We start from the raw sequence: 115,343 nt of genomic DNA on the forward strand, positions 1-115,343 counted from the left end.
GGCCAATAACTCTATGACTATTCCAGCATTTTTGGAAAATAGATTTAAAGATAAGTCCAATATATTGCGTCTGACATCAGGGTTAGTCATCATTATCTTTTTTACGTTTTATGTTTCATCAGGAATGGTGTCAGGCGGGGTTTTATTTGAAACTACATTCGGCTTGCATTATCAAACAGGACTTTGGATTGTAGCTGCAGTCGTCATTGCCTACACATTGTTTGGCGGATTTTTGGCAGTAAGCTGGACAGATTTTGTGCAAGGCTTGATTATGGTTGTTGCATTAATACTTGTACCAATCGTGACCATTATGGAGGTTGGAGGTCTAGGATCCGGCTTTGACACAATAAAAGAAATTGATCCAAAGCTGTTTGATATTTTCAAAGGGACGACTGTTCTGGGCATTATATCGTTGGTTGCTTGGGGACTTGGTTATTTTGGTCAGCCGCATATTATCGTACGGTTCATGGCGATTTCTTCGGTGAAAGAAATTAAAAAGGCAAGACGTATTGGAATGGGCTGGATGATCTTTTCTGTCGGCGGCGCCATGTTTACAGGTTTTTTAGGTCTTGCCTATTTCTCTCAGCAAGGATTAGAAATAAAGGATGCGGAAACAATTTTTATTAAATTGAGTGAAATACTGTTTCATCCACTCATTACCGGCTTCCTCCTTGCTGCAATACTGGCAGCTGTTATGAGTACGATTTCTTCACAGCTGCTCGTAACAGCAAGCTCCCTGACAGAAGATGTTTACAAAACATTCTTCAGACGCAAGGCAAGTGAAAAGGAGCTGTTGTTAATCAGCAGACTTGCCGTGCTTATAGTATCTATTGTTTCTGTACTTCTTGCTTTTAATAAAAACGGGACGATTCTCTCCCTTGTAGGATATGCGTGGGCAGGCTTTGGTGCATCCTTTGGCCCGGTCATTCTGCTGAGTCTTTCCTGGAGAAGAATGAACAGATGGGGAGCCCTCGCTGGAATTATCGGCGGAGCGGTGACAGTTATCATCTGGGCAAGCATAGACGTTCTGAAAGAGAATCTTTATGAAATAATCCCAGGGTTTATTGTCGGTCTGCTAAGCATCTGGATTGTCAGCCTGCTTACAGAAGCACCGAACGCTAAACAAGTGGAGAATTTCAACGAATATAAGCAATCTGTATAACAGTCCGTGACTAAAGAAAAAGCTGATTTTGTAAACACACAACAATCAGCTTTTTCTTTTCTATGTATTTTCTTTATATCTAGCAGTAGAAAGTTAAGCCTTTGGTATGGTAAAGTTAGTAAAAAAGCTTGAAAGGGTAATAGTATGTTCGAACATGCACAAATACAGCTTGACCGCTCTTTTGCGGTTGCAGATAAACAGACGCCGATAGCTGAGATAAAATCGAAACTTCTTGAGTATAATTTTGTCGTTGTGACAGGCGGAACATACTTTATAATCGGCAATTATGAGTACGAAATAATCGCGTTGGCTCCACCGACTGCTCCAATAGGTGAGTGGCTCAAGCGGCTTGAATGGATTCCGTCCTTCGCAGCATTTGCAGAAAGGCTCCCGTATAAAGCTGATTGGCGCCGTCCTGCACTGTGGCTGGAGGATGGGATTCCCGCTGGGATTATAACGGAGAGTACTTGGGTAAATATGCTTGAAGCAGAGCGCCGGCAAACTACTGCTTATTTTCATACATTGGCTGAAACGATCAACGATTCGGTAACTGCTGTTGATGAGGAAGGAATTGTTGTTGGCTGGAATACAACAGCAGAGGAAACCTATAAAATAAAAAAAGAGCATATTATCGGAGCAAAACTCGCTAGTCATTTTAGTGATGAATCACTTGTACTAAAGCGCATTCTAAACGAAGGCTATCCAGTGAGAGGGCAGTATCACAGACCTAATGCGGATACTCATGTGCTGATAAATGCAACACCAGTCATTTTGGATAATAAGATTATAGGCGGGATTGCCTCAGAGCATGATATTACAAAAATGATCAGGCTTAACGAAGAGCTGGACTCTGCGTCGACATTGCTTGTTCAGAAAATAAATCCGTTTTTATCCTTCGACAGCGGAAGTCCGAAGTTTCAGGAATCGCTGAAAGTAGCGCAAAAAATGGCTCATGCAGACATCCCTGTTTTAATTACCGGCGAGGCCGGCTCAGGCAAAGAAATGCTTGCCCAAGCGATTCATTACGGCGGTTCAAAGGCTACTGGTCCATTTGTTAATATCAATTGTTCCGTTATTCCGCCAGGGCTGTTAGAAATTGAGCTTTTTGGCATTGAAAAAGCATCGTTTACCGATGAAAAGCAAAATGTTATCACAGGAAAAATCGAACAGGCTGCAAATGGCACTATCTTTATTGAAAATATTGACAAGATGCCGTTGACCCTGCAAGAAAAACTGCTCCTGTACTTAGTGGAGAATGCCTTTTACCGAGTGGGAGGGCAGGAAGTGATTTCCTCTTCCACAAGAATAATCGCCTCAGCGTCAAGGTCTGTGGAAAGTCTTCTCAAAGATGGAGAACTGAATGAGAAGTTATTTTATAAACTGTCAGTCATTCATATTTATATTCCCCCGTTAAGAACGAGACGTGAGGATATTGCAGCACTTGTTGAAAGATTTTTAGAGGAATTCAGTGTCAAATATACTAAGCCTGTTCCTGTTGTTGATGACGAAGCAATGGCTTTGTTTGTAAACTATGAATGGCCAGGAAATGTGCGGGAACTGCGAAATACAATTGAACGAATTATCATTTTGCATGATGCGAATAGAATTACGCTAGCTCACTTGCCAGATAATCTTATCGAGAACAACGAAGTGGATAATTCCTTCCTATCTTCTCATGCAAAGATGGATGAAGCGCAAGAAATAGAAGAAGCACTCAAGAAAACATATGGCAACAAAAGTGCAGCGGCAAATCTGTTAGGAATTTCCCGGGGAACGCTTTATAATAAAATAAAAGAATACGGATTAAGCTGATAAAAAACACGAAGCAAAGAAGAACAAATAGTCCTTCTTTGCTCCGTGTTTTTTTATGTCTCTAGCTGGAAGAAACGCCGCAGCAAATACGCAAGCCATTTTCCGTTATGGATATGGCGAATGTTTTCAATAAGCCCATTAATAACAGCAGGGCTCATTGTCTGGTTGTTAGCCTGCTCGATCAACAAATGAAGAGACTCCTTCACATATTCCCCGTTACAAGCTTCAGTATTCGAGTTTAGAAGCTTAACGATTGTTTCCTTATCTAATGAAGCGTCTTGCGGTAACTCTATCAGATAAGATAATTCCTCCGTTATAAAAGGTATTGTTTCATGAATGGCAAGCAGGTTTGTTTTCTCTGCTAAAGATTTTGACAAAAGGCAGACATCTAAAGGGAGCTTTGTAAATACAAATAGTTCAGAGTAAGTTTTTAAAAAGCCTTTGATGCAATACAGCAAATCATATTTCACCTGGTCAGCAGATTTTCCGAAAACTTTTTCTATCAAGAGCAGAATCGTGCTGTTTATCAGCTTATCATAGTGATGTAATTTCTTAATAAGATCTGGGCTGACAGAAAAATTATGCTCGTTCATAAATATCTTTCCACGATCAGAATCTTTTTTAAAAGTGGAAAAAACCGAGTGATAAAAGTTATACAGGAAATTGTCATCTACAGGCGTATGTTTGACTTGGTAGTCAAGATTAGAAACTAACTGCTTCATGGCGTCGTCAATCAGTTCGAGAATCAACTCATCCTTTGATTTAAATGATAGATAGAATGCCCCTTTGGAAATCCCGCAGCTTTCTGTTATTTGCTGAACGGAGGTTGTGGCGATTCCTTGCTTGGCGAACAATTCTAATGCAGTGTCCATAATTAATTGTTTTTTAACCATACTCTATTTTAGCTCCTAGCTATAAATGATTTGACAAATGACTGGCTAGTCAGTATTATATGTAATTAGTTCGACAAAGTCAATAAAGGGTAGGTGCAAAAGTGAAAGGGATAGTTAATTTCGTACTGAAGAATAAACTGGCGGTTTGGTTATTGACCATTATTATCACAGCTTCAGGTATTTATTCTGGTACACAAATGAAAACGGAGACGATTCCGGATATTTCGATACCGTACTTAATGGTAACGGGTGTATATCCAGGAGCAACTCCTGAACAAGTAATGAATGATGTATCGATGCCGATTGAACAAGCAGTGGAAGGACTAGAGGATGTTAAGGCCGTCTATTCTAATTCCAGCTCAAGTGTGTCAAGCATACAAGTAGAATATGAGTATGGCATTGACATGGATGAGAAAAAGAGACAGCTTGAATCTGCATTAGATAATGTAACACTTCCAGAAGATGTGGATGCACCGACTGTGTCTGCAATCAGCATGAATATGATGCCGGTTGTTGCATTGTCCATAAGCAGCACAGAAGAGGATATTGTTGATTTGACATCAACAGTGGAGGATGTAATCCTTCCTGATATTGAAAAGCTTGATGGTGTTGCTTCAGCAACTATTTCCGGCCAGCATGTAGAAGAAGTTGACTTCGCCTATAATAAAGAGAAATTGGCTGAGCTGAACCTGACAGAAGATGACGTAAAACAAGTTATTCAAGCAAGCGATATGGCTACATCTTTAGGTCTTTATGAATTTGAAGAAGGTGAAGAGGCTGTATCTGTTGACGGGAAGCTTACATCAATAGATGAATTGAAAGATATGATGATTCCGGTAACACCGACTGCTGAGAACCCTTCACCATTTGTGAAGCTTAGCGATATTGCTACAATTGAGGCTGTCGGCAAGGAAGAATCAATTTCCCGTACAAATGGGGAAAACGCGATTGCTATCCAAATCGTAAAAGGCCAGCAAGCTAATACAGTTGATGTAGTAAACGCTGTTAAGGATCTTGCTGAAGATGAAAAAGATAAAATTGACGGTTTAGTCATTGACGTAACACTTGACCAAGGACAGCCAATTGAAGATTCTGTCCATACTATGATTGAAAAAGCAGTATTCGGCGGATTGATCGCAGTTCTAATCATCCTGCTGTTCTTGCGTGACATTAAATCTACCATTATATCGATTGTTTCCATTCCGGTATCCATTTTCATGGCATTTTTGCTTCTGCATTGGATGGATATCACACTGAACATTATGACGCTAGGAGCCATTACAGTAGCTATTGGTCGTGTAATTGATGACTCCATTGTTGTAGTTGAAAATATTTACAGACGTTTGCATTCTAAAGAAGAGAAGCTTACAGGGCGTGCGTTAGTGCGTGAAGCAACAATTGAGATGTTCAAGCCGATTCTTTCGTCTACATTAGTAACTGTTGCCGTGTTCGCGCCACTTATTTTCGTGGGCGGTATGGTTGGTGAACTGTTTGTGCCGTTTGCATTGACGATGACATTCGCTCTTGGTGCATCATTGATTGTTGCCGTTACAATCGTACCAGCTCTTTCACACTTCTTATTTAAAAAGAAATTATACAGTGAGAAGACAGAAAGCGGACATAAAGAAGTTGGAAAGCTCGCTTTATGGTATAAAGGATTATTAGAAAAAGCATTAAACCATAAAATCATTACGTCTGCCATTGCAGTAATACTTCTTGCGGGAAGCTTGGCACTTACGCCATTGATCGGATTCAGCTTCATGGGCAGCGAAGAAGAAAAAGTCATGTACTTGACGTATACACCAGAAGCTGGTGAAACAGAGAAGCAAACAGCAGATAACATTCAAGTTGTTGAAGATGAAATGCTGAAGCGTGATGATATTGATACAGTTCAAACATCTATTACCGACAGCAGCAATGCAGACATGACCGCTGCGATGATGGGCGGCGGCGCTGGCGGCGGACTTATGTACCTGATCTTTGATCCAGACATGAAAAACTTCTCTGAAGTAAAAGAAGATATTGAAACATATATTGCTGATATTGGCCAGACAGGAGAATGGAAGAGCCAAAACTTCACTTCTATGTCAGGATCTACAAATGAAATCAGCTATACGTTCTATAGTGAGGATTTAACTAAGCTTAATGAGTCAGTAAAAGAAGCTGAAGATATTATGAAGGATAATGACGGTCTTAAAGATGTATCTTCAAGTGCAGAAGCAGCATATGTAGAACATACATTAAAGGTTGATCAGGAAAACCTTCTGCAGTACGGATTGACTACAGGTCAAATCGTTATGGCATTAAGCAATCAAGGTTCAGATGAAGTTCTGACAACTGTTGAGAAAGACGGAAAAGAGCTTGATGTTATTGTAAAACAAGAAGAGAAAGCTACTCCGAAATCACTTGATGAATTGTTGGATACAGAGATAGCAACAGCAACTGGAACGACAATGAAGCTTGAAGATCTTGTGGAAATTGAAGAAGGAACAACACTCAATACACTTGATCGAAGCAAGGGTGAGTATTATGCGACAGTTACTGGAACTATTACAACAGATGATATTTCTAAAGTGACAGCTGAAGTAGATGAAAAAATCAATGATATTGACTTGCCTAGCGGCGTAACGATGGGCGTAGCTGGTGTGTCTGCTGACATGACAGAAACGTTCACACAGCTTGGAGTTGCGATGATTGCTGCAATTGCGATTGTATACTTCATCCTTGTTGTTACCTTCGGTGAAGGTGCTGCACCATTCTCCATTCTATTCTCGTTGCCATTCGCAGTGATTGGCTCGTTCGTAGGATTGTTAATTGCAGGTGAAACAATCTCCGTTTCCGTAATGATGGGTATGCTCATGTTGATAGGTATAGTTGTAACAAACGCGATCGTATTAGTAGACCGAATCATCCATATGGAAAGAGAAGGTATGAACTTGCGTGATGCGATTCTGGAGGCAGGCGCAACCCGACTTCGTCCTATCCTGATGACGGCAATTGCCACAATCGGTGCATTGATTCCACTTGCAATCGGTAACGGCGGAAGCGGAATTATCTCTAAAGGCCTTGGAATTACCGTAATAGGCGGTTTAACAAGTTCGACATTGTTAACACTTCTTATCGTTCCAATCGTCTACGAAATTCTGTCTAAAATGTTTAAGAAAAACCGCAAACAAGTCGAAGAAAATTAATCGACAGAGGGCAGCCGTGATTGGCTGCCCTTTCTTTATTTAATAGGATGAAAATAGGTGCGGAGTGGTGAGTGTCATACGGGATTTGTAGATAAGTCCGAGGGCTCACACGAGATAGGGCGGAGTATTTTGGCACTAGCTGTGTGAAGGTGAAACCATGCAGCGGAATTCAACAGTCTATTCTAAGCTAGACGCTCTTTTTTTTGTTAAAATTCGTGCTATTAAGACAAAAAGCAACAACAGAAAGGAAATCAATGGTACTTATCCTTTTCGTTATGAAAAAATAGAGTAAACAGCTAAAATAACTCTTGATTTTAATAATTTAATTAATTAAGTTGTTTCGAAAACCACAAAATTAACAAAAGTATAAATAATTAAACCTTAGTTTACGGAGTATAAAATATTAGTTAACGTTTTTGTTAATTAAGATATAAAAATATATTGTTAAATTTATATAAAAGTTATTGACAGCGTTTTCAGCTTATTGTATAAATAACATGTAAGGTATTTTCTTATAAAAAGGAGGCTCTGATCAAAGTTTAATAGAGCAATTAATTTATCGATTACGTTTTTATATAGTTAATATCAAATACATAAGCAGAAAGAGAAAGGCAATATAGTGATGTGCTAAGAATGATGATTCTCAAGCATTCTCCTTAAAACAGCACAAAACATTTACTGTGCCTTATCGGTACTGTTTGAAAAGTTGCACGTTTATTGCTATATGAACAAATCGATAAAATGCGGCATAAAACTTGTTTTGGTTATAGGGAGAATACAATATATATTTTTCCTGCTGTTTTCTTATCTGTTGCACCAAATGGTTAAGAGGGAGTGGGTTGACGAAAGTGTCAGGATAATCCACTGGATCTTCTGGATTTTAATTTTTACTAAGAGTATATACATGGCAGTACAAAAAATAATTGGGGGAGTACTGATTATGAAGAAACTGAATTTAATGCTGGCTATTTTGTTGGTTGCAAGTATGTTTCTAGGTGCATGTTCAAGCAAAAGCAGCGGAAATAGTGATGAAAAAGAAATTACTTTTATGTTTAGAGGCGGCGAAGATGAAAAAGCGGCTTATACTGCAGCCATCAAAAAATTTGAAGAGCAGCATGAAGGTGTTAAAGTAAAAATCATCAATACAGATGCTGACCAATACTCTACTAAACTATCTGCAGCTGTATCTGGCGGCAATGTGCCTGATGTGTTCTATCTTGATTCAGGAAGCATTGCAAACTATGTAGATAATGGAATTATCAGAGACATTACCGAGGATGTAGAAAAAGCAGATTTCGATTTGAACAGCTTATGGCAGTTTGGAGTAGACATTTACCGCTATGATGGAGATACAGCAGGTAAAGGAGCACTTTACGGATTACCGAAGGATGTTGGACCTTTTGCTTTAGGATATAACAAAGATATGTTCGAAAAAGCAGGCATTCCAATTCCAGACAAAGATAAAGCGTATACATGGGATGAATTCCTGAAAGTCAGCCAGGAATTGACACAAGATACAGATGGTGACGGAGAAGTAGATCAATGGGCGAGCGGATTTAACGCAACATGGTCATTACAGTCATTTGCATACAGCAATGGCGCTTCTTTCCTAAATGAAGCAGGAGATAAAGTAACAGTGGATACTCCTGAATTTGCAAAATCTCTGCAATTCTTCTCAGATTTGTCAAACAAATATAATACAACGCCAAATTCATCTCAAGCAGAAACATTGGATACTTACCAAAGATGGATGAATGGCGAGCTAGCTTTCTTCCCAGTAGGTCCTTGGGATATGAGCACATACGCTAAGCTTGACTTTGAATATGACTTAATGCCATGGCCGTCAGGTGATGCTGGCAAGTCTGTTGCTTATGTTGGTTCATTAGGACTTGTAGTTTCTGAGATGACTCAATATCCGGAATTGGCTACAGAGTTAGCTATCTACTTATCAGCTGATGAAGAAGCACAGCAAACATTGCTTGATGCACAAGTTCAAATTCCAAACCTTGTCGATATGGCGGAAGAATGGGCTGCTGATACAGAGTCAGTTCCAAACAACAAACAAGAGTTCCTTGATATTGTCCAAGATTATGGTGTGCCTTATCCAACATTTGCGACATACAATTCCCAATGGTTAGATGAGTTCTGGACAAATATTACACCAGTTGTTCAAGGCAAAAAGACGGCAGAAGAATACTTGAAAGAAATTCAGCCGAAAATGCAAAAGCTTCTAGATGAAGCAAACGAACAAGCGAAAATGTCAAAATAATAGATTAATAGGCATCTGTGGCAAGTCGCAGATGCCTATTGCTAAAAGGGGTGAAAAGCATGTCTGGCATTAATCCGGTTGTCGGTACTAAAGATGTAAAGCCGACAAAACCAAAAAAGCAAAAATCCAGCGCACTATATAAGCAGGAACATCGAGTTGCCTTTTTATTCGTACTCGCTCCTGTTATAGGTTTCCTATTATTCTCTGTATATCCGTTTGCCTACTCCATATACGCTTCTTTTACCGATTGGAATGGGTTAAACCGCATGAATTTCGTCGGCTTAGATAACTTTGTTAAACTGTTCCAAGATCCGTACTTTTACCAAACGCTCTATAATACGGTCTTTTATATGATTGGTATTCCAATTGGCCTTGGTTTGGCATTGCTGTTGGCTATTGCGTTAAACAGGGGCTTGCGCGGCACTACATTTTTCAGAACGGTTTACTACATACCAGTTATATCTTCCCTTGCAGCCATTTCCATCATGTGGGCATGGGCATATAATGGGGATTTCGGTTTAGTTAACCAAGTGTTGGAGATTTTCGGAATTCAAGGGCCGAACTGGCTTGAGAATAAGTCAACAGTTAAGCCGGCCATTATTTTAATGGCAGTATGGAAAGGTTTAGGATATTCTATGCTGTTGTATTTGGCTGCTATTCAAAGTGTTTCTAAGTCATTTTATGAAGCAGCAGACTTGGATGGAGCTAACTCATTCCAGAAGTTCTTGAACATAACCTGGCCGATGGTTAAGCCAGTTACATTCTTCTTAGTTATCACAAACATTATCGGCGGTTTCCAAATCTTCACGGAAATCAATATTATGACACCGACTGGCGGCCCTGAATACAGTGCTGCATCCATCGTTTGGTATGTATGGCAAAAAGCCTTTAAGTATTATCAAATGGGTTACGGTTCTGCCATGTCATTGATCTTGTTTATCTTCATTTTCATCGTGACAGTCATTCAATTCTACTTAAATAGAAAATCAGATTATAGCTTGGACTAGGAGGTGTGTTAGTGAATGAAAAAGCAAAAGAGAATTACAGACATAATCGTTTATGTAATCCTGTCGCTTGGTTCAATCTTGATGATTGGTCCTCTGCTTTGGATGATTTCTACTTCGTTAAAGGATAAAACAGGTGTATTTGCCTTACCGCCGCAATGGATACCAGATCCGTTCCAGTTTGATGCCTACACGAAGCTGTTTCAGCTGGACACTTTAGGATATGGGATAAAAAATACCATTATTGTTTCATTGTCTGTAACAATAGTTGGAACCATTACATCAAGTATGGCTGCGTTTGCCTTTGCAAAGCTGAGAATGCCATTTAAGGATTGGATATTTCTAATTTTGTTGGCATCTATCATGATTCCATATCCAATTATCATGATTCCACAGTTCGTTATGTTCTCAAAAATCGGTTGGGTTGATACACTCCTTCCGCTTATCGTGCCAGGATTGTTCGGTAATATCACGATGATTTTCTTCCTGCGGCAATATTTGGCCAATGTGCCATACTCGCTTATTGAAGCCGCGAAGGTGGATGGAGCCGGATACTTGCAAATATTCTTTAAGCTGATATTCCCGGTCATTCGCCCTGCGGTCGCAGCACAGTTTATTCTTTGGTTTATGGGTGTTTGGAATGACTATTTGGCGCCATTAATTTATTTGAACAGCCCAGAGAAGCAGACATTACAGGTTGTTATCGCGAATTTAAAAGCAACCTATGCGATACAGACAGATTATCCGTTAATCATGGCTGGCTCCGTTGTTTCCTTGCTGCCTGTGCTTATTGTATTCCTGATATTCCAAAAGCAAATTATCGAGTCAGTTGCTTTATCTGGTGTAAAAGGATAAAGGTTAAGGAGGCTTATTAGTTGAAGGAGAATACAAAAAGATGGTTGGAGACTATTCAACCCTATCAATGGGGTACACTTGGGGCACATGACCCTACAATCGTAAAGGAAGATGGCATTTACTATATGTTTGCAACAGACACCTTTTTTGAGGAAAAGCCTACACAAGGGGTGCCGATTAGGAAATCTAATGATCTTGTCCACTGGGAGTTTGCAGGTACTGCATTGGCAGGAATTCCGACAGAGGCGAATGCTTGGTCGAATGCCCGCGGCCTGTGGGCGCCGGAGGTTATTCGTTATAAAGACAAATATTATATGTATTATTCTGCTTCAACATTTGGCAGCACAGTGTCATGCATTGGTCTTGCAACTGCTGAGCATCTTTTGGGGCCATGGAGCGATCAAGGAATTGTTATTAAAACAAATCCAGACTTAGCCAAACATAATGCGATTGACGCTAATATTGTTGTAGATAAGGATGGAAGGTACTGGATGTGTTATGGCTCTTTCTTTGGCGGCATTTATATGACCGAGCTTAATATGGAGACAGGACGTCTAAAAAATGAACAAGATTATGGCACGCTGCTCGCAAAGCGTCCTAAATCTGTTGATACAGCAATTGAAGGTGCCTTCATCTATTATCATGAAGAATTGGATTATTATTACTTGTTTACTTCCTATGATAGTTTGAATGACAGCTATAATGTGAGGGTGGCAAGGTCAAGGGAAATAACAGGACCTTATTTAGATATAAATGGGAACAGTATGTTAGAAACAGAAACCCGGCCGGACTCTATTGGTGTAAAGCTTGTTGGCAGCTATCAATTCAAGGAGGATATCAGCTGGATTGGTCCTGGCCATAACTCTATTTTTACAGAAGGCAAGAAGAATTACATGGTTCACCATGTACGGATTGAAGAACGTTCTCCGTATCACTTTGCTTTCATTCGGGAGATATTTTGGCTGAACAATGGCTGGCCTGTTGTTTCTCCTGAGCATTATGAAAAAATGGATGCGCATTCGTTGTCAGATAAAGATTTGCTTGGAAAATGGGAGATTATCGCTTTTGATGATACAACTACGATTAAGGAAAGCGAGTTTTTTAACATAAACGAAAGCAACCTGGCAGAGTTCGAGCCATTGGGAGAACAGCAATATCTTCATAAAAAAAGTGGTACTATATTCATTGTTTTTACATGCAAAAACTGGAAAGAAGATAAAGAAGGAATTGGGTTCTCCGGATTAACTCCAAACGGAAACACAATTTTTGGAAAGAGGGTTTAGTATATGGCGTGGTCAAATAAAATCATGATTTATCTGGATAAAGCGGTAAATATCATTTACTTGAATCTGCTTTGGGTTGCTGGCGTGTTGCTTGGACTTGGCTTTTTTGGGGTGTTTCCTGCCACATATGCCTTATTTCATCTGCAAAAAGATGAGGCATATAAAGCGGATTATCCGTCCTATCTGCAAATTGCCAAAAGCTTTTTCACTGCATATAAGAAAGGCTTTATGAAAATGAATGGCTTAGCCCTCATTTATGGAGCGATTCTTTATGTGCTGTGGATTGATATGCAGCTTGTCAAACAAATGGCTATTGGATTGGCAGTGCTCTATTATCCGCTTCTCTTTATCATGATTTATGTTTTGGCTGCCATCGTTTATACATTCCCTGTTGCCATACATACGGAAGGGACATTTAAGCAAAAAGCGAAATTGGTGCTGGCTTTGCCGCTGCTTATGCCATTCCAAAGTATTTTCAGTCTGCTGTTTTTCTTAGTACTGCTGGCAGCAGCTTATAAATTCAGCATTATTCTCCCACTATGCTTCGTTAGCATCTATATCATCTGCATTGAAAGGTTCATATCAGGTGAATTAGTGAAAAAAGGAGCTATTAAAGGAGAAATAATCAAAGAGAACATTTAAAGGGAGATAATGACGATGATTGAGACAACATCTAAATATAATAATCCAATAGTTTTACAGCGTGCAGATCCTTGGGTTTATAAGCATACAGACGGTTATTATTATTTCACAGGCTCTGTTCCTGGTTATCAAGAAATTGAAGTGAGAAGAGCAAAAAGTTTGAATGATCTTGAAAACAGTGAGAAGGCGACTGTTTGGAGAGCACATGAAGAAGGGCCGCAAAGTCAGTTAATCTGGGCACCAGAGATTCACTTCGTGCAAGGCAAATGGTATGTTTATTTTGCGGCAGCACCAAGCAGCCATCCGAAAAACCATATTTTCCAGCATCGCATGTTTGCAATTGAATGTGGTGATGAAAATCCTCTTACAGGTAAATGGGAGGAAAAAGGGCAAGTGAAAACACAACAGGAAAGCTTCTGTCTTGACGCTACCGTGTTTGAACATAATGAAAAACTGTACTATGTTTGGGCACAGAAGGAGCCTGCTATCCCTGGAAACTCTAATCTGTATATTTCTGAAATGGAGAACCCATGGACATTAAAAGGCAAACAGCTTTTGCTGACAATCCCTGAATTTGGCTGGGAAAAAATCGGTTTTCTAGTGAATGAAGGTCCAGCAGTAATAATCCGCAACAATAAAATTTTTATCACTTATTCTGCAAGTGCAACAGATGGAAACTATTGCATGGGTATGCTTTGGGCAGATGCAGATGCAGACCTTTTAGATGGCTACTCGTGGACTAAATCGAAAGAACCTGTTTTCAAAAGTGCGCCAGAAAACGGTCAATTTGGTCCAGGCCATAACAGCTTTACTGTAAGTGAAGACGGTCAAGAAGATATCCTCATTTATCATGCCCGTCCATATACAGAAATGGATGGAGATCCGCTCGATAATCCAGATCGTCATGCCAGAGCACAAGTGTTTACTTGGGATGAGAACGGTTTCCCTGTATTCGGAAAACCGATAGCTAATAATAACTAAAGGTAAGCAAAAAGACAACTAGAAGACCTAGTTGTCTTTTGCCTAGTATCTTGTGTAAATCGATTACAAGAAATTGCATAAAAATAGTACCAGCTCCACCTGCGCTAGGTACCGATGATGACCACGAATGTCATCCAACCTAAAAACAGTATAAATGAAAACGTTTACAATGTCAAACGAAATAACCATATGTCAATGGAAAAATAATCAATGGATAAAAAAGCCATAATCTTTGTCCAAATGCCCATAACGGTTATATACTTATATATAATTCTTTAGAAAGAAGGTGCACATACTTTGGAATATGTTAAATTAGGCAATACTGGCATGGATGTATCTCGACTTTGTCTCGGCTGTATGAGCTTTGGAGTCCCAGAAAGAGGCAGTCACACTTGGGTATTAGATGAGGAGGGGAGCCGTCCGATTATTCAGAAGGCCCTCGAGCTTGGCATTAACTTCTTCGATACAGCAAATGTGTATTCAGATGGAACAAGTGAAGAAATTGTGGGAAGAGCATTAAAAGATTTTGCAAACCGTGATGAAGTTGTCCTTGCTACGAAGGTTCATGGCCGAATGCACCAAGGTCCTAACGGTGCAGGACTCTCCCGCAAGGCAATTATGAGTGAAATCGACAATAGTCTAAGAAGGCTAGGAACAGATTATGTGGACCTTTATCAAATACACCGTTGGGATTATGACACTCCTATTGAGGAAACGATGGAAGCCCTTCATGATGTTGTTAAGGCAGGAAAGGCACGTTATATCGGTGCATCCTCCATGTATGCTTGGCAATTCTTAAAGGCACAGCATGTTGCCGAAAAAAACGGCTGGACAAAATTCATCACCATGCAAAATCATCTTAACCTATTGTACAGGGAAGAAGAACGGGAGATGCTTCCGTTATGCAAAGAAGAAAAAATCGGCGTCATACCGTGGAGTCCTTTAGCAAGAGGCAAATTAACTCGCAACTGGGAAGAGACAACAGCCCGTTCTGAAACGGATGAGTTTGGCAAGTCACTTTATGCTCAAACAGCGGCTGCTGACAAAATAGTTGTTGAACGGGTAGCACAGATTGCAGAAATACATGGAGTATCACGTGCCCAAATCGCACTTGCTTGGGTATTGCAAAAAGAGACAGTCGCATCTCCAATTATTGGATCAACGAAAATGTCTCATTTAGAGGATGCAGTTGCAGCGCTCGCAGTAACATTATCACAGGAAGAAATTGCCCAGCTTGAAGAACCATATATTCCTCATCCTGTATTAGGATTTAAATAAAATATGGAAGAAACCATTCTTGTTGATGGTTTCTTTTTTTAGTGTAAGGGAAATGAAATACTGATAATAAGAACATACTAACACTACCTATACGAGAAAAGCTTACTTAGCAAAAGGTTTAACTTACTAGATAAAGGGTATAAGGCTAAGGTTGATTTTCTTTTCAAAAGGCATAAAGGGAAAAGTTGGGAGTAATTTATTTTTATGAAAAAAGTTTCAATAGTATTTTATATTTCGACAGCATTATTGCTGCTGCTTGTTCTCGTTGGGATTGCAGCACCATCTCTGCTTGAGAATTTAACAAACTCGATACAAAGCTTTATTACAACTAGTTTTGGCTGGTATTATTTAATTGTTGTATCGTTTTTCCTAGTTGTCTGCCTCTATTTATTAGTTAGTCCAGCAGGACGCATCAAGCTTGGAAAACAGGATGATAAGCCTGAGTTTTCGAGAATATCTTGGCTTGCCATGCTGTTTAGTGCAGGCATGGGGATTGGACTAGTGTTTTATGGGACAGCAGAACCGATAAGCCATTATGCGATAAGTTCACCAACTGGAGAGATAGGGACAGATCAAGGCATGAAGGACGCAATGAGATATACCTTTTTCCATTGGGGCATTCATGCATGGGCGATTTACGGGCTTGTTGCCCTTTGTTTAGCATACTTTACTTTTCGCAAAGGGAATGTTTCATTAATTAGTGCCACTATAAAGCCTATTATTGGTAAAAGGTCAGACGGGATTGCAGGTAAAGCTGTTGACACGATTGCTGTTATTGCCACCGTACTCGGAGTTGCTACAACACTTGGTTTTGGAGCGGTTCAAATCAATGGAGGACTTTCCTTTGTATATGGTGTACCTTCAAGTATAATGACACAATTCATTATTATATGTATTGTAACAGCCTTGTTTATTTATTCAGCATTGAGCGGTCTTGGAAAAGGAATCAAAATCTTAAGCAATGCCAATATGATTTTAGCTGGTATTTTGTTTTTGCTGTTATTTCTCGTTGGGCCAACCTTGTTTACATTAAATCTATTTACAGATACTTTAGGATCATATCTACAAAATCTCGTGAATATGAGCTTCCGTATTGCTCCTTTGAACCAGGAGAATAGAACATGGATTAACAGTTGGACGATTTTTTATTGGGCGTGGTGGATTGCATGGTCTCCATTTGTTGGTGTCTTTATCGCAAGAATCTCGAAAGGAAGAACAATCAGAGAGTTTGTTGCATATGTATTGTTCATTCCAGCAGTAATTGGTTTTCTTTGGTTCTCGGTATTCGGAGGGACTGCGATGCTGTTGGAGCATGATACACCTGGATTAATTTCTGGGCTGGCAACAGAAGAATCATTATTTGGTGTGTTAGAGAATTATCCATTAAGCAGAACCCTTTCTATCTTGGCGATTGTATTAATTGCTGTGTTTTTCATCACATCTGCTGATTCTGGAACCTTTGTTCTTGCGATGATGACTACTAATGGCTCTCTTAACCCGAGTAATCGTCTAAAGGTAATTTGGGGAGTTTTATTAGCAGCAATGGCACTTGTGCTCCTTTATTCTGGTGGCCTGCAAGCATTGCAAAATACGATGATTATAGCAGCATTGCCATTCTCGATTATAATAGCGTTAATGGCAATAAGTTTATTGAAGTCAGTCAATCAGGAAGTTAAGGAGTTCAGGCTCGCTAATTTAAAAAGTAAAAGCAATCCTAAAGGATAGGATTGCTTTTTTTTCATAAAAAGTTGTGCTTCTTGTTCAGACAAGCTACACTTTAGAAAGATTATGAAAAGCAAGGAGATACTATGAACAATTATAAAATGATCATTCAATATGATGGCGGCAGGTACAGAGGATGGCAGCGCCTCGGCAACGGAGACAGCTCCATCCAAGGGAAAATCGAAAACGTTCTGACTGAGATGGCTGGTGAAGAGGTGCAAATAATTGGCTGCAGCAGAACAGATGCTGGCGTCCATGCAATGGAGCAAATTGCGAATTTTAAAATAAAAACTTCGATGAGTGAGTTACAAATAAAGGCGTATTTAAACAAATATTTGCCGAACGATATAAGTGTTCTTCATCTAGAAACAGTTCCTGACCGTTTTCATGCCCGCTATAATGCGAAGGATAAAACATATTTATATAAAATTTGGAACGAGGAGCATACGAACCCTTTCATGCGCAAATACAGCATGCATGTCGACCAAAAGCTCGATATCTCGAAAATGAAAGAAGCGGCCAGCCATTTTTTAGGAAGTCATGATTTCACTGCTTATTCTAATGCGAAAAGCAAAAAAAAATCAATGGTCCGCGAAATATACGCTATATGGATAGAAAAAGAAAACGGGTTTCTCCATATAAGAGTAAGAGGCGATGGCTTTTTATACAATATGGTAAGGAAAATCGTCGGCACATTAATTGAGGTCGGTTTAAATACAATAAAGCCTGATCAAATTCCTGCTATCATTGAATCAAAAGAAAGAGTCCAAACAGGCCTAATGGCAGAAGCAGCCGGCTTATATTTAGAAAAAGTTGAATTTTAATGTTCGAAAGGAAGCTATGATTATTAGCTTCCTTTTTTTGCCTTGATAAGCATAATGATTGCTTTTTACGTAGGATTGGAGTAAGGTTATGTTCGTTAATTATACCAATTGGTATAAAAAGTGAACTTATTTTATCTTATTTATATAGATTTTTATTTTATTAGGTGATTAGGGGGGAAACAAACAATGGGGATTGTAGTTGTGGAAATATGTGATGGCAGCTTAATCACTGCTGTCCCGCTTGAGGAAATCCTCGAATCAGAATATCCAGAAGTAGCAGTGATTGAGAATACCTGTCTTTCTTTCTGTGGCATGTGTGCAAAGAGACCTTACGCTATCGTTAACGGTAAAAGAATTTTTGCGAAAACTGCTGAAGAATGCGTAGCATTAATTAAAAACCAGATTGAAGCAGAGTTAGCATTATATGCTTAACATCAGAAGTACTGGCATATAGTGAAAAAGGGGTGGGAGAAATGGAAAAAGAGTTAGTAGATCAACAAAAAGAGGTTTTTCAAAGGGATGTTAAGGAACATTGGTATGTTCAATATGAGGAAGCAGAATTCCCAGCTATTCAGAAAGGGTGGGTGCTGCCTGTAGAAAGATGGAAGGATTTTGACCCATTTATTTTAATGGCAGAGGATTGGTTTAAAAGGGGAACATTCTCAGACCATCCCCATCGCGGCTTCCAAACCATCACATATGTTGTAGACGGAAGATTAGAGCATATTGATAATGGCGGAGGACGAGATATTCTTGAACCTGGGGATGTGCAATATATGAATGCTGGCTGGGCGGCTAGACATGCAGAAGAAGGGGTGGGCGATGATATTGCTCATACATTGCAGTTATGGCTGAATCTGCCGAAGAATCTAAAGCACAGTGAGACATTTTATCAAAATGTATATAGTGAGGATGCGCCTACTGTTGATTTCAATGGCGGAAAAATAAAGGTGTTTTCAGGAGATATCGCAGGCGTTCAAGGACCCCTACATTCTCTTGTTCCTATTACATTGTCAGAAATAACTTTAGAAGAGGGAGCAAGCTATGTTCATCACATGCCAGAAAACCATAATGCTTTTTTATATGTGTTGTCAGGTGATATGGATTTTGGTATTAATCGTGTGAATTTACAAAAGCATGGTACAGCTACATTGACTTATGCAGAACATGGAACAGCAGACAAGCTGAGTGAACTTACCGTTAAAGCAAATCAACGAAGATCAAAGGTGCTTATTTATTCAGGAGCACCAATAAACGAAGAAATTGTACCATACGGTCCATTTGTTATGAATACGATGGAGGAGATAAAACAGGCCTTCCGCGATTTCCATCACGGGGAGTTCGGACCGCCGGCTAAATGAGCGAAAGGAGCATAGCTAGTGCTATGCTCCTTTATATTTACTAAAAAAGGAGACAACCTCCGTATGTCACAGAGGTTGTCTTTTTTAAAACTTAACAAGAAATCTGCAGTGGCTGTCGCCATCTGTTCTGCAGCAAGACCTGCTGATATTTTCTGTTTTGAGGACATCTTTAAACATTTCTGTTTCACATTTGCAGGCAATTTTAAATTCCTTCGCAACCTCAAGAATAGGGCAATTATATTCAATCAGCTCATATGTGTTTTCCTCGAGCTGGTTTAACTCTGCCATATAGCCTTTTTCATTTTGGATTTTTGTGATTTCCTTCATCTTTTGAAGTGGTTCCTTACTGTCCATTCTGACAGCATATTCGTGAATAAGCCGAGCCTCTCTTTTCTCAAATAAGCGCTGAACGGAGCCATCGCCATACAGCTCCTCGATATCCCGCAAAAAACCAATGCTGATTCCTTCATAATTTTTCGGGAAATGCATTTCAGCCTTTTCTGTTAGAGAGTATAGCTGCATCGGTCTTCCCATGGATTGCTTGAATTCCTTCGTTTGAATCATACCATCCTTTTCCATGATAGTAAGATGCTTGCGAACAGCCATATGGGTAATTTCAAGGCGCTTAGTTAAGTCACTAACAGTGAGTGAGCCTTCTTTTTTTAGAAGATGAAGTATTTTGTCTTTTGTATTTTTTTGTTTTGTGTCCATCTATATAACCTCCATTAACCAGTTGGAGTAATCCTTCCTTGTGAACGACAAGCAAAGCAGCCGATTTTATTAATTATACCATAAAGTATAAAATGTTAACATTTTTATGATTAACAGCATAGAATGGGCAGATAAGGTGAAAAAAGTGGAAAAAATCAATTGCAATTTTGTGGTTGATAGGTTATTCTTTAACTATACTTTTTATACTAATAAGTATAAATACTACATATTTAGGGGGATTACAAAATGTCAAAATATGAACTGCCAGCATTAAACTATGATTTTTCTGCATTAGAGCCTCAAATCGACAAAAGTACAATGGAGATCCATCACGGCAAGCATCACCAAACATATGTGAATAACTTAAATGCTGCTTTAGAAGGAAAAGCTGATTTACAAGAAAAATCTCTAGAAGAATTGTTAAGTAATTTAGATTCAGTGCCAGAGGAAATTAGAACTGCTGTAAGAAATAACGGAGGCGGCCATCTTAACCATACTTTGTTCTGGGAAGTAATCGCACCAGCAAAAGAAGGAAATGCGCCTTTAGGGGAATTGGCTGAAGCAATTACAGAAGCGTTTGGAAGCTTCGATGAGTTCAAAAAAGCGTTCGCTCAAAGTGCGACTACTCGCTTTGGTTCAGGCTGGGCATGGCTTGTTGTTAATGAAGAAGGAAAGCTTGCAGTTACTAGCACTCCAAACCAAGATAACCCAATTATGGAAGGCAACAATGCAATCCTAGGCTTGGATGTTTGGGAGCATGCTTACTACTTGAACTATCAAAACAGAAGACCTGATTATATTTCCAGCTTCTTTGAAATTATTAATTGGGATGCTGTTGCAGAAAAATACGCAAGCTTTAAAAAATAAGCTTGAATTGTGAGATGTCCTTTTTAGTGAGGGCATCTTTTTTCAAAAATAAAAGGGAGGCAATCAAGATGAAGCTTGTCGGTATCTCCGGTTCTCTTGTTGGAACCAAAACAGCAAAAGCAGTCTATGAAGTGCTAGCAGCAGCAAAATCTGCTGACCCAAGCATAGAAACAGAGCTGATAGACCTTAAGGAATTTGAGGTTGAATTTGTAAAGGGAACTCCGCTTAGCTATTACAAGGACGACACGATAAAAGTAGTGAAGACTGTATTGTCTGCAGATGCTTTAGTTATTGGCAGCCCTATTTATCAGGCATCTATACCAGGTGCTTTAAAGAATCTGTTTGATCATTTGCCTGTTGATGCTTTTGAAGGAAAGGTAACAGGTATTGTTATGACTGGCGGTACGGATAAGCATTTCTTAGTGGCAGAACATCAGCTAAAACCCATTCTCAGCTACTTAAAGGGTCTTATCCCGACAACGAATGTGTTTGTTCATAATGATGATTTCAATCAGGATAATGAATTGGCTAGTAGCGAAGTGTCAGCTAGAATAAAGAGCTTAGCGAGTGAGCTGATTGTACTGCAAAAAGGCTATGCCGGGAAATAAAAAAGAGATGTAGGGGGAATACTCCCAAACATCTCTTTTTTTGAACTTATTTAAAAAGCACGCTGACAGGCTTTTGCTCGTAAACCCGAGAAATAGCGTCGCTTAATAACGGAGCGATTGTCAGCTGTGTGATTTTGCTGATTTTTTTCTCTTCTGACAGCGGAATGCTGTTTGTAACAATCAATTCTTTCAGATGTGACTCTGTAATGTTTTCGATTGCCCGCTCTGACAGCACAGGATGTGTGCAGCATGCGTAGACTTCCTTTGCACCATTATCAAGGAGTGCTTTTGTAGCGGTTGTGATTCTGTATGCTGTGTCGATAATGTCATCGACAATAATCGCTGTTTTTCCTTCAATGTTTCCAACGATATTAACTTCACGAGATTCTCCAAAATCCCTAGGGCCCCGTTTATCAATGATAGCAATTGGAGCTTTCAGGCGGTCTGCCAATTCCCGTGCTCTAGTCGTGCTTCCATGATCTGGTGCAACAACAACGACATCATTAGCAAACTCTTTTGTTAGTAAGTATTGCGCTAATATCGGCATTGCGACAAGCTGGTCAACTGGAATATTAAAGAAGCCTTGTGTTTGCGGTGCATGGAGGTCCATTGTAATGACGCGGTCAGCTCCCGATTTCTGGATGAGGTTTGCAATCAGCTTCGCAGTGATTGGTTCCCTCGGCTGAGCTTTTCTGTCTTGGCGTGCATACGCATAATATGGCATAACAACATTGATGCATTTGACAGAAGCCCGTTTAAGGGCGTCAATCATAATAAGCAGCTCCATAATACTTTGGTTTACAGGGTCGCTTGTCGGTTGAATAACAAATACATCACAGCCGCGCACGCTTTCTTCTATATTGATTTGAATTTCTCCATCACTGAATTTTTTAACAGAACATTTTCCAAGCTCTGTTCCCAAATTTTCGACAATTTCTTGTGCTAGCTCTGGATTGGCGTTTAAGGAGAATACTTTTAACTTAGATCCTTTATATGTATTTGGCAACTCGGTTTCCTCCTATAACAGTTCATTATTAGTAGTATGTGCAGCGTTTTCAAAAAAAACTGCCTCTATAAAGTATTGTAGGGTACTGGATGTGTCAATGCAACCAGTTATGTGAATATTTCCTCCTAATAGTCTTCTTTGACTAAAACTGTCAGCATCAACTAAGATAATAGGAGGTTATGGCGTATTTTGGCAAGGGATGTGTATAAATTGAAAATTTTATTAGTGGAAGATGATAGAACAATCGCAGTTGGCCTTGAATACAGTTTAAATCAAGACAATTACGAAACAATTGTTTGTCATACTGCAGAAACGGCCAAACAAACAATGCAAGATGGTCTGGACCAAATAGATTTATGTATCTTTGATTTGTCATTGCCAGATGGCAGCGGCTATGAACTATGTGAATTCGTAAAACAGCGCTGTGACAAGCCTGTTATTTTTTTAACAGCATTAGATGATGAAGTGAATGTAGTTATGGGACTGGATATGGGAGCAGATGATTACATAACAAAGCCTTTTCGCGTTCGTGAATTACTTTCTAGAATTAAATCGGTGTTACGCAGATATAACAAGCATGCACAAACAAAGCCTGTTATTGATATTAATCCTATTTCTATTAATACATTGGAAGGCAAGGTATACAAAAGTGGGGAAGAAGTATTAGTGACTGCGTTAGAATACCGGTTACTCCTAATATTGGCTAATCATGCCGGCCAAGTGCTGACAAGATCTCAGCTGCTTGAAAGGATTTGGGATGTAGCCGGGGACTTTGTCAATGACAACACATTGACGGTCTATATTAAAAGACTGAGAGAAAAGCTAGAGGATGATCCACAAAAGCCGGAACTTATTAAAACAGTTCGAGGCTTAGGATACAAGGTTGGTGATTAAATGCTTCGCAACCGAGAATTGCTTATTAACTTACTGATCCTTTCTGCCATAGCTCTGATGTCTACTATATTTTTCTATTTGTTTATTTCTCGAGCTGCCGCGATTTATGTATTTGCAGTTAGTCTGCTTTTCATAAGTGTCCAGGCTGTGTTTACCTATTGGCGCTACCGGGAAATCGCCCGTCTAAGTAGCTATTTGCGTAGAATAACGAATGGAGACTACCAGTTTGACATAAGAGATAATCATGAAGGAGAGCTGAGCATTTTAAAAAGTGAGATATATAAAGTCACATTAATGCTCTCCCAGCAAGGCTCTTCCTTAAAAAAAGATAAGTCAACATTGACAGATGCCATTTCGGATATTTCCCATCAATTAAAGACACCATTAACCTCGATGATGGTTATGGCAGATTTATTAAGCAGTAAAAACTTAGACGAGGAAAAACGAAATGAGTTTACAAGAAATATTCGTATTCAGCTTGAGCGGATTGACTGGCTCGTATCCTCTTTATTAAAGCTGTCCAAAATAGATGCCGGTTCTATTTCCTTTAAGCAAGAAAAGGTATCTGTTGTACAAATGCTTGAGAAAGCTGCTGAAGCTGTTCTGATTCCTATGGATATTAAGCAGCAGACATTAAAGCTTTCAGGCAAAAAGGATGTGAGCTTTCAGGGAGATTTAAATTGGACGGCAGAAGCACTTCTAAATATCTTGAAAAACGGGGTTGAACATACGGCAGAAGGCGGGGAAATTGCTATTTCCTTTATGGAGAATGCTCTGTTTACTGAAATATCCATTTATGATAATGGGAAGGGCATACCAAAAAAGGATCTTCCCTACATATTTAAGCGTTTTTATAGAGGAGCTAATGCCGGCGAAGATAGTGTTGGGATTGGTCTTGCCATGTCATACAGTATCATTTCGGCGCAAAACGGAGATATAGAGGTATCAAGTAAAGAAGGCAAGGGCACAACATTTACTATTAAATTTTATAAGCAATCCACAAAAAGCGTTAAGTGACTAAATTGTCACTTTCCTAGTCACCGCTATGTCATTTTAGGCAGATAAACTAGCAATAAATCAACATATGAAAGGGGTACTGAATATGGAAATCTTAAAAATAGAAAATCTGTCTAAAGTGTACGGAAAAGGAGATACGGAGGTGAAGGCACTTGATGATGTGTCTTTTACTGTAAAAAAGGGAGAATTCGTTGTAATAATTGGCCCATCTGGTTCAGGTAAATCAACATTGCTTCATCTCCTTGGCGGCGTAGACAGACCAACAAGCGGAAGAGTATTAGTTGATGGAACCGATATATATGGATTAAACGAAACGAACTTGGCGATTTTCAGAAGAAGGCAAATTGGTCTTATCTATCAATTCTATAATCTGATTCCGATTTTGACTGTTGAAGAAAACATTACATTGCCCTTATTGCTGGATGAGCATCAAGTGGACGACAATAAATTGGAGGATATCATCCGGGTTCTTGGCCTTAAGGACCGCCTCAAGCACCTGCCAAACCAGTTATCAGGAGGTCAGCAGCAGCGTGTTTCCATCGGTCGTGCTCTTATCAGTAATCCAGCTATTGTACTGGCAGATGAGCCTACAGGAAATCTGGACAGCACAAACAGCAAGGAAATAATGGAATTATTGAAGATGTTCAATAAAACGTTTAATCAAACCTTGATTGTCATTACTCACGATGAAAGGATTGCCTTGCAGGCAGACAGAGTCATTGCGATTGAAGATGGAAAGGTCGCCAAGGATGAGGTGATTCGTCCGTGAATATTATTCAAAAGCTTACAATAAGACATTTAAAGGAGAATAAGCGGCGTACGATTGTTACTCTTATTGGTGTCATTATTTCCACGGCAATGATAATGGCGGTCGCAACACTTGGTGTTTCCTTTCTCGACTTGATTATCCGCCAGTCCATTTCTCAGGACGGGGAATGGCATTTGAAATATGAGGATGTTAATCAGACCCAAATAACGGAAATAGAAAAGGATGACACTACGAACAAGCTTTTCCTTTCAAAGGATTTAGGATACTCGGAAATAAAAAACCCCACAAACGCATACAAGCCATATATTTTTTATAAGGCATTTAATGAAGCCGGTTTTAAAGCTTTTCATATAAAACTTAGTGAAGGGCGCCTTCCTGAAAATCCTAATGAAATTATCCTTTCAAAGAGTATGACAGATAAGGCGGAATTATCCTATAAAATTGGAGACAAACTTACAGCAGACATTGGCCAAAGAGCTGAAATCGGGAATGAGCAAGGCGCCAAGGAGTTGACACAGCAGTTTAGCATTCTTATGGATGAGCAGGGAAAGCGGACGGAAGGTGTAATAAATACTACTGAAAAGTCCTTTACGGTTGTTGGCATCATGGAAGACCCGACCTGGGCGTATACATGGGAGCCAGGCTATACTGCGATAAGTTATATCGATTTTACTTCACTTGCCAAAAATGATAAAGCAAATGCAGTTATCGTTTTAAATAAAGTAACAAGCTCTCTTTTCGATGATGCAGAGGCACTTGCGAAAAGGTTAAATATAGACAAAATCACCTATAATGAAGAATTGCTGCGCTACTATGGTATAACAGATAATGACAGCTTACGAACAACATTTTTTGGTACAGCTGCCGTCATCATTGCTGTTATTATTATTGGTTCTGTTGCATTAATCTATAATGCATTCGCAATCAGCGTGTCAGAGCGGGCAAGGCACTTAGGGATGCTTTCAAGTGTGGGAGCAACAAAAAAACAAAAAAGAAATGCTGTGTTTTTTGAAGGTGCAGTGATAGGAGCAATCAGTATCCCAATTGGGGTTCTGGCGGGAATTGCTGGTATAGGTGCAACATTCCTATTCCTAAATTCGTTCATTGAAGGGGCTTTAAACGTTACAGTGAAATTGAAGCTGGTCGTTACACCTTATTCTATATTAGCAGCTGTAGCACTGTCTGCGTTTACTATTTTTATATCAGTCTATTTGCCTGCTCGCAGGGCCTCTAAGATTTCTGCTATTGATGCGATTCGCCAAACACAGGATGTGAAGCTAACAGGTAAAGCAGTGAAAACATCCAGGCTCATTAGAAGGTTGTTTGGAATAGAAGGAGAAATAGGCCTGAAGAATTTAAAGCGGCATAAACGCAGATATCATGCCACTGTCTTTTCATTAATAATCAGTATTGTACTGTTTTTGTCTGTGTCGTTTTTTACATCGAATATAAAAAAATCAGTTCAGATGTCACAGGAAAATGTTAATTTTGACATCCAAGTATTTAGTTCGCTACAAAAGGAACCGAGTGATTATCTGCCCTTAACGAAGCTTGCGTATGTCACAGACAGTACAATTACAAGAGAGCTGTATGCTTTAAGCACGATGATTGATGAATCCAAAATTGCAGCTGAACTGAAGGAAATGGTAAAAGAGGACAAGAGTCTTCTTACAGACGGAAAGTTAGCTTATGCCGTCCATCTTGTCAGTCTTGATGATAAAAGCTTCCAAAGTTATGCAAAGGAAGCTGGTGTTTCCTTAGAAAAGCTTCAAGCAGAAGATTCCTATACGGGAATTCTAGTAAATCAAATTACTTATCAAAACCCTGATACTGGAAAGTTTGTAGAAACGAAAACGGTTCATGCAAAAGAAGGAGAAAATCTGGAGTTGTACTATAACGATGGGGAGGAAGAATCAAAAGTTAGTGAGGTACAGATTGCTGGTATGACGAATAAGCTCCCCCGTGGTATTCATACAACAGGAGTAGGCGGCATTGATATTATCGTCTCAGACAAGACGTTAACCGATCTCTCAAAGAACGAGCAGATGAAGGATTTTATCGAGACATCACTTTATTTGAACAGCTCTGATCCACTTGCAACACAGAAAGAACTAGAGGACATTATACAAGCAGATATGTATGTTTATAATGTTTTCCAAAACAAGGAGAAGAACGAACAGTTGCTGTTGTTTATATCTGTTTTCACGTACGGTTTTATCATCCTCATCTCGCTTATTTCAGTAGCGAATATCTTTAATACTATCAGCACAAGCATAAATTTAAGAAAACGGGAATTTGCCATGCTTCGGTCTGTCGGAATGACACCGAAAGGCTTTAACAAAATGTTGCAATATGAAAGCATGTTTTATGGGATGAAAGCATTGCTTTACGGTCTGCCAATCAGTATTGGTGTTATGGTGCTTTTATATATGTCTATCAGACAGACATTCGAGTACGGCTTTGCTTTGCCATGGTTGAGTATTCTCTATTCAATTGTTGCTATTTTTGTCATTGTAGCTTCTGCCATGATGTACTCTACTAGTAAGGTTAAAAAGGAAAACATCATTGATGGATTAAAGCAAGAAAATATCTAAAAAAGCGCCGGATTTGTTTTGTCAAATCCGGCGCCTTCGTTATTCTTTTGTTAAGTGTTCATTGCGGGGGAAGGAACGTTTATCAAGAATAACTTCATCCGCCGCATCCCTGTTTGTAGTTCCTTCGCCGCGCCTTTCTAAAATCGGTGTATCTGGTGTATCTTGAAATACGGGATTTCTACGTTCATAGTCTTCATTAGGTCCAAGGGAAATATTCATCCCCTGTTCTTTCCCATTTAATGGGGGCATTTCTGGATAGTCGGTAGAGATATTAGCATTAAACTCTTTTGCCTCTTTTTCAACTGCCAGCAAGAATTTTCCTTGTTCCAGTTCAGTGGAAAATTGATCAAGCTCTGCTGCCGGAATATCCAAGTTTGCTGCTTTCGTATTTTCATTTGTTCCGAAACCAAGGTCTTCCATTGTAAAATAGCTTTTCAATTTCTCAAAAAAACCAGCGGATTCATTTGTATCACCAGATGCAATGCTTGCGTCAGTATTAGCTTCCAAATAATCAGTATCTGTTCTGTTCGTCACGACAGAAAAATCCTCTGCAACATATCCTTTATTCGTCAGTCTTTCAATTGCGTTAATGGTCTCTTCTGGAGTCTCGTAAACAGCTACAATACTTTTTGCCATTTTTATTCCCTCCTTGAAAAATCGAATAAACATCTATGTCCATCCTTTTCCCCTCATACAAAGATATAAACGGAAAGATGATTTTACCAATTAAGGAATGAAAAGGTTATGTTATTAGAAACGTGATTTTTACAGTCTCTTTAAGCGATCACAGGAAAAAACCAGAACAATTCGAAATAGTTCTGGTTTTTATCATTTAACGTTCGCAAGCAATCAAATCTTTATCTCTGTCGCTTTTTTTGTTGGCATCATAAAGAGCTTTAGAAACGTATGGCTTGTATTTTGTTTTCCCGCCTTTATTTTTCACATTGGCAGCACGGGCCACTCCGCCCTTGTATTTTTTGTTGAGCTCTGTGCAGTTTTTATAGGTAACTACTTTTGTGGCAGCTTCTGCCTCGTTAACCGTACTAAGTGTGAAGGTAAAAAGCAGACCTGCTGCTATAGCAGCTTTCATGATTGACTTCATAAAGATTCTCCTTTGAATGGTACATTAGAATTAGCGTATTTATTGGGAAAAATAGTTATTATTTTCTAATATACTTCCAATCCCTATATGATAGTATCTTAATCCTCTTATACTAGCAATAAAAATATGATATTATGTATAAAATTAATTTCTAAGAAATTAGTCAAGGGAGGATCGAGTGCTTAAGGACTTAAGGGGACCGCGGGAAATGGAGCCTGACGTTGGCATGCTTTTTGCCTTGGTTATGGTATAAAAAGAATTCTAGATAAGACATAAAGGGAGGAACTTTTCATGACACTCCAGCAATTGAAATATGTGGTGGAAATTGTACTGTGCGGTTCAATAAATGAAGCGGCAAGACGTTTATACATGTCACAGCCGAGTTTGTCAAAGGCAGTTAAGGAGCTGGAAAAGGAGCTCGGTTTTGAGATATTTCTGCGGACCTCAAAAGGAATAACCTTATCAAAAAACGGGGCTGAGTTTCTCGGTTATGCCCGTCAAGTAGTGGAGCAGTCGGAGCTGTTAGAGCGCAGATATTTTAACAGCGCACCTTCTCAGCAGCTGTTCTCTGTTTCCACACAGCATTATGCATTTGCTGTCAATGCATTTGTCGAAATGATTAAAAAACATGGTGCAGATGAATATCAATTTACGTTGAGAGAAACGCGGACATATGAAATTATTGAGGATGTTAAAAACTTCCGCAGTGAAATTGGCATTCTGTATGTAAGCTCCTTTAATGAAAAGGTCATGCTGCAAATGCTAGAACAGGAAGGGCTTGATTTCCATTCTCTTTTTGAGGCAGGGCCCCATATTTTTGTGAGTGCCCAAAATCCTCTTGCGGAAAAGTCATCTGTAACGCTCGGGGATTTAGAAGCATTTCCTCGTCTGTCCTTTGAACAGGGAGAGTTCAATTCCTTTTATTATGCGGAGGAAATATTCAGCACGATTCCAAGAAAGAAATCGATACAGGTGAGTGACAGAGCGACATTGTTTAACTTGCTGATTGGCTTAAACGGATATACGATTTCTACTGGTATATTAAGCTCTGATTTAAATGGATCTGATATTGTATCGGTTCCCCTTGCTGAAGAGGAAACAATTTCTGTCGGATGGATTGTTCATAAAAAAACGAGACTTAGCCGGATTGCTAATCTTTATTTAGAGGAGCTTAAAACATTCGTAGATTTTTATGCGAATAAGTGATATAGCTTTTAGTTATAACGGACGATTACTTTTATCAGTTACTCTATACCCTTTTAATTATGCTAATATACAGACAATAATGAGGACAAAGGGAAAAGAGGGAAAGTACATGCAAACGATTGATAAATCAACACAGAAAAAAGCACCATTTCGTGCAGATCAAGTAGGAAGCTTACTTAGATCGGAGGCAATCAAGCAGGCTCGTCTCCAAAGAGCTGCTGATGAAATTACAGCTGAGCAATTAAGAGAAATAGAAGATACAGAGATTGCAAGAATTGTGGAAAAGCAAAAGGAAGTTGGCTTGCAAGCTGTAACAGACGGTGAATTCCGCAGAGCATGGTGGCATTTCGATTTCCTTGAGGACCTTCAAGGCGTGACAGGCTATCAAGCAGGATCAGGCATTCAATTTAAACAGAAACAAACAAAATCACGTTCTATTAAAGTTACTAGCAAGCTTGGGTTTGACAAACATCCATTTTTGGAGGATTTTAAATTCTTGCAGCAAGCAGCAGGTGATCATACAGCAAAAATGACAATCCCAAGTCCAAGCATGCTGCATTTCCGCGGTGAGGTGGACAGTGCTGTCTATCCGGACCAGGATGAGTTTTTTGCAGATCTTGCGCAAACTTATAAAAAAGGACTGCAAGCATTTTATGATGCCGGCTGCCGTTACATACAGCTTGATGATACATCATGGGCTTATCTATGCTCAGAAGAACAGAAGGAACAGCTTCGCGCAAAAGGATTGGATCCTGACTATTTAAGCAGAAAATATTTAGAAACATTAAATGCAGCAGTTTCTGACCGTCCAGATGATTTTAAAGTGACTATGCATATTTGCCGCGGGAATTTCCGTTCCACATGGATTTCTTCTGGAGGCTATGAGCCGGTTGCAGAAAAATTGTTCGGCCATCTGAATATCGATGGATTCTTCCTTGAATACGACAATGACCGTTCTGGAGGATTTGAACCGCTTCGCTATGTGAACAGACCTGACTTAAACATTGTATTAGGATTGATTACATCTAAATTTGGCGAACTAGAAAGCAAGGATGTCATTAAGCGCCGAATTGAGGAAGCGTCTCAATATGTTGACTTAAATCAATTAGCTTTAAGCCCGCAGTGCGGCTTTGCTTCAACAGAGGAAGGCAACCTGCTTACAGAAGAGCAGCAATGGGACAAACTGCGCCATGTTGTGGAAATTTCTAAAGACGTGTGGAAGTAATAGTTAATACAAAAAAACTGGTTGAAATTAATTCAGCCAGTTTTTTATTGTTTTACAATAGGATAAAGCAGTAGTCTATAATGGAAGAAAAGGAAGGAGCTAAATGCTTCATGATAAAAGCTGTTTTGTTTGATTTAGACGGAACTTTATTGAATAGAGACGAATCAGTCCTTCGCTTTGCTGACCGGCAATATGAAAGATTGAAAAAGTGGACAGGACATATACCGAAAGATACGTATATTAATAGATTCATCGTATTGGATGCGAAAGGGTATGTGTGGAAAGATAAAGTATACAGGCAGCTTGTTGAAGAATTTTGCCTGACTGGCATTACCTCACAGGAACTGCTGCAAGACTATTTAGATGAGTTTTCCTACAGCTGTGTTCCTTTTCCTAATGTAAAAGAAATGCTGGAAGAGCTGGCAGCAGCAGGGTATAGACTTGGAATAATTACAAACGGATTTGGTAAGTTCCAAATGGGAAATATAGAGGCATTACGTATAAGAGGCTATTTTGATGCTATATTGATATCAGAATGGGAAGGTGTAAGAAAACCTGATCCTGCCATTTTTTTGCGTGCACTGCAAAGAATGGATACAGCTTCTAATCAAAGTATATTCGTCGGTGATCATCCGCAAAATGATATTGCTGCAGCTAGTCATGTTGGCATGGTGAGTGTATGGAAAGAAAATGCGCAGTGGAGCGGGGGAATTGCTGATTATACAGTGACGGATTTAGGTGAGATCCCAAACTTACTTCATGATTTAAAAAATAATTCCTAGAATAGTTGTTGGGAGGCAATTATATGAATGAAAGGTTTATTATCGACTATCAATCGCCAATCGGCCTTATCGAAATAACAGGTACAAAGGCTGGAGTATATTCTGTTTTGTTTACAGAAAGAGACAGCTTGCAATATCCGCTGACAGAGGACAAACCGAAACCATTAACAGACTGCTATGAGCAGCTTGATCAGTATTTTAATGGCGAGCTTGAAACATTTAGTTTTCCCTACATTATAGAGGGAACTAATTTTCAAAAAAATGTGTGGACAGCATTAATGGACATTTCCTACGGAAATACGGGTTCCTATAAAGAAATTGCCGTCAGTATCGGCAATGAAAAAGCAATCAGGGCTGTCGGCAGTGCAAATGGCAGAAATAAGCTATGTATTGTTATCCCTTGTCACCGGATTATCGGCAGCAACGGAAGTTTAACCGGATATGCAGGTGGGTTATGGAGGAAGGAATGGCTGCTTGACCATGAAAATAAAAAACATGTCCCGAAGCAATAAGCTCGGGACATGTTTTTTATATTTTAAACTGCTTAATGATTGTTTGCAGATCATCTGCTAAAAGAGCAAGTGCCTGGGACGAAGAAGTGATTTCTTCCATAGAAGCAAGCTGTTCCTGTGTAGCAGCAGAGATATTTTGGGTGATGGCAGCTGAATCTTTCGCGACACCACTTACATCAAATATCGATGCATGGACAGTTTCGGTTCCTTTTGCAAGCTTATTCAAGGCTTCTGATATATCTTCAATTTGGGATACAACACTATTTACGGCAGTTTCGATTTTTTGGAAAGAGGTGCCGGCAGAATGAACAACATTCAGTCCTGAATGAACCTCGTGAGATGCTCTTTCCATTGTTTCCAATGTATGCTCAGTATCCTTTTGAATTAATTGAATCAATTTTGAAATTTGTTCTGTTGAATTAGTTGATTCCTCTGCAAGCTTTCTGACTTCATCTGCGACAACAGCGAAGCCTTTGCCGTGCTCACCAGCTCTAGCCGCCTCAATGGCAGCGTTTAATGCCAACAGATTTGTTTGCGCTGAAATGCCAGTGATAACATTTGTGATTTCTCCAATTTCATTTGAACGTTCCTTCAAGCTTCTGACAGCTTCTGATAAGCTGTTAACATTTGCATAAATAGAATTCATTTGTGTGTTAACTTCTGCAATTGCTTCGTTTCCTTCAGTAGACACTTGAGATGCGTGCAGAACATCTTTTGTTATTTTTTCCGTGTTATCAGCAATTGTTTTCGTATAAGCTGTTATGTCACTGATAATATGTGCACTGTCTTCCACCTTATCTACTTGTTTGTCTGTTCCAGCGGAAAGCTCTTGTACAGTAAGAGTTATATGCTCGCTTGCTTTGCTGTTTTCCTCCGCGCTAGCACTTAATTCCTCTGAAGCGGCTGCAACCTGCTGAGAAGAATCATATACAGTGCTGAATACAGATTGCAGCTTTGATGTCATATGATTAAAGGACTCTGACAGCTGACCAATCTCATCACGTGATTGATAACTGCCTTTTACTGTGAAATCTCCGTTTTCAGCAAGAGAAAGAAGCTCTTTTACTTCCTTCACAGGATTGATAATCATTCGTCCAATCAGAATACTTAATCCGATTAGCAGCAGTAAGCCGACAATGATGACTGCAGCAACAAAAATCGTAACTGTTTTTAAGCTATCTTTGCTTTTGCTGTAAATATTTTCTGCATACTGTGTTTTTGTGTTTGCAAGTTCTTTAAGCGTATTATTAACCTTCGCTCTGTTTGGTTCTACTTCTTTTAAGTAAAGGTCATAGCCTTCTTCATTTTTGTTGGCAAGGGCCAATTCGACAACCTTATCTCTTGCGGCAGATAATGCAGTGACTTGTTCTTTAAACTGCTCGAGCAGTTTTTGTTCATCAGACATTAAGTTTCCGCTCTCAATTTCCGCAACAAGTGCATCAATTTCTTCCCAAGCAGAAGTAATTTCCTCGTGCAATTCTTTATTTTTGCTTTCGTCAGTCGTCAGCAGCAATTCTAATGTATATGCGCTGCTCGCCCTTGTATTTATCCTGATCTGCAGCATGTCTGTTACTGGCAGTAAATTCTCCTTGTACATAATCTCTGTGTCCTTTGCCATGACACGGATATAATTTAATCCTAAAAAGCCGACTGATCCGAGTGCAAGAGCACTTACTAAGATGATAATGAACAGCTTCTTTGTAATAGATAAGTTCTTAAGCAGTTTCAATGTATATTCTCCTTTTAAGTAAGATAAATTCCTGAAGCTAATACATATATCGACAGAGTTAAATTAAAATATAGAGGTGTAATTTTTCCTCTTTTTTCCTTAAGGCGATTGTCCATGCATGGAGTTCCTTCTTCTTGAATAAATACTTGTAAGGGGTGAAAAACTGGAGGAATTTGAAAAATAAAAAAGAAGTTTCGCTCTGTGAATAAACGGTTAATTACTAGAATCAGTATGAAAAAAAGATTCTGGAATAAAAAGGCTACATAATAGTGCAAAAAAATCAATTATGCTATAATAAGTGATTAATTGAATATTGAGAAATTTTTCGTTGTTTTTAGTAGAAAGGGAAGGAGAAGGCAAATGAAAAAAAGGGTGGTAATCTATACAGCGATAACGAAAGGCGATGACGAATTAAAGGAGCCGGCAATTAAATCTAATCAGTGTGACTATATATGCTTTACAGATGATCCAGCACTTATTTCATCTACATGGCAAATAAGGCCTCTTCCTCCAAGCGACTTGGATATTGAAAGGCAGTGCCGGCAGGTTAAAATCATGCCGCATTTCTTTTTGCCTGAATATGAATTCAGTATTTGGGTAGATGGGAGTATGGAGATAACTGGAGATATCGATGAGCTGATTGAGCAGTACTTTCTGCTAGGCGACAGACCGCTGTATACCTTTAAGCATCCACTAAGTGACTGCATTTATGAGGAAGCGAACGAGTGTATAAAGCAAGGGTGCGACAATGAAGAAATTATCAGGGATCAGCTGGCGAAATATAAAGAGGAGTATTACCCTAAACATAACGGCTTGATTGAAAGCAGTGTAATCCTTCGAAAAACACATTCTCCTGACGTGATGCAATTAATGGAGCAGTGGTGGAAGCTGGTGAAGAATTTCAGCAGAGCAGACCAGCTTAGCTTCAATTATGCAGCATGGGTATCAGGATTCTTTTATGGATATTTGCAAGGAGACAGCAGAGGAAACAGTAAATATTTCCGCCATGTTCACACAGCAGCTGTGCTGGAAATGGAGCTGCCTGAACTAGTTTAATAGGTAATTTTTAAGGGAGGCATGGATATGCCTCCCTTTTTGTTGCTTTAAGCGGGCAGCTTTTTCGATATGAGCTTGAATACATAGAAGTAAAGGAACACACTAACAAGTGCTGAGAGAAAGATTAAACCGAACACAAGGATAGGCATCATCCAGTCTGCAACAATTACAGCAAAGGGAGCTAAGAACCTGCCAATGGTAAATTGCAATTTAGAGGCTCCCATATATAAGCCGCGCGATTCTTGGGGTGCATATTCACTCACAAAATTATTCATCACAGGAGAGCGAATAATTTCTCCGAAGGTAAAGATAACGGTAAACAGCATTAAAAGCCAAATATTTGTTGTCAGCCCGACGGCGAACATTCCAATGCCTGCTAAAAAAGAGGAAAGCATAAAAATATCGCGGTCTTTCCAATCTTTAAGCCATTTGGCAGATGGAAGAACAAAGAGGACAAACATCAGCCCGTTTAAGCCGAGCATCCAGCCGAAGGCTTCTGTGCCAGACAGTGTAAAGGACCAGTCATTGACTGACAACACCGTTTGGAGGTGCACAAACTCTGTCACATAAATTGCTAAATAAAGATCAAGCTGCATAATAGCTATAATCGCAAAAACTCCTGCTGCAATATAAAGCACAAATACTTTGTCAGAGAGTAAGGTCCTGTATGCTTTCCACTGGTTAAGGAATGTATTCCAAATACCTCGAGAACCTTGATGACTATTTGCAGCTGCCGGCACAGTTTCTTTTATGGCATAAAAGATGGCAACACTGTAGATGGCCATAATGAGCATACAGGCCCATAGTAATTCTGTTCTGTACTGGAAAAAAAGGGTTGCCCCGATTGCAGGTCCTAATACAGCTCCAATATTGTTAGCTGTGATAAAGACAGCAAATACTTGACGCCTATTCTTCTGTGTAGTCAAATCCGCTACCATGGCATCACTTGCAGGACTATAAATTGCCCCGCCGATTCCGATGCCAATAAAACAAAGATAGTCTAGCCAGTGGGAGGAGGATAAGGCAAAAACAGCAAACATGAGCGCTTTTAAGCAGCACCCTGTAAGCATTACAGGCTTTCTCCCAAAACGGTCGGCTAAATCACCGCCAATCATGCTGAATGCAATTGCTGTAAGGGGAGGAACTGTCATAAGCAACCCTGCTAACTGACTGCCAAGTGCGCTGCTGAAGTAAACAGCGATAAAGGGAAAATACATCCAGTACAATAAGTTGAAAAGAGCTTCTCCAAAAAGCCGTATTTTTAAATTGGCATTCCATACAGTTATGTTCATTTCATTACCTTTTCCTTTTATTTAGTTTCCGGCCGGTATATTTATCCTAAAATAATAAAAAAATTAAATATAGACTTATATTTTGATTTATTTTATAATAATAGTATGAAAATTTAGAATCTTCATCTCTTCGTTTAAGTGCGATAAAAATCGAACATATGCTTCATTTAGCTGTACGGTACTTTCCAAATGAACATAAGAAACTAGCCATCTATGCTAGTTTCTTTTTTTTATGACATAAATTGAACTAATGTTTTATAAAAATAAATTAATTATTGAAATTAAGTTTCAATAATCCTATAATAAAATGGTAACCAAGAATGGAGGACTAACGTATGGATCAGAAGCTCAAGTTACTAACTACAGAATCTCGAAATGATCAAACAATGCATATAGACACAGCAAAGACGATAGATATCTTGAAGCTTATGAACGAAGAGGATCAAAAGGTTGCCCTCGCAGTACAGCAAGTGCTTCCAGATGTTGAAAAGGCTGTTCAATTTGCCTGTGAGTCTATTAAGAATGGCGGCCGCCTTATTTATATTGGGGCCGGCACAAGTGGTCGACTTGGTGTTTTGGATGCAGTCGAATGCCCGCCGACTTTCAGTACTGCCCCAGGGTTAGTTCAAGGGATAATAGCCGGAGGGGAAAAGGCATTTGTCACTGCTGTTGAAGGAGCAGAGGACAAAGAGGAGCTTGGAGCACAAGATTTAAAAGATATTAGCTTAACAGCCTATGATACAGTGATTGGAATTGCTGCGAGCGGACGTACTCCATATGTAACAGGTGCGCTCTTGTTTGCGCGAAGTGTTGGAGCGAAAGCAATCGCGCTCTCATGCAATAATCAGTCCGTTATCAGCGAGGCTGCTGACCACAGTATAGAAGTGGTCGTAGGGCCGGAAGTGCTCACTGGTTCGACAAGACTAAAAGCAGCAACCGCACAAAAGATGATATTGAATATGATTTCAACAGCTACAATGATTCAGCTTGGGAAAGCCTATGAAAACTTAATGGTAGATGTGCATGTGAGCAATTATAAATTAAAAGAAAGAGCAATCAACATCATCTGTAAAACTACAGGGGCAAGCTATGATCATGCTAAAGAGGCACTGGAAAACGCCCAAAACGAAGTGAAAACGGCAATTGTGATGCTAAAAACGAATAAAGAATACAAAGAAGCGAAGGAACTTCTCGGCACAGCGGGCGGTTATGTAAGAAAAGCGGTTAACTTAGCAGGTGGCAAGGAAGAATAGCACAACTACGCTACCGAGTGAATAATATTGAGACGGCAACAAGGCTGTCTTCTTATACGAGAAAATTAAAGCGGTTTCATTTTTAGTTGTTTCAAATGAGAATAAAGAGGGGGAACTAAAATGTCCGGGGAAAATCATGTTTTAGCGCAAAAAATCTTAGAACAGCTGGGCGGTCCTGCTAATATAGCAGCTTATACACACTGTATGACTCGCCTGCGTGTAACGCCTGTTAATTTTGCTGTTGTAGATAAAGAAGCAATAAAAAAAATCGCTGGTGTATTAGGGCTGGTTGAGGATGAGACACTGCAAATCATTATAGGACCTGGGAAAGTTAATAAGGTTACTGAAGCATTTGGAGGGCTTCTATCCTCATCAAGCGAAGTAAATCTAGAAGAGCTAGCAGCACAGAAAAAGTCAGAGTTAAAAGCGAAAAACGCTACTCCTGTCAAACTGTTCTTACGAAAAATCGCCAATATTTTCATTCCGCTAATCCCCGCCCTTGTAGCATCAGGATTAATTACAGGAATTACGAAAGCTGTTGTACAAGGCGGCTGGCTTGCGGCAGAGTCGCAATTTGCGCTGATATTAACAGTGATCGGAGGCGGCTTATTTACCTATCTAGGCATTTTAGTCGGCATAAATGCAGCGAAGGAATTTGGCGGTTCACCTGCATTAGGGGGAGTTGCCGGCATTTTAATCATTAATCCGTCTGTCGCTGGAATAACTCTTTTTGGAGAAGAACTGCTGCCTGGACGGGGCGGATTAATTGGTGTTTTGTTTGCAGCCATCTTCATTGCCATTGTCGAAAAACATGTCCGCCGCTTTGTGCCGCAGTCCTTTGATATTATCATAACTCCAACAGTAGCTTTATTAATAACAGGAATTATCACCTATCTCGTGTTCATGCCAATCGGGGGCATTATCTCAGATGGAATTACAAAAGGCTTGCTCGCTGTTTTGGATATGGGCGGAGTTGTAGCCGGCTTTGTGTTAGGAGCTGCATTTTTGCCGTTAGTTGTAACAGGCTTGCACCAAGGGTTAACTCCTGTTCATCTTGAACTAATAAATGCAATTGGGGATGATCCTCTGCTGCCGATTTTAGCAATGGGCGGAGCAGGCCAGGTAGGTGCAGCATTTGCCATCTATTTAAAAACGAAAAAAACACGCTTAAAACGAGCGATTGGCGGTTCCTTGCCGTCCGGTTTGCTCGGTATCGGGGAGCCGTTGATTTTCGGGGTGACACTTCCCCTTGGCAGGCCATTTTTGACAGCTTGCCTTGGAGCAGGAATAGGCGGCGCATTTCAAGCTTATTTTAAAGTTGCTACCATTGCTGTCGGCGTTTCCGGATTACCGCTTTCCTTTCTAGTTCATGCCGAACAGATTTTACTATACTTGGCCGGGTTAATCATTGCTTATGCAGCAGGGTTTGCTTTCACATTTTTATTTGGATTTAAGGATGAAATGGCGAGTGAATTCGAATGATTGGGATTTCCTTTTATTTAAATGATCCTCTCGCTGAACAACGATTAATAGAAGCAAGTATGCAAGGAGTTAAAAAGGCATTCACCTCATTGCATCTTCCTGAGGAACAGGGGCATCTTGCTAGCAAGGTAAAAAAACTGCTTGCAACAGCCAAAGCTAATGGAGTCGAGGTTTATGCAGATGTGTCTCTGAAAACCCCCAGCCATTTAGGAATAGCAAATTTAGAACAATTGAGGGATCTTGGCATAGCAGGAATTCGACTTGACGACTTTGATTCGCATAGGATTATTAAGCTGTCAAAGCAATTCCACATTGCCCTTAATGCAAGTACAATTTCAAGGATAGAGCTTAAAAGTTTGCTTGCAAATGGACTAGAGAGTGAAAGGCTGATTGCTTGGCATAATTTTTATCCTCGCCGTGAAACTGGCTTAGATGAAAACTTCTTCAAGAAGCAAACCGCTTTATTTAAACAATATAATATTCCAGTATGTGCCTTCATACCAGGAGTAGGGGAAAAAAGAGGCCCCATCTTTGAAGGGCTTCCAACGCTGGAAAGCCATCGTGATATAGATCCCTTTATAGCAGCAGTTGAGCTGTTGAAGGTGGGAATAGATGATGTGTATATAGGAGATCCAGCATCAGGTAAGGAACTTTTAGCGAAGCTGATGAAATTTCATTCAGATCGCATCCTCCCACTTCGTATATATTCCTCCGTTCTCCAAGGGGGTATTTATCGCATCCGTCCCGATTTTGCCCGCGATGTGCTGCGCTTAATGGATACAAGGAATGATGAATCTGCAGCTCCTGAATATACAGGGGAGCGGCTTCGGGGAATGATTACAATGGACAATGACTTATATGGGCGCTACCGAGGGGAAGTTCAAATTGCCTTACGAAATCTTCCTGCAGATGAACGGGTTAATGTCATTGGTCAGGTTATCGAGGAGGATCTCGAGCTACTGTCACATATTCAACCAGGTCAACAGCTGGAGTGGAAAGTATTGGGGTCATACTAGAGCGAGTACAGAGCAACATGTAACAAAATAATAGTGAGCTTGTGCCCTGTTATATTTTTAACAGGGTTATTCTTATGTTTTAATAGAGTAATAATTGCTAATTTTATGATAAACTAAAGCAGTAAGGAAATAACTTACAGGAGTTTTCAATAAAAAAGAATGCAGCTTAGCTTGGACAGCAGCATTCTTCCTAATGATTGCTTCTGTTTTTTAGCAGCCATGCTTTTGCAGCAAGTCCAACTGCTAAACCGGGTATGACACAGAGAATCGGCATAAATATCGGTCCAATCAAGATGCCGAATAAGGTCCATCTCTGTGAATAAATCAGCCCGATGGTTACAAAAATCGTACATGATACGTAGGGAAGAAAGGCGTAAGGTGGAGTAGAACCTTCCTTATATGTATCTCTTACAGCATCCCACATGGCAAAAAAATACAGACATGGATAAAACATAAGCCATTGAAAGTGAATATATTCCGTTGCTTTATCAAAATGACCATTGAAGCTGGAAATGATCGCAAGATTAAAATTGGATTGGCGGTTAATGACCATTTCCATCAAAATAAAAAGCAGTGATTTTAAGATTTTGTGATTTAACAGCTGGCCAAAGCCAGGAAAAGCAATCGACCATAACAATCTTTCCAATGTTACTTTATTCAATTTAGGATCAGCCTGCTTCCTATTTGTATATTGGTAATTGGTATATAGAAAAAACAGTAACTTGTCATAATGCCGCTGTTTCTTATTATTACACATAGCATTTTAAATATTAATTTTTTTACAGAATTTGTATAATTTTATCGCGCGAATATTAGAGGTAGGTGCAGAAGTTTGAAGGAAATAACATATATGGACATACATAAAGAAGGAGAAGTAGTTTTTGATACTGCTAGGTTTCGCCATTATCATGATCCGAAGATGCTCAGTCGTTATGACAGTAATTTTATTGCATTTAAGGAAATGCCAAATAAGAAGGAATTCAGCGATACAGAAAAATATCTACAGGAATATCATGTTGCAAGAGGGCAAAAACATGTAAAGTTTGTGTTTCCGCCGAATGAAAAGCTAGATGATTCATTATTAACTAATCTTTCTAGTGAAGGCTATGACACTGGATTTACGGAGTTGTATAAAATAAATCCGCGAGATTTTCCAGGATATGAGATGCAAAAAGAAATAGAAATTGCTCATGTCGGAGCAAATCAGCTTGAGGATTTTTTAACATTAAACTATCAGCAAGACCTTGTCTTCGGGAGTGCGTTTGCGTCAATGAAGCAGGAAAATAATCGGAGTCACTTTAAGGATTCTGCTTTTGGGCAGGTTATCGCTTATTATAATGGAGTGCCTGCTGGCGGATTAGTAGCAATCCTGAAAGAACAAACAGTCGAGATTGATGGTTTGTTTGTGCTGCCGGAATTTCAACGAAAACAAATCGCGGCACATCTCCAGCAATTTGTGATGAAGTCCTTTCCCGAAAAGACGGTTATACTGCTTGCAGATGGTGAGGATACACCAAGGGAAATGTATAAAAAGCAAAATTATGAATATGTCAGTTTTCAGTATGAAACAGTGAAGGTATTTGAAGAGGATTAAATCTATTGCAAAGGGGATGAGCAGCGTGAAATCAGTTAAAGTTTTTCATTATGATGCATTCAGCACCATGCCGGACAAAGGCAATCCTGCTGGAGTGGTTTTCACAGGAGATTTATGCAGTAAGTCGGAAATGCAAGAGATTGCCTTTAAGGTTGGATTTAATGAAACAGCATTTATTGCCAGCTCTGACAAAGCAGACCTGAAGATAAATTACTTCACACCAGGCCATGAAATGGATTTATGCGGACATGGGACGATCGCCTGTTTATACGGCCTTTACGAACAGAGATTATTGCCTCCGAAAGAGGAGTTAACAATAGAAACCAAAGCTGGCATACTACCGATTAAACTAAAGGTAGATAATTCAGGAAGAATGTACATAACGATGAAGCAAGCACAGCCAAAGTTTATGGAATTTCGAGGTTCCCAGAAAGAGCTAGCCTTGGCAATTGGTTTAAAAGAAGATGATTTATCGGAAGAGCTGCCAATTATGTACGGCAGTACAGGAATATGGACACTGCTTATCCCTATCAGGAGCTTATCTGCGTTTAAGAAGATGAAGCCGGACAATCAATTGTTCCCGAATATTTTGACAGAGAATCCAAAGGCATCCTTGCATCCTTTTTGCCTCGAAACAGAACTGGAAGGCGCTGATATGCATGCCCGCCATTTTTCTTCGCCATTTTCTAGAACAGTGGAAGATCCTGTCACAGGCACCGCCTCTGGAGTGATGGGTGCTTATTATGCTTCTTATATTAAAGAGCAGGCTAAAAAGCCATTGCATTTAATAATAGAGCAAGGTTTGGAAATGAACCGTGCAGGCACAGTGTTAGTAACGGTGTCAGAGGGAGATAACGGACTTGGCATAGAAGTTACAGGAACAGCAGTGTATGTGAATGAAATGGAAATAAATATTGGTCATTAAAAAAAATGGGCTGGAAAAAATAAAATAGATATTGCAACGTTTGGGAATATACGGTAATATGTTAAATAATTATTAAAGCGAAGATAAGGACATGAGTTGTTTAAAAAAGTTGACAGAGAGGGAAGTGCAAGCTGGAATCTTCCTAACAGATTTTAACATCTTACCACCTTTGAGCTGTGTTGGGGAAATATAGTATCCAATGCCGTCAATGCTGCGTTAAAGCACAATAAGCCGCAAAGTTTTTGCGGGAAATTGGGTGGAACCACGGGTATAAGCACGCTCGTCCCTTGCTAGAGGGATGTAGTGTGCTTATTTTTTTATATAAAAAAGTGATGAAAAGGACATGAATTATTTTTACGGTCTACAGAGAGGGAAGTGCAAGCTGGAAACTTCCTGGCTTAGGAAAATGATTTACCGCCTTGGAGCAGTGCCTTAGAAAAGGTACCGTTAGCTGCGTTAAAGCACAATAAGCCGCAAAGTTTTTGCGGGAAATTGGGTGGAACCACGGGTATAAGCACGCTCGTCCCTTGTTAGAGGGATGAGTGTGCTTATTTTTTTATATAAAAAAGTGATGAAAAGGACATGAATTATTTTTACGGTCTACAGAGAGGGAAGTGCAAGCTGGAAACTTCCTGGCTTAGGAAAATGATTTACCGCCTTGGAGCAGTGCCTTAGAAAAGGTACCGTTAGCTGCGTTAAAGCACAATAAGCCGCAAAATTTTTGCGGAAAATTGGGTGGAACCACGGGTATAAAACGCACTCGTCCCTTGTTAGAGGGATGAGTGTGTTTTTTTTATACAAATTTTTAATAGGAGTTGATTGACTGATGAAGAATCAATGTATCAGAGTGAAATTTCCGGATGGGAAATGGAAGGAATATAAAAAAGGAGCTACAGCAGGGGAGATTGCAGAAAGTATTAGCTTAAGTTTGTGCAAAAAAGCAGCAGCGGCAAAAATAAATGGTCAGCTGCTAGATTTAGCTACTCGACTGGAGGAAGATGCCGAGCTTTCGATTATCACTGTTGATTCTATCGAAGGGCTAGGAGTTTTGCGCCATACTGCTGCACATATTATGGCACAGGCATTGAAAAGATTATATCCATCTGTCGAGTTAGCAACAGGTCCAGTCATTGAAAATGGTTTTTATTATGATGTGAAAAGCGAGGTACCGTTATCACTTGGTGACTTGTCAGCTATCGAAGCAGAAATGAGGAAAATAATCGATGAAGATTTGCCGATTGAGCGTATCGAAGTTTCCATTGATGAGGCAGAAAAAATTTGGCGCCAAAGGAAGGAATCCTACAAGTTAGAATTATTGAGTGCAATACCAAGCGATGAAATCATTTCCATTTATAAGCAAGGAGAATTTATGGATCTATGCCGTGGTCCTCATCTTCCGCAAACAGGGATGTTGAAGTTTTTTGCGTTAACAAATGTTTCTGGAGCCTACTGGAAGGGAGATAGTCAGAATGAAGCCCTTCAGCGTGTATATGGAACAGCATTTGCTCATAAACAGGACTTAGCGGATTATATGCACTTTTTAAAAGAGGCAGCGAATCGGGATCATCGTAAATTAGGGAAGCAGCTAGGCTTATTTATGTTTTCTGAAGAAGCTCCAGGCATGCCGTTTTATTTGCCTAAAGGGCAGCGGATTCGCAATGAGCTGGAAAAATTCTCAAGAGAATTGCAGCAGGAATCGGACTATGAGGAAGTACGCACTCCTTTTATGATGAATCAAAGACTATGGGAACAATCAGGACACTGGGATCATTATAAAGATAATATGTATTTCTCTGATGTCGACAATCAATCCTTTGCACTGAAACCGATGAATTGTCCTGGTCATATGCTTGTTTACAAAAATAATTTATATTCATACAGAGATTTGCCAATCAGGCTAGCTGAGTTCGGCCAAGTTCATCGCCATGAATACAGTGGCGCCTTGAACGGGATGCTTCGAGTCCGTACATTTTGCCAAGATGATGCCCATATTTTTGTACGGGAGGATCAAATTCAAACAGAAATCAAAGACATAATTGCGCTGATTGATAAAGTATACAGCACATTTGGATTTGATTATAGTGTGGAGTTGTCAACAAGACCGGAGGATTCTTTAGGAGATGACAGCCTTTGGGAAGCGTCAGAGCATGCCCTTGAACAAGTGCTGGATAATTTAAACATCAACTATGTGGTAAATGAAGGCGATGGAGCATTTTATGGACCGAAGATTGATTTTCATATTAAAGATGCATTAAACAGAAGTCATCAGTGTGCGACAATTCAGCTTGATTTTCAAATGCCGGAAAAGTTTGATCTTGTCTATATAAATGAAAACAATGAAAAGGTTCGGCCAGTTGTTATTCACAGGGCAGTTTATGGAAGTCTGGACCGATTCTTTGGCATTCTAATTGAACATTTCAAAGGAGCTTTTCCAGTTTGGCTTGCACCACTCCAAGTGAAAATCATTCCCGTTTCACATGTACATCTGGACTACTGTTTACAAGTTCAATCCGCCTTGAAGCAAGCTGGTATTTGTGTTGAATTAGATCAGCGGGAAGAGAAGCTAGGCTATAAAATCCGAGATGCCCAGCTGCAAAAGATTCCTTATATTCTTGTATTAGGTGACCAAGAAGCGCAAGCAGGAACTGTAAATGTCCGCAAGTTTGGCAGCAGGGACATAAAGGAGCAATCGCTCATGCAATTTATCGATGCTGTAGGCAAGCAAATAAAAGATAGAAGCTTATCATAATTTCATAAAAAAAGCCTGTCTTGCTAGTCTATACGACTAGTTTGACAAGGCTTTTTTTATATTTCAGGCAAAGAAGTATCTTTAAACACTTGGAACCGCAAACAGCTTCAAAAAGCCGTTCAGCTTATAGGCAGAATGATTTAATAAATAATCTAATCTCGTTCGCAGCCTGATAATTGTATAGATAATGGTTACAAGTATCGCCAAGAAAATCCCTCCTGAATATGGTTCTGCCATTTAATTATGGCTTTTTTAGTGTTTCAACATATAAAAATATTATTCGTACCAATAAATTAGAGAGCAAAGAAGAATTTTTATAATATTTCGACACAAAAGAGTGAGCTTGTATTAAAATGACTATACACAGGCATTAGAGAATGGAGGCGTATGGAAGGTGGAAGCACCGATTTTAGTATATAGAGGCACATATATTGAAAGCACACATGATATTCATATAGCTGTTGTCAATAGAGATGGAGAATTGATTTACTCCTATGGAGATCCGAACAGATTGACATTTCCACGGTCATCCATGAAACCGTTCCAGGCTATTCCCCTTATAGAAACTGGTGCAGCAGACCGCTTTGCTTATGATGGTTCTGCACTTGCACTAAGCTGTGCTTCACACAGCGGTGAGAGCTATCATCGCCACACTGTCCTTGATATTTTAGACAAGCTTGGTTTGAAGGAAGATGCCCTCCAATGTGGGACACATACACCTTGGGATATGGCGAGCTATAAAAAATTACTAACAGCAGGCAAAGATGTTACACCAGTTTACAGCAACTGCTCTGGCAAACATTCTGGCATGCTGGCAACAGCGGTCCATATGAACGAAGACATTGCATCCTACCGCGAGATTACCCACCCTGTTCAGCAGCGGATTCTTGAGGCAATCGAAGCAGTATGCTCCTATCCAAAAGAGCAAATCAGAATCAGTGTGGACGGATGCGGGGTGCCTGTCCATCAACTGCCTTTACTACATACAGCACTTGGTTATGCGAGGCTTGCCAAACCTGATGCTTCAAACAAAAGAGAAGGCGCTCTTGAAAGAATAAGGGATGGGATGATAAATTATCCGGAAATGGTTGGCGGAACGAAACGGTTTGATACAGATTTAATGAAAGCATTTGGAAATCAGATTGTTTCAAAGGCAGGAGCAGAAGCAGTTCAATGTCTTGGTTTAACGATGGAGGGAATCGGCATTGCTGTTAAAGTGGAAGATGGAGGGACAAGAGCTGTCAGTGTTGCCACAATGGAAGTGCTCAGGCAGTTAGGGGTAGGTAATGAGCAAATTTTTAAACAGCTGTCTAAGTATATAGAAGCGCCTGTTTATAATGCAAGGAAGGAAAAAATCGGCGCAGTGAAAGCGAACTTTGTTCTTAAGAAAACGCAGGGAGAAATAATAACAAACAAGGAGACAGGATGCTCCTGTCTCCTTGTTTGTTATTATTTGCTTTGTGCTGGTGCTGCTGATCGAAGGAAGAAGGATACCCCAAGACCAATCAATAAAAACACACTAAGAATGATGAAAGACATTGTCAGCATTCCTGTTTTTAACAGCTGTACAGATACGATTGGACCAGCACTTGCTCCAAGAAACAGAATGAACGCATTAAATGAGATAGCTGTTCCTCGCGCATTGCCTGCTTTTTGGCTGATTAAAGATATAATGACAGGTGAAACTACTGCAATTCCGGTCACAAACAAAACACTCATAATGACAACTGCAGGCAGAGAGGTGCAAAAACCTAACAAGAATAATCCAGCAGCGGAAAGGCCAAGGCCAGCTCTCATGACGTTCAATGCCCCAAACCGCTTGGAAATGGATCCGACAAAAAAAGCAATAAGCATCCCAATAATTCCAACTGCTCTTACATACAAAATCTGGTCACTAGATAAACCGAATTTCGGAGAGGATAAATAGCTGCCCAAAATAGTGTACATACCAACTAATGTAAATAACAGCATGAACGTAACCGAGAAGCAAAGCAGGAGCTGTGGCTGATAAAACAGCTTTTTTATCTGCTTAAACTTGCTCCAAATATGCTCGGTTGATTTTTCCTGCTCCTCTTTCGGCAGAGCTATAATGACAAGCACGGCAGAAAACAGATAAACAACACCTAAAATAAAAAAGATTGCATTCCACCCGAGCAGTTCATTAATAATGCCGCTAAAAAGCTGCCCGATGATGCCGGCCATCAATAATCCAGTACTGATAAAGCCAACGACTGTGACCCTTTTATTAGGTGGAAACATTTCGCCTGCATAAACAAGGGAAATGGGTGCAAATGCAGCAGCAACAAGTCCTTGTATTGCCCTTAAAACCACGAGCGCATGATAGGAATGGACAAAGCCAATCATAAATGTAATAACAGTTAATACACTGATGCTGACTACCATAAGAACCTTTCGTCCATATTTATCGGAGATAGGTCCATACAGTAAGCAGCCAAGAGCATAACATAAAGAAAACGAACTGCCTATCCAGGATGTCTGGTCTAAAGTAATGTGGAATTCCTCTGAGAAGACGGAGGTTAAGGGAATGGTAATGTACATACTTGTTAACAAGGTAAGTCCGCACCAAAATAGAATAAATGTTATAAAGGGATAATTCCTTTTTTGACTTGCCTCGTTAATAATTGCGTGACTCAATTTCAGCGCTCCTTTTATTGTTAGTTCTCTCCTAAAGATGAGGAGATGATGAAATCCATCTGATTATATAGCCTTTCTAAAAGGTATGCAATGATAGGGATTTTATCCGAGTTCTCAAAGAATGAATGATTACCAGAGACTTAATAAAAGAAATAGGAATATTTTCTTATATATTTACCAAATTACTTGTCGATATAGGGGGTAGAAAGATATAAAAAGATAAGGGCAGGAGACATCATGGGGAATTTAAAGAGAATAAAGAAGATGAAAATGACGATTCAAAAGAAGCTATTAATCACCTTTTTGCTGTTAGTCATTATACCTGTACTAACAATAGGAGCAGTTTCCTATTTCAGTGCAAACAAGGCGATTTCAGACCAAATCTCGTATGCATCAGAGGCGAGTGTAAACTTGTTAAACGAATATATAGACAGTACAGTAGAGCCAAAGGTGAAAGATGCTGAATTTTTTGCTGAAAACATTGCGGTAAATAAAAACAGCGTAAAAGAGAATTCAGATTTACGCAAACGGCTTGATGAATATGCATCCCTCCATCCCGAGACTGCCAGCATCTATGTAGGCACGGCGAATGGAGAGATGATTCAATACCCAGTTAAAAAGCTTCCGGACGGTTATGACCCAAGGGAAAGAGATTGGTATAAGAATGCAGACCCAACAACAGAAACAGTGATTTCTGATGCTTACTTATCAGCTTCCGGAGAAATGGTTGTTACCATCTCCAAAAAGCTTGCTGATGGATCTGGTATCCTTGGCATAAATTTAAAGGTTGATTCGATAAAAGAAGTTGCTCAAAAAGTGACAATCGGTAAAGAAGGCTATGGCTTTATCCTTGGGAGGGGAAAACAATATATTTATCACCCAACGAAAGAGTCCGGCTCTGAGGCAAAAGACAGCTTCATGTCTGCACTGTATGAAAGTGAATCAGGACATCAAAACTATGAGCTTGATGGTGAGCTGAAAAGCATGGCATTTACAACGAACAAATTAACTGGCTGGAAAATTGCCGGGACGATGTATAAAAGTGAAGTGGATAATGCATCAGCATCTATTGTAAAGTCATCGTTAATTATTCAGATTTTTGCTATCCTAGTTGGCATTGCTGTTGCAATTCTTGTTACACGTTCAATCATCCGCCCGCTTCAGAAGCTGAAGAATAGTGCACAGGTTATCAGCAAGGGAGACTTAACAGCGCCGATTGAAGTGTCTTCACATGACGAAATTGGCGAGCTTGGCACAGCATTTTCCGATATGAAGGAATCACTGCGGGGGCTGATTTCACAAGTAGATTCAAATACAGAGCAGGTGGCAGCAGCAGCCGAAGAGCTGTCAGCAGCTTCAGAAGAAACAAAAACAGCAACTGTTCATGTTGCCTCCTCTATTCAACAGATTGCAAGTGGTGCAGAGGTGCAGACTACTGGCATGGAAAAAACAGCAGCAGCTATTGAAAAGGTAGGACAAGGCATAAATACAATTTATAATAATGTGGAAATGGTCAATAAGGAAGCAAGATTGACAGCAGATCATGCAATAGAGGGCGGAGAGTCTGTCAAAAAAACAGTGGACCAAATGACCACTATTTATAACCATGTGAGCGAATCAGATCAAATGATAAAATCATTAAACGATCGCTCTAAGGAAATAAATGAAATAAGCAATGTAATCAGCGGAATCGCTGAACAGACAAACCTGCTTGCACTTAATGCCGCAATTGAAGCAGCAAGGGCTGGAGAGCAAGGCAAGGGATTTGCTGTCGTGGCTGAGGAAGTAAGAAAGCTTGCAGAACAGTCGCAAACATCTGCTAAACAGATTACTGGTTTGATTAAAGATATTCAGACAAGTACAGAACAGACTGTTGATAAAATGAAGCAGGCTGCTGAAAGTGTTGAAACAGGAATCGAGGTTTCACAAGAAGCAATCGTCAAGTTTAATGCCATTATTGAAGGAATCAAAAATATGGCACCAAAAATGGACGAAGTCTCTCATATCGTTAAAGGTGTTAATGGAGAAATACAGTCCGTCACTGCGACTTCATTTAACTTAGCAAATATCGCTAAAGAAAACACTTCTGCATCAGAAAGTGTTGCAGCAAGCACAGAACAGCAAATTGCTGTCCTTGAGGAAGTTACAGCTTCAGCTAAATCACTTGCAAACATGTCAGAGGAACTGCAAGAGCTGATCCGCAAGTTCACTGTGTAATTAGGTAAATAAATACAATTGTTGGAACGGTTTTTCTTTCAGCTAAGAAAAGCTGCTGTACCAATGATAAGACCGCTTTTGTCACAAAACAGAAGCGGTCCTTTTTTTCTATCCTTATTGCCGGGATATAGAATATAATGGAGAAAGGAATGCATCGCCATAAGGAACCAAAAGGCTGTTGCACCAATCTTTAGAAAAGATGGAGAAGAAAACTTAAAATGTCAAATGAACTATTCCTTTTTTCCTTTATTGATATTTGCGGTGGGTTATTGAGCGCTTTGCTATGCATTTACGCCTTTTTTAATATACGCCATGCTCCTGGGGGCATCTTCTATATTTTAGGGACTTTTTGTTGCTCGCTGTTTACGTTCTTTTATGTTTTTGAACTGAACAGTCAATTACTAGAGCATGCAAAAATCTGGCTGCGACTAGAATATTTAGTTTTGCCCTTCATCCCTGTCTTTACATTATTTATGTGCATGGAGTATGTCGGAGTAAAGTGGAACCGGCATTTGTATTACTTTTTTTTCGGTCTGCCACTGCTGACAATACTTGTTCACTATACAAATGATTTTCACCATTTTTACTATAAATCGATGAGTATGGACACATCTGGACCTTTCCCTGTTTTGAGCTTAGAAGGAGGACCATGGTTCTATTTTCATTCCTTTTTCCTGTATGCCTGTGTGTTAGGGAGCATTGTCCTCTTGCTTGCGCAATTTAGAAAGGGCAGAGCAAGCCGCTTTAAGTGGCAGATAGCCACGATGACTGCAGGACTGTTTGTGCCTGTGCTAGGGAGTGTTTTGTATTTAACTGGTTTAAGTCCAAATGGCATTGATTTAGGACCAATATCAATGAGCATCTCTTTTATTTTCCATGGTGCCGCCATTATATCCTTGCAGATGTTCAGCGTTGCACCAATTGCTAGAGAAAAGGTGTTTGACAGTATGGAGGAAGGGGTTTTAGTTTTAAACCATAACAACATAATTGTAGATTTTAATCCAATTATGCAGCAGATGGTGCCGAAAATCAGCCGTGCCATTGGCAAATCGATTAACGATATCCTCAAGGACAGTCAAACGCTGTTAGGTATTATCTCTAAAGGAGAAAAGCGCGATTATAAACAGGAAACTGCTTATGGAGATATTCATTATCAAATTAAATTCACCCCAGTGTTGCACAGAAGTAAGCATCTCGGTCAAATCATCACATTTGTAGATGTGACAGATAGAATACATCTGCAAGACCAGCTGAAAGCAATCGCAAGCATAGATGGGTTAACAGAGGCTTATAACAGAACCTTCTTTCTGCAAAAAACGGAAGAGCTGCTCGATAAGGGGTATTTGAAAAGCTTGAGCATCATCATGTTTGATGTGGACTATTTTAAAAAAGTAAATGATACTTTTGGTCATAAAGCAGGAGATACCATCCTAAAGCAAGTGGTTAAACTGGCTAAAAAGCATATGAGAAGATCTGATATTATTGGCCGGTATGGCGGTGAGGAATTTATCATCTGTCTGCCTGATGCTTTCATGCAGGAAGCAATTGTTATTGCCGAAGCAATTCGCAGAGAAATCGAAAGAACACACGTCGATGTAGATGGAAAAGAAATCAAGGTGACGACAAGCTTCGGTGTTGCAAGTGCTGCTGCTAACGACCAAAAAAACAGCAAGCTTATCGCCTCCCTTATGGATGAAGCCGATATGGCACTATATACAGCGAAAAATAACGGCAGAAACTGTGTACGGTCATTTGAAGACCCAGTTGTCATTCACTAAAAAATGTATCCTGTTAACAGGATACATTTTTTTTATGCAGGGCTTTTCTGCCGATATATTTGGCTTGCCCACAACAAATACATTCCCCCGAAGAAAATATATAAAAGCCCATTGGCCGCACCTAATGCTCGCGGTTCAAATACTTCAAGCAGCAGACCTGTAACGAACATGGATAAACCTAAGCTTGTATTGCCGATTGTGGCAGATAAGGCAAAATAACTTCCTTGGTGCTTTTGCGGCATGGTTTTCATCACAACTGTATCAAGCAATGCATTTCCGACACCTCCAAAAACCGTCAATATCCCAAACAGGACGGCAATCATTGCAAACGAGTTCATCTGGCTTACAATCAACAGAATAATTCCCTCAATGATCATCGCGAGATAAGCAAACAATAAGAAGTTTCCCTTAATTAATCGAGTGAAAAAGGGGCTGATAATAAAGCCAACTCCCAAGACGCTGTATAGAATGCCTACTCCTAGATCTGCAGCAGGAAAGGTGTCTATCGCATAGATGCTTATAAGGACATTTTCTATCCCGTTAGCTAAAGGTACAAAAATATCAGCACTTAACAGCATGATAAATAAGGAGGAAGAGAAAATTACGGCTATAAGCTGATTACCTTTCTCCTTCGTTGCTGGCTGATGAGCTGTATGCCGAACAGCATCATCTATTTTTGCAATTCTGCTTATAAATGCTGCTGCAGTCAAGAAGGATAAGATATTGACAAAAAAGGCAGCTTTTTGGCCAAATAGCAGGGAGATGATTCCGCCGGAAAATGCGCCGATAACAAGGACGAAGCCCAACTGGACTTGTTCCCACCCGTTTACTGCTTTCATACTTTCCCCATTTATTAGTGCTGGAATGCTTGCCTTCCGCACAGGCGCATAGAGGGCTTCACCGCTGGCCAAAAGAAACGAGGCAACATAAATAATCCATATATCTTCTTTGCTGTTTACAAATAGAAAGGATATGGCAATGAAAGCCCGGATTATGTCTGTATAAAGCAAAACTTTTTTTCGAGACCATTTAGCAGCAACCATACTGCTAAGTGGCCCAAACAGTAAGAATGGCAGCATGCGCAAAGCCAGTGTTATGCCTACAGACATACCCGATGCAGACAATTGTAAAAGAAGCGACAGAGAAGCTACTTGACTGAATCTGTCTCCGATGCCATTGATAAGGCCAGAAAAAAACAACTTCTGATATTCCTTTTCTTGCGACAGAATAGACATGATTGATCACCTTCTAATTAGATTGATATCTAATTAGATGATAATCTAATTTAAGTAACTTGTATAGATATAATGATTAATAAATTTAATAGCAGCCATAAAGCCTTATCTTTCATCCGGAAATTTTTTACTGCATTCCCCTCCAAAAGCCTTGCTGTTCCTAGTAATTGTTGGGTTTTTGGTGATTCATTTCTAGTAGGGGAGGATAACAGCATCCGTATATTTTCGCGAAACATGTGTTCTTATATGAGTCGAAAGGCACTTTTTATGAATATACTAAATTGTTAAACTATTTGGTGTAAACTACTAATCCTACAGGAGGGATCATATTATGAGACCAGAAGTGAAGGTAATACCTTACAAAGTGGAGCAAGTGGTACAAATGGCGAATGAGGTGCCGACAGGAATTCAGCAAATTCAAGCACCTGCATTATGGAACAAATCAAAAGGAAAGGGTATTAAGGTTGCAATCCTTGATACAGGCTGTGATACGACACATCCTGATTTGCAGGAACGTATTATCGGCGGCTATAACTTTACAGACGATGATAATTCAAATCCAGATATTTATAGTGATTATAATGGACATGGCACACATGTAGCCGGAACAATTGGAGCAGTGGAAAACAACGATGGAGTGGCAGGTGCTGCACCACAAGTGTCTCTTTTAATCGTAAAGGTTCTTAATGGACAAGGTTCAGGGCAATATGATTGGATTACTAACGGAATTCATTATGCAATTGAACAAAATGTTGATATTATTTCCATGAGTTTAGGAGGACCGGATGATGTCCAAGCACTTCATGATGCTGTGAAAAGGGCGGTTGACAACCAAATTTTGGTCGTTTGTGCGGCTGGTAATGAAGGAGATGGACGTGAGACGACTGAAGAGCTGGCATACCCTGCAGCATATAATGAAGTAATTAGTGTTGGTTCTGTCGATTTTACAAGAAACTCCTCCGAATTCTCCAACTCTAACAGAGAAGTGGACCTTGCTGCACCTGGAGAAAATATTCTGTCCACATATCCAGGCGGCCAATATGCCAGACTTAGCGGTACATCTATGGCAGCACCTCATGTAAGCGGCGGACTTGCCCTAATTAAGGCAATTGCAACGGATGAATTTGACAGACCTCTGACAGAACCGGAGCTGTATGCACAGCTCATCAAACGGACTGTTCCACTAGGATTCTCTCCAAAACTGGAAGGGAATGGGCTTCTTTATTTAACAGCCCCAGAGAAGCTCGCAGAAGCAATCCAGTCAAGTGTGACGAAAATGCTGTCTGTCTGAGTATGATAGAAAACAAGACGCTTCCTTTACGGAAGCGTTTTTTTGTTGGCAGTCAGAAAGAAGTTTAAAGCAGCTGTTTAATAGTAATACATCTCTAAGTCCATTATAATAGCAACATAAAACGTAAAATGAGGGTTATTAATTGAAAACACAAGAATTTATATACACGATTTCTTATCACGAGGATGAGGCAGATGTTTGCCAGCTGGAGATGCGCTCGCTTTTTTCAGCAGAAAATATTACGAATTTCGTGGAAAGCACACTCGAAATTGATCCAAGCAGGAGCCCGTTTATCAAGGGAAGAATCGATATTAAAGCAGCAAACGAAAGCTTTGAAGAGCTGCTGACAGATGTTCAGAAAATCGGACTGGAGGAAGACTCCTATAAAGTTGTGTTTATTAAAGGAACTGGAAATATTCCCTTTACCGAGAGAAAAAGAATGGAAAGAGTCGCAGGCGCTTGTATTAAAGGTAATGTGAATCTGCATAACCCTGACAAAATATATGCCATTATGTTTGGCAATGGCCGCTGGATATTTGGCGATTATCAGGAAAGCACATCCGTTTGGCTTGCACATCAAGGCAAGCCGAATCAATATTCAACAGCGTTAAGCACAAGATTGGCAAGAGCTGTTGTCAATATTGCCGTACCACATCCTTCAGGAACTAAGGCAATTGATCCTTGCTGTGGTATCGGAACGGTGCTCATCGAAGCATTGTCAATGGGTATCGATATAGTTGGCAGTGATATAAATCCACTTGTTACAGGCAAGGCACGAGAAAATATTGCTCATTTCCAACTGAACGGAGAGGTTCTGTTACAGGATATCAAGGATGTGACAGGAAAGTATGATGCCGCTATTATTGATATGCCTTATAATCTTTGTTCTGTTCTTCCATATGAAGAGAAGCTGTCTATGCTTAAGAGTGCAAGACGATTTGCGAAAAAGGCTGTTATCGTATCAATTGAAGAAGTAGACGATGCAATTCTTCAAGCAGGATTTACAATTGTCGACCGCTGCATTGCTAAAAAAGGCAATTTTAAAAGGCATGTTCTAGTATGTAGCTGATGGTTATTTTTGGTGGTGCACAATGTTTGTTGCCTATATCTCTACAGTGTTAGAATAAAAAATATAATATATAAGTTACCCTAAACTTGAAGAAGGAGAAAGCCAAATGAATGTAAAGCTTACGAAAAACATCATAAAAGAAATGTGTGGCAATGTCTCCTTCAAGCGAGGGGATTCTTTTGTGAGAAATAAAAAAGTCACATTTCAACTCTTTCATTCACATACATGCAAAGCGATTGTACATGGAGCAGATGATTTTATGGTGAGTATAAAAGCAGATGCTGCAGGGAAATTGGAGGCAGAATGCTCTTGCCCCAAACTGGCGTCCTTTCAAAAGGACTGTCAGCATGTGGCCGCTGTTTTGCTTGCTGTTTATGAGCAGCAGCTGAAAAAAACTGCTCCGCAAGTGGTGCAGGGTGGTGAAATGCTCGCAATGGAGCTTTTGTCCATTTTTGATGGTGCGCCTGCAAGAAAGAGCGCTCATCAGCGCCATTTTGAGAATCGAGATATTCAGAAGGCTGAGTTTATTTGTCATGTAACGGAGTCTCACGGGAAAAGAAAAACCTTTGCAGTTGAAATGACCATAAATGGCACAGCCTTGCCGGATATTTATGCGTTTTTACAGGCATGGAAAGTAGGAACCCCTTATACAGATGGAGAAATTTCCTATAATCCAGCTACACAATGCTTTTTGAAGGAAGCCGATGATGTGTTAAGCGGGCTGTTTGCAATCGGTGAGGATGAAAAAGTCAATCAGACAGCAAGCGGTGCCGGAATTGCAGGAGAAGAAAGACAGCTGTTGTACTTATCGCCTTCTTCCTGGCCTACTGTTCGCCGCCTGCTTTCGAAGGCACCATATGTACAATTACAGCATAGAGGCGAGTTATTTTCTGATTTCCGCCTTTCCAACAACCAGCTGCCGTTAACATTCTCATTCGAGCATGAAAACTCAGGTTCCCATAAGCTTGCTATAGCAGGAATGAACCATATAGAATTACTGCCCTTATATGATTCGGTAGTAGCAAACGGAATAATATATGAATTAGACAGCCAGGATATGCAAAGGCTGTCCGAATTAAAAGGCATGCTGGAGCAGACTGGCACAAATCAAATTCCAATCCGCCCGAACCAGGCGGAATTTTTTCTTGAAAAGGTAGCGCCTAATTTAAGAAAACTCGGCAAGGTGAATATAAGCAGCCAATTTGTGCGGACGCCGCTTGAAGCAAAGCTGTATTTGGACCGTGTCAACAACCGGCTGTTAGCAAGCCTGGAGTTTCACTATGGGCCTGTAATGCTTAATCCTGTTGAAAACAGGGATATACCTGCAAAAGGCTTTTTTGTCAGGGAAGAAGAAAAGGAAAATGAGATCCTTAAAATCATGAAAAACAGCTCGTTTGCACAAACTGACAGCGGCTATATTCTTTATAATGAAGAGCTAGAGTATGAATTCTTATATAATACTCTCCCAGAGTTGAAGAAAATGGTGCAAATATATGCAACAACAGCAGTGCGCAACCGAATCTTTAAAGGCAACAGCTTCCCGAAATTCAGAGTGAAAATAAAAAAAGACCGCATTAATTGGCTGGAATTTAAGTTTGAAATGGATGGCGTACCAGAAAGAGAAATTAAAGAGCTGCTGTCTGCACTTGAAGAAAAACGAAAATACTACCGGTTGAGAAGCGGATCACTCTTGTCTTTACAGACTAGAGAATTCGAACAAATCCAGCATTTTTTAAAGTTTCCAGAGCTAGAGCTGAAGGAGGAAGTTGATATTTTTGAACTTCCCGTTACAGAAGGTTTGCCGTTATTTTCAGATGGAGAGCAGGGCATTATCGAGCTGGACAAATCGATGAAAGAGCTTATGCAAACAATCCGTCAGCCAGAAAAAACAGACATTGAAGTGCCTGCCAAGCTGCAGCAAGTCTTGAAAGAATATCAGAAAACAGGATTTAAATGGATGAAAACCCTTGCTAAATATGGGTTTGGAGGAATATTGGCAGATGATATGGGGCTTGGGAAAACATTGCAAAGCATCACATTTATCGCCTCAGAGCTTTCCAATATCAGAGAAAGAACACAGCCTGTATTGGTAGTTTGTCCATCATCCTTAACATATAATTGGCTTCAGGAAATAGGGAAGTTTGCTCCTGATATTCAAGCACTTGTGATTGACGGCGCTGCTGCTGACAGGAAGCAGCTGCTGAAAGAGCTTGCTGGCATTGATGTTGTGATCACTTCTTATCCGCTGCTGCGCAAGGATATTCATTTGTATGAAACAATCGCCTTTCATACGGCATTTTTTGATGAAGCACAAGCCTTTAAGAATGCAGGGACACAGACGGCAAAGACAGTGAAGCGAATTCGTGCAGACCAGCGCTTTGCCTTGACAGGAACTCCGGTGGAAAACTCACTTGAAGAGCTTTGGTCATTATATTATATTGTTTTTCCGCAGCTGTTCAGAACATTGAAAGAGTATGCGAATTTGTCGAAAAAACAAATCTCGCAGAGAATTAAGCCATTTTTGCTGCGCCGTCTTAAAGAGGATGTCTTAATGGAACTCCCTGGTAAGGAAGAATGGGAGGAAGCTGTTGATTTGCTGCCAGAACAGAAGAAGCTTTATGGTGCATATTTAGCAAAACTTCGCCATGATACACTTAAACATCTAGATAAAGCAACACTTCGAAAAAATCGCATACGAATTTTAGCAGGTTTGACGAGATTGAGACAAATCTGCTGCCATCCTGCCTTATTTGTCGACGGCTATAACGGTAAATCGTCCAAGCTGGAGCAGCTTATGCAAATCATAGAGGAGTCAAAGCAGGCAGGCAGGAGAGTACTGATTTTTTCTCAGTTTACTAAAATGCTCGAATTGATTGGAAGAGAACTCGCAATAGAAGGTCTGCCGTTCTTTTATCTGGACGGAAACACTCCCTCTGAAGAGCGAGTTGACTTGTGCCGCCGCTATAACGCTGGCGAAAGAGATTATTTTTTAATCAGCCTGAAGGCAGGTGGAACAGGCCTCAATTTAATGACAGCAGATACAGTCATCCTTTATGATACTTGGTGGAATCCTGCTGTTGAGGAGCAGGCTGCTGACCGCGCCCACCGGATTGGTCAGGAAAACGTCGTCCAAGTAATCAAGCTGTTAGCAAAAGGAACCATTGAAGAGAAAATACATGAGCTGCAGGAAAAGAAACGGCATTTAGTCGATGAAATAATCAATACAGACGAAGCGGTGCTCTCTTCCATTACGGAAGAGGAGTTGCGAAGCCTGCTTCTGTGAAAAAACGAAGGGAATGGTAGAAATGGCAAAACAAATCAAGCTGGATGATACTATAATCCAAGTAAAAAGCTATACAGAAGAGATCCAAAATGATCTGCATTCAATCAAAATTATATTTGATGTAGCAAGCGACGATTATCATGAAATTACTACCCTTCTTTATAAAGGAGCATTCCATGTTACAGTCGCAGAAAAAGATTTAGCATTTCACGCTGCTATCCAGCAATATTCCACCTCTATAACCAATCTATATGAAAAAGGAAATACAGGTGAATTTACGTTAACTCTACTCGAGACAAGGAACTAACTTAGAAAGAAGGCATCGCCATGAGATTAGGAATATTAGATCAATCGCCGATTTCCACTAATCAAGAGGCACAGGATGCTTTAGCTGCCTCTGTTAAATTGGCGCAAGCCGGAGAGGAATTTGGATATGTTCGATATTGGCTTGCTGAACACCATGATTTGCCAGGCCTTGCTTGTTCGGCACCAGAAGTGATGCTGAGCTATATCGGCGCTAACACAAGAACCATCCGCATCGGCGCTGGTGCAGTGCTGCTGCCTTATTATCGTCCGTATAAAGTAGCAGAAGTGTATAACATGCTGGCAACCTTAATGCCCAATCGCGTTGATTTAGGAATTGGACGGGCACCTGGAGGTTCTGCAGAAGCAAGCAATGCATTATCCCCAAACTTCCTCCAGCAGGTTTGGGCAATGCCTGACAGCATAAAGGAGCTGCTCTTATATTTGGATGATGAATATAGTACAAATAATGAGCATGCAACATTATCAGCAGCACCAGTTCCGAAAATCCCGCCTGTACCATGGCTGCTTGGCACAAGCAAAAAAAGCGCAATCTTAGCAGGCCAGCTCGGGCTTTCCTACACATTCGGCCATTTTATGAGCGATAAAGACGGCCCGGAAATTGTCCGGCAATATAAAGCTGCCTTCAAGGAACGAAAAGAGGGACAAAAAGCAGGAACGATTGTCGCCGTAGCTGCCTTTTGTGCAGAAACTACAGAAAAAGCGGAAGAAATCGCCTTAAGCTCCTTCATATGGTCACTGCAAAGAGCAAAAGGAGCAGGAGAAGGAGTCCCTTCAATTGAAGAAGCAAAAGCATACAAGCTAACCGATGAAGAAAGTCAAACACTTGCTTCCATGAAAAATAAAGCTGTTATTGGGAACCCGAAAGAGGTTAAAGAGCAACTTTTAAGCTTAAAAGAAGCGTACGGTGCAGATGAAATCATGATTGTCACAATCACATATAATCCAGTTGATAAGATCAATTCATACAGATTGATTGCAGAGGAATTGTTATCTTAAGAAAAGGAGGCGCGTTAGTTTCGCGTCTCTTTTCTTTTTTTGTCCAGCTAATTTTCTGGCTGAATTATGATACTCTCTATATCCTCCTGCTTGAAAAGATAGTATAATTCGGATTAAGAAAGGGCTTACAAAAGATTGAAGAAGCAGAAAGCTAAACTTAATAATAAATAGATTTGCCTAGTTTGTATATTGGATAAACTAAGTAGGTTAGTAAACTTGTAAAGGAGAGAGGAAATAATCAATTACGGCTTATAAGTGGAAGAAACTTCGCAAATAAGGGGGAAGTATATGCTTAGGTTGTTAAAAAACTGGAATACGATGCGAAATCAAATATTAATTGTTTTTCTATCTGTCATGTTTATTGTGTTATTAATTGTAAGTATCTTAATATTCAACCAAGTATCGTCTCTGTTAAAAAACAACGCAGAAAAACAAATCAAACAAGTGGCTGTGGAGGCTAATGGAAGACTTGAATCACTGTATGAGCAGATTAACATGGCTTCAAAGCTTGTTGTTACAAACGACAAAGTGCAAAAGCTGCTGACGAAGGAATATGACAAAAAGGAAGTGCCATTTTTAGAGCTGCAGCAATTGATGGGAACAGTTAACACCATTACAGCAAACTCTGATGGCATTTTTTCGTTCCAGCTTTTCACGAATGAAGAGCATCGTATCCTGCCTCTTGATGACGCAAATGCTCCCCTTAAATTAAGGGATATCTGGGTGGAGATGGCAAAGAGAGAAAAGGGAAGACTAGTTTGGATCGGTGAGGATCCGAATGACCCTAATTATTTTCTTGCAATCAGAAGAGTTAATTTAATGGACAGGAATTATGCAAATGGCGGATACATCCTCATCAGCATTTATAAAGAGTATTTTCAGTTCGTCAACAAGGATTTAACTAATAAAACAAACCAGTATTCCTTACTGCTTGATAAGTCTCTTGAGCCGATTATAACTGATTATGATAAGCCGCTTCCGTCCATCATACATAATGAAAAATCAACTGTACAAATAAATAGTCGGGATTATATGGCAACAAGAGAGGTATCGGAAATCACTGGCTGGACAGTCCTTATCTTAACACCTGTAACTGCCTTAACAAGCGGAATTTCTGTTCTCCGTTCAAGTATCTTAATCTCAGGGTTGATTGGTCTGCTCGTTTTTTTTATTTGCTCGTTATTTCTGTCTACCATTATTACAAGACCAATAAACAGGCTGACAGAAACGATGAGACATGCTAGTAGTGAGTCTCTTGCGTTAAACCCAAAGTTGCCCTCTGTTAACGAAATAAATGAATTGAATAGTACTTATAACCAGCTTGTGAATGAGACAAACCATTTGATAAAAATGGTATATCAAAAGGAAATTATCAGAAGCCGCAGTGAATTGAAAGCTATTCAAGCACAGATTAACCCACATTTTCTCTTTAATACGTTGAATGCCCTTCATTGGTCGCTGGAGGACAAAATGGAGGATGAGCTTGCAGAGACTGTCGTTGCAATGTCCAATCTCTTTCGTTATACAATTACGAACAGTCCAGATGACGAATGGGTTTACTTGAAGGATGAACTAAATCATATCAACGATTATATGGAAATCATGAAAATGCGCTTCGGAGACGATTTAAAATGGCGCATAGAGATGGATACAGTATATGAACTGGTTAAAGTGCCTAAATTCTTGATACAGCCATTAGTAGAAAACTCTGTTATTCATGGTGCAGGAAACAAAATAGGAGTTTGCACCATTATCATAACTGTTACATTAGCAAGCAACAGACAAGGTTTGTTGGTTACTGTAGAAGATGACGGTATGGGAATCACCGAAGAGAATCTAGAGAAAATCAAGACAGGGATGGACATTGGAGGGATTACCTCCATTAACGGCAAAGGAATGGCGATTTCTAATGTCCATAAAAGGCTTAAGCTCTATTATCAGGAGGATGGACAGAAAGGACTGGAAATAAAGAGTAAGCGAAACAAAGGGACAGTTGTTTCCTTTGAAATTCCGATTGTAGGGGGAGACCAGGAATGTATACAAAAACTATCCTAATTGTTGATGATGAACCAATGGCAAGGCAGGGAATAAAGAGGACGCTTGATGCTTGGGCAACTGAAGAATGGCAAATACTTGCTGCATCAAATGGGATTGAAGCGATTGAGCTTGTCAAAAAACACAAGATTCATATATTAATAACAGATATTCGTATGCCCCAAATTACCGGCATTAAACTTTTGCAGGAAATAAAAGTACAGAACTTAACACCTGTAGCTATTGTCATCTCTGCCTATTCTGAATTTGAATACGCACAGGAAGCACTCCGTTTAGGTGTCATTAATTATTTGCTCAAGCCTGTCAGCAAAAAGAAATTGATTGATGCAGTGGAAGATGCCATCCAAAGAGAAACAAAGCAAACAAGAGCAGAGATAATGGAAAAAGTTATGGACGAAAAACTCCTCAAAATCAACATGAAAGAAAACACAGCAAAGGAACCAGTCAGAGAAGCTGTCCGCTATATTGACAAAAATTTAAAGACAGAGCTGAGCTTAAAGTTAGTTGCTGAGCATGTCCATTTAAATCCAAGCTATTTAAGTGTCCTTTTCAAGGAACAGATGAAGGTAACTTTCAGTGAATATATAACAAGACGCAGAATTGAACATGCTAAAGAAATACTGATTGCTACTAATCAACCAATCACAGATATTGCGGAGGAATGCGGCTATAAAACTTCTAAGTATTTCATTAAGATTTTTCGTGAGTTAGAAGGTGTCACACCAAGCATGTACAGACGGACAAACAGTGTAAGAGCTTTCTAAAAAAAGTAGTATTATTCCTAATGACAGTGACCTTTCAGGGCAATAAGTAAAGGTGGTAGACTAACTAGTGTAAAGAAACTAATAAAAAAGGGGGCAATACAGTGTTTAGACGCAAATCTATTTTCGTAATAATGTCCATTTTCATGATAGTTGTCTTAGCATTAGCAGGTTGTTCTTCGTCTACAAATGAAAGCGCTTCAAGCGATGGAAAAACCGTCATTAAATTTATGCATCTATGGCCAGAAGGATCTTCAAAGGCACAGTACACAATCGTCAATAACATCATCAAGCAATATGAAAAGGATCATTCAGATATAAAAATCCAAACAGAAATTCTTGGAAATGAACAATACAAGGATAAAATCAAAGTTTTATCCGCGTCAAACGAACTTCCAGACGTTGGGGTAACATGGGCTGCTGGCTACTTAAAGCCTTTCGTGGAAGGAAATATGCTTGCACCATTAGATGATAAAATCGAAAGCGATTTTAAAGATTCGTTTGTTGCAGGGACGACAGAAGCATATGCAGTAGATGGAAAAACATATGGTTTGCCACTAGAGCTTAATATTACACCAGTCTACTATAACAAAGAAATCTTCGAGAAATACAATCTTGAAATCCCAGAAACATACGATCAGTTTTTAGAAGTAGTAAAGACTTTAGTAGATAAAGGGGTTACACCTATTACGCTTGGAAACAAGGACAGATGGACTGGATCGATGTGGTATATGTATCTTGCTGACCGTATTGGCGGGCCAGAGGCATTAGCTAATGCCATTAACCGGTCTGGAAGCTTTGAAGATCCAAGCTTGCTTAGTGCGGCTGAGGAAGTGAAGAAGCTAGTTGATATGGGAGCATTTGTGAAAGGCTTTAATGGTTTATCAAATGATGAGGCAAAAGGCTATTTCATGAATGAACAGGCAGCCATGTATTTGATGGCGACTTGGGAATTGCCGAACTACACAACAAGCCCTGATGTAACGGATGAGTTTAAGGAGAAGGTGGGCTACTTCAAGTTTCCGACATATGATGGCGGTAAAGGAGATATCAACAGCTATGTAGGCGGACCTGGAGTCGGGTTGTTTGTGTCAGAGAACTCAAAGGTGAAGGAAGAAGCAAAAGATTTTGTTTCCTATCTTGTCAAGGAGTGGGGCAAGCATTCAGTCACAGATGCTGGAGTGATTCCTGCGACTGTTGTTGACACTTCCAATACAGACCTTGACCAAATGTATATTGATATACTCAATGATTTAGGCACTGCTTCCAACTTGACTTTATATGCAGACGTACAAATGAGTTCAAGTGTTGCACAAGTCCACTTGGATATGATTCAATCCTTGTTTGGCGGTCAGGCAACTCCAAAAGAATTTGTGAAGAAACAGGAAGAAGCTTTAGCGGAAGAAGAGTAAGCAAGAGGGGGCAATTTCTTTTTGCCCCTAAACTAAAGTCAAAGGAAGGAGGAATAGGTAATGAAAACAGTCATGTCCAATAAAATCGCGATTTGCTTATACGTGCTGCCTGCCTTGCTCCTAATACTTGTGCTGATATATATTCCGATTGTCCTGACAGGTTATTACGGGCTGATGGATTGGGATGGCATCGGGGCAATGAAATTTATCGGGCTGGATAATTATGTACAGCTCATAAAGGATAAGATGTTCTGGACCAGTACGTATCATTCTGTCTTATTGGCTTTATTTTCAGCAATAAGCCTAATATTCTACTTAGTCATTTCTATTATCCTTGCCAGCAGGATTAAAGGAGCAAATCTGCTTCGGAAAATTTATCTAATTCCAATGCTGTTATCGTCTGTTGCGATTGCCCAGCTGTGGCTGAAAATATTTGATCCGACAAATGGGATGCTTAATAAATTGCTAGAGCTGCTCGGTGTAGAAAATACACCAATATGGCTGGCAGATCCTAATCTTGTACTTATCGCTATCTTTGTTCCGATTATTTGGCAATATGCAGGCTTTTATATCATTATCTACTATGCCGCATTAAAAAATGTGCCGGAGGAAGTGATTGAAGCGGCAAGAATTGATGGTGCAACACCATTGCAGATAGCCTACAGAATAAAGCTGCCGCTCATTTCAGGTGTTATTAAAGTAACGATTGTCCTCGCCATTGTCGGCTCCCTAAAATATTTTGACCTTATTTATGTCATGACAGGAGGCGGACCAAACGGCTCCAGTGAAGTAATCGCATCCTATATGTACAAAGAGGCCTTTAAGACATATAACTTTGGCTATGGCAGTGCGATTGGCTTTGCCTTACTTATCTTATGCCTTGTTATGACATGGCTTATCCAAAAATTAACGGCATCAAAAGACGATGTCCAGTATTAAGAAGGGAGGAGTGAAGATATGAGTGAAATTACAGCACAAAAGAGAACGAAGACCATTCCTCACACTTCGCCTAAAACAAAAGGCTCGATAAGCTCGAAAGTAGGCTTTGGGTTTCTTTATCTGATTCTAGGTATTATTGCTGTATTTCAAATCTATCCGCTAGTTTGGCTGTTCTTTTTTTCCTTGAAAACAAACCAAGAAGTATTTGGTTTATCTCCATTTGCTCTGCCGAAGGACCCGCAATGGGGTAATTACGTAAAGGTCTGGACACAAGGAAATATCAGCCTGTATTTCTTTAACAGTGTTTGGATAACGGTTGTAGCAGTAATGTTAACTGTAATCTTAGCAAGCTTTGTCACCTTTGCGATCACAAGGATGTACTGGAAACTAAGCAAGCTTGTTCTCGGACTGTTTATGGTAGGCATTATGATTCCATTGCATTCCACACTTATTCCATTATTCAGCTTCTTTAACAACTTGCATCTAATTGATAATCCTATCTCCATCATTATTTCATATACGGCTTTTAATCTGCCATTAACAATTATGATTCTATTAGGCTTCTATCAAACACTTCCTAGAGAAATCGAAGAGGCAGCCGTGATGGATGGCTGCTCCATACACAGAATCTTTTTTCAAATCACCTTGCCAATGACCACCCCCGTCATGGCAACAATCATTATCATCAACATGATTTATAACTGGAATGAATTTGTATTCGTAAATACTTTTATCAGTTCAGATAAGTGGAAGACATTAACGGTTGGTGTCAATAATTTCGTCGGTCAATATTTGACAGATTGGGGAGCGATTGGGGCAACGTTAATGATCAGCATTATTCCGATATTAATTGCGTTCATCGCATTGAGCAATCGTATTGTTGAAGGATTGGCAGCAGGTTCTGTCAAAGGATAAAAAAGAAAAGGAGCTGTGATTTATGCCGGAAAATATGTTTTTTAATGCACATCACTCCCCAATTGGGGCATTCGCAAGCTTTACACTCGGATTTCCAGCAGCAGGCGGAGGGCTTGATTTGGAACTGGGCCGTTCACCAAAAAAGAATGTTTATATTGGTGCGGAAAGCTTAGATAAAGAGGGGATTTACGAGGCATTTCCGTTTTTTGATTATCAGGAAGATGACGAAAGCAAACGCTATGATATTGAAAATATGGACCCTGATCCAGACAAGCCAAATATTATTTTCCCGTTTTCAAAGGAGAAGGTAACAAGAGAATTTAAGCTTGGAACAGATACATGGAAAGCAGGGGACTTAACCTTCAAAGTTTATACACAAGTAGAATCTGTACCAGAACCGGGGAAGGGCAATGAGGAGGAAATGAAGAGGATTCTTCTTCCGGCAGTCCTCGCAGAATTGACGGTTGATAATACAAAAGGAACAAAAGCTAGGCGGGCGTTTTTTGGGTATGAGGGCAGTGACCCGTACAGCTCTATGAGGCGGCTCGATGATACGATGGACGGAATCGCTGGAATCGGCCAAGGCAGGCTGACTGCAATCGCCGCAAGTAATGCAGATATTAACTCCGCTATGCATTTCAGCATGGAAAATATCTTGACGACACCGCAAGAAGAAAACTGGACATTTGGATTAGGTCCGCTCGGTGCACTAGTCGCAGATGTTCCTGCAGGAGAATCGAGGACATACCGGTTTGCTGTCTGTTTCTATCGCGGTGGAATTGTTACTGCCGGCATGGATACATCTTATTACTATACGAAGTACTTTAAAAATATCGAGTCTGTCGCAGCCTACGCGTTGGAACATTTTAATGAGATTGCAAAAAGAGCAGAAGCTGCGGATGACCGCCTATTAGCTGCTAACCAGTTATCTGCAGACCAGCAGTTCATGCTGATTCACTCGATTCGCAGCTATTATGGTTCCACACAGCTCCTTATTTGTGACGGTGAGCCGTTCTGGGTTGTCAATGAAGGGGAATACAGAATGATGAACACCTTTGATTTAACTGTTGATCAAATATTTTTTGAGCTGAAAATGAATCCTTGGACAGTAAAAAATGAGTTAGATATGTTTGTGAAGCGCTTCAGCTACGAAGATAAAGTCCGGTTCCCTGGCAGTGATACGGAATACCCTGGCGGCATCAGCTTTACACATGATATGGGTGTTGCCAATACAATCTCCCGTCCGCATTACTCTTCATACGAACTGTATGGGCTTGACGGTTGTTTTTCCCATATGACACATGAACAACTTGTAAACTGGATTTTATGTGCTGCTGTTTACGTGTCACATACAGCCGATGAAGCTTGGCTAAAAGAGAATATGGAAATGGTGGAGCGCTGCTTTGAAAGCATGGTAAACAGAGACCACCCAATTCCAGAAAAGAGAAACGGCTTGATGGGACTGGATTCCTCCCGAGTAATGGGCGGGGCTGAAATAACCACATATGACAGCTTAGATGTCTCGTTGGGGCAAGCGCGAAATAATATTTATCTCGCAGGGAAAATTTGGGCATCTTATGTCGCCCTTGAAAAAATATTCAAGGAACAGGGAAAAGAAGACTTGGCAAAGCAAGCAGGCCTACAAGCAGAAAAATGCGCAAATACGATTGTGGAGAATGTGACAACAGAAGGCTATATCCCAGCAGTAATTGGAGAAGGCAATGATTCTAAAATAATTCCAGCAATTGAAGGGCTTATTTTCCCATACTTCACAAACTGCCAGGAAGCGCTTGAAGAGACAGGACGGTTCGGCCCCTATATTCAGGCATTGAAAAAACACCTAAAAACAGTAATGACAGAAGGAGTTTGTCTGTTTGAAGACGGCGGCTGGAAAATATCTTCAACAAGCAGCAACTCATGGCTCAGTAAAATTTATTTAAGTCAATTTATCGCAAGAGAAATCCTTGGCTGGCAATGGGATGAAAAGGGAGCGAAAGCAGATGCCGCTCATGTTAAGTGGCTGACACATCCCGTTCTTTCCGTATGGAGCTGGAGCGACCAGATTATTGCAGGGGAGATTGCGGGCAGTAAGTATTATCCGCGCGGTGTGACAAGCATTCTTTGGCTTGCAGAAAGCAAGTAAGAATAATAAGAGGTGGGAATATGTGGGCGAAATCGATGGGAAAGCTGTTCACTGTTTGTGAGTGGATCACTAGAGGTGCTTACCTTAATATCTTATGGATGGCATATACAGCTGCAGGTTTGTTTGTATTCGGGTTCATGCCTGCGACTACAGCTATGTTTGCGGTGATAAGGAAATGGCTGAGAAGAGAAAAGGACATTCCTGTCTGGAGGACATTCCATGATGTGTATAAACAAGAATTCATTAAAGTAAATTTATTAGGAATTATCCTAATATTACTTGGCATGATTCTTTGCTTGGACTATTGGTTTCTCCAGTTTACAAATGGTGTAATAAAAGGGATGATGACAGGACTGTTACTTTTGCTGTCAGCTGTTTTTCTAACATTGCTAGCATACTTTTTCCCAGTTTATGTCCACTATGACTTGAAGCTTGGCGACTATCTTAAATATGCTCTAATCCTTGGAGCGTATCATCTGCATGTTACATTATTCATGCTAATTCTTACAACAGTGACAGTTAGTCTTTTGTTATATATGCCTGGCGTTATTCCATTTTTCGGAGGTATTTCACTTGCCTGGATTTGGATGGCGGGAGCGAATTACAGCTTTATACAGATTGAGAAAAGAGGAAAGAAAAGACTGGCTGTTTAATGAAGCAGCCAGTTTTTTTAAAGGTAAATTAGAACAATGGAAAATTTCAGAAAATACTTAGTTTGTGCATTGCACTAACTAAGTAACGGTGCTATACTAAAACTACATTATTAATGAAACCGCATACATTTCTGTAATAGCAACGTTTATCAAACACATAATTAAAACTCCGCAGCATTTGCTCGCATCCTGACGGCTCTAAAACATCCTATGAACATTAATCACCAATCTACTTAAATAAAGCATTTCTCACTAAAATAACATTTATTAAACAGATCTTGCTGACGGCAAACTACCATACTAGTATTCCGTAAGATGAGGGGGATTTTAATGGAGACAGAAATAGTGAAACGAACAAAAAAGGCATCAGTTAAGACGAAAAAAAGCAAGATAAAGATATCCCTTATTGCGATTCGCAAGGATTGGCAGTTATATTCCCTGTTGATTTTGCCCATTATTTATCTATTGATTTTTAAGTACGGCCCAATGCTTGGAAATGTGATTGCCTTTAGAAGGTATATGCCAGGTGGAAAAGTTTACGGGGAAGAATGGGTTGGGCTTTACTACTTCAAGATGTTTATTAATGATCCAGTTTTTTGGAATGTTTTTAAAAACACATTCATTTTGGGTGGTTTAACCTTGCTGTTTTGCTTCCCAATGCCAATTCTGTTTGCATTGCTTCTAAATGAAATCAAATCAACTAAATTTAAAAGATTTGTACAGACTGCATCCTACTTGCCTCACTTCTTATCAATTGTCATTATCGCGGGAATGATCCTGCAATTGACAGCACTTAATGGTTCTATTAATTCTATTGTTGAGTTTTTTACAGGTGAAAAGGTGAATTTTATCCAAAGTGCAGAATGGTTTCGCACGATATATATTAGTTCAGAGATATGGCAAGGAATGGGATGGGGAGCGATTTTATATTTAGCTGCACTGACCACTATTGACCAGTCACTTTATGAAGCAGCGAAAATCGATGGAGCAAACAGGTGGAAGCAAACGCTCCATATCACAATACCTGGAATATTACCCACCATTGTTACTTTATTGATTTTAAATACTGGCAGCTTTCTAGCGATAGGCTTTGAAAAAATTCTCCTTCTTTATAACCCTTTGACATATGAGACATCAGATGTGATTTCTACCTACTTATATCGTGTCGGTCTTGAATCGAATAATTTCAGTTATGCGACAGCAATTGGGTTATTTGAATCAATAATTGGGTTGGTGCTTGTCTTGACTGCCAATTCGATTTCACGAAAATTAACAGAACGAAGCTTATGGTAGGAGGGAAAAAGCATGAAAGAATCCAAGCAATACAAGATATTCAAGGTATTTAATGTGTTTGTCCTGTTGATAATTGTCTTTTGTACCCTATATCCATTTATTAATGTTATTGCACAGTCATTCAGCAGTGAAGCGTACATTAATGCAGGTAAAGTCAGCTTGCTACCTAAGGGCTTTAATATGGAAACATATAAAAAAGTTGTTTCCGATAAAATTTTCTGGATCAACTATAAAAACACGGTAGTTTATACCGTTGTAGGCACATCCATTTCCATGTTTTTAACAACCATTTTTGCTTATGCCCTTTCGAAAAAAAGGCTTGTAGGCAGAAAGTTTCTCACTGTTTTTGCCGTCTTCACCATGTTTTTTAATGGGGGCTTGATTCCAAATTATGTCTTGATTAATAGTTTAGGTTTCAATAATACAATGTGGGCGATTGTTATACCTGGAGCAATCAGCATTTATAATATGCTGATTATGAAATCCTTTTTTGAAAACATGCCAGAGGAACTCGAGGAAGCTGCATCCATCGACGGGTTAAACACTTACGGAATTCTCCTGAAAATTATATTGCCTCTAAGCAAAGCTGTTATCGCAACAATGATTTTGTTTTATGCAGTTTCGTATTGGAATTCCTGGTTTTCCGCTTTCCTCTATTTAGACAAAAAAGAGCTGTTCCCAGTGACCATTTATTTGCGGAATATGATTGCAGGAGCAACGAGCAGTATGGCAACAGGGGCAACATCAGCAGATAATTTGACGCAGATTTCTGCAAATATTAAATCAGTTACAATGGTGCTCACCATTTTACCGATTCTTACTGTCTATCCTTTTGTACAAAAATATTTTGTTTCTGGCGTCATGCTGGGCTCTGTCAAGTAATGCTAAAGCGGTCTTTAGTGCAGTGAGCTTGTTATATAAAGAATTCAATGCACTTTTTAATAAATAGATGGGGAGGAAAAAAAATGAAAAAAAGCTTAAAAAGTTTAAGGCTGTTGTTTGCTTTATTATTGGTGTGTGTCATTGTTATTGCCGGCTGCTCGAAAGATAACCCTGCCAGTTCAGATGGAAAAGTATCTTCTAAAGGGGCGATGGAATCCTATCAGGCTGGAGAATTATTTAAAGCAACAGAAGAGTTTGATTTATCGATTCTTTATTCTGACCATCCAAACTACCCTTATAAAAAGGATTGGTTGTTTTGGGAAAAACTAAAGGAAATGACAAATGTTACATTAAAGCCTACAACTGTTCCGATGAGTGATTATCCGCAAAAAAGAAGCTTATTAATGAGTTCTGGTGATTCGCCGTTAATCATTCCGAAAACCTACCCTGGAGAAGAATCAGCTTTTGTTTCATCAGGAGCAATATTGCCTGTAAGCGATTATATTGATATGATGCCTAATTTTAAAGAAAAAGTGCAAAAATGGAAACTTGAAGATGAATTGGAAGGCTTGCGGCAGAATGATGAGAAATACTACTTACTACCAGGCTTGCATGAAGAGGTTTGGCCAGATTATACCCTTCTTATGAGAACAGACATATTGGAGGAAAATAATCTCGAGATTCCTACGACATGGGATGAATTATATGAAACGATGAAAAAGCTGAAGGAGATATATCCAGATGTTATCCCGTTTTCTGATCAATTCACTTTCAACAGTACATTAAATGTTGCTGCTGCAGGCTTTGGCACAAAAGCAGGATGGGGATTTGGCAATGGATTAAGCTATGATCAAAGTAAGGATGAGTTTGTTTATGCTGCAACGACAAATGAATATAAAGATATGCTTACCTATTTTCATAAATTAGTAGAAGAAGAGCTGCTGGATAAAGAAAGCTTTACACAAACGGATGACCAGGCCATTCAAAAATTTGTGACAGGAAAGTCATTTATCATCAACGGCAATTCACAGACAATTAATTTGCATAGGGTAGATATGGATAAAACAATTGGGAAAGGAAAATATAAAATCCAAAAAATCACTGTTCCCGGCGGACCGGCTGGCCAGTTGATGGGAGGCTCCAGGCTTGAGAATGGTGTGATGATTTCTTCGAAAATAAAAGAAAGCGATTACTTTAAAGCGATCCTACAGTTTATAGATTGGCTGTACTACAGCGATGAAGGGCAGGAATTTGCAAAGTGGGGAGTGGAAGGCACGACATATACGAAAAGTGATGGGACACGCAAGCTTACGGAAGATGTTAATTATAACGGTTTAAATCCGACTGGCACAAAGGACTTGCGTGTTGATTACGGTTTCTCAGGCGGCGTGTTTGCATATGGAGGGACGACAGAACTTCTTCATTCTATGATGAGTGAGGAGGAGATAAAATTCCAAGAAAACATGGCTAATACAAAAAAGGTGATACCGGCAGAACCGCCAATTCCTTATACGATTGAGGACCGGGAAAAAGCGACACTATTGAGCACACCTTTAAAGGATTTCACTGATCAAAATACACTTAAATTTATAATAGGGTCACGCAGTTTGAGTGAATTTGACCAATTTGTAAAAGAATTGAAAACACAAGGGTTGGACCAGTATTTGGAACTTTCTAATAAAACGTATCAAGATTATAAAAAGAACAACTGATAACGATTGCTGCCTCACCAATATTATTGGAAGAGGCAGCTTTTAAAAAAGGGGGGGCAGAGAGTTGGAAGGGAAGAAGGAATTTGGCGAGGGTATACTGTTTACCTTTACGAACTATGTCTACTCACTGCTTTTAGCCAATTTTTTATTTGTTTCAGTCAATGCTGTTTTTATTTTTTTCTTTATGGCATTAGAGCCTTCATTTTCAAACATTCTTATCTATATGATTGCACTGATTCCAACAGGACCCGCCATATCAGGATTGCTGTATGTATTGGAAAAGTTGTTGAGAACAAAAGAGGCTATTACTGTTTCGGATTACTTCTATGGTTATAAAACAAATATTAAGAATACGTTACTTCTATGGTGCATGATACTCGCCGTTTTTAGTGTTTTATTAATAGACCTGCAATATCTAAATCAGACAGCTTTACTAATAGAGCAACTAATTTCCATTGTTCTTTATATCCTGTTTTTACTTGCTGTTTTAATAAGCATAAACATGCTTATTCTTAATGCAAAGTTTGAGTTCAGAAAAAAAGATATTTTCAAACTGTCCATTTTTTATAGTTTTACATATGTAAAAGCATCGCTTGGAAATATTTTTATTCTGCTGTTAATTGTTTTCGTCACAATGCTGACATCTGATTTTATCCTATTGTTTGTTGCAAGTATTATTGGCTTACTTCTTATCAAGAACGCCCGCCGATTGCTGACAGACGTGGAAGCTACGTTCATTAAACGAGATAAATAGACTTTAAAGAAAGGTAGGTATTAGTCATGCAAAAAGTTCTTTACGGAGGCGATTATAATCCGGAACAATGGTCTCAGGATGTATGGTCAGAAGATATGAAGCTGTTTGAAGAAGCTAATATTGATACATTGACTGTCGGTGTTTTTTCTTGGTCCATCATCCAGAAGGATGAAAATACGTTTGATTTTACTGTTTTTGACAAGGTGATGGAACTGCTTCAGAAAAAGGGAAAAAATATTTGTCTTGGAACGGGAACAGCAGCGCATCCACCGTGGCTGGCCAAAAAATATCCCGAAGTGACTCGAGTCGATTTTGAGGGAAGAAAGCATAAGTTTGGACAGCGGCATAATTCTTGCCCGAATAGTCCTATCTATCAAAAATATTCACGTTTAATGGCAAAGAAAATGGCGGAAAGATACGGCCATATGGATATTAGCGCCTGGCATATTAACAATGAATATGGTGGTACCTGCTACTGTGAAAATTGTGAAAAAGCATTTCGTGTTTGGCTGAAACAAAAATACGGAAGTCTTGAAAAATTGAATGAAGCTTGGAATACGATTTTTTGGTCTCATTATTTTTATGATTGGGATGAAATTGTTGCTCCTAATGCTTTAAGTGAACATTACGGCAGAGAAAATGTAACAGCTTTTCAAGGCATAACATTAGATTATATGCGCTTTAATTCTGACAGTCTCTTAAACAACTTTTTAGGTGAGAAAGCAGAATTAAAGGCAGTAACACCTTCCGTTCCTGTAACAACAAATTTTATGGGGATGTTTAGACCTCTAGATTATTTTAAGTGGGCAGACCATCTTGATTTCATTTCATGGGATAATTATCCGCCTGACATGCACTCAGAGGCAAGGATGGCTTTGACACATGACTTGATGAGGGGCTTGAAAAAAGGCAAGCCTTTTTGGCTGATGGAACAAACACCGACAACGACAGCATGCAGGGATATTAATCCTGTGAAAAGGCCTGGAGTAATGCGCTTATGGAGTTATCAGGCTATTGCCCATGGTTCTGATTCTGTTCTGTTTTTCCAAATGAGACAATCAAAGGGAGCCTCTGAGAAATATCACGGTGCGGTTATTAACCATGCCAGTCGCAACGATACAAGGGCTTTTAAAGAAGTGAAGAAGTTGGGGGAAGAATTGTCTGCTGTTGGAAATCAGTTTATTTCAGCAGAAACAGCGGCAAAAGTAGCATTCGTATTCGATTGGGACAGCTGGTGGTCAGTGGAAATATCAGACGGTCCTACGCGTTACATGAACTACCAGCAAACAATGATTCATTATTATCAGGCCTTTTTTTCGCAGAATATTGCTATTGATATGATCAGCATTGATGGTGATCTTGAGAAATATGATGTTGTTGTAGCACCGTTACTGCACATGATTAAAGATGACTTTCATAAAAAAGCAGAGCAATTCACTGCCAATGGCGGATGCTTCATCACAACCTATTTAAGCGGGATTGTTGATGAAAATGATAATGCTATTTTGGATGATAATCCGGGATTACTGAAGAAATTGCTTGGAATCCGCATTGATGAGACAGATACATCGATGCCAAACGAAAGGAACTCCCTTGTTGTCAGCTATGGCGACTGGAAAGGTAATTATGACTGCAGCTTAATTTATGATGTTATTCAGACAGAGGGTGCGGATACTATTGCCGAATATGGGCAGGATTTTTATGCAGGCATGCCGGCTGTAACAAAAAATAAATTTGGAAAGGGAGAAGGCTGGTACATTGGCAGCCAACCAAATCGGCAGTTTCTTGAGAAGCTATTTGCATCAATACTAGAGTCCAGAGGAATCAGCTGTATGATTCAGGCTGATTCTGGTGTTGAAATAACAGAGCGCAAGAAGGATAACTATATCTTTTCCTTTGCTATGAACCATGGGGACGAAGAAAAAGAAATCATTATAGATGATGCCAGCTACTCACTTTTAGATAAAAAAATATACAAAAGCGGTGACAAAATAACGATTGATGCAAAGGACGTCATCATTTTAAGACGCGAGATCTGACATTAAGCAGAAATCTGGATTCCTATAGTTGGCACCACAGCTAGGAAGATAGGAGGAAACCTATGCCGGTTAAAAAAGGCACTGGTTCAACAAGAGACTTTTCTTACCAGATATTAAAAACAAAAATACTCAATCTGGAATTAAAGCCAGGCACAAAAATCTCTGAAAAGGAGATAGCAGATGAACTCAGTGTAAGTAGAACACCTGTGAGAGAGGCTTTTATGATGCTTGCCCAAGAAGACCTTCTTGATGTCATACCTCAGATTGGCACAATTGTTTCAAAAATAAACTTGGAGTATGTAGAGGAAGGGCGATTTATAAGAGAAAAAATAGAAAAAGAGATTGTTGCACTTGCGTGTGAGCTATTTCCTGATGAGTACAAAAACAAGCTGGAAAAAAATATTGCCTTACAAGAGCTTTGCGCCAAACACAACAACCATCATGAACTGTTTGAATTGGATGAGGAATTTCACCAGTTAATCTTTAAGGGCTGCAGAAAGGAAAGAACATGGAGAATGCTGGAGTTACTAAATAGCCATTTTAATAGATTAAGGCTTTTAAGGCTCACAAGTAATTCTAATTGGGAAATTATTATTTATCAGCATAAGAAAGTCTTTCAGTTTATAACCGAGAGTAAGAAAAAAGAGGCAATGGAAATAATGGAGCAACATCTTCGCCTTGTTGTAATTGAACAAAATGACCTTAAAGTTAAGTATCCCGATTATTTCATATAAGTGAATTTATTGGCAGTGCTGATTATCAGCAGCATATAGAAACTTTAAAAGCTTGGAGGAAAAAAGTGTGAAAGTGACATTTAGGTGGTTTGGGGCAGAGGATGACAGTGTTTCTTTAGACCATATTAGGCAAATTCCCGGAGTGGAGGGGATAGCTGGAGCTTTATTTGACATTCCTGTCGGGGAAGTTTGGCCATTGGAAAAGCTGCTGGCATTAAAACAAGAAATCAACGGCAAAGGACTTCAGCTTGAAGTAATTGAAAGTGTGAATATTCATGAGGACATTAAACTTGGCCTTCCCTCGCGCGACAAGTATATAAGCAATTTTCAAGAGACAATCCGCAACTTAGCAGCAATTGGTGTAAAAGTGATTTGCTATAATTTTATGCCAGTTTTTGATTGGACACGAACAGATCTTGCTAAGGAGCTGGCTGATGGATCCAATGTACTTGCTTATGAAAAAAATAAACTTGCTGATATGGACCCCTTCTTCCTTGTCAAGAAAATAGCTGATGGTTCAAAGGGATTTTCACTTCCAGGCTGGGAACCAGAGCGTCTTGCCAAGCTTGAGGAACTGTTTCGCTCCTATAGTGCTATAACGGAAGAAGACCTGTTTGCACATTTGAAATATTTTCTGGAGAAAATTATTCCTGTTGCAGATGCCTGCGGGATTAAAATGGCCATTCATCCAGATGATCCGCCATGGCCAGTGTTTGGGCTGCCTAGAATTGTTGTCAATAAAGAGAATTTAGAGCGGATTGTCAAACTTGTCGATAATCCAGCAAATGGACTCACCATCTGTTCAGGGTCATTAGGGGCTAATCCAGCTAATAATATTCCCGAAATTATGGCTCATTTTTTGCAGATGGATCGTGTTCCATTTGTACACATCCGAAATGTGAAGATATTCGAAAATGGTGACTTTGAGGAGTCCTCCCATCGAAGTGCAGATGGTTCTCTTGATATTTGTGAAATTGTAGAGGTTCTTCATGACGGAGGATTCTCCGGTTATTTCCGTCCAGATCACGGTCGCATGATATGGGGGGAGCAGGCTCGGCCAGGTTATGGCTTATATGACAGGGCTTTAGGAATAATGTATATTCTGGGCATTTGGGACAGTCTTGAACAAAGAAAACAGAATATAAAAAGGAGTGCATTAAATGCTTCCAATATATGAGGGATTAACTGGTAAAGTAGCAGTTGTGACTGGAGGCGGAGGCGTTCTTTGCAGCTGTATGGCCAAAGAGTTGGCGAGACAGGGAATGAAGGTAGCGATACTTAATCGTACGTATGAAAAAGCGGCAGCTGTTGCAGATCACATCATAAAAAACGGTGGAGAGGCGATTGCGGTACAATGTGATGTTGTCCAAAAAGAGGATGTAATACAGGCAGAGAAAAAGGTGTTTTCGGCATTTGGAGCTTGCGATGTACTCATTAATGGGGCAGGAGGGAATCATGCCAACGGAATTACCTCTAAAGAGACATTACAGCTTGAGGACCTTCAGGATAAAACATTGACTAGCTTTTTCGATTTGACCTTGGAAGGTTTTTCATATGTTTTCGATCTTAACATTATCGGGACATTGATTCCAACGCAGATTTTTTCGAAAAGAATGGTTGGCAATAAAGGCACTATCATCAATATTTCCTCGATGAGCGCACCAAGTCCAATGACAAAAGTGCCTGCATACAGTGCAGCAAAAGCAGGCATAGAGAACTTTACGAAATGGCTCGCCGTTCACATGGCCGAAAGTGGTGTCAGAGTGAATGCTATTGCTCCGGGATTTTTTTTGACAAAACAAAATGAAGCACTTTTAAAAAATGATGACGGCAGTTATACAGAAAGAACAAACAAAATCCTTGCCCATACACCGCAAAAAAGGCTTGGCAAACCGGAGGATTTATTAGGCACCTTGTTATGGCTTGTGGATGACTCATCAAGCGGGTTTGTAACAGGCATCAGTATCCCAGTTGACGGCGGATTTATGGCGTATTCAGGTGTTTAGGCTAAGATGTATGAAACTTGAGAGGAGAGCTAAGTATGGGTGCTTCGCAGACTATTGAAAAGGATTATGCAGAATATTGCTGCTGGCTTCAATATGAAAGAAATCCAAAAGTAAAGAGAGCTTTTTTTACGAATATTAATGTGTCCGAATACAGTAAAACAGATGTAACACAAACAGCGGTTGAAGAGCTGTACAGAGGCTTATCAGCCATTGTCGGCACCCCGCCTGCAATCAATCAAAGACAAACATCAGCCATTGTTTTAGCAACAATAAACAGCCCTGAGTTACCAGCGGAAATAGATGTAGCGCAGCTGAGCTCTCAATTGAATGAAGAAGGATTTTGCATACGGATGGACAATAAGGAGGAATGCTTATATTTAATCGGCAAAACAGATAAGGGTATTCTTTATGCCGTATTCCATCTATTGCGAATGCTTCAAACTGGTACAAATATAAACATGGAAACAATAGAGAATCCAACAAACGAATTTAGGATGATTAATCATTGGGATAATATGGATGGCTCAATCGAGAGGGGCTATGCAGGAAACTCTATTTTCTATAAAGATGATCAAATCCTAGCTGATTCAGAGAGAATAAAAGATTATGCCAGACTTTTAGCTTCTGTAGGCATTAATGCCATAGCTGTAAATAATGTCAATGTACATAAAACAGAGACAAAGCTAATAACAGATCAATATTTGCCGGAAGTGGCGAAACTAGCATCAGTTTTTAGGAAGTATGGAATTAAAACATTTTTGAGCATTAATTTTGCCAGTCCGATGGAGCTTGGCGGCTTACCCACTGCAGATCCATTAAATCCGCAAGTGCAAAACTGGTGGAAGGAAAAAGCGCAAGAGATTTACAATGAAATAGCAGATTTTGGTGGCTTTCTCATTAAAGCGGACTCTGAGCACCGTCCAGGTCCATTTACTTATAACAGAAATCATGCAGATGGTGCTAACATGCTTGCAGAAGCTTTGCAGCCATTTGGCGGTATTGTAATTTGGCGCTGTTTTGTTTATAACTGCCTTCAGGATTGGCGGGACAGAAAGACAGACCGGGCTCGTGCCGCATATGATCATTTTAGGCCGCTAAACGGTATGTTTTTAGATAATGTAATACTGCAAATCAAAAATGGGCCAATGGATTTTCAAGTGAGAGAACCTGTTTCGCCACTGTTCGGAGCAATGCCTGACACGAATCAAATGTTAGAGTTTCAAATTACGCAGGAATATACAGGGCAGCAGAAGCATGTATGTTATCTTGTTCCCCAATGGAAGGAAGTACTGGATTTTGACACCTATGCGAAAGGGCAAGAATCTTTTGTCAAAAGATCTGTCGATGGCTCCCTTTATGGAAACAAGCATGGTGGAATAACAGCAGTAGCGAACATCGGCGATAATTGGAACTGGACGGGACATACCCTTGCACAGGCTAATTTGTATGGTTACGGCCGCCTTGCCTGGAACCCTGACTATTCGGAGGAGATGATTACAGAAGAATGGGTAGCTCAGACATTTGGAACGGATGAAGCAGTTATGCTGCAGGTATGCGATATGCTGCGTAAATCGTGGAGTATATACGAAGCATATACCTCACCCCTTGGAGTCGGCTGGATGGTAAATCCCGGCCATCATTATGGGCCGAATATTGACGGATATGAGTATTCGGTTTGGGGAACCTATCATTTTGCTGACTGCAATGGAATCGGTGTCAATCGTACAGCTAAAGACGGAACAGGCTACACTTCCCAGTACTTTAAGGAAAACTATAAACTATATGAATCTATGGAAACATGCCCCGATGAGCTGCTGCTTTTCTTTCACCATGTTCCCTATAAGCATGTGCTTCAATCTGGTGAAACGGTAATTCAGCATATTTATAACACCCATTTTGAGGGGGTTGAACAAGTAGAGAGGCTGATGCAAGACTGGCAAAAGCTAAAAGGGAAAATTAATGAAGAGAGATTTACAGGAGTTCTCCACCGATTAAGTGTTCAGCTTTCTGATGCCAAGGAATGGAGAGATATTGTCAACTCCTACTTTTTTCGCAAATCAGGGATTGGCGACAATAAGCATAGAACCATTTATTAGAAAAGTATTCGACTTAGGCTTGGAACAAAGTTGCGTAAAGGAAATTGATGCAAATTCGTAGCAAGCATTCGGAAGAATGAGATTTCCTGATAAAGATTATTCCCAATTATCATAATAACGTCTGTGCGCACAGGAGACTGGTGTTACTATGATATGTTTTGGAATGGAATATGGATGTTTTGTCGCAAATAAGCTGTAAAAAAAGCGTGAACCGTTTTTGGTTTACGCTTTTATCGTGTTTAGCTTTGAAGCTGTGCCTTCAGAAATGCTTCTGCTGAAAAAGCAGACGCTCCTAATGCAGACACTGGCAGAGACAAATCGGAGAAATCAATTCTGATATCTGTCTGGTTAAACGGGGAAGTATATGCTTTGATAACTTCCTTTACCTTTGGTTCAAGCCACTGTTTACAGGAAGCAAGCCGATTTCCGATAATGATTTGTTCAGGATTGAAGGCATGGATGATATTAATGATGCCGACAGCCAAGTTCTCACCAATTTCTTCTAATATATTTATTACTTGTTCGTCCTCTTTTTTTGCGAGCAGTAAAATATCATCTAAACAAATGTCACTTTCCTTTTTAAGATTCTTGCTGTTTGCTTTTGATAGTAAAGCCTGTTCTGAAGCGTAAAGCTCCCAGCAGCCTTTGTTGCCGCATGTACATTTGGCTCCGTTTCGATCAATCGTCATATGCCCGACTTCACCAGAATAGCCGTTAAATCCGCTGTAAAGCTCACCGTTAATGATAACTCCTGCACCAATACCAATGCCGGCGCTGATATAAATCAAGTTATCAGCATGCTGACCCGCACCAAACCGCTTTTCTCCGTAGGCACCAGTGTTCGCTTCGTTTTCAACAATTACAGGTACTTGAAAGATTTTCTCCAGTTCTGATTGAAAATGAATATCGTGCCAGCCTAAGTTTGGGGCAAGCAAAAGTGTTCCTTTCTTATCGACGATACCGGGTGCGCCTACTCCAATCCCAACAATACCATAAGGAGAGGCTGGGGCAGAGCTTATTAAGGCGGTGATAATTTCCACTAGTCGGCTCATTGTATCTTCATAGGAAATATTTTTGTATGCTACATTCTTTTGTACAATAATATTGCCGCTGAGATCTGTCAGGACGCCAAGTATATAATTGACACCGAAATCTAGACCAATTGTGTATCCTGCCCCGTGGTTGAAGTGGAGCATTACTGGTCTCCGGCCACCGCTTGATTCGCCTGGACCTGATTCATTAATAAATTTTTCCTCTAACAGCTCCGCTACAAGCGAGGAAACCGTTCCTTTATTAAGGCCAGAACGCTGAGCGATATCTGCACGAGACAGTGGAGTATGATTGATAATTTGTGAAAGTACGAGTGACTTATTTTCCTTTTTTACAAGCTGTTGGTTCCAAGTGATTGGCATAAACGTCATTTAGCCCCCTTTTTGTCAAAAATAATATTCCCATTTTATCATTAATAACGGAAAACATTAATAATATTGAATTAAGTTTATCTAATAAACAAACAAAGTGCAACAAACTTAGTTTATTCAATAGACAAACTAAGTTTGTGCTGATATAATAGCTTCATAGCTAACAAGAAGATAGAGAGAGAAATGAATATAGGACTTTCTTTTTCTTTTATTTTGTAAGCGATATCAAAATCGATAATTTTAATGAGGAGGCAGTTAACAATGGCGTATTTTGAAAACATCAATCAAATCAGGTATGAAGGTCCAGCATCGAAAAATCCCTTTTCCTTTAAGTACTATAATCCAGAAGAGATAGTAAATGGCGTTTCCATGGAAGAGCAGCTCCGTTTTTCGGTAGCTTATTGGCATACATTCACAGCAGATGGAACGGACCCGTTTGGAAGCGGTACAGCCATCCGCCCTTGGAATCACTTAAAAGGTTTAGATTTGGCAAAAGCCCGTGTGGAAGCAGCTTTTGAATTATTTGAGAAACTGAACGCTCCGTTTTTCTGCTTTCATGATTCTGATATTGCACCAGAGGGAAATAATTTAAAAGAAACATATGATAATCTTGACCCGATTGTAGCGATGATCAAGGAATATATGAAAACAAGCAAAACGAAATTACTTTGGAATACAGCTAATATGTTTACACATCCAAGATATGTGCACGGTGCAGCAACTTCCAATAATGCCGATGTGTTTGCGTATGCTGCAGCAAAGGTGAAAAAAGGCCTTGAAATTGGCAAGGAGCTTGGTGCAGAGAACTATGTGTTCTGGGGCGGCCGCGAAGGTTATGATACATTGCTGAACACTGATATGAAACTGGAGCAGGATAACTTAGCCCGTTTCTTCCATATGGCGATTGACTATGCACAGGAAATCGGTTTTGATGCTCCATTCTTAATCGAACCAAAACCAAAAGAACCGACAAAGCATCAGTATGATTTTGATGTGGCGACAGGATTGGCATTCCTGCAGAAATATGATCTTCAGGATCACTTTAAGTTTAATATTGAAGCAAACCATGCGACGCTTGCCGGTCACACTTTTGAGCATGAATTGAGAGTAGCGAGAATTAACGGCATGCTTGGATCTGTTGATGCTAACCAAGGTGATACATTGATTGGCTGGGATACAGACGAGTTCCCGACAGATTTATACAGCACCACTTTAGCCATGTATGAAATCTTGCTGAATGGCGGACTTGGCAAAGGCGGTTTAAACTTTGATGCGAAGGTGCGCAGAGGCTCTTTTGATGCGGAAGATCTTTTCCATGCACATATTGCAGGGATGGATTCCTTTGCAATCGGCCTTAAGGTTGCCAATAAGCTAATTGAGGATAGAGTTCTAGAAGACTTTATTTCTGACCGCTATGCAAGCTTTAAGGAAGGAATTGGCCTTGATATCGTCGAAGGAAGAACTAACCTCCATAAACTGGAGCAACATGCTCTTGCAATTGGTGAAGTGACAAATAAGTCTGGCCGCCAAGAACGCTTGAAGGCGATTGTGAATCAATATTTGTTGGAAACATTAGCGCAAGTACGCGTATAAAGGAGAGAATGTGCTGGGGATCATACCAGCACATTTTTTAACAGGTAAGGTAAATGACTAAATGAGGTGATCTGACATGAAGTATTGCTTTGGAGTAGATTTAGGTACAAGTGCTGTAAAGATTTTACTTGTTGATAAAAACGGAAATGTCGCTCATGAGGTATCAAAGTCGTATCCTTTGATCCATGAAAAATCAGGCTACAGTGAACAAGACCCTGAGGAGTGGGTGAACAAAACACTTGAGGGCTTCACTGAAATCATAGAAGTGTTCGAAGGGGAGAAAGAGGATATTGACGGGATAAGTTTCTCAGGTCAAATGCATGGCCTTGTCCTGCTCAATAAGGAAAATCAAGTATTGCGAAACGCGATACTTTGGAATGATACGAGAACAACAGAGCAGTGCCGGTTAATTGAGGAAAAGGCTGGTGAAAAATTGCTTTCTATCACAAAAAATCCGGCATTAGAAGGCTTTACTTTGCCGAAACTGTTATGGGTTAAGCAATATGAAGAAGATCTTTTCAAACAAGCCGCTGTTTTCATGCTGCCAAAGGATTATCTCAGGTACAGGCTCACTGGCAGCATACATACAGAATACTCCGATGCTGCAGGCACTCTTTTGTTAGATATAAGTAAAAAAGAATGGAGTGCAGAGCTTTGTGAATTGTTCGGCATTGATGCTAGTCTTTGTCCGCAGCTTGTTGAATCACATGCACTTGTTGGAACTGTCACAGCAGAAGTTGCGGAGAAAACAGGGCTGTCTCCTGAATGCAAAGTGTTCGCCGGCGGTGCGGATAATGCTTGTGGAGCAATCGGCGCAGGTATTCTGGCGAGTGGGAAAACACTTTGCAGCATCGGCACATCTGGTGTTGTGCTTTCCTATGAAGAAAAAGCAGAGAAGGATTTTCAAGGAAAGGTACATTACTTCAATCATGGAGAGGAAAATGCCTATTATACGATGGGAGTGACATTAGCAGCAGGTCACAGCTTGAGCTGGTTTAAAGATACTTTTGCCGAGCATGATGGTTTTGAGGAAATGCTGGCAGAAATAAATCTTGTTCCAATTGGGTCAAACGGACTGTTATTTACCCCATATTTAGCAGGTGAGAGAACACCATATGCAGATGCATTGATTCGGGGCAGTTTCATAGGAATAGATGCAACACATAAACGCCGAGATTTTGTTCGTGCTGTACTGGAGGGTATTACCTTTTCCTTAAATGAATCAATTGAGATTTTTCGAGAGCACGGTAAGACAATCGACACAATTATCTCAATTGGCGGCGGAGCCAAAAATGAAGCGTGGCTGCAGATGCAGGCAGATATCTTTAATGCAAAAGTCCTGAAGCTATCAAGTGAACAAGGGCCAGGGATGGGAGCGGCCATGCTTGCAGCAGTTGGAGCAGGGTGGTTTTCGTCATTAGAGGAGTGTGCGAACACGATGTTGCAGACTGTGAAGGAATATGAGCCTATTCAAGAGAATGTAAAAAGGTATGAAGAATTATACCAAATCTACAAGAAGGTCTATGGTCAAACCAAAATGCTGTCTGAAGAGTTAACACAGTTTCGAAAATAATGGAAACAAGGAGGCTCTAATATGAAGTATAGAGAGCTGGGGAAAACAGGTCTGAAGATAAGCGAGGTCAGTTTTGGAACATGGGCGATTGGCGGTTCATGGGGGAAAACGGATGATGAAGAGGCACTGAAATCGCTTGACAGGGCAATAGGGGAAGGGGTGAATTTCTTTGATACGGCCGATGTCTATGGGAATGGACACAGTGAGGAATTGCTGGCTAAGGTGTCTAAGGGGAAGGAAGAGGATATTCACATTGCGACAAAATTTTGCCGAGGCGGAGATATTCATGCAGCCGACACCTACACTTATGAAAATGTTCGAACCTTCTGCGAAAACAGCTTGAAGCGCTTGAACAGAGAAGCAATTGACTTATATCAGATTCATTGTCCGCCCCTTGAAATCCTTCAGGACGGTAAAGTTTTTGCAGTGCTGGACCGTTTGAAGCAGGAAGGGAAAATAAAGCATTATGGTGTCAGTGTTGAAACAGTGGAAGAGGGATTGCTGTGTCTTGAGCATGAAGGGGTAGATTCACTGCAGGTTATTTTTAATATCTTCCGTCAAAAGCCTCTAGAGAAATTGCTGCCAGAAGCAAAGCAGAAGGGAACGGGTATCTTAGTTCGCCTGCCGCTGGCAAGCGGCCTGTTAACAGGCAAATTTACGCAGGGGCACCGCTTTGAAAAAGATGATCATCGCGCATTTAATGAAAATGGGGAGTCCTTTAATATCGGAGAGACTTTTAGCGGACTCGGTTTTTCAAAGGGTGTTGAGCTCACGGAGCAGATTGCGTGGATTGGTGATAGACGTCAATCGATGGCATCTGCTGCCTTAAGATGGATACTTGATCATGAGGAAGTGTCCTGCATTATCCCAGGCTTCAAAAATGAAAACCAAATTCTTGCAAACTTAGCAGCGCTGGATGAAGCACCTTTTACACAGGAGGAAAAAACGAGGCTTAACCATTTTTATCAACAGAACGTAAAAAACAGCATCAGAGGACCGTATTGAAGGAAAAGGGGCACTGCCCCTTTTTTATTATTTTCCTAACTTTATAGATTATTCTAGTATGATATCTGCAATAATCTCACCAGCTGTAACGGGTGCAACCTTTGCCGGCAGTCCAAGGGCATGGATTGCAGATATTCCTTTTTCCTTTGCATAAGCAAAATCGGTTCCGCCAGGCCGAGAAGCGAGATCGATGATTAATGTTTGGTCTGACAGCTTATCAAGCAGCTGTTTTGTCAAAACATGAAAGGGAACAGTATTAATCAGAATATTTTGCTGGTCAAGCTCATCAGGTAAATGTTTAAATAAGACAGGTGTTAAGCCCATTTCCTGAACACGTGCTCTGTCAGCAGACTCTCTTACAGCAACACTGACAACAGCGCCGAGATTTGAAAAGAGACGGGCAACAGTCATTCCTACTCTTCCAAACCCAAGAACTAAGACATGAGAGCCATGAATCGTGTAATCCGTTTCTTCAATGGCGATTTTTAAAGCTCCTTCGGCAGTCGGGATAGAGTTTAAGATAGCAACATCATCTCTTGCAAAAATAGCCACAATGTTTCGTCCGGTTGTTTTTTTTATGTATTCTAAAAAGGGAGTGATAATGCCAGAATAAATGCAGCAGTTTTCCTTTGTTTTGCGGAACATATCCTCCGTCAAATAAATGTCTTCACTGGAAAACTTGGATTCTGCTTTTCCATCATTGCCGATACCTGGGATAGGCAAAAGGATGCTGTCCAAACTGCTGAAGTCAACTTCTGAGATATGCTGTTTGCATACATTGGCATACTCAAGCTGTACATTTTCAAAACCTGTTAATATAATCTGTCCAGCTGATTTGGCAAGCTTTTCGATTACATGCAGCTGACGCTGATCACCGCCGATAATCAGAATTGTATGTTGGTTAATCATCTAATCCCTCCTGAAAATTAAATTAGCACACTACTAATAATAATAGCCAATTGTAAAAAATAGTCCTGTAGTTATGATAATATATATTTTCATAGAACAAAGTTTTTTCAAATTTTTGTTAGAAATTATAGAATTTATCATCTCTATGTGGGATTTTTTTTGTTATGATATAATTTTAGTGAAGTGTGAGAAAAGCACTATTTATTGTGATAAATTAACATTTAATATAAAAGGATGGAAACAGGAGCAATTATAATGGAGAAAGCAGCTATTGATTTTAATTTAATGAAAGCTAAGTTCCGCGAAAATGGCTTGCAGCCTACCGCTATTACTGTTTTTTCGGAAAGATTAAATGAAGAGGAATTATTACAAAAGCATATGCAGTACCAGGAAATCTTGGATGTGGTCATCTATTTTCTCGATAAATTCCTCGATTCGTTAAAAGAGATGCCGATAATCGCTTCTGTCTGTGATGCAGAGGGGTATCTGTTAAAAAATCTTGGTCATGAGCAGAGCATGCGGGATGCTGAAGCTCTCGGAATTAAAGAAGGAGTTCGCTTTACAGAAGAGGATTGCGGCATTGATGCGATTTCCTTGACGTTAAAGCACAAAAAAAGTGTAGAAATCGTAGGAACTCAGCATTACCATGAATATCTCCATCGTAAAGCCTGCTATGCTGTGCCGATTATCGACTGGACAGCGGATAAGGTTCTTGGAACGATTTCCATTATGACTGATATCGAGCATGCAAGCCCTCTTATGCTGACCCTTTTGTCAACGGTCAACCAAACGATTGAACGGGAAATTGATTTAATCAGACAAAACCATGAGCTGAACATATTAAACAAAATAATTATGGATACAACAAGAAATGGAATATTGGTTGCCGCTCAAAGCGGGAAGCTGATTGCCTTCAATGCATATGCTGAACATATAACAGGCTGGAAAAAGGAGAACATTATTGGTGCAAGCCATTTAACCCTGGAGTATTTCGGTGAATATTTGCAGAATGTCTTGTTAACAAAAAGACCGTATACAGATATAGAAATAACCTTTACACGGGAAAAAGATCAGGAAGCTCTAATTTTTTTGCTTGATTGTTTTCCTATTTTCTTGAATAACGGCACACTTGTTGGAGCTTTTGCCCAATTCAGAGATTATACCGAAAAGAAGAATACAGAAAAGCTGCTGCTAAATTCAGAAAAGCTGACAGCTGTCGGCCAAATGGCTGCAAGTGTTGCACATGAAATCCGCAACCCGCTGACAACTATTCAAGGTTTTATTCAATATTTGGAAAAAGACTTTCGGGAAAAGTCGCATTATGACCTTATCATGTCAGAGCTAAAGCGCATTAACTTTATTGTTAGTGAGTTTCTGATTTTGTCCAAGCCGCACGCTGTCCATTTCATTAATCAGGATTTGCAGAAAATTATGGATGAGACAGTTTCTCTCTTTCAGGCGAGTGCAAACATGAACAATATACTAATAGAAAAAAACTATGCTCAAGATAATATCTTTGTCCAATGTGATGAAAATCAATTAAAGCAAGTCTTCATGAACGTCTTCAAAAATAGTGTAGAAGCATTGCCTTATGGGGGAAATATTAAAATTCGCACAAATGTGACAGAGGATAAAGAAGCGATTATTCAAATAGAGGATAATGGGATTGGCATGACACCAGCACAAATAAAAAGACTCGGCCTTCCGTTTTATACGACAAAGGATACTGGCACTGGCTTAGGGTATATGGTGATCATTAAAATCATTGAACAGCATCAAGGCCATCTTCATATTGAGAGTTCTGTGAATAAAGGAACGACAATTGAAATCAGGCTCCCGCTTAGTTAATATAACAAACTATAATAAAGGCCGCCGCAGATTGCGTATCTGCGGCGGTCTTTATTGTTAATATTTATATTGCTTAATTATTTCATGAAGTTCATCTGCCATGACAGACAGAGTGTGAGAAGCTGACGTAATCTCCTCCATTGCTGCAAGCTGCTCTTGTGTAGAGGCAGCAACTTCTTCTGATGAGGCTGCATTGCTTTTGGCAATATCTGAAACTTCATAGGCCGTTCCTTCCACTACTTGAACAACTGTAAGCATAGTCTTAATCGTGTCAGCTACAACGTCCATTTTCGGATTGATATCTTTCATACTGGAAAGAATATCGCTGAATTTTTGAATGGCATCCTCCGAAACAGACAACCCGCTTTGCACATTGTCAACAACGGTAGACATTTTTTGCACAGTATTTTCTGTGTCCTGCTGGATTGCCTTAATTAATTCGGAAATCTGGCTTGCTGAATTCTGAGACTGTTCAGCGAGTTTGCGAACTTCTTCTGCTACAACAGCAAAACCTTTCCCAGACTCACCAGCCCGAGCTGCTTCTATAGCAGCATTCAAAGCAAGGAGATTTGTTTGCTCTGATATTGCTGTGATAACACCAAGTATGGAGCCAATTTCTTTAGAACGGTCATACAAGGAACGTATTACTGTATTAGAATCTAATACAGAGGCATGAATTAGGTTCATTTGATCGACAGTCTGCTTAACAGAATGGCCGCCTTCTTCTGCTTTTTCTGTAGTTGCTCTCGTTAATTCCGAAACAGCTGCAGTACTTTCAGCAATAGATGCTGTACCAGCAGAGATTTTACCTACTGACATAATATTTTCATCCATTCCAGCTGTCTGCTTTTCTGCATTGCTTGCTACCTCTTGGATGGCATCTGCGACTTGTTCTGTTGCTTCACTTGTTTGGACTGCGCTTGCATTCAGCTCTTCTGCTGAGGCGGCAACATGTACTGCATTTTGTTCAACGTTTCTTAACAAACCGCGCAAGCTTGTCTGCATGTCAATGAAAGTCGAAGTAAGGTCGGCGATTTCATCATTTGATTTTACGTGAATTTCTTCTGTTAAATCACCGCTGCTGATTTTCTGTGCTGTTTGTTGGAGTGATTTCACTCGAATAACAATCGATCGTACAATCAGCATGACGATGGCTGCGCCAACAATCACTGCGGCAGCAATCACGAGGAAGGTCGTGTTTAGGATTGGGGCAGCAGCGTCCTCTGTTTCAGATGAAAACATTGTGCCTGCCACTTTCCAGCCTGTCAGCTTATTTGTTGTGAAATACATAACGCTTTTTTCGCTGTCAGCAGTATAATTTATAATACCGCTATCTGATTCGAACATCTTCTTATAATAGCTTTGCTCCGCTTTAGCACCAGCCTCCTCAAGCGGATTCACAATGAACAGTTGCTGTGTATCAAGCAGGATAGCATAACCATCCTCACCGATATTTACGCTTTTTGCTGTTTCCTCGAGTTTTTGAATGTTGATATCAATCGCGACAACACCGCTTGAGTCAGCAATCTTTTTCGTTACTGTTACAATCATTTCTCCAGTGCTTGCATCTTTATAAGGACTTGTAACAACAACATCATTATTGTTCATACCATCTTGATACCATGGTCTTTCACGCGGGTCAAAATCGCTTGGCAAATCCGTTTTAGGATATGAGATCATCTGACCATCCGTTGTGCCAATATAGATGGTTTGCACCTCCGGATGTAAGCCGATATATTGAGTAAACTTTTGCAATGCTTCAGAATTATCTCCGCCTTCATACATATCAGTATTCAGCAGATCAGCAAAAAAGCTTGCATCATGTATCTTTGGGGAAAGGGTATTGTCTATATTTGAATTAAGAAGCTTTACATTTTCTTCCGCACTTTTTAATAAACTGTTTTCCAGTTCATGTTTTGCGCTGTTATAGGAAAGGAATCCTACTAATACTGTTGGAAGTAAAAGAATAACAGCAAAAGCAGTGTATAGCTTAGATCTTAAATTCCATTTGAAGTTCATTTTTTTCATGATGCTTCTCCTTAAGTGAAATTTAGATTACTTGCAACTATTTAACGTTGTTAAGCAATCTTATTAAGATTTATTTCGGCACATCAACATTATAGTTAAGCACTGCTTCTGAAAAATTTTAATTAGTGCCAAAATTCCTAAAATGAAAATGCTTTATTTGTAAAAATTTTAATTTTGTGGATATAAAATAAATGATCTGATTTTAGGCTTGCATTTGGAAGGAAAAGGAGTTATATTATCATTAACAAGTAATTATTGAATTACAAATTACTGATTGATAAGAGGGTTTATAAGCATGAAATATAAAACAGAAAAAGAAGTTCTGGCAAACTATGATTCGGCAAAGTACCGAACTCCAGACGGCTATACTGCTGATATTGCCATTTTCACAATCGTCTCAGAAAGAAAAGAAGAAAAGGCACCTCCAATAATGACATTAAAACTGTTACTCATAAAGCGGGCAGACGCGGATAACGACGGAAACCCAAATATTGAGGGCGGAAAATGGGCTCTTCCTGGGGGCTTTGTTGATGCAATCAAAGGAGAAACAGCTTTAGAAGCTGCGAAAAGGGAATTAAAGGAAGAGACAAATGTTGATGGTTTGCATATTAAGCATTTTGGTGTGTATGACAATGTCACAAGAGATCCACGGGGCTGGATGATTTCCAATGCTTTTTACGCCATTGTTCCTGAGGAATATATTCAAAAGCGCGAGGCGAACGATGACGCAGCAGAAGTGGAGCTGTTTGATATGGAAGAGGTAACTCAGTTGAAATTAGCTTTTGATCACGAAAAAATTATTGCAGATGCCCATATGTTTATAAAACGTGACATGATTACCACAACTGCAGCAAAAAGCTTCTTGCCAAAGGAATTTACATTGTCTGAGCTGCAGCGCGTTTTGTTGACGGTAGGAGAAGACCCTAGAATCTCAAATGATTCCGTTTTTTTCACAAAGGCGCCAAAGCTTCCGTTCATTGAAAAAGCATTAGATGCAGACGGAACGCCGAAAAAAACGAAAAGGAATTCATTCAGACCATCACAGCTGTATGTTTTTAATGATTTTGAAATAGTGGAATCCATTTATCATTAATATCTGAAAAGAAGGAAAGAGAGCAGCTTTCCTCCTTCTCTTTAAGGTTAGTAATTTGTAAATTGATAATTACAAATAACTTTTAAATTTTAAATCAGCAAATTTTTAGTTAAGGGAGGAATAATCTATGGTGAATAAGGCGTTAATAAATATTGACTATACATTCGATTTTGCTGCCGTGGACGGGCGATTATCTTGCGGGGAAAAGGGGCAATTAATAGAAAGAGAAGTTTCAGCCATTACGGAAAGATTTATACAAAACGGTGATTTTACAGTGTTTGCAATTGATGTTCATGAATTAAATAATCATTATCATCCAGAGCGAGCATTGTTCCCCCCACATAATATTAGGAACAGTGCGGGCAGAAATTTATTCGGCAGTTTACGGGAAGTTTATGAAAGAAATAAACAGTCTCCACATATTTATTATCTAGATAAAACAAGATATTCAGCATTTGCAGGGACAGATTTGGAGTTGAAATTAAGGGAACGAGGGATAACAGAACTTCATCTTGTTGGGTTATGCACAGATATATGTGTGCTTCATACGGCTGTTGATGCATATAACAAAGGCTTTAGCATAGCAGTTTATGAGGATGCAGTTGCCTCCTTCTCCCAACAAGGGCATGATTGGGCAATGGAACATTTTAAAGCGGCATTAGGAGCTACGATAATCAAGGGAAAAGGAGTGTGTTAAATAAATGAAATATTCAGATGACAGTTTAATGCTGCATACAGACTTATATCAAATCAACATGGTGGAAACATATTGGAAGGATAATATCCATGAACAAAAGGCAGTGTTTGAAATGTACTTCCGCAAGCTTCCTTTTGGTAATGGCTATGCAGTCTTTGCAGGGCTCGAGCGGGTTTTACAAGTTATTAAAAACTTTCATTTCTCTGATACAGACATTCAATATTTGCGAGAATACGGCTATGCAGAAGATTTTTTAAGCTATCTCAGCAAGCTAAGCTTTACTGGTGATATTTACTCGATGAAAGAGGGGGAAATTGTCTTTGGAAATGAACCGCTGCTGAGAGTGGAGGCCCCTTTGGCAGAAGCTCAGCTTTTAGAAACAATTCTCTTGAATATCGTAAACTATCAAACGTTGATTGCGACAAAGGCCTCCCGCATTAAGATGGTCATTGGAGAAGATACTGCAATGGAATTCGGCACAAGAAGAGCACATGAGCTTGATGCTGCTTTATGGGGTACTAGAGCAGCCTATATCGGCGGGTTTTCGGCAACAAGCAATGTCAGAGCAGGAAAACTTTTTGATATTCCAATTGCCGGAACTCATGCTCATGCACTTGTGCAAGCATACCGGGACGAATACAAAGCTTTCAAAAGCTATGCCAGCAGTCACAAGGATTGTGTCTTCTTAGTAGACACTTATGACACCTTGCGTTCAGGTGTGCCTAATGCGATTAAAGTAGCAAAGGAATTTGCAGGCCGCATAAACTTTAAGGGAATAAGATTAGACAGCGGTGATTTAGCGTATTTATCAAAACAGGCCAGAAAGCTTCTTGATGATGCAGGGTTCAAAGATACACAAATCATTGCTTCAAACGATCTTGATGAAAAAACAATCATGAATGTTAAGGCGCAAGGAGCAAGAATCGATGTGTGGGGAATCGGGACAAAGCTTATTACCGCATACGATCAAGCCGCATTAGGCGGTGTTTACAAGCTTGTATGTATTGAGGAAGCGAATGGACAGATGACAGATACGATAAAAATATCAGCTAATCCTGAAAAAGTGACTACACCAGGGGAAAAAAGACTGTACCGAATCATTAATAATGGAAACGGCCATGCAGAAGGGGACTATATTGCTCTTGCTAAAGAAGAGGTGCACAAAGAAAGACTGAAAATGTTCCACCCAGTTCACACATATATAAGCAAATTTGTGACAGATTATACAGCTAAGGAACTTCATGTAGCTGTTGTCAAAGAAGGAGAAGTCTGCTATGAACTTCCGCCTCTCCAAGAAGTGCAAAGCTATGCGAAGAGCAGTCTGAAGCTATTTTGGGATGAGTACAAGCGGATGTTGAATCCAGAGGAATATCCTGTTGATCTCAGCCAGGAATGCTGGAACAATAAAATGACACTTATCAAAAAAGTGCAAGAGGAAGTCGAAAACAGTTTGTAAGGAAGGGAGAGCTTTACAATGGGGAAAATCGGAATATATGGGTCATCTTTTGATCCTGTCACGAATGTCCATTTGTGGACGGCGAGCACTGTCGCACATCGCTGTAAGCTTGATAAAGTTATTTTCCTGCCTTGCTCAAGCAAGCGTCGTGACAAACAGTTACATGTTGAAGATCAGCATCGCTGGAGGATGCTGGAGCTTGCAATTGATAACAATCCTAAATTTGTCGCAGATGATTATGAAATGAAACAAGAGGCGTGGAATATTTATACGTATAACACGTTGAATCACTTTAAAGAAGTATTTCCTGAAGATGATATTTACTTTATTATGGGTGCAGATTTGCTCGTTGATATCGGCAAAGGAAAGTGGACGAAGGGCGAGGAGCTAATTTCAGAAAATAAGTTCATTGTAATGGCAAGAAACGGCATTGATATGCTGCAGGCAATAAGTCACTCGCCTATTTTAAGAAATAATGATGATGGTACGACATTTCACCTTCTTGATAAAGGGCTGGCTATGGAAATCAGCTCTACCTACATTCGCGAGGAATTGGCAATGGGCGGAGAACCGCGCTATTTACTGCCAGACTCCTGCTACAGCTATATTAAAGAGAATAGGCTATACGAATAGGTAAAAGCAGCCGTATGAAACATCAGGACGAAGATGTTTCATACGGCTTCCATCCTATAAAAAGCTGTTATTAATTTCGCAGCCTGTAAATTCAATCAGACCAATATTGTTAGTCGTCTTAATGAGAAAGCCATTTTCTAACGTCTCATGTCGGATTGTTTCCTTCCATATACAAGCTGTGCTTGGTTCTCCCTCACTCAAGAGTTGACTGTGATCATAATAACGATGCGTAATATTCTTTTTGATAACTTGATTGCTTAAGAATAAAGATCCTTTGATTGCAAGATTGGCCAGTCCGCGAAATGATTCATTTTTAATCGGACTGCTTGTGTATTGGTGAATAGTTCTCTTGTCATGAGGAAAAAACTCGACCTCCGATTTTAAGGCGAAAGCCATATGTGCATCACCAGAAAGAATAACACACTCAGAAGGGTTCCACTTAGCTATTCTTGTATGAAATTCATGGAAACCGCGACTGTTGAATTTCCACCATTCTAAGTCCATTGCCTCCTGCAGTTTTGGGATATTTTTTGAAACAGGCAGGACAATCTTTTTTAAGAAAGTCTCAATCAGGTCGACGCCGTATAAAGGAGTTGCAGACAAAAGGATAAGAGGTTCCCCTTCTTGCCAGCCAGATTCATTAAGGCTTGATTCAAGCTGGTCCCATGCGTCCTTGTTAATCAGATTGGGGCCGTTTGTCCGGCTGGTAAGGAATGGTGTAATCATCCGTTGTTTTGTGTCAGGATAGAAGCGCTGTGTTCTAGTATCGAGGACAAGTGTAATTGGAGTAGACGGGATCGTATAATGCCAGTTGGCATAGGTCCACATTGCAGAAATCCAATTCTCATATGGAGTTGTTTTATAATTTAAGCCTTGAAGACGGGAATTAACAACAGCTAAAAAAGGGGCAGAAAAAGAATCAGGTGCATTGCCCCAGCCTTGGAAAGCCCAGTAGGCGGTCAGTCCATTTGCGACGGAATGACGGCCAAGAGGGGCAGACCAAACATTTTCCATCCAGTCAGCGGAAATGTTCCAGTCATCTGTTATATCATGATCATCAAAGATCATATAAACAGACATGTTGGCCAACACTCTGCGAATATGAGGCGTGGATGCTGCAAATTGTATCAGGCTTTTGGATTGTTCTTCATATTCTTTCCGTTTTGTGTGCAAAGCTTTGTCTGACTGTAATGATTTGTCGACAAAATACTTATTTTCAGCTAACAGATGATCCAAATTAGGGATTGCTGCTTTTTGTCCGGCTGCTTGCCAAAGAGCGGGACTCCAGCTCAAAAGGTACATCGCTGCATATTCCCCTAACGATAACAAATGATTTGCTGCTTTTCTGGAGGTAAAGCCGCACAGCTCTTTTGTCAGTTCCCCACGACCGTTCACTTGATACATTTTTGTGCTGTATTTTTGGTCAAGCTCCAAAGCTAAATCTTGGAGAGGTTCCTTCTTGCCGATCAATATTTCTCCAAGACTTTGAATGAATGGCGTGATTGGGTCTGCGACATCATCAGCATAGATTTGATCTCCAAGAAGGAAGAGAGAGGATGGCCTTACTTGTAAATCAGACCAGAATTCTGTAAGCAGGCTGTCTCCTTTAATTAATGCATCATTGCCTGTGCCATGCAGCTTTTGGCAAGATCCGTACATAAAGGTGCTTTTATTTTCGGGAATAAAAAAAGAAGGCAATGGATAATCACCGTATACAATGGAATACGGATTATGTGAATCAAGCATTTGGTAGTCACCAAGATGCCATTCTTTGTTTCCATCGCTAAAAAATACATTATAGCCAAGCAGCTGTCCTGTTGGAAAGCTACCTTCTGTTGGTTCAGCCTTCATTAAATATATAAATAAGTTTTTTCCCATTTTGACAAGGGTTGTTTCACTATGAGAACTTACACGTTCTAGAAAGCAAGCATCATTAGACTGCTGAACAGCAAACACTTCGGTTCTTGCTTCCATTGGCTTGCTTAATGCAATCCAGCAGTACAGCTCTTTGCTTTCTGTTCTTCTTAAGATTGGTCCAGCGAGGATATCAGGTAAATGCAAGATAAATCACCGCCCCCTTTTTTGTTATAGGCTATTCACCTAGCACAAAAAGGTGATAACGAAAGGGTGACAATAAATGCCACCCGTTTTCTTTGCATTATTAATAGAAAGAAGTGCTAATAGAAGCACTGCTCGTTGCTGCAGTATTCGTGCTTGAACCTGGCTTCCAGTTAAAGGGAGGCAGTGAGCTTCCAGACAGCTGTATACTGTTTGGGAAGGCTTCAGAGATAGTTTCACTAGTAACACTTGATGAACTGTCAGCATTGCTCTGCTCTTCATTTAGTTCTTGCAGTATGCTCTCGAAAATGTTAGCAATCTGTTCATCCGAGGCCGATTCTAAATCGAAGCCTGCAAGCTGGCCAGACAGATCACTAGATAATGAATCTGTAATAATGGAAGCTTCCGCAGTATCCTCCGTGTTTAAGCTGCTGATTATATTGGAAAGGAATTGACTCATCTGGGCAACAGTGTATTCCTCGCTCATTTGTGAAATCACTGGTGGAGGCATTGTTCCTATAGACATCACCCTTTGAGGCTTAGCACTTTCCAAAGTGTCTGATACTTGTTCAAAAAGGGAGGAGATTTCGTCTTCTGTACTTTCTTCTGTGTCAAATTCTGATAAGAGACTGCTGATGGTTGTATATGCTGTTTGCAAGCTGTCTTGCAGGGTAGTATCTGTCAAGCTGCCGCTCTCTTCTGCCTTCGGTTGCATATTTTTTAGAAATGCTGTTTTTTGTTCAGTTGTTAATGCTGGTAAGTCCTTTGTGCTTGTGACGGGCACCTCGCTTCCTTGGCTGCTTGCTGTGAGCATATCTTGGAATGAAGCGATAGAGTCATCTTGAGCAGTGACTGTTTGCACTGCTGATTTTTGCAGCATTTGCAAATAAGCAGAAGCATTACTTACTGATATGGACATAAAAAAACTTCCCTTCTAATAAAAATTCGGAATCTAGTAGTATAGATAAATCCGTATTAATAGTAGAGAGGAAAGCTTAAGATATGCTTAAATTTCTTTTTGTTTAAACTGCAGCATTTTGCTGCATGCGAAGACGATATTCCTTTGGAGAGCAGAGATTATGACGTTTGAACAGCTTATAAAACTGGGCAATATTGCTTATGCCAACATCAAAACTGATTTCCATAATGCTTTTTTCACTTGTTAACAGCAGCAGCTCTGCTCTTTTAATTCGTTTAAGATTCACATAGTCTATAAAGGAAATTCCCATGCTTTTTTTGAAATACTTAATGAAATAGTGATAGCTTAAGTTTAAGATAGAGCAGGCTTCCTCGACAAAAAGCTTATCTTTTAGATGATCTTCAATATAATCTAACACTGGCTTTAACCGGGTGAAGCTTTCCGCATCGGCAAATTTCAGCAAATTTTGCTCGTCGTTTCTAATGAGCAGCAGCAAAAGCTTTTTTATGGCCGAATTGATGGCAATCTCATATCCTTTTTCCTTTTGCTGTGCCTCCATATAAATCTCCATAATCAGGCTGTATACCTGTTTTTTTACTTGTTCATTTTTTTCAAAAATATAATTTAAATGCTGCAGCGGTGTTGTGACCTCAGAAAAGCAATGCAAATAGGGCAGGATGCTCTGGTCAAAATGCTTCACTAAGTCTACTTGAAACACAATATAGCGCAGATTTCCTTTAGAAGGTTTACATGTCCGGTGGGGCTGGGATGCACCCATAATATAAGTGTCCCCACTTCCAATCACAGTGGATTGATATTGGTGCTGAATCGCTAAATTGCCCTCCATGATTGCGAGAAATTCGACTTCCTTATGAAAATGCCATGTCTCCTGCTCGATAAGCGCAGTATAATCCGGCTCATCATTAATTTCCCAAACCTTTAAAGATAATAACGGATTTTCATAATGAACCACTTCATTAACAGGTTCTTCATATGTATTTTTAACCATTCTCTAAGACCCCCGACAAAAGATATAAATGCATCATCCATTATGGAAGTGTATTTTTTTATTTTCGATAAATGACACAATTGAATAAAAAGAAGCCAATTTTGAGCATTTATTAAATCGCTTTCATTTTTTATAATGATACCATAAATCGGTATTGGAGTGTGGCTAACTTGATAACTATATGGAACGAAAATCGCCATGAAAAAATAAATCCTGTTGTAGCGGAAATTTACCCTGATGGTATACACGGCTGTATTGACAGCGTTCTAAAAAATGCAGGCTTTGATACAAAAACGGCAACCTTGGATGATCCGGAGCACGGCCTGACAGATGAGGTGCTGGAAAACACAGATGTTCTTGTCTGGTGGGGGCATATTGCGCATGGAGAAGTAAAGGACGAAATTGTAGAAAAAGTGCATAAGCGTGTTCTAGATGGAATGGGACTTATCGTCTTGCACTCCGGCCATTTTTCGAAAATATTCAAAAAGCTAATGGGAACAAGCTGTGATTTGAAGTGGAGAGAAGCGGATGATAAGGAAAGGCTGTGGGTAGTTGCTCCAAGTCATCCGATTGCTGAAGGAATCGGTGAATATATCGAGCTAGAAAAAGAGGAGATGTATGGCGAGCATTTTGATATCCCAGCACCAGATGAGCTGATTTTTACAAGCTGGTTTACAGGCGGAGAAGTGTTCAGAAGCGGCTGTACATACCAAAGAGGGAACGGAAAAATATTTTATTTCAGACCGGGACATGAAACGTATCCTACATATCATCAGAAAGACATTCAACAAGTCATCATTAATGCAGTGAACTGGGCGAAGCCGGTTGCCAGAACACGTCCTGTATACGGGAACAGTCAGCCTTTAGAAAAGTTATAGAAAAAAATCATAGGGGGAAAAAAACATGAGTACATTAAAAATTGGTGTAATTGGCTGCGGGAGCATCGCTCAGCACAGGCATCTGCCTGAATACAGCTGGAATAAGAATGTGGAGATAGTCGCTGTTTGTGATATTAATGAGGAGCGCGCTCTTGAGATTGGCAAAAAATATGGTGCAAAAGCATATACAGATTATACAGAGCTTCTTGCTGTTGCAGAAATCGATGCGGTAAGTGTATGTACACCAAACTATCTGCATGCACCAATTTCTGTTGCTGCATTGAATGCAGGCAAACATGTGCTGTGCGAAAAGCCGATGGCAACCTCATCTGAAGAAGCAGCCCAAATGATAGAAGCAGCCAAAAAGAGCGGAAAAAAATTAATGATCGGGCATAATCAGCGTTTTGTAAAATCACATCAAAAAGCTCGTGAACTAATTAAATCAGGTGAAATTGGCAAATTATACAGTTTCCGCACAGCATTCGGCCATGGTGGTCCGGAGCAATGGAGCGTGGACGGCAAGGGAAGCTGGTTCTTCCAGAAAGAAAAAGCATTCATTGGCGCAATGGGAGACTTAGGTGTTCATAAAACAGACCTTCTCCGCTATATTCTAGGGGAGGAATTCGTTGAGGTTGGAGCCTTTGTGGAAACAAATGCGAAGGATTTTGCCGATGTGGATGATAATGCTGTGTGCGTATTGAAGACAGAAAGCGGAGTAATCGGAACATTGGCGGCAAGCTGGGCTTACACGAGCAAAGAAGATAACTCGACGGTGATTTACGGTGAGAAGGCAATCTTAAGATTGGAAGATCATCCTCAATACTCTTTAATCGTGCAGTATGCTAATGGGGAAACCGTAAACTATGAGCTTGGTAAAATCCAATCAAATGATGAAGGCGGCCAAAATGCAACAGGTGTGATTGATCATTTTGTCGCTTCCATTCTAACGGACAGTGAACCTTTGATTACAGGAGAAGAAGGCAAAAAATCTCTGGAAGTTATATTAGGTGCGATTAAATCAAAAGAGACAAAGCAAATCGCAACAATAATTCAATAAAATATATAGATTAGAAGGAGAGAATGGCAATGAAACTAGGAGTCTTTACAGTCCTGTTTGCAGATAAATCGTTTGAAGAAATGCTTGATGCAGTAAAGGAAGCCGGCCTGCAGGCTGTTGAAATCGGCACAGGAGGCTATCCGGGCAATGCACACTGTGATTTGGACACATTGCTGGAGGATGAAACAAAGAGGCAGGAATATATAAAGAAAGTCGAAGACAGAGGATTAATGATAAGTGCGTTCAGTTGTCACGGCAACCCAATTTCTCCTGAGAAGGAGTTCGCGTTGAAATCTCATGAAACTTTGATGAAAACAATCAAGCTTGCCTCCCTTCTAAATGTGCCTGTTGTTAATTGCTTCTCTGGAACAGCTGGTGATCATGAAGGAGCGAAGTTTCCGAATTGGCCAGTCACTCCATGGCCAACTGAATACAGTGATGTGAAAACATGGCAATGGGAGGAAAAGCTGATTCCTTACTGGAAGGAAGTAGGACAGTACGCAAGTGATCACAATGTGAAAATTGGTCTTGAACTGCATGGCGGATTCTTAGTTCATACTCCATACACACTTTTGAAGCTGCGCGAAGAAACATGTGATGCAATCGGCGCCAACCTTGATCCAAGCCACTTATGGTGGCAGGGCATTGATCCTGTGGGAGCCATTAAAATATTGGCAAAAGCAAATGCAATCCATCATTTCCATGCTAAAGATACGTATATCGACCAGGATAATGCGAATATGTATGGATTGACAGATATGCAGCCATACGGAAATGTACAGTCAAGGGCGTGGACTTTCCGGTCTGTCGGCTGCGGCCATAGTGCTGCAGAATGGTCTGATATGATGAGTGCATTGCGCACATACGGCTATGACTATGTTGTCAGTATCGAGCATGAGGATCCACTTATGTCTATCCGTGAAGGACTGGCAAGAGCTGTATCAACACTTAAGTCAGTTGTTATCGAAGAAGCACCATCTCAAATGTGGTGGGCATAAATACCAATTTAGGAGGATTTAAGCATGACTTCATATAAAGTAGGGATCGTAGGGTGTGGCAATATTTTTCCGATGCATGCACAATCAATCGTAACAAGAGAAGATGCTGAGCTTGTTGCAGTTTGTGATGTAAAAAAAGACCGGGCAGATTCAAAAGCGGCCATTTATAATTGTGCCAGCTACACAGACTATGAAAAGATGTTTGAGCAAGAGTCTCTCGATGTTATCCATATTTGTCTGCCCCATCATTTGCATGCGCCTGTTGCCATTGCTGCAGCAAAAAGAAAGATTCATGTGCTGACAGAAAAGCCGATGTCTATCAGCTTAGAAGATGCAGAAGAGATGGTAGCAGCACATCAGGAAAATGGCACAACATTAGGCGTTATTTTCCAGAATCGTTATAATCCAGGCTCTCAGCTTATTAAGAGGATGCTTGTAAACGGTGAATTGGGTGCGATTAAATCAGGAAAATTATCAGTAACATGGGACCGCTCTGATGAATATTATCAAAAAAGTGATTGGAAAGGTACGTGGGAGAAAGAAGGCGGCGGCGTTATTATCGACCAGGCGATTCACACATTAGATTTGATGAGATGGTTCATTGACAGTGATATTAAATATGTCGATGCAACCATCAGCAACAGAGCTCATGAAATAATTGAAGTAGAGGATTCTGCTGAAGGAGTAATTTCCTTTCAAAACAATGTTGTAGCAGCTTTTCATGCCATCAATTACTACACATATGATGCACCTGTGGAAATAGAGCTGCATTGTGAACAAGGAATTGCTAAAATGGTTGCAGACCGTGCAACTGTTCGTTTGATGGATGGCAGAGAGTTTATCGCTGACAATAATCCGCAAGAAACATTCCATTATGATAATGGTGCAAAGGGCTATTGGGGTGTAAGTCATGTCAAGCAAATCAACAATTTCTATGAGTCTCTAAAATCAGGAGCAGCACCTGATATTACGGGAACAGATGCATTAAAAACACAAAAAATGATTTGTGCTATCTATGAATCTGGCAAGAAAAGAGAAAGAGTTGTATTCCAACAAAATACATCGCAAAAAGAATTGGCTTGACGAACCTTTCTGAAGACTCAAAGGTAGCTGAAACACTCTGCAATGACATTTGCCAAAAGCTATACTAAATTAATTGACTTGATTAAATGAAAGTCAAAAAACAAATTTAGCAGCCATTGTCCAAGCAGAACGTGAATAAATATGAAGAGGATTCCTGATTGGGGGTCCTCTTTCTTAGCTGTCAACAAAAAAAACATGTTTTTCAATTTTTGTAAATAGAAAAAAAGGGTTTGCAAATAGAATAAGAGAATGCTAGTATTGGTGCGAACAATGTGATGAAAGCGTTTGAACTATTAATATATACATGTAGAACACTTAAACTTTTGTGAGGGAAAGAGGTTGGTCAGCTTGAACAAAAAGGATCTATTGCTGTTCATTGGTGACAGCATTACAGAAGCAGGCAGATATGAAGATCCGGAACAGATTGGTTTCAGCTATGTCCGTTATATTAGAGATTATATGGCGATTAATCGGCCAGAGTCTCTCCCAACAATCATCAATAAAGGGATTGGCGGCAATAGAGTCCCTGATTTGGCGGAGCGCTGGGAAGCAGATGTACTGAATCTAAAGCCAGATTATGTATCGATATCAATTGGCATCAATGATGTATGGCGACAGCTGGATTCCCCGCATCAAGAGTCATTGTCGCCAGAACAATTTAAAGAAGTTTATGCTAATTTGATTGAGCAAGTTTGCGCCCGCACAAATGCCAAAGTCATTTTAATGGAGCCGACTGTAATCGAAGAGAATGTAGATGCCCAAGGAAACAGGCTGCTCATACCATATGTAAAAGCAGTACAGGAACTGGCTGAAAGCTATAATGCCGTGCTTGTGCCAACACATACAGCATTTATTGCATATCTTCAAAAAGAGAATCACCAAGTGCTGACAACAGACGGTGTTCATATGAATACAGCTGGAAATATGCTGATGGCACAAACATGGCTTCAAGCCGTCTTAAACTAAATCGAAAAGGAGATAACGAAATGGTGTATACAGCGAATGAAAACCGTTATGAATCGATGAAATATAATCGAGCTGGAAACTCAGGTCTTTTGCTCCCAGCCATCGCTTTAGGGCTTTGGCATAATTTTGGCGGTGTGGATACATATGAAAATGGCCGGGCTATTTTAAGGAAAGCATTTGATTTGGGCATCACCCATTTCGACCTGGCAAATAATTACGGGCCGCCGCCTGGAACAGCGGAAGAGATGTTCGGAAAAATGTTAAAGGATGATTTTGCGCCATATCGGGATGAAATGGTTATTTCCACTAAGGCAGGCTATCATATGTGGCCAGGTCCATATGGTGACTGGGGCTCAAAAAAATATCTTGTTTCCAGTCTTGATCAAAGCTTGAAAAGACTGGGACTTGAGTATGTGGATATCTTTTACTCGCATCGTCCAGATCCAAATACGCCTTTAGAGGAGACGATGTTGGCTCTTGACCTCGTTGTTCGGCAAGGGAAAGCTATGTATGTTGGAATCTCTAACTATAGTGCAGAACAGACTGCAGAAGCAGTCAAAATTCTCAATCGCCTTGGCACTCCGCTGCTTATTCATCAGCCGAAATATTCTCTTTTGGACCGCTGGATAGAAACAGGGCTTCAAGACGTATTAGCAGAAAACGGTGTTGGTTCGATTGCCTTTTGTCCGCTGGCACAAGGTTTGCTGACAAGCAAATACGCAAACGGCATTCCGGAAAATTCAAGGGCTGCAAAACCACAAAGCTTCCTGAAGAAAGACCAGGTTACCGAGGAGTTGGTAGATCGCGTGATGAAATTGAATCAAATTGCATCAAACCGCGGTCAAAGCCTTGCTCAAATGTCATTAGCATGGGTTCTTCGCCATGGGAAAGTTACTTCTGCTCTCATCGGTGCAAGCCGAGTTAGCCAAGTTGAAGAAAATGTCGCAGCACTGAACAACTTAGATTTTTCGGAGAAAGAGCTTGCAGATATTGATTATATTTTAACTGCTTCCTTCTAGCAGTTACAAAATAACATTGCTGTCTAAATGGCAGCAATGTTTGTTTGCTAAAGACTGAATACAACTGTATTGATAGAAAAAAGGAGAGGAAATCATCATGATAAAAAAACTGTTGTTTGTGTGGAGAATCCCATCATTTCCAATTCTTTTTTTAGCGAATTTCATATTTGGCTTATCTATGTCATTTTTTGCCCCATTCTCTTCCCTTTTTGGAATTGATGAGGTTGGAATGAGCAATATCGGATTTGGGGTATTTATGACAATTATGGCAATTGGCGGTGTCGTAATCAGCACCATCATTGCCAAAAAATCAGATGCACAATTAAGCAGAAAGAAAATTTTATTATTTACAAGCTTTACAGGCATGCTCGGCTATATAGGCTTTGCCTTTGTCCGGGATTATCTCTTTTTGGCAGTGATAGCCTTTGTTCTGCTTGGTTCGGCAGCTGCCTCTGTGCCGCAGCTGTGGGCCTATGCGCGGGAGGCGCTGTATCATTCTGATGTTCCGAAAGAACAGGTGCCGTTTGTAATGAATGTTTTCAGGATGTTCTTTGCCCTTTCCTGGACAGTAGGACCTGCAGCAGCAGCATGGCTGCTGGCAATAATAGACTTCAAAGGATTGTTTCTGTTAGTTGCAGCAAGCTATGGAATAGGAATGATTGTAATACTGCTTTTCTTGAAGGATATTCCGAAAATTGTTGGTGAAAAGAAGGCTGCCCCTACCGGGGTGAGCTCTTATGTCCGGAAGCCTCATATATTCGGAAACTTGGCTGCTGCTTTGCTTTTAGCAGCGGCAACATCAATTCATATGTTGAATGCTCCGCAATTTGTTACTAAAGTGCTTGGTGGCAGCGAGTTTGATGTTGGGTTAATATTCAGTGTGCCGCCGATTTTTGAAGTACCGATGATGATTGCTGTCGGAATCTTGGCTACAAAGCTTGATAACAGTCTGCTCATAAGGATAGGCTTTGGCATTGCTGCCATTTATTTTACTCTATTCTTTTTTGTTGGCGAACCTTGGCAGATCTATCCACTGCAAATATTAAGTGCTGCACAAGTTTCCATTACTTCAGGAATTGCCATTTCTTATTTTCAGGATTTTATTCCTCAAGCACAAGGAACGGCAACAACACTGTATATGAATTCTACCCAAATCGGCAACACGGTTGGTTATTTGCTGTTTGGCGTTTTAGCAGAAGCGATGAGCTATGGCAATGTCATTATTATTTATGCGATTTTCGCCATTGTTGCCTTACTATGTCTAATCCTTTTCGGAAAGGAAAAGCAAAAAGCACAAACAGCATCGTTTCGGATGGAATAAAGTTTTATGAAAAAGGCAGAGACATAAGTATGTAAATTTGTGTAAAAACCGATCTATTTAATCATGTATTGATTAATAGATCGGTTTTTGTGTTTTAGTTTTAATACACTAATTAAAAATCTTAGTGGAATGGAGCGGAGGACACTCAACTCCTGTGGGAAATAGAGGAAAGGATGAGACTACGCAGGCGAAGACGAGGAGGCTCATCTTCCTCCCCGCGGAAAGCGAGTGGCTGGAGCGCAATGAAACGAACTAATTTTAAAGCCGTAATTTAGTCACAAGCTTTATTTTTCAAATTGTAATTTTATTAATCGTGTTTAGACTGGTTATCTTTCGTTTTATCTCAACCTCTTTTTTATAGCCAAATAAAAATTGCAGTAAACTCATAGTAAAAAAATAAATTTATGTATAAAATAAAAGAATCGTTTGAAATTATCCTCAAGCTAGGAGGAGTGTTGTTGGAGTCTCGAAAGGAAAAAGAGAAAAAACAAGTAAAAAAACAGCATTTGCTGCTTGCCAATATCTTGCAGCAAATTTTGAATATTTCCTTGATTTTGCTTGCGTTAATGCTAAGTGTTTTATTATGCAAAGAAATCATTTACTTTGTCGGACATGCAATGGAGCTCCATCAGATAAGCAGCAATTATGAACTGCTTGAAAGAATATTGGTGTTCTTTTTGTACTTTGAGTTTATTGCCCTCATAGTGAAATATTTTCAAGAAAGCTATCACTTTCCATTAAGATACTTTCTTTATATCGGCATCACTGCAATGGTCAGACTTATCATTGTCTACCACGATAATCCATTGCACACACTGCTGTATACCTGTGCTATTCTTGTATTAGTTATCAGCTACTACATAATCTCGGCAGCATCATCAAGGAAACATTAGAAATAGTAAAGAGAAGCTTCAAAGGGGGAGGATGCAAATGAATAGTTCACTTCAGTCGATAGAATATGAAGTTGCACTTCTGGTTCGTTTAATTACGGCAAGCAATCCAAAGCTTGGGAGTCTTGATCGATCCGAATACTTAATATTAAGTGAATTACAGCAAAAAGGGCCGATTGGAATTAATGAAATAGCACACCAGCTGCTGTTAAATATCTCAACTGCCAGCAGACAGGTTAGTAATCTCGAAACGAAAGCTTATATTAAAAGATACCCTGATGCGAATAATGGACGGATAAGCCTGATTGAAATAACAGAAGAAGGACTTGAGGTTCTAAAACGAGTGCAAAAGGCACGCCGTACAGTGTATGGGGATATCTTAAAAGACTGGAAACAGGAAGAAATCGGCCAATTGGATAAATTAATTAGTCGCCTTAATGCTGATTTTAAGAAGTGGGGGCAAGATTAAAAGGGATTCTTACAAAGAGTCTCTTTTTTTCTGCCGTAAAAAAAGATTGATTATTTATTTATATATTGTATAATACAACTTGTTGTATACAATATATAAATAACCACAAAAAGGGGGAGGGAAAATGAGTCAGCAAGTTAATACATCTGCATCTGAATCAGAGAAGGTGGCAGTTCCTCCATATTTAATCATTTCCATCTTGACAATATTCGCCATCGGTTCACAGTATTTTTCCAATCTTTCTTATATATTAAACCAAGGTGTGATACAAAATGGTTTGCAGCTTGGAACAAGCAGCCTATTGCTGCCTTCGACCTTATCTAATCTTGGGTTTGCATTTGGTGTGCCTATAGGACCAGTGTTGACAAGGAAATTTGGTTTACGAAAGAACTATTTGCTGTTTACATTTATTTTTCTGATTGGCTCCATTATGGCAGTCCTTACAGAAGATTTATTGTTTCTTATCATCGGGAGGGTTGTCCAAGGAATCAGTGCAGGATTTTTGTTTTTAACGATCTTGCCTGCCAGTCTAAAGTCGTTTCCTAATAAAATCAGGAACACGTTTTTGCTGATGATCATCACAGGTCTGTTCGGTGCTAGCGCTTTAGGTGCTTTATTTGGAGCCGTATCCTTACAGGCCGGCGCTTGGCGCTGGCTGTTTATGCTGAATGTTATAGCTTCTGTTCTATGTTTATTGGTTGGCTTTTTCGGTTTGCCAAAGCTAGAGCAGAAAGAAGAGCATTTGCCACAGGACAAAACAGGCATATTCCTATGGACGGCTTTGCTAGCGGTGCTTGCCGTTCCATTATGTAATTTAGTGGACAAAGGCTTTTCATCAATCTATGTTTGGCCATTTTTACTAGCAGCTTTCATACTGATGTGCCTATTTATTGTTGTTGATAGAAAGGCCGAAACCCCATTAGTGCCATTTAGAACATTAAAGGCATCAAAGCCTATCTCAGGCACAATCATGGCCATCGCTTCTCATCTGGCATTAGTTTTTGCAATTGCTGGTATTAATGGGTTCTTACGCAATAATTTAGATTTGCCGTTTGTATACTTGTCCCATTTTTATTTCTGGTTTTTCGTCGGTATAGTTGTGACAGCTGTTCTAAAAACGGTTTTATATGACAAATTAGGAGCAGGTATCCTTGGTATTATTGGTTCAATTGCCGTTATTTACGTAAGCATTCAATGGAGAACAATTGATTCAGCAACCTCCTTGCATGAATTATATTTTCAAGTCGCCTGTCTAGGAGCGGGGGTAAGCATGGTATTAGTGGGTGGAGCATTAGGAACTGCTCTTGCAGGAGACATTCACCAAGCCTCCATGCGGTCTGTCACGTTGCATTCTATGCGTAACTTTGCCGGTGCCATTGTTTCCCCGTTACTCGCATGGTTTTTAACAAAGCAAAACGCCGTCAATTATGAAATGATTCGCTGGAGCCTGCAAAGTGACAGTTCAGAGTTTAAATTGGAAATGGCAAATTGGACACGACGTTTAATGGAGCAGGGGAATTCTGTTGCAGATGCAAAATCATTGGCATCTTATGAACTCGTTGTTCATGCCAAAAAATCTGCTATTTTAGGAGCCTACCATCAGCTTTTCACAATACTGCTAGTTTTAGGTGTAATTATGCTGCTTTCTTCCATCGGTAAAGTTGCCACAGGCAAGGGCAGATCACTTGTTCAAAAACCGTCAAAGGAAGCTGTAAATCACAAGGCGGAAAACATTAGAGTCTAATCAAGATTGGAGAGAAACAGATGAGCAAAGGGAAAATATTATTAATAAACTTCATCGGACTTGTTGTTATATTAGGTCTGATTGCTTTAGGAGCTTATTTTTATTATCAAAACAAAAATTATGTAAAAACAGATGATGCTGTCGTTTCAGCAGATATTACGGAGATTGTGGCGCCAACTTCAGGGGTTCTAACGAGCTGGAACGGGGAAGCTGGAAAAGATATAAATAAAAAGGAATCAGTAGGAAAGGTAAGCAGTGGGAAGACTGCAAGTAACGTAAACAGTATGGAGGCTGGAACGATTATTAAAAATGAAGCAAAGGCAAATGAGCTTGTTCAAGCAGGGCAGGTGCTCGCTCAAACAGCAGATATGGATCATATGTATGTTTTAGCGAATATTAAGGAAACCGAATTAAAAGACATTGAGATTGGTGATAATGTTGATATAACCGTGGACGGTGATTCAGATGTAATGTTTGACGGAAAGATAGAAGATATCAGCTATGCGACAAACTCTGTCTTTTCTGCATTGCCTTCGCAAAATGCAACAGGGAATTATACGAAAGTGACACAAAAAGTCCAAGTGAAAATTTCCATTCAGAATCCGACAAAAAAAGTGCTGCTCGGTATGAATGCAGAGGTAAAGATATCTATTTAAGAAAAAGGGCAAATCCTAAGAAACTAGCTTAGGGTTTGTCCTTTTTCGTTTTCTTAATATAGTAAAATTAACTTGAGGATGCATGTAAAAGATTGGTATTATAGAAGAAGATTATAGAAAGAGAGAATGCTTCGTATGAGTATGCGTCTAAGAGATTGGGATCAGAATTTAAAGATCCGCCTTGCAGGGGAATCTGTTGTTAATATTACATTTTGGATGTTCTTCCCTTTTTTAGCTATATATTTTACTGATTCCTTCGGAAAATCAACAGCTGGCCTGCTGTTAATATTATCTCAAGTTGTTTCCTGTGCAGCCAATTTGCTCGGAGGCTATTATGCAGATAAATACGGCAGGAAAAGAATGATGGTGCTGTCTGCATTTGCCCAAGGGGCTGCATTCATCGTTTTTGCCTTCTCAAGCTCCCCTTGGCTTGACTCAGCACTGCTAGGGTTTGTATGCTTTACTGTTGTAAGTATGTTCGGTGCAGTGTATTGGCCGGCAAGTCAGGCAATGATAGCGGATGTAGTCGAAGAGAAGGATCGCAGCGATGTATTTGCGATTTTTTATACGTCGACAAATATTGCAGTCGTGATTGGCCCTATTATTGGCGGTATTTTTTTCGCTGATTACCGATTTGCATTACTGCTGATGGCCGGCGTGCTGAATCTTGTTCTCGGCATTGTTCTTCATTATAAAATCACAGAGACTGCACCCGTTTCCAAAATGGAGGAGAGCGGGCAAGCAAGTAATTGGATTTCTGTGCTCGGCGATCAGCTTAAAGATTATAAGGTAATCATGAATGACCGCATTTTTCTGCTTTTCATCATCGCAGGCGTGCTTGTCGGACAAACCTTCATGCAATTAGATCTCCTGTTTCCAGTGTATATAAATGAAGTGGTGACAGACCAGCCTTTGCTTCAATTCGGTAATTGGTCTTATGTGGTGGAAAGCACACAGGCATTTGGTCTTGTGCTCGCAGAAAACGGCTTGTTAGTCGCTATCTTTACAATTACAGTTACAAGATGGATGAGTAAATACAAAGAACGGAATGTGTTTATCATATCTTCGTTTATTTATGCCGCTTCTGTGCTGTTATTTAGCCAAACTTCATGGATTTGGGGGCTGCTGCTGGCGATGCTTGTGTTTACGCTGGCAGAGTTGATGACAGCTGGCATACAGCAAGGGTTCATTTCCGAGCTTGCACCAGCTGATAAAAGGGGGAAGTATTATGCCGCTGCAAGTCTGCGCTACACCTTCTCGAAAATGATTGCACCAGTGTCCATTCCGATGAGTGCATGGGTGGGCTATACGTGGACATTCTTCTTTATCAGCTTGTTAGCCATATTAAGTGGTGTAATTTATTACCGGCTATTTGTTAAATTCGAACAAAGAAAAATGGAAACAGCTCCTAAATGGTAATTTAGGAGCTGTTTTTTATGCTTCTTTTTGAGCAATGACAAGCTTAATATTGTTTTCACTTGCGAATGCCTGATATTCCTTTGGAGGCTCGGCACCTGTTATTAAGTAGTCAATATCATGCAGAGTGCAGTATGTCATTAATGCATATTTATCAAACTTATGATGGTCAACAAGCAAGTAAACCTCAGCGCTTCTTTCGACAACATTCTTTTTAATTTCGCTTTCTAATGGGGAGGAGTTTGTGACACCATTACTGATGGAAATCCCTGTTGATGCCATAAAGGCCTTATTGATGTTATAGGATTTGATAACATCTGTGCTTTGGATGCTTGCAAAGGATTTCGTTTTTCTTTCTAGCACACCGCCAAATGTTATAATATGAAGATTTTCATATGGCAGTGCTTTAATGATGAAATCGAGATTATTTGTAATAATGGAAAGCTGTTTTGTTTTAAGGTACTCCAGCATTTCCAATGTGGTTGTGCCTGAATCAATAAAAATTATATCACCGTCTTGAACGAACTCGGCTGCGTTCTTACCAATCAGCATTTTCTCATCCTTATTGCGTATTTGCCGATCGTTAAAAGAAACGAGTGTCGCATGGTTAACGGCAACCCCGCCATAGACTTTTTTAAGCTCTCCTTCTTCAACAAGCTCCTGTATGTCTCTGCGAATCGTATTTTTAGAGACATTAAATACTTCTACCAGTTCATCTAAAGAAACAGTTTCATGTTCATGCACATAATCCTGAATTTCCTTGATTCGTTTATTCTTCAGCATTTTTCTAGCCACCTTTTATTATTCCGCTATCTTTTATTTAAGTCTGTCTATTATCAAAGCTGCCCTGAAGTTACTTGACTACATTATTAATCCTGCATCCGCAGTTAAAATATGAAAGTCTAGTAACAGAATTTTTTTATTAACTTAGCTAAATTATACCAAAAACTAACCAAGACTTCACCATAAAAATTAGAAATTTTCTTGTTCGTCACGAGCAAATCTAGGGGGGGATTCAGTTTGGAAAAGGAGGTTGATATATTGATATAAAAAAACCAAGCTGATCATAATTGAAGTGAACCCTGAAAACGGGACACCAATCAAAACACCTAAACCACTTGTTCCCTAAATTCTTTAGGGGATAGGTGGTTTAATTTTTCTTGAATTCGCACACAATTGTAGTAATGAATGTATTCTAGCACAATCTTTCGCACAGTTGTGTTGGATACTTTTGTTATCTTTTGTGAATAGAAAGCTTCACTTTTCAAATGACCAAAGAAGCTTTCCATGACGGCATTATCATGGCAATTTCCTTTCCGGGACATGCTGGTGATAATGCCGTTTTCTTTGGCGTACGCTTGAAATTCTTTTGCTGTATAAATACTTCCTTGATCCGAGTGAAGAAGGACACCTTTTACTTTTCGCCCTCTCATTGCTTGTTTTAATGTCTTCATCGCCAATGTTAGTGTTTGCGACTCGCTGATGACACAACTAATAATTTCACGATTAAAGGCATCCATAATCGTTGATAAATACAAGGTACGCTCTCCAAATAATAAATAAGTTACATCCGTAAACCACTTTTCATTTGGTCTGGATGCATCGAATTGGCGCTCCAATCGATGAGGGGCTACCATTGGTTCCGCACCATTGATATATTTCTTTTTCTTTCGACGTACTTTTGAAAGAATATGATTTTGTCTCATGATTCGTAATACTTTTTTATGATTGACACACAGTCCCATTTTTCGAAGAGTAGCGGTCACTCTTCGATATCCATACCGGAATCTATGCCTAAGACAAACATCCTTTACTTTCTCTTCTATATCCTCTTTTAGATCTTCCGTTCGTTGTAACCAACGATAAAATGTGGACCGGGGTAATTCTAATACGTTACACAATTCTTTTACCGTTAGCTTTGTTTTTAAATCGTTCCATAAAGTAACTACAGTTTCTGGTTTCAGCCCCTTTCGATTTCTAGATACTTTCCCCATACAAGTAATTTTGTTTTTAGATGTTTATTTTCTAAGCGTAACTGTTCCAATTCATTTAACTCTTTTGGCCCTTTTCCATAAGAATATTGTTTTCCTACAGGTTGTTGAAAACGGTACGTTTGACCGGTACGATACCATTTCATCCATGTCTTAATTTGGGAAACATTTTTAATTCCAAGCTTCTCCATAATTGTCCGATTGGAATATCCATCCTTTTTCATTTCAATCACTTTCCACTTTATTTCTTCTGGGTAATGAACTCTTGTTTTCAAACCAAAAACACCTCCATTGAATTTGCATACTTAGTATGCGAATTCAGGAGGTGTTTTTTTCATGTGCCACTATTCGGGTTCACTTCATAATCACAGCTTGGCTTTTTGAATCTATTTATTAGTTTTCTGCAAGTTTTGCAGAAGTTTTTTGCTGCACTTTGTTTGGATTGCTTTGAATATCTTCAGCAGGTGTTGCTCGTTTCATAAAGAATGACAGGATTAAAGCAAGAACAACGACGCCGACAGAAATAAGGAATGCATCATTAATTCCTTCCATCATTGCTTTCATCGCAAGCTGCTCTTTAGCTGCCGCAAGTGTTGCCGCATCTGGCTGTACTGTGCTGTTAGCCATAGATTTCATTGCATCTTCTGCCAATTCATTTGCATGTGTTGTAGTGCGGTTGGACATAATGGTGATCATTAATGCAGACCCGATTGCGCCAGAAACTTGCTGCAATGTATTGTTCATTGCTGTGCCGTGCGGATTCAAACGTCCAGGCACTTGATTTAAGCCGTTTGTCATTACTGGCATCATAACCATTGACATCCCGAACATACGGAAAGAATAAATGATGATTAGAGTTGTATAAGATGTGTCCATTGTTAATTTGCTGAACATATATGTTGTAACAGCTGTGATAGCCAACCCGGTTACTGCTAAAATACGGGCACCATATTTATCAAAAAGTTTACCAGTAATTGGCGACATAATTCCCATAATGATTGCCCCAGGTAAAAGCAGCAGTCCTGAATCTAGTGGAGAGATACCTCTAACTGTTTGAATGTACATAGGCATTAACAGCATCGCAGAAAACATGGCAATATTAACTACAATAGAAATCGCTGCTGATAATGCAAATAACGGATATTTAAAAATCCTGAATTCAAGCATTGGATTTGGAATTTTAAGCTGTCTCACAATGAAGAGAACTAAACTTAGGAAACCGATAATCAATGTTCCATAAACATACGGACTGTCCCAGCCTTTGTTGCCGGCAGTGCTGAATCCGTACAGCAGACCGCCAAAGCCTAATGTTGACAGAATGACAGAAAGGGTGTCGATAGAAATATCTACTTTATCCTTTTTATCTTTTAATTTCACAATGGCAAGTACCAAAACAAGAATGGCAATTGGTGCGATTACACGGAATAAAACATGCCAATGGAAATGCTCTACGATATAACCAGACAATGTCGGACCAATTGCTGGTGCGAAAATCATAACTAAGCCGAATACTCCCATAGCACTTCCGCGTTTTTCAACAGGGAAGCTTGTAAGCAGGAAGTTCATCAATACTGGCATCATAATCGCAGAACCAGAAGCTTGGACCATACGTGCTGCCAACAGAACCGGGAACGATCCTGAGAAGCCTGCCACAAGTGTACCAATGGTAAACAATGACATCGCTGTGATAAACAGGCGTCTA

94 protein-coding genes, 1 pseudogene and 3 other annotated features (2 of these 98 cut by a window edge) are annotated in these 115,343 nt (G+C 39.9%); of the genes and pseudogenes, 75 read left to right on the top strand and 20 right to left on the bottom strand.

Translation table 11 applies throughout. From position 1 onward, the window contains the following. Positions 1-1,162, top strand: partial view of a sodium/proline symporter PutP gene (gene putP / locus MKX82_RS05440; RefSeq protein WP_341075533.1) — the 3' portion only. The gene continues 302 nt to the left of window position 1, outside the view; only the last 1,162 of its 1,464 coding nucleotides appear in the window; its start codon lies off the left edge, out of view; it ends in the stop codon at positions 1,160-1,162. A 144-nt stretch (positions 1,163-1,306) separates the two neighbouring features. Then, positions 1,307-2,974 carry a sigma-54 interaction domain-containing protein gene (locus MKX82_RS05445; protein ID WP_341075534.1) on the top strand — a complete coding sequence of 556 codons (1,668 nt, stop codon included), beginning with the start codon at positions 1,307-1,309 and terminating at the stop codon, positions 2,972-2,974. A gap of 53 nt (positions 2,975-3,027) precedes the next feature. Here the strand turns inward: MKX82_RS05445 and MKX82_RS05450 are convergent, their stop codons facing one another. Further along, a complete protein-coding gene (locus MKX82_RS05450) occupies positions 3,028-3,867 on the bottom strand; it encodes a TetR/AcrR family transcriptional regulator (protein WP_233317117.1) in 840 nt (279 codons plus the stop codon). A gap of 101 nt (positions 3,868-3,968) precedes the next feature. On the opposite strand from MKX82_RS05450, the gene MKX82_RS05455 reads away from it, so the two are divergent. The 12 genes from MKX82_RS05455 to MKX82_RS05510 all read left to right on the top strand — a co-directional run bounded on the left by MKX82_RS05455 (position 3,969) and on the right by MKX82_RS05510 (position 19,277). Beyond that, positions 3,969-7,058 (top strand): efflux RND transporter permease subunit, encoded by a 3,090-nt coding sequence (locus MKX82_RS05455; RefSeq protein WP_233317116.1) that lies wholly within the window; start codon positions 3,969-3,971, stop codon positions 7,056-7,058. A 940-nt stretch (positions 7,059-7,998) separates the two neighbouring features. Continuing rightward, positions 7,999-9,327 carry an ABC transporter substrate-binding protein gene (locus tag MKX82_RS05460; protein WP_233317115.1) on the top strand — a complete coding sequence of 443 codons (1,329 nt, stop codon included), beginning with the start codon at positions 7,999-8,001 and terminating at the stop codon, positions 9,325-9,327. Between the two features lie 59 nt (positions 9,328-9,386). Next, positions 9,387-10,334, top strand: coding sequence for a carbohydrate ABC transporter permease (locus MKX82_RS05465; protein ID WP_233317114.1), 948 nt, complete (start codon positions 9,387-9,389; stop codon positions 10,332-10,334). Between the two features lie 15 nt (positions 10,335-10,349). Continuing rightward, the gene (locus MKX82_RS05470) at positions 10,350-11,186 is read left to right on the top strand and encodes a carbohydrate ABC transporter permease (protein ID WP_127735451.1); all 837 of its coding nucleotides are present in this window, start codon (positions 10,350-10,352) and stop codon (positions 11,184-11,186) included. A gap of 20 nt (positions 11,187-11,206) precedes the next feature. Further along, a complete protein-coding gene (locus MKX82_RS05475; protein ID WP_341075548.1) occupies positions 11,207-12,469 on the top strand; it encodes an arabinan endo-1,5-alpha-L-arabinosidase in 1,263 nt (420 codons plus the stop codon). Positions 12,470-12,472: 3 nt separating this feature from the next. Beyond that, the gene (locus MKX82_RS05480; protein WP_233317112.1) at positions 12,473-13,111 is read left to right on the top strand and encodes a YesL family protein; all 639 of its coding nucleotides are present in this window, start codon (positions 12,473-12,475) and stop codon (positions 13,109-13,111) included. Positions 13,112-13,120: 9 nt separating this feature from the next. Next, positions 13,121-14,092 carry a glycoside hydrolase family 43 protein gene (locus MKX82_RS05485; RefSeq protein ID WP_396953773.1) on the top strand — a complete coding sequence of 324 codons (972 nt, stop codon included), beginning with the start codon at positions 13,121-13,123 and terminating at the stop codon, positions 14,090-14,092. A gap of 297 nt (positions 14,093-14,389) precedes the next feature. Next, entirely contained in the window at positions 14,390-15,370 is a 981-nt protein-coding gene (locus tag MKX82_RS05490; protein WP_233317110.1) for an aldo/keto reductase, read from the top strand. A gap of 204 nt (positions 15,371-15,574) precedes the next feature. Further along, on the top strand, positions 15,575-17,095 hold the full coding sequence (locus tag MKX82_RS05495; protein WP_233317109.1) for a glycine betaine uptake BCCT transporter: 1,521 nt from the start codon (positions 15,575-15,577) through the stop codon (positions 17,093-17,095). Between the two features lie 83 nt (positions 17,096-17,178). Continuing rightward, complete coding sequence (gene truA / locus MKX82_RS05500) at positions 17,179-17,916, top strand: tRNA pseudouridine(38-40) synthase TruA (RefSeq protein ID WP_341075559.1); 738 nt, start codon at positions 17,179-17,181, stop codon at positions 17,914-17,916. Positions 17,917-18,102: 186 nt separating this feature from the next. After that, the gene (locus tag MKX82_RS05505; RefSeq protein WP_233317107.1) at positions 18,103-18,348 is read left to right on the top strand and encodes a DUF1450 domain-containing protein; all 246 of its coding nucleotides are present in this window, start codon (positions 18,103-18,105) and stop codon (positions 18,346-18,348) included. A gap of 41 nt (positions 18,349-18,389) precedes the next feature. Further along, positions 18,390-19,277: a pirin family protein gene (locus MKX82_RS05510; protein ID WP_233317106.1), complete on the top strand. Its 888-nt coding sequence runs from the start codon at positions 18,390-18,392 to the stop codon at positions 19,275-19,277. 84 nt (positions 19,278-19,361) lie between these two features. Here MKX82_RS05510 and MKX82_RS05515 read toward each other — a convergent pair whose 3' ends face one another. Further along, the gene (locus tag MKX82_RS05515) at positions 19,362-19,988 is read right to left on the bottom strand and encodes a helix-turn-helix transcriptional regulator (RefSeq protein ID WP_233317105.1); all 627 of its coding nucleotides are present in this window, start codon (positions 19,986-19,988) and stop codon (positions 19,362-19,364) included. Between the two features lie 246 nt (positions 19,989-20,234). On the opposite strand from MKX82_RS05515, the gene MKX82_RS05520 reads away from it, so the two are divergent. After that, on the top strand, positions 20,235-20,855 hold the full coding sequence (locus MKX82_RS05520) for a superoxide dismutase (protein ID WP_233317104.1): 621 nt from the start codon (positions 20,235-20,237) through the stop codon (positions 20,853-20,855). Positions 20,856-20,923: 68 nt separating this feature from the next. Then, entirely contained in the window at positions 20,924-21,463 is a 540-nt protein-coding gene (locus tag MKX82_RS05525; RefSeq protein ID WP_233317103.1) for an NADPH-dependent FMN reductase, read from the top strand. A 46-nt stretch (positions 21,464-21,509) separates the two neighbouring features. Here the strand turns inward: MKX82_RS05525 and MKX82_RS05530 are convergent, their stop codons facing one another. Beyond that, the gene (locus MKX82_RS05530) at positions 21,510-22,469 is read right to left on the bottom strand and encodes a ribose-phosphate diphosphokinase (RefSeq protein WP_233317102.1); all 960 of its coding nucleotides are present in this window, start codon (positions 22,467-22,469) and stop codon (positions 21,510-21,512) included. Between the two features lie 210 nt (positions 22,470-22,679). Here MKX82_RS05530 and MKX82_RS05535 point away from each other — a divergent pair, with 210 nt between their 5' ends. The 4 genes from MKX82_RS05535 to MKX82_RS05550 all read left to right on the top strand — a co-directional run bounded on the left by MKX82_RS05535 (position 22,680) and on the right by MKX82_RS05550 (position 27,743). Continuing rightward, positions 22,680-23,363 carry a response regulator transcription factor gene (locus MKX82_RS05535; RefSeq protein ID WP_233317101.1) on the top strand — a complete coding sequence of 228 codons (684 nt, stop codon included), beginning with the start codon at positions 22,680-22,682 and terminating at the stop codon, positions 23,361-23,363. Beyond that, complete coding sequence (locus MKX82_RS05540; RefSeq protein WP_233317100.1) at positions 23,364-24,380, top strand: sensor histidine kinase; 1,017 nt, start codon at positions 23,364-23,366, stop codon at positions 24,378-24,380. 85 nt (positions 24,381-24,465) lie between these two features. Next, positions 24,466-25,149 (top strand): ABC transporter ATP-binding protein, encoded by a 684-nt coding sequence (locus MKX82_RS05545; RefSeq protein WP_233317099.1) that lies wholly within the window; start codon positions 24,466-24,468, stop codon positions 25,147-25,149. After that, on the top strand, positions 25,146-27,743 hold the full coding sequence (locus MKX82_RS05550) for an ABC transporter permease (protein ID WP_233317098.1): 2,598 nt from the start codon (positions 25,146-25,148) through the stop codon (positions 27,741-27,743). Before MKX82_RS05545 ends, MKX82_RS05550 begins: the two co-directional genes overlap by 4 nt. Positions 27,744-27,782: 39 nt before the next feature. Here the strand turns inward: MKX82_RS05550 and MKX82_RS05555 are convergent, their stop codons facing one another. Both MKX82_RS05555 and MKX82_RS05560 read right to left on the bottom strand, forming a co-directional pair. Then, the gene (locus MKX82_RS05555) at positions 27,783-28,379 is read right to left on the bottom strand and encodes a general stress protein (RefSeq protein ID WP_233317097.1); all 597 of its coding nucleotides are present in this window, start codon (positions 28,377-28,379) and stop codon (positions 27,783-27,785) included. Between the two features lie 196 nt (positions 28,380-28,575). Next, positions 28,576-28,833 (bottom strand): excalibur calcium-binding domain-containing protein, encoded by a 258-nt coding sequence (locus tag MKX82_RS05560; protein WP_233317184.1) that lies wholly within the window; start codon positions 28,831-28,833, stop codon positions 28,576-28,578. Positions 28,834-29,136: 303 nt separating this feature from the next. Between MKX82_RS05560 and MKX82_RS05565 the strand changes: the two genes are divergently transcribed. From MKX82_RS05565 to MKX82_RS05580, 4 genes are all read left to right on the top strand, one after another. Further along, positions 29,137-30,051, top strand: a complete 915-nt coding sequence (locus tag MKX82_RS05565; protein WP_341075577.1) for a LysR family transcriptional regulator — start codon at positions 29,137-29,139, stop codon at positions 30,049-30,051. A gap of 109 nt (positions 30,052-30,160) precedes the next feature. Continuing rightward, positions 30,161-31,276, top strand: coding sequence for a 5-methyltetrahydropteroyltriglutamate--homocysteine S-methyltransferase (locus MKX82_RS05570; protein WP_233317095.1), 1,116 nt, complete (start codon positions 30,161-30,163; stop codon positions 31,274-31,276). An 80-nt stretch (positions 31,277-31,356) separates the two neighbouring features. Further along, positions 31,357-32,058, top strand: a complete 702-nt coding sequence (locus MKX82_RS05575) for an HAD family hydrolase (RefSeq protein WP_341075582.1) — start codon at positions 31,357-31,359, stop codon at positions 32,056-32,058. A 23-nt stretch (positions 32,059-32,081) separates the two neighbouring features. Further along, positions 32,082-32,570: a methylated-DNA--[protein]-cysteine S-methyltransferase gene (locus MKX82_RS05580; RefSeq protein ID WP_341075585.1), complete on the top strand. Its 489-nt coding sequence runs from the start codon at positions 32,082-32,084 to the stop codon at positions 32,568-32,570. A gap of 16 nt (positions 32,571-32,586) precedes the next feature. Here the strand turns inward: MKX82_RS05580 and MKX82_RS05585 are convergent, their stop codons facing one another. After that, positions 32,587-34,299, bottom strand: a complete 1,713-nt coding sequence (locus tag MKX82_RS05585; protein ID WP_233317092.1) for a methyl-accepting chemotaxis protein — start codon at positions 34,297-34,299, stop codon at positions 32,587-32,589. 360 nt (positions 34,300-34,659) lie between these two features. Between MKX82_RS05585 and MKX82_RS05590 the strand changes: the two genes are divergently transcribed. Beyond that, a complete protein-coding gene (locus tag MKX82_RS05590) occupies positions 34,660-35,355 on the top strand; it encodes a glycosyltransferase domain-containing protein (protein WP_237941077.1) in 696 nt (231 codons plus the stop codon). 47 nt (positions 35,356-35,402) lie between these two features. Here the strand turns inward: MKX82_RS05590 and MKX82_RS05595 are convergent, their stop codons facing one another. Continuing rightward, positions 35,403-36,647, bottom strand: coding sequence for an MDR family MFS transporter (locus tag MKX82_RS05595; RefSeq protein WP_233317090.1), 1,245 nt, complete (start codon positions 36,645-36,647; stop codon positions 35,403-35,405). 335 nt (positions 36,648-36,982) lie between these two features. Here MKX82_RS05595 and murQ point away from each other — a divergent pair, with 335 nt between their 5' ends. The 3 genes from murQ (at position 36,983) to MKX82_RS05610 (ending at position 40,398) form a co-directional block, all read left to right on the top strand. Then, positions 36,983-37,900 carry an N-acetylmuramic acid 6-phosphate etherase gene (gene murQ, locus MKX82_RS05600; RefSeq protein WP_233317089.1) on the top strand — a complete coding sequence of 306 codons (918 nt, stop codon included), beginning with the start codon at positions 36,983-36,985 and terminating at the stop codon, positions 37,898-37,900. Between the two features lie 120 nt (positions 37,901-38,020). Beyond that, positions 38,021-39,382, top strand: a complete 1,362-nt coding sequence (locus MKX82_RS05605; protein WP_341075595.1) for a PTS transporter subunit EIIC — start codon at positions 38,021-38,023, stop codon at positions 39,380-39,382. Continuing rightward, positions 39,379-40,398 carry a MupG family TIM beta-alpha barrel fold protein gene (locus MKX82_RS05610; protein ID WP_237941082.1) on the top strand — a complete coding sequence of 340 codons (1,020 nt, stop codon included), beginning with the start codon at positions 39,379-39,381 and terminating at the stop codon, positions 40,396-40,398. The genes MKX82_RS05605 and MKX82_RS05610 overlap by 4 nt, the downstream gene beginning before the upstream one ends. 190 nt (positions 40,399-40,588) lie before the next feature. Here the strand turns inward: MKX82_RS05610 and MKX82_RS05615 are convergent, their stop codons facing one another. Continuing rightward, positions 40,589-41,059 carry a hypothetical protein gene (locus MKX82_RS05615; RefSeq protein WP_233317086.1) on the bottom strand — a complete coding sequence of 157 codons (471 nt, stop codon included), beginning with the start codon at positions 41,057-41,059 and terminating at the stop codon, positions 40,589-40,591. Between the two features lie 189 nt (positions 41,060-41,248). On the opposite strand from MKX82_RS05615, the gene MKX82_RS05620 reads away from it, so the two are divergent. The 3 genes from MKX82_RS05620 to thrS all read left to right on the top strand — a co-directional run bounded on the left by MKX82_RS05620 (position 41,249) and on the right by thrS (position 45,666). Beyond that, positions 41,249-41,992, top strand: coding sequence for a GNAT family N-acetyltransferase (locus tag MKX82_RS05620; protein ID WP_341075598.1), 744 nt, complete (start codon positions 41,249-41,251; stop codon positions 41,990-41,992). 25 nt (positions 41,993-42,017) lie between these two features. Beyond that, a complete protein-coding gene (locus tag MKX82_RS05625) occupies positions 42,018-42,917 on the top strand; it encodes a PhzF family phenazine biosynthesis isomerase (protein WP_341075601.1) in 900 nt (299 codons plus the stop codon). 71 nt (positions 42,918-42,988) lie between these two features. Beyond that, positions 42,989-43,208: a binding site (T-box leader), on the top strand. A gap of 32 nt (positions 43,209-43,240) precedes the next feature. After that, positions 43,241-43,448, top strand: a binding site (T-box leader). A 31-nt stretch (positions 43,449-43,479) separates the two neighbouring features. After that, positions 43,480-43,688, top strand: a binding site (T-box leader). Positions 43,689-43,743: 55 nt separating this feature from the next. Continuing rightward, on the top strand, positions 43,744-45,666 hold the full coding sequence (gene thrS, locus MKX82_RS05630; protein WP_341075604.1) for a threonine--tRNA ligase: 1,923 nt from the start codon (positions 43,744-43,746) through the stop codon (positions 45,664-45,666). An 81-nt stretch (positions 45,667-45,747) separates the two neighbouring features. Here thrS and MKX82_RS05635 read toward each other — a convergent pair whose 3' ends face one another. Beyond that, positions 45,748-45,873, bottom strand: a complete 126-nt coding sequence (locus tag MKX82_RS05635) for a hypothetical protein (RefSeq protein WP_267913469.1) — start codon at positions 45,871-45,873, stop codon at positions 45,748-45,750. Between the two features lie 187 nt (positions 45,874-46,060). Between MKX82_RS05635 and MKX82_RS30395 the strand changes: the two are divergent. Beyond that, positions 46,061-47,023 (top strand): annotated as a pseudogene (locus MKX82_RS30395) (asparaginase); the annotation flags it as partial. 92 nt (positions 47,024-47,115) lie between these two features. Here the strand turns inward: MKX82_RS30395 and MKX82_RS30400 are convergent. Then, a complete protein-coding gene (locus MKX82_RS30400; RefSeq protein WP_445738839.1) occupies positions 47,116-48,225 on the bottom strand; it encodes an MFS transporter in 1,110 nt (369 codons plus the stop codon). 333 nt (positions 48,226-48,558) lie between these two features. Here MKX82_RS30400 and MKX82_RS05645 point away from each other — a divergent pair, with 333 nt between their 5' ends. Both MKX82_RS05645 and MKX82_RS05650 read left to right on the top strand, forming a co-directional pair. Continuing rightward, positions 48,559-50,538 (top strand): methyl-accepting chemotaxis protein, encoded by a 1,980-nt coding sequence (locus tag MKX82_RS05645; RefSeq protein ID WP_341075612.1) that lies wholly within the window; start codon positions 48,559-48,561, stop codon positions 50,536-50,538. Positions 50,539-50,756: 218 nt separating this feature from the next. Further along, the gene (locus MKX82_RS05650; protein WP_341075614.1) at positions 50,757-52,316 is read left to right on the top strand and encodes a histidine kinase N-terminal 7TM domain-containing diguanylate cyclase; all 1,560 of its coding nucleotides are present in this window, start codon (positions 50,757-50,759) and stop codon (positions 52,314-52,316) included. A gap of 32 nt (positions 52,317-52,348) precedes the next feature. Here MKX82_RS05650 and MKX82_RS05655 read toward each other — a convergent pair whose 3' ends face one another. Further along, entirely contained in the window at positions 52,349-53,551 is a 1,203-nt protein-coding gene (locus MKX82_RS05655) for an MFS transporter (RefSeq protein ID WP_341075616.1), read from the bottom strand. Between the two features lie 331 nt (positions 53,552-53,882). On the opposite strand from MKX82_RS05655, the gene MKX82_RS05660 reads away from it, so the two are divergent. The 21 genes from MKX82_RS05660 (at position 53,883) to MKX82_RS05760 (ending at position 80,911) form a co-directional block, all read left to right on the top strand. Beyond that, the gene (locus tag MKX82_RS05660; RefSeq protein ID WP_233317871.1) at positions 53,883-54,842 is read left to right on the top strand and encodes a S8 family peptidase; all 960 of its coding nucleotides are present in this window, start codon (positions 53,883-53,885) and stop codon (positions 54,840-54,842) included. Between the two features lie 142 nt (positions 54,843-54,984). Then, the gene (locus MKX82_RS05665) at positions 54,985-55,911 is read left to right on the top strand and encodes a TRM11 family SAM-dependent methyltransferase (protein WP_251644653.1); all 927 of its coding nucleotides are present in this window, start codon (positions 54,985-54,987) and stop codon (positions 55,909-55,911) included. A 106-nt stretch (positions 55,912-56,017) separates the two neighbouring features. Further along, complete coding sequence (locus tag MKX82_RS05670; protein ID WP_341075627.1) at positions 56,018-59,194, top strand: DEAD/DEAH box helicase; 3,177 nt, start codon at positions 56,018-56,020, stop codon at positions 59,192-59,194. Positions 59,195-59,216: 22 nt separating this feature from the next. Then, positions 59,217-59,501 carry a DUF3219 family protein gene (locus tag MKX82_RS05675; RefSeq protein ID WP_233317866.1) on the top strand — a complete coding sequence of 95 codons (285 nt, stop codon included), beginning with the start codon at positions 59,217-59,219 and terminating at the stop codon, positions 59,499-59,501. Between the two features lie 20 nt (positions 59,502-59,521). Further along, complete coding sequence (locus tag MKX82_RS05680) at positions 59,522-60,517, top strand: LLM class flavin-dependent oxidoreductase (RefSeq protein WP_233317863.1); 996 nt, start codon at positions 59,522-59,524, stop codon at positions 60,515-60,517. Positions 60,518-60,805: 288 nt separating this feature from the next. Next, on the top strand, positions 60,806-62,572 hold the full coding sequence (locus MKX82_RS05685; RefSeq protein ID WP_233317862.1) for a sensor histidine kinase: 1,767 nt from the start codon (positions 60,806-60,808) through the stop codon (positions 62,570-62,572). Then, on the top strand, positions 62,551-63,336 hold the full coding sequence (locus tag MKX82_RS05690) for a response regulator transcription factor (RefSeq protein ID WP_233317860.1): 786 nt from the start codon (positions 62,551-62,553) through the stop codon (positions 63,334-63,336). The genes MKX82_RS05685 and MKX82_RS05690 overlap by 22 nt, the downstream gene beginning before the upstream one ends. Positions 63,337-63,467: 131 nt before the next feature. After that, on the top strand, positions 63,468-64,745 hold the full coding sequence (locus MKX82_RS05695; protein WP_233317891.1) for an extracellular solute-binding protein: 1,278 nt from the start codon (positions 63,468-63,470) through the stop codon (positions 64,743-64,745). A 60-nt stretch (positions 64,746-64,805) separates the two neighbouring features. Next, entirely contained in the window at positions 64,806-65,684 is an 879-nt protein-coding gene (locus tag MKX82_RS05700; protein ID WP_233317859.1) for a carbohydrate ABC transporter permease, read from the top strand. 18 nt (positions 65,685-65,702) lie between these two features. Continuing rightward, positions 65,703-66,599 (top strand): carbohydrate ABC transporter permease, encoded by an 897-nt coding sequence (locus MKX82_RS05705; protein WP_233317857.1) that lies wholly within the window; start codon positions 65,703-65,705, stop codon positions 66,597-66,599. Positions 66,600-66,621: 22 nt separating this feature from the next. Beyond that, positions 66,622-68,742: a glycoside hydrolase family 52 protein gene (locus MKX82_RS05710; protein WP_341075630.1), complete on the top strand. Its 2,121-nt coding sequence runs from the start codon at positions 66,622-66,624 to the stop codon at positions 68,740-68,742. Positions 68,743-68,762: 20 nt separating this feature from the next. Continuing rightward, on the top strand, positions 68,763-69,395 hold the full coding sequence (locus tag MKX82_RS05715) for a YesL family protein (protein WP_233317853.1): 633 nt from the start codon (positions 68,763-68,765) through the stop codon (positions 69,393-69,395). A gap of 330 nt (positions 69,396-69,725) precedes the next feature. After that, entirely contained in the window at positions 69,726-70,688 is a 963-nt protein-coding gene (locus MKX82_RS05720; protein WP_233317849.1) for an ABC transporter permease, read from the top strand. Between the two features lie 12 nt (positions 70,689-70,700). Beyond that, entirely contained in the window at positions 70,701-71,570 is an 870-nt protein-coding gene (locus tag MKX82_RS05725; RefSeq protein ID WP_233317848.1) for a carbohydrate ABC transporter permease, read from the top strand. An 83-nt stretch (positions 71,571-71,653) separates the two neighbouring features. After that, positions 71,654-73,282 carry an ABC transporter substrate-binding protein gene (locus MKX82_RS05730; protein WP_341075637.1) on the top strand — a complete coding sequence of 543 codons (1,629 nt, stop codon included), beginning with the start codon at positions 71,654-71,656 and terminating at the stop codon, positions 73,280-73,282. A gap of 64 nt (positions 73,283-73,346) precedes the next feature. Continuing rightward, positions 73,347-74,036: a DUF624 domain-containing protein gene (locus MKX82_RS05735; RefSeq protein WP_341075638.1), complete on the top strand. Its 690-nt coding sequence runs from the start codon at positions 73,347-73,349 to the stop codon at positions 74,034-74,036. 26 nt (positions 74,037-74,062) lie between these two features. Further along, positions 74,063-76,075 carry a beta-galactosidase gene (locus MKX82_RS05740; RefSeq protein WP_341075641.1) on the top strand — a complete coding sequence of 671 codons (2,013 nt, stop codon included), beginning with the start codon at positions 74,063-74,065 and terminating at the stop codon, positions 76,073-76,075. 62 nt (positions 76,076-76,137) lie between these two features. Next, positions 76,138-76,809, top strand: coding sequence for a GntR family transcriptional regulator (locus MKX82_RS05745; RefSeq protein ID WP_233317838.1), 672 nt, complete (start codon positions 76,138-76,140; stop codon positions 76,807-76,809). 67 nt (positions 76,810-76,876) lie between these two features. Beyond that, a complete protein-coding gene (gene uxuA / locus MKX82_RS05750; protein WP_233317836.1) occupies positions 76,877-77,986 on the top strand; it encodes a mannonate dehydratase in 1,110 nt (369 codons plus the stop codon). After that, positions 77,970-78,815 carry an SDR family oxidoreductase gene (locus MKX82_RS05755; protein ID WP_237941095.1) on the top strand — a complete coding sequence of 282 codons (846 nt, stop codon included), beginning with the start codon at positions 77,970-77,972 and terminating at the stop codon, positions 78,813-78,815. Before uxuA ends, MKX82_RS05755 begins: the two co-directional genes overlap by 17 nt. A 35-nt stretch (positions 78,816-78,850) precedes the next feature. After that, positions 78,851-80,911, top strand: coding sequence for an alpha-glucuronidase family glycosyl hydrolase (locus MKX82_RS05760; RefSeq protein WP_341075650.1), 2,061 nt, complete (start codon positions 78,851-78,853; stop codon positions 80,909-80,911). Between the two features lie 239 nt (positions 80,912-81,150). Here the strand turns inward: MKX82_RS05760 and MKX82_RS05765 are convergent, their stop codons facing one another. After that, complete coding sequence (locus MKX82_RS05765; RefSeq protein ID WP_237941097.1) at positions 81,151-82,332, bottom strand: ROK family transcriptional regulator; 1,182 nt, start codon at positions 82,330-82,332, stop codon at positions 81,151-81,153. A gap of 261 nt (positions 82,333-82,593) precedes the next feature. Here MKX82_RS05765 and xylA point away from each other — a divergent pair, with 261 nt between their 5' ends. The 3 genes from xylA (at position 82,594) to MKX82_RS05780 (ending at position 86,503) form a co-directional block, all read left to right on the top strand. Further along, positions 82,594-83,925, top strand: a complete 1,332-nt coding sequence (gene xylA, locus MKX82_RS05770; protein WP_341075656.1) for a xylose isomerase — start codon at positions 82,594-82,596, stop codon at positions 83,923-83,925. A 76-nt stretch (positions 83,926-84,001) separates the two neighbouring features. Further along, on the top strand, positions 84,002-85,498 hold the full coding sequence (gene xylB, locus MKX82_RS05775; RefSeq protein WP_341075659.1) for a xylulokinase: 1,497 nt from the start codon (positions 84,002-84,004) through the stop codon (positions 85,496-85,498). 21 nt (positions 85,499-85,519) lie between these two features. Beyond that, a complete protein-coding gene (locus MKX82_RS05780) occupies positions 85,520-86,503 on the top strand; it encodes an aldo/keto reductase (RefSeq protein WP_233317826.1) in 984 nt (327 codons plus the stop codon). A gap of 48 nt (positions 86,504-86,551) precedes the next feature. Here MKX82_RS05780 and dpsA read toward each other — a convergent pair whose 3' ends face one another. Then, complete coding sequence (gene dpsA / locus MKX82_RS05785) at positions 86,552-87,412, bottom strand: dipicolinate synthase subunit DpsA (RefSeq protein WP_233317824.1); 861 nt, start codon at positions 87,410-87,412, stop codon at positions 86,552-86,554. 255 nt (positions 87,413-87,667) lie between these two features. Here dpsA and MKX82_RS05790 point away from each other — a divergent pair, with 255 nt between their 5' ends. Further along, positions 87,668-89,260: an ATP-binding protein gene (locus MKX82_RS05790; RefSeq protein ID WP_233317821.1), complete on the top strand. Its 1,593-nt coding sequence runs from the start codon at positions 87,668-87,670 to the stop codon at positions 89,258-89,260. A gap of 57 nt (positions 89,261-89,317) precedes the next feature. On the opposite strand, the gene MKX82_RS05795 is transcribed toward MKX82_RS05790, so the two are convergent. Then, positions 89,318-91,288 (bottom strand): methyl-accepting chemotaxis protein, encoded by a 1,971-nt coding sequence (locus tag MKX82_RS05795; RefSeq protein ID WP_251644645.1) that lies wholly within the window; start codon positions 91,286-91,288, stop codon positions 89,318-89,320. 295 nt (positions 91,289-91,583) lie between these two features. Between MKX82_RS05795 and MKX82_RS05800 the strand changes: the two genes are divergently transcribed. The 4 genes from MKX82_RS05800 to nadD all read left to right on the top strand — a co-directional run bounded on the left by MKX82_RS05800 (position 91,584) and on the right by nadD (position 95,167). After that, positions 91,584-92,381: an NUDIX domain-containing protein gene (locus tag MKX82_RS05800; RefSeq protein WP_233317817.1), complete on the top strand. Its 798-nt coding sequence runs from the start codon at positions 91,584-91,586 to the stop codon at positions 92,379-92,381. A gap of 130 nt (positions 92,382-92,511) precedes the next feature. Next, the gene (locus MKX82_RS05805) at positions 92,512-93,078 is read left to right on the top strand and encodes a cysteine hydrolase family protein (protein ID WP_341079412.1); all 567 of its coding nucleotides are present in this window, start codon (positions 92,512-92,514) and stop codon (positions 93,076-93,078) included. A gap of 4 nt (positions 93,079-93,082) precedes the next feature. Next, positions 93,083-94,534, top strand: a complete 1,452-nt coding sequence (locus tag MKX82_RS05810; protein ID WP_233317814.1) for a nicotinate phosphoribosyltransferase — start codon at positions 93,083-93,085, stop codon at positions 94,532-94,534. Positions 94,535-94,552: 18 nt separating this feature from the next. Continuing rightward, complete coding sequence (gene nadD, locus MKX82_RS05815) at positions 94,553-95,167, top strand: nicotinate (nicotinamide) nucleotide adenylyltransferase (RefSeq protein WP_233317811.1); 615 nt, start codon at positions 94,553-94,555, stop codon at positions 95,165-95,167. Positions 95,168-95,221: 54 nt separating this feature from the next. Here the strand turns inward: nadD and MKX82_RS05820 are convergent, their stop codons facing one another. The 3 genes from MKX82_RS05820 to MKX82_RS05830 all read right to left on the bottom strand — a co-directional run bounded on the left by MKX82_RS05820 (position 95,222) and on the right by MKX82_RS05830 (position 99,153). Next, entirely contained in the window at positions 95,222-97,228 is a 2,007-nt protein-coding gene (locus MKX82_RS05820) for a hypothetical protein (protein ID WP_341075669.1), read from the bottom strand. Positions 97,229-97,328: 100 nt separating this feature from the next. Then, entirely contained in the window at positions 97,329-98,144 is an 816-nt protein-coding gene (locus MKX82_RS05825; protein WP_233317808.1) for a hypothetical protein, read from the bottom strand. Positions 98,145-98,247: 103 nt separating this feature from the next. After that, positions 98,248-99,153, bottom strand: coding sequence for an AraC family transcriptional regulator (locus MKX82_RS05830; RefSeq protein WP_233317801.1), 906 nt, complete (start codon positions 99,151-99,153; stop codon positions 98,248-98,250). A gap of 170 nt (positions 99,154-99,323) precedes the next feature. On the opposite strand from MKX82_RS05830, the gene MKX82_RS05835 reads away from it, so the two are divergent. The 12 genes from MKX82_RS05835 (at position 99,324) to MKX82_RS05890 (ending at position 111,653) form a co-directional block, all read left to right on the top strand. Continuing rightward, a complete protein-coding gene (locus MKX82_RS05835; RefSeq protein WP_267913468.1) occupies positions 99,324-100,031 on the top strand; it encodes a ThuA domain-containing protein in 708 nt (235 codons plus the stop codon). Positions 100,032-100,056: 25 nt separating this feature from the next. After that, complete coding sequence (locus MKX82_RS05840; RefSeq protein WP_285109841.1) at positions 100,057-101,088, top strand: Gfo/Idh/MocA family protein; 1,032 nt, start codon at positions 100,057-100,059, stop codon at positions 101,086-101,088. Positions 101,089-101,117: 29 nt separating this feature from the next. Next, on the top strand, positions 101,118-102,086 hold the full coding sequence (locus tag MKX82_RS05845) for a sugar phosphate isomerase/epimerase family protein (protein WP_237941105.1): 969 nt from the start codon (positions 101,118-101,120) through the stop codon (positions 102,084-102,086). 24 nt (positions 102,087-102,110) lie between these two features. Continuing rightward, positions 102,111-103,169 (top strand): Gfo/Idh/MocA family protein, encoded by a 1,059-nt coding sequence (locus MKX82_RS05850; RefSeq protein WP_233317789.1) that lies wholly within the window; start codon positions 102,111-102,113, stop codon positions 103,167-103,169. Positions 103,170-103,517: 348 nt separating this feature from the next. Then, positions 103,518-104,135 (top strand): SGNH/GDSL hydrolase family protein, encoded by a 618-nt coding sequence (locus MKX82_RS05855; RefSeq protein WP_285109843.1) that lies wholly within the window; start codon positions 103,518-103,520, stop codon positions 104,133-104,135. Positions 104,136-104,155: 20 nt separating this feature from the next. Then, entirely contained in the window at positions 104,156-105,154 is a 999-nt protein-coding gene (gene mgrA / locus MKX82_RS05860; RefSeq protein WP_341079414.1) for an L-glyceraldehyde 3-phosphate reductase, read from the top strand. A gap of 97 nt (positions 105,155-105,251) precedes the next feature. Next, positions 105,252-106,475, top strand: a complete 1,224-nt coding sequence (locus tag MKX82_RS05865) for a sugar efflux transporter (RefSeq protein WP_237941107.1) — start codon at positions 105,252-105,254, stop codon at positions 106,473-106,475. A gap of 452 nt (positions 106,476-106,927) precedes the next feature. Next, entirely contained in the window at positions 106,928-107,368 is a 441-nt protein-coding gene (psiE, locus tag MKX82_RS05870; RefSeq protein ID WP_396953772.1) for a phosphate-starvation-inducible protein PsiE, read from the top strand. 37 nt (positions 107,369-107,405) lie between these two features. Beyond that, on the top strand, positions 107,406-107,834 hold the full coding sequence (locus tag MKX82_RS05875; protein ID WP_233317776.1) for a MarR family winged helix-turn-helix transcriptional regulator: 429 nt from the start codon (positions 107,406-107,408) through the stop codon (positions 107,832-107,834). Between the two features lie 124 nt (positions 107,835-107,958). After that, a complete protein-coding gene (locus MKX82_RS05880) occupies positions 107,959-109,578 on the top strand; it encodes an MFS transporter (protein ID WP_341075681.1) in 1,620 nt (539 codons plus the stop codon). Positions 109,579-109,598: 20 nt separating this feature from the next. Beyond that, the gene (locus MKX82_RS05885; protein WP_285109845.1) at positions 109,599-110,234 is read left to right on the top strand and encodes an efflux RND transporter periplasmic adaptor subunit; all 636 of its coding nucleotides are present in this window, start codon (positions 109,599-109,601) and stop codon (positions 110,232-110,234) included. Positions 110,235-110,375: 141 nt separating this feature from the next. Continuing rightward, on the top strand, positions 110,376-111,653 hold the full coding sequence (locus MKX82_RS05890; protein ID WP_341079416.1) for an MDR family MFS transporter: 1,278 nt from the start codon (positions 110,376-110,378) through the stop codon (positions 111,651-111,653). A 15-nt stretch (positions 111,654-111,668) separates the two neighbouring features. On the opposite strand, the gene MKX82_RS05895 is transcribed toward MKX82_RS05890, so the two are convergent. From MKX82_RS05895 to MKX82_RS05905, 3 genes are all read right to left on the bottom strand, one after another. Then, a complete protein-coding gene (locus tag MKX82_RS05895) occupies positions 111,669-112,433 on the bottom strand; it encodes a DeoR/GlpR family DNA-binding transcription regulator (RefSeq protein WP_237941109.1) in 765 nt (254 codons plus the stop codon). 326 nt (positions 112,434-112,759) lie between these two features. Further along, positions 112,760-113,916 (bottom strand): IS3 family transposase gene (locus tag MKX82_RS05900; protein WP_085964999.1). Its coding sequence is split into 2 segments (ribosomal slippage): positions 112,760-113,664 and positions 113,664-113,916, totalling 1,158 coding nucleotides; the frame shifts between segments, so codons are not numbered across the junction. A gap of 118 nt (positions 113,917-114,034) precedes the next feature. Then, positions 114,035-115,343, bottom strand: the 3' portion of a protein-coding gene (locus tag MKX82_RS05905) for a DHA2 family efflux MFS transporter permease subunit (RefSeq protein WP_233317768.1). Its footprint extends 236 nt past the window's final position; the window shows 1,309 of its 1,545 coding nt (coding positions 237-1,545); its start codon lies off the right edge, out of view; its stop codon occupies positions 114,035-114,037.

This window comes from Niallia sp. FSL R7-0271, from assembly GCF_038005785.1.
Classification (GTDB): Bacteria; Bacillota; Bacilli; order Bacillales; family Cytobacillaceae; genus Niallia.

Bases quoted from the DNA above. Each gene is read 5' to 3' on its own strand.
- MKX82_RS05540 (WP_233317100.1), top strand. From the start codon at position 23,364: ATGCTTCGCAACCGAGAATTGCTTATTAACTTACTGATCCTTTCTGCC.
- MKX82_RS05800 (WP_233317817.1), top strand. From the start codon at position 91,584: ATGAAATATAAAACAGAAAAAGAAGTTCTGGCAAACTATGATTCGGCA.
- MKX82_RS05720 (WP_233317849.1), top strand. From the start codon at position 69,726: ATGGAGACAGAAATAGTGAAACGAACAAAAAAGGCATCAGTTAAGACG.
- MKX82_RS30400 (WP_445738839.1), bottom strand. From the start codon at position 48,225: ATGTACATTACCATTCCCTTAACCTCCGTCTTCTCAGAGGAATTCCAC.
- MKX82_RS05780 (WP_233317826.1), top strand. From the start codon at position 85,520: ATGAAGTATAGAGAGCTGGGGAAAACAGGTCTGAAGATAAGCGAGGTC.
- MKX82_RS05485 (WP_396953773.1), top strand. From the start codon at position 13,121: ATGACGATGATTGAGACAACATCTAAATATAATAATCCAATAGTTTTA.
- MKX82_RS05705 (WP_233317857.1), top strand. From the start codon at position 65,703: ATGAGTGAAATTACAGCACAAAAGAGAACGAAGACCATTCCTCACACT.
- MKX82_RS05760 (WP_341075650.1), top strand. From the start codon at position 78,851: ATGGGTGCTTCGCAGACTATTGAAAAGGATTATGCAGAATATTGCTGC.
- MKX82_RS05525 (WP_233317103.1), top strand. From the start codon at position 20,924: ATGAAGCTTGTCGGTATCTCCGGTTCTCTTGTTGGAACCAAAACAGCA.
- MKX82_RS05690 (WP_233317860.1), top strand. From the start codon at position 62,551: ATGTATACAAAAACTATCCTAATTGTTGATGATGAACCAATGGCAAGG.
- MKX82_RS05595 (WP_233317090.1), bottom strand. From the start codon at position 36,647: ATGAACATAACTGTATGGAATGCCAATTTAAAAATACGGCTTTTTGGA.
- MKX82_RS05685 (WP_233317862.1), top strand. From the start codon at position 60,806: ATGCTTAGGTTGTTAAAAAACTGGAATACGATGCGAAATCAAATATTA.
- MKX82_RS05795 (WP_251644645.1), bottom strand. From the start codon at position 91,288: ATGAAAAAAATGAACTTCAAATGGAATTTAAGATCTAAGCTATACACT.
- MKX82_RS05755 (WP_237941095.1), top strand. From the start codon at position 77,970: ATGCTTCCAATATATGAGGGATTAACTGGTAAAGTAGCAGTTGTGACT.
- MKX82_RS05650 (WP_341075614.1), top strand. From the start codon at position 50,757: ATGTCAAATGAACTATTCCTTTTTTCCTTTATTGATATTTGCGGTGGG.
- MKX82_RS05730 (WP_341075637.1), top strand. From the start codon at position 71,654: ATGAAAAAAAGCTTAAAAAGTTTAAGGCTGTTGTTTGCTTTATTATTG.
- MKX82_RS05470 (WP_127735451.1), top strand. From the start codon at position 10,350: ATGAAAAAGCAAAAGAGAATTACAGACATAATCGTTTATGTAATCCTG.
- MKX82_RS05660 (WP_233317871.1), top strand. From the start codon at position 53,883: ATGAGACCAGAAGTGAAGGTAATACCTTACAAAGTGGAGCAAGTGGTA.
- MKX82_RS05695 (WP_233317891.1), top strand. From the start codon at position 63,468: ATGTCCATTTTCATGATAGTTGTCTTAGCATTAGCAGGTTGTTCTTCG.
- MKX82_RS05710 (WP_341075630.1), top strand. From the start codon at position 66,622: ATGCCGGAAAATATGTTTTTTAATGCACATCACTCCCCAATTGGGGCA.
- truA (WP_341075559.1), top strand. From the start codon at position 17,179: ATGAACAATTATAAAATGATCATTCAATATGATGGCGGCAGGTACAGA.
- mgrA (WP_341079414.1), top strand. From the start codon at position 104,156: ATGGTGTATACAGCGAATGAAAACCGTTATGAATCGATGAAATATAAT.
- xylB (WP_341075659.1), top strand. From the start codon at position 84,002: ATGAAGTATTGCTTTGGAGTAGATTTAGGTACAAGTGCTGTAAAGATT.
- MKX82_RS05825 (WP_233317808.1), bottom strand. From the start codon at position 98,144: ATGTCCATATCAGTAAGTAATGCTTCTGCTTATTTGCAAATGCTGCAA.
- MKX82_RS05505 (WP_233317107.1), top strand. From the start codon at position 18,103: ATGGGGATTGTAGTTGTGGAAATATGTGATGGCAGCTTAATCACTGCT.
- MKX82_RS05570 (WP_233317095.1), top strand. From the start codon at position 30,161: ATGCAAACGATTGATAAATCAACACAGAAAAAAGCACCATTTCGTGCA.
- MKX82_RS05480 (WP_233317112.1), top strand. From the start codon at position 12,473: ATGGCGTGGTCAAATAAAATCATGATTTATCTGGATAAAGCGGTAAAT.
- MKX82_RS05655 (WP_341075616.1), bottom strand. From the start codon at position 53,551: ATGTCTATTCTGTCGCAAGAAAAGGAATATCAGAAGTTGTTTTTTTCT.
- MKX82_RS05670 (WP_341075627.1), top strand. From the start codon at position 56,018: ATGAATGTAAAGCTTACGAAAAACATCATAAAAGAAATGTGTGGCAAT.
- MKX82_RS05445 (WP_341075534.1), top strand. From the start codon at position 1,307: ATGTTCGAACATGCACAAATACAGCTTGACCGCTCTTTTGCGGTTGCA.
- MKX82_RS05850 (WP_233317789.1), top strand. From the start codon at position 102,111: ATGACTTCATATAAAGTAGGGATCGTAGGGTGTGGCAATATTTTTCCG.
- thrS (WP_341075604.1), top strand. From the start codon at position 43,744: ATGAAGAATCAATGTATCAGAGTGAAATTTCCGGATGGGAAATGGAAG.
- MKX82_RS05495 (WP_233317109.1), top strand. From the start codon at position 15,575: ATGAAAAAAGTTTCAATAGTATTTTATATTTCGACAGCATTATTGCTG.
- MKX82_RS05845 (WP_237941105.1), top strand. From the start codon at position 101,118: ATGAAACTAGGAGTCTTTACAGTCCTGTTTGCAGATAAATCGTTTGAA.
- MKX82_RS05830 (WP_233317801.1), bottom strand. From the start codon at position 99,153: ATGGTTAAAAATACATATGAAGAACCTGTTAATGAAGTGGTTCATTAT.
- MKX82_RS05875 (WP_233317776.1), top strand. From the start codon at position 107,406: ATGAATAGTTCACTTCAGTCGATAGAATATGAAGTTGCACTTCTGGTT.
- MKX82_RS05565 (WP_341075577.1), top strand. From the start codon at position 29,137: ATGACACTCCAGCAATTGAAATATGTGGTGGAAATTGTACTGTGCGGT.
- dpsA (WP_233317824.1), bottom strand. From the start codon at position 87,412: ATGATTAACCAACATACAATTCTGATTATCGGCGGTGATCAGCGTCAG.
- MKX82_RS05560 (WP_233317184.1), bottom strand. From the start codon at position 28,833: ATGAAAGCTGCTATAGCAGCAGGTCTGCTTTTTACCTTCACACTTAGT.
- MKX82_RS05890 (WP_341079416.1), top strand. From the start codon at position 110,376: ATGCGTCTAAGAGATTGGGATCAGAATTTAAAGATCCGCCTTGCAGGG.
- MKX82_RS05885 (WP_285109845.1), top strand. From the start codon at position 109,599: ATGAGCAAAGGGAAAATATTATTAATAAACTTCATCGGACTTGTTGTT.
- MKX82_RS05460 (WP_233317115.1), top strand. From the start codon at position 7,999: ATGAAGAAACTGAATTTAATGCTGGCTATTTTGTTGGTTGCAAGTATG.
- MKX82_RS05580 (WP_341075585.1), top strand. From the start codon at position 32,082: ATGAATGAAAGGTTTATTATCGACTATCAATCGCCAATCGGCCTTATC.
- MKX82_RS05515 (WP_233317105.1), bottom strand. From the start codon at position 19,988: ATGGACACAAAACAAAAAAATACAAAAGACAAAATACTTCATCTTCTA.
- MKX82_RS05675 (WP_233317866.1), top strand. From the start codon at position 59,217: ATGGCAAAACAAATCAAGCTGGATGATACTATAATCCAAGTAAAAAGC.
- MKX82_RS05840 (WP_285109841.1), top strand. From the start codon at position 100,057: ATGAGTACATTAAAAATTGGTGTAATTGGCTGCGGGAGCATCGCTCAG.
- MKX82_RS05620 (WP_341075598.1), top strand. From the start codon at position 41,249: ATGGACATACATAAAGAAGGAGAAGTAGTTTTTGATACTGCTAGGTTT.
- MKX82_RS05865 (WP_237941107.1), top strand. From the start codon at position 105,252: ATGATAAAAAAACTGTTGTTTGTGTGGAGAATCCCATCATTTCCAATT.
- MKX82_RS05810 (WP_233317814.1), top strand. From the start codon at position 93,083: ATGAAATATTCAGATGACAGTTTAATGCTGCATACAGACTTATATCAA.
- MKX82_RS05725 (WP_233317848.1), top strand. From the start codon at position 70,701: ATGAAAGAATCCAAGCAATACAAGATATTCAAGGTATTTAATGTGTTT.
- MKX82_RS05610 (WP_237941082.1), top strand. From the start codon at position 39,379: ATGATTGGGATTTCCTTTTATTTAAATGATCCTCTCGCTGAACAACGA.
- MKX82_RS05680 (WP_233317863.1), top strand. From the start codon at position 59,522: ATGAGATTAGGAATATTAGATCAATCGCCGATTTCCACTAATCAAGAG.
- MKX82_RS05740 (WP_341075641.1), top strand. From the start codon at position 74,063: ATGCAAAAAGTTCTTTACGGAGGCGATTATAATCCGGAACAATGGTCT.
- MKX82_RS05715 (WP_233317853.1), top strand. From the start codon at position 68,763: ATGTGGGCGAAATCGATGGGAAAGCTGTTCACTGTTTGTGAGTGGATC.
- MKX82_RS05645 (WP_341075612.1), top strand. From the start codon at position 48,559: ATGGGGAATTTAAAGAGAATAAAGAAGATGAAAATGACGATTCAAAAG.
- MKX82_RS05520 (WP_233317104.1), top strand. From the start codon at position 20,235: ATGTCAAAATATGAACTGCCAGCATTAAACTATGATTTTTCTGCATTA.
- MKX82_RS05510 (WP_233317106.1), top strand. From the start codon at position 18,390: ATGGAAAAAGAGTTAGTAGATCAACAAAAAGAGGTTTTTCAAAGGGAT.
- nadD (WP_233317811.1), top strand. From the start codon at position 94,553: ATGGGGAAAATCGGAATATATGGGTCATCTTTTGATCCTGTCACGAAT.
- MKX82_RS05790 (WP_233317821.1), top strand. From the start codon at position 87,668: ATGGAGAAAGCAGCTATTGATTTTAATTTAATGAAAGCTAAGTTCCGC.
- MKX82_RS05700 (WP_233317859.1), top strand. From the start codon at position 64,806: ATGAAAACAGTCATGTCCAATAAAATCGCGATTTGCTTATACGTGCTG.
- murQ (WP_233317089.1), top strand. From the start codon at position 36,983: ATGGATCAGAAGCTCAAGTTACTAACTACAGAATCTCGAAATGATCAA.
- MKX82_RS05895 (WP_237941109.1), bottom strand. From the start codon at position 112,433: ATGCTGAAGAATAAACGAATCAAGGAAATTCAGGATTATGTGCATGAA.
- MKX82_RS05545 (WP_233317099.1), top strand. From the start codon at position 24,466: ATGGAAATCTTAAAAATAGAAAATCTGTCTAAAGTGTACGGAAAAGGA.
- MKX82_RS05590 (WP_237941077.1), top strand. From the start codon at position 34,660: ATGAAAAAAAGGGTGGTAATCTATACAGCGATAACGAAAGGCGATGAC.
- MKX82_RS05450 (WP_233317117.1), bottom strand. From the start codon at position 3,867: ATGGTTAAAAAACAATTAATTATGGACACTGCATTAGAATTGTTCGCC.
- MKX82_RS05575 (WP_341075582.1), top strand. From the start codon at position 31,357: ATGGAAGAAAAGGAAGGAGCTAAATGCTTCATGATAAAAGCTGTTTTG.
- MKX82_RS05465 (WP_233317114.1), top strand. From the start codon at position 9,387: ATGTCTGGCATTAATCCGGTTGTCGGTACTAAAGATGTAAAGCCGACA.
- MKX82_RS05765 (WP_237941097.1), bottom strand. From the start codon at position 82,332: ATGACGTTTATGCCAATCACTTGGAACCAACAGCTTGTAAAAAAGGAA.
- xylA (WP_341075656.1), top strand. From the start codon at position 82,594: ATGGCGTATTTTGAAAACATCAATCAAATCAGGTATGAAGGTCCAGCA.
- MKX82_RS05745 (WP_233317838.1), top strand. From the start codon at position 76,138: ATGCCGGTTAAAAAAGGCACTGGTTCAACAAGAGACTTTTCTTACCAG.
- MKX82_RS05605 (WP_341075595.1), top strand. From the start codon at position 38,021: ATGTCCGGGGAAAATCATGTTTTAGCGCAAAAAATCTTAGAACAGCTG.
- MKX82_RS05555 (WP_233317097.1), bottom strand. From the start codon at position 28,379: ATGGCAAAAAGTATTGTAGCTGTTTACGAGACTCCAGAAGAGACCATT.
- MKX82_RS05880 (WP_341075681.1), top strand. From the start codon at position 107,959: ATGAGTCAGCAAGTTAATACATCTGCATCTGAATCAGAGAAGGTGGCA.